103 protein-coding genes, 1 tRNA gene, 1 pseudogene and 2 riboswitches (2 of these 107 running past the window's edge) are annotated in these 112,021 nt (G+C 66.4%); of the genes and pseudogenes, 49 read left to right on the forward strand and 56 right to left on the reverse strand.

Annotated features, from left to right (window positions below):
• A protein-coding gene (locus AC3DEZ_RS14800; protein WP_488388901.1) for a TonB-dependent receptor plug domain-containing protein crosses the window boundary here: on the forward strand, positions 1 to 913 show its 3' end. The gene continues 2,036 nt to the left of window position 1, outside the view; only the last 913 of its 2,949 coding nucleotides appear in the window; its start codon lies off the left edge, out of view; it ends in the stop codon at positions 911 to 913.
• 75 nt (positions 914 to 988) lie between these two features.
• On the opposite strand, the gene AC3DEZ_RS14805 is transcribed toward AC3DEZ_RS14800, so the two are convergent.
• Both AC3DEZ_RS14805 and AC3DEZ_RS14810 read right to left on the reverse strand, forming a co-directional pair.
• The gene (locus tag AC3DEZ_RS14805) at positions 989 to 2,662 is read right to left on the reverse strand and encodes a serine hydrolase (protein WP_488388902.1); all 1,674 of its coding nucleotides are present in this window, start codon (positions 2,660 to 2,662) and stop codon (positions 989 to 991) included.
• Between the two features lie 268 nt (positions 2,663 to 2,930).
• Positions 2,931 to 3,007: transfer RNA gene (locus tag AC3DEZ_RS14810), tRNA-Met, on the reverse strand.
• Positions 3,008 to 3,125: 118 nt separating this feature from the next.
• On the opposite strand from AC3DEZ_RS14810, the gene AC3DEZ_RS14815 reads away from it, so the two are divergent.
• The 3 genes from AC3DEZ_RS14815 to bfr all read left to right on the forward strand — a co-directional run bounded on the left by AC3DEZ_RS14815 (position 3,126) and on the right by bfr (position 4,626).
• A complete protein-coding gene (locus tag AC3DEZ_RS14815) occupies positions 3,126 to 3,722 on the forward strand; it encodes an RNA pyrophosphohydrolase (RefSeq protein ID WP_447104518.1) in 597 nt (198 codons plus the stop codon).
• 65 nt (positions 3,723 to 3,787) lie between these two features.
• Positions 3,788 to 4,003, forward strand: coding sequence for a (2Fe-2S)-binding protein (locus AC3DEZ_RS14820; protein WP_295374513.1), 216 nt, complete (start codon positions 3,788 to 3,790; stop codon positions 4,001 to 4,003).
• Between the two features lie 152 nt (positions 4,004 to 4,155).
• Positions 4,156 to 4,626, forward strand: coding sequence for a bacterioferritin (bfr, locus tag AC3DEZ_RS14825; RefSeq protein WP_295374549.1), 471 nt, complete (start codon positions 4,156 to 4,158; stop codon positions 4,624 to 4,626).
• Here the strand turns inward: bfr and AC3DEZ_RS14830 are convergent.
• From AC3DEZ_RS14830 to AC3DEZ_RS14840, 3 genes are all read right to left on the reverse strand, one after another.
• Positions 4,599 to 7,055, reverse strand: coding sequence for a hybrid sensor histidine kinase/response regulator (locus tag AC3DEZ_RS14830; RefSeq protein WP_488389000.1), 2,457 nt, complete (start codon positions 7,053 to 7,055; stop codon positions 4,599 to 4,601). The genes bfr and AC3DEZ_RS14830 overlap by 28 nt on opposite strands.
• A gap of 38 nt (positions 7,056 to 7,093) precedes the next feature.
• A complete protein-coding gene (locus AC3DEZ_RS14835; protein WP_488388903.1) occupies positions 7,094 to 8,986 on the reverse strand; it encodes an EAL domain-containing protein in 1,893 nt (630 codons plus the stop codon).
• Positions 8,987 to 9,067: 81 nt separating this feature from the next.
• Positions 9,068 to 9,673: a DUF4126 domain-containing protein gene (locus tag AC3DEZ_RS14840; RefSeq protein WP_488388904.1), complete on the reverse strand. Its 606-nt coding sequence runs from the start codon at positions 9,671 to 9,673 to the stop codon at positions 9,068 to 9,070.
• Positions 9,674 to 9,768: 95 nt separating this feature from the next.
• Between AC3DEZ_RS14840 and AC3DEZ_RS14845 the strand changes: the two genes are divergently transcribed.
• The 6 genes from AC3DEZ_RS14845 to AC3DEZ_RS14870 all read left to right on the forward strand — a co-directional run bounded on the left by AC3DEZ_RS14845 (position 9,769) and on the right by AC3DEZ_RS14870 (position 14,238).
• Entirely contained in the window at positions 9,769 to 10,500 is a 732-nt protein-coding gene (locus tag AC3DEZ_RS14845; RefSeq protein ID WP_488388905.1) for a DUF6776 family protein, read from the forward strand.
• A 2-nt stretch (positions 10,501 to 10,502) separates the two neighbouring features.
• On the forward strand, positions 10,503 to 10,913 hold the full coding sequence (locus AC3DEZ_RS14850) for a bactofilin family protein (protein ID WP_488388906.1): 411 nt from the start codon (positions 10,503 to 10,505) through the stop codon (positions 10,911 to 10,913).
• A 54-nt stretch (positions 10,914 to 10,967) separates the two neighbouring features.
• Positions 10,968 to 11,693, forward strand: coding sequence for a DUF6776 family protein (locus AC3DEZ_RS14855; RefSeq protein ID WP_488388907.1), 726 nt, complete (start codon positions 10,968 to 10,970; stop codon positions 11,691 to 11,693).
• Between the two features lie 27 nt (positions 11,694 to 11,720).
• Positions 11,721 to 12,101 carry an iron-sulfur cluster insertion protein ErpA gene (erpA, locus tag AC3DEZ_RS14860; RefSeq protein ID WP_295374527.1) on the forward strand — a complete coding sequence of 127 codons (381 nt, stop codon included), beginning with the start codon at positions 11,721 to 11,723 and terminating at the stop codon, positions 12,099 to 12,101.
• Positions 12,102 to 12,156: 55 nt separating this feature from the next.
• Positions 12,157 to 13,086, forward strand: a complete 930-nt coding sequence (gene nudC, locus AC3DEZ_RS14865) for an NAD(+) diphosphatase (protein ID WP_488388908.1) — start codon at positions 12,157 to 12,159, stop codon at positions 13,084 to 13,086.
• A 258-nt stretch (positions 13,087 to 13,344) separates the two neighbouring features.
• Entirely contained in the window at positions 13,345 to 14,238 is an 894-nt protein-coding gene (locus AC3DEZ_RS14870; protein ID WP_488388909.1) for a cobalamin biosynthesis protein, read from the forward strand.
• 269 nt (positions 14,239 to 14,507) lie between these two features.
• Here AC3DEZ_RS14870 and AC3DEZ_RS14875 read toward each other — a convergent pair whose 3' ends face one another.
• The 8 genes from AC3DEZ_RS14875 to AC3DEZ_RS14910 form a co-directional block, all read right to left on the reverse strand.
• Positions 14,508 to 14,915, reverse strand: a complete 408-nt coding sequence (locus AC3DEZ_RS14875) for a DUF2752 domain-containing protein (RefSeq protein WP_488389001.1) — start codon at positions 14,913 to 14,915, stop codon at positions 14,508 to 14,510.
• Positions 14,916 to 14,922: 7 nt separating this feature from the next.
• Positions 14,923 to 15,291: a CD225/dispanin family protein gene (locus AC3DEZ_RS14880; RefSeq protein ID WP_447104526.1), complete on the reverse strand. Its 369-nt coding sequence runs from the start codon at positions 15,289 to 15,291 to the stop codon at positions 14,923 to 14,925.
• Positions 15,292 to 15,373: 82 nt separating this feature from the next.
• A complete protein-coding gene (locus AC3DEZ_RS14885) occupies positions 15,374 to 17,293 on the reverse strand; it encodes an MFS transporter (protein WP_488388910.1) in 1,920 nt (639 codons plus the stop codon).
• A 331-nt stretch (positions 17,294 to 17,624) separates the two neighbouring features.
• Positions 17,625 to 18,917, reverse strand: coding sequence for a phosphoribosylamine--glycine ligase (purD, locus tag AC3DEZ_RS14890; protein ID WP_488388911.1), 1,293 nt, complete (start codon positions 18,915 to 18,917; stop codon positions 17,625 to 17,627).
• A 74-nt stretch (positions 18,918 to 18,991) separates the two neighbouring features.
• Entirely contained in the window at positions 18,992 to 19,855 is an 864-nt protein-coding gene (locus tag AC3DEZ_RS14895; RefSeq protein ID WP_488388912.1) for a DNA-methyltransferase, read from the reverse strand.
• 2 nt (positions 19,856 to 19,857) lie between these two features.
• Positions 19,858 to 21,441, reverse strand: coding sequence for a bifunctional phosphoribosylaminoimidazolecarboxamide formyltransferase/IMP cyclohydrolase (gene purH / locus AC3DEZ_RS14900; RefSeq protein ID WP_488388913.1), 1,584 nt, complete (start codon positions 21,439 to 21,441; stop codon positions 19,858 to 19,860).
• A gap of 102 nt (positions 21,442 to 21,543) precedes the next feature.
• Positions 21,544 to 21,813 (reverse strand): DNA-binding transcriptional regulator Fis, encoded by a 270-nt coding sequence (fis, locus tag AC3DEZ_RS14905; RefSeq protein WP_141454214.1) that lies wholly within the window; start codon positions 21,811 to 21,813, stop codon positions 21,544 to 21,546.
• 130 nt (positions 21,814 to 21,943) lie between these two features.
• Positions 21,944 to 22,948, reverse strand: a complete 1,005-nt coding sequence (locus AC3DEZ_RS14910) for a DUF3426 domain-containing protein (protein ID WP_488388914.1) — start codon at positions 22,946 to 22,948, stop codon at positions 21,944 to 21,946.
• 87 nt (positions 22,949 to 23,035) lie between these two features.
• On the opposite strand from AC3DEZ_RS14910, the gene AC3DEZ_RS14915 reads away from it, so the two are divergent.
• From AC3DEZ_RS14915 to AC3DEZ_RS14935, 5 genes are all read left to right on the forward strand, one after another.
• Positions 23,036 to 23,611, forward strand: coding sequence for a GNAT family N-acetyltransferase (locus AC3DEZ_RS14915; protein WP_488388915.1), 576 nt, complete (start codon positions 23,036 to 23,038; stop codon positions 23,609 to 23,611).
• Positions 23,612 to 23,868: 257 nt separating this feature from the next.
• On the forward strand, positions 23,869 to 26,979 hold the full coding sequence (locus AC3DEZ_RS14920; RefSeq protein WP_488388916.1) for a TonB-dependent receptor: 3,111 nt from the start codon (positions 23,869 to 23,871) through the stop codon (positions 26,977 to 26,979).
• 185 nt (positions 26,980 to 27,164) lie between these two features.
• On the forward strand, positions 27,165 to 28,238 hold the full coding sequence (locus AC3DEZ_RS14925) for a serine hydrolase domain-containing protein (RefSeq protein ID WP_488388917.1): 1,074 nt from the start codon (positions 27,165 to 27,167) through the stop codon (positions 28,236 to 28,238).
• A 200-nt stretch (positions 28,239 to 28,438) separates the two neighbouring features.
• The gene (locus AC3DEZ_RS14930; RefSeq protein ID WP_488389002.1) at positions 28,439 to 30,064 is read left to right on the forward strand and encodes a ShlB/FhaC/HecB family hemolysin secretion/activation protein; all 1,626 of its coding nucleotides are present in this window, start codon (positions 28,439 to 28,441) and stop codon (positions 30,062 to 30,064) included.
• 10 nt (positions 30,065 to 30,074) lie between these two features.
• Positions 30,075 to 33,818: an MBG domain-containing protein gene (locus tag AC3DEZ_RS14935; protein ID WP_488388918.1), complete on the forward strand. Its 3,744-nt coding sequence runs from the start codon at positions 30,075 to 30,077 to the stop codon at positions 33,816 to 33,818.
• A gap of 53 nt (positions 33,819 to 33,871) precedes the next feature.
• Here AC3DEZ_RS14935 and AC3DEZ_RS14940 read toward each other — a convergent pair whose 3' ends face one another.
• From AC3DEZ_RS14940 to prmA, 5 genes and pseudogenes are all read right to left on the reverse strand, one after another.
• Positions 33,872 to 34,255 carry a GFA family protein gene (locus AC3DEZ_RS14940; protein WP_488388919.1) on the reverse strand — a complete coding sequence of 128 codons (384 nt, stop codon included), beginning with the start codon at positions 34,253 to 34,255 and terminating at the stop codon, positions 33,872 to 33,874.
• A gap of 150 nt (positions 34,256 to 34,405) precedes the next feature.
• The gene (locus tag AC3DEZ_RS14945) at positions 34,406 to 35,272 is read right to left on the reverse strand and encodes a ComEC/Rec2 family competence protein (RefSeq protein ID WP_488388920.1); all 867 of its coding nucleotides are present in this window, start codon (positions 35,270 to 35,272) and stop codon (positions 34,406 to 34,408) included.
• A 12-nt stretch (positions 35,273 to 35,284) separates the two neighbouring features.
• Positions 35,285 to 36,085 carry a hypothetical protein gene (locus AC3DEZ_RS14950; RefSeq protein WP_488388921.1) on the reverse strand — a complete coding sequence of 267 codons (801 nt, stop codon included), beginning with the start codon at positions 36,083 to 36,085 and terminating at the stop codon, positions 35,285 to 35,287.
• A gap of 258 nt (positions 36,086 to 36,343) precedes the next feature.
• Positions 36,344 to 36,551 (reverse strand): annotated as a pseudogene (locus tag AC3DEZ_RS14955) (helix-turn-helix transcriptional regulator); the annotation flags it as partial.
• Between the two features lie 112 nt (positions 36,552 to 36,663).
• Positions 36,664 to 37,593 (reverse strand): 50S ribosomal protein L11 methyltransferase, encoded by a 930-nt coding sequence (prmA, locus tag AC3DEZ_RS14960; RefSeq protein ID WP_488388922.1) that lies wholly within the window; start codon positions 37,591 to 37,593, stop codon positions 36,664 to 36,666.
• Positions 37,594 to 37,692: 99 nt separating this feature from the next.
• Here prmA and AC3DEZ_RS14965 point away from each other — a divergent pair, with 99 nt between their 5' ends.
• Together AC3DEZ_RS14965 and AC3DEZ_RS14970 are read left to right on the forward strand one after the other, a co-directional pair.
• Positions 37,693 to 38,616 carry a hypothetical protein gene (locus AC3DEZ_RS14965; protein WP_488388923.1) on the forward strand — a complete coding sequence of 308 codons (924 nt, stop codon included), beginning with the start codon at positions 37,693 to 37,695 and terminating at the stop codon, positions 38,614 to 38,616.
• The gene (locus AC3DEZ_RS14970; RefSeq protein WP_488388924.1) at positions 38,613 to 38,978 is read left to right on the forward strand and encodes a hypothetical protein; all 366 of its coding nucleotides are present in this window, start codon (positions 38,613 to 38,615) and stop codon (positions 38,976 to 38,978) included. Before AC3DEZ_RS14965 ends, AC3DEZ_RS14970 begins: the two co-directional genes overlap by 4 nt.
• 228 nt (positions 38,979 to 39,206) lie before the next feature.
• Here the strand turns inward: AC3DEZ_RS14970 and accC are convergent, their stop codons facing one another.
• The 5 genes from accC to aroQ are packed head-to-tail and all read right to left on the reverse strand — an operon-like array spanning position 39,207 to position 42,436.
• On the reverse strand, positions 39,207 to 40,574 hold the full coding sequence (gene accC, locus AC3DEZ_RS14975) for an acetyl-CoA carboxylase biotin carboxylase subunit (protein WP_488388925.1): 1,368 nt from the start codon (positions 40,572 to 40,574) through the stop codon (positions 39,207 to 39,209).
• Between the two features lie 54 nt (positions 40,575 to 40,628).
• Complete coding sequence (locus AC3DEZ_RS14980; RefSeq protein WP_488388926.1) at positions 40,629 to 41,015, reverse strand: four helix bundle protein; 387 nt, start codon at positions 41,013 to 41,015, stop codon at positions 40,629 to 40,631.
• A gap of 16 nt (positions 41,016 to 41,031) precedes the next feature.
• Complete coding sequence (accB, locus tag AC3DEZ_RS14985; protein WP_488388927.1) at positions 41,032 to 41,511, reverse strand: acetyl-CoA carboxylase biotin carboxyl carrier protein; 480 nt, start codon at positions 41,509 to 41,511, stop codon at positions 41,032 to 41,034.
• A 53-nt stretch (positions 41,512 to 41,564) separates the two neighbouring features.
• Entirely contained in the window at positions 41,565 to 41,987 is a 423-nt protein-coding gene (locus tag AC3DEZ_RS14990) for a lysozyme inhibitor LprI family protein (RefSeq protein WP_488389003.1), read from the reverse strand.
• The gene (gene aroQ, locus AC3DEZ_RS14995; protein WP_488388928.1) at positions 41,987 to 42,436 is read right to left on the reverse strand and encodes a type II 3-dehydroquinate dehydratase; all 450 of its coding nucleotides are present in this window, start codon (positions 42,434 to 42,436) and stop codon (positions 41,987 to 41,989) included. The genes AC3DEZ_RS14990 and aroQ overlap by 1 nt, the downstream gene beginning before the upstream one ends.
• Positions 42,437 to 42,784: 348 nt before the next feature.
• Between aroQ and AC3DEZ_RS15000 the strand changes: the two genes are divergently transcribed.
• Entirely contained in the window at positions 42,785 to 43,822 is a 1,038-nt protein-coding gene (locus AC3DEZ_RS15000) for a DUF5694 domain-containing protein (RefSeq protein ID WP_488389004.1), read from the forward strand.
• A 92-nt stretch (positions 43,823 to 43,914) separates the two neighbouring features.
• On the opposite strand, the gene AC3DEZ_RS15005 is transcribed toward AC3DEZ_RS15000, so the two are convergent.
• Genes AC3DEZ_RS15005 through cutA form a run of 3 tightly spaced genes read right to left on the reverse strand, consistent with a single transcriptional unit; the run spans position 43,915 to position 47,168 of the window.
• Positions 43,915 to 44,511, reverse strand: a complete 597-nt coding sequence (locus AC3DEZ_RS15005; RefSeq protein ID WP_488388929.1) for a TlpA family protein disulfide reductase — start codon at positions 44,509 to 44,511, stop codon at positions 43,915 to 43,917.
• Complete coding sequence (locus AC3DEZ_RS15010) at positions 44,508 to 46,832, reverse strand: protein-disulfide reductase DsbD family protein (RefSeq protein ID WP_488388930.1); 2,325 nt, start codon at positions 46,830 to 46,832, stop codon at positions 44,508 to 44,510. Before AC3DEZ_RS15010 ends, AC3DEZ_RS15005 begins: the two co-directional genes overlap by 4 nt.
• A 3-nt stretch (positions 46,833 to 46,835) precedes the next feature.
• On the reverse strand, positions 46,836 to 47,168 hold the full coding sequence (gene cutA, locus AC3DEZ_RS15015; protein ID WP_249889567.1) for a divalent-cation tolerance protein CutA: 333 nt from the start codon (positions 47,166 to 47,168) through the stop codon (positions 46,836 to 46,838).
• A 206-nt stretch (positions 47,169 to 47,374) separates the two neighbouring features.
• On the opposite strand from cutA, the gene groES reads away from it, so the two are divergent.
• The 7 genes from groES (at position 47,375) to AC3DEZ_RS15050 (ending at position 53,516) form a co-directional block, all read left to right on the forward strand.
• The gene (gene groES / locus AC3DEZ_RS15020) at positions 47,375 to 47,665 is read left to right on the forward strand and encodes a co-chaperone GroES (protein WP_183640997.1); all 291 of its coding nucleotides are present in this window, start codon (positions 47,375 to 47,377) and stop codon (positions 47,663 to 47,665) included.
• 53 nt (positions 47,666 to 47,718) lie between these two features.
• The gene (groL, locus tag AC3DEZ_RS15025) at positions 47,719 to 49,359 is read left to right on the forward strand and encodes a chaperonin GroEL (RefSeq protein ID WP_183641000.1); all 1,641 of its coding nucleotides are present in this window, start codon (positions 47,719 to 47,721) and stop codon (positions 49,357 to 49,359) included.
• 145 nt (positions 49,360 to 49,504) lie between these two features.
• On the forward strand, positions 49,505 to 50,002 hold the full coding sequence (locus tag AC3DEZ_RS15030) for a MarR family winged helix-turn-helix transcriptional regulator (RefSeq protein ID WP_488388931.1): 498 nt from the start codon (positions 49,505 to 49,507) through the stop codon (positions 50,000 to 50,002).
• Between the two features lie 2 nt (positions 50,003 to 50,004).
• The gene (locus tag AC3DEZ_RS15035; protein WP_488389005.1) at positions 50,005 to 50,745 is read left to right on the forward strand and encodes a DNA alkylation repair protein; all 741 of its coding nucleotides are present in this window, start codon (positions 50,005 to 50,007) and stop codon (positions 50,743 to 50,745) included.
• Positions 50,746 to 50,767: 22 nt separating this feature from the next.
• The gene (locus AC3DEZ_RS15040) at positions 50,768 to 51,106 is read left to right on the forward strand and encodes a DUF6616 family protein (RefSeq protein ID WP_488388932.1); all 339 of its coding nucleotides are present in this window, start codon (positions 50,768 to 50,770) and stop codon (positions 51,104 to 51,106) included.
• A 99-nt stretch (positions 51,107 to 51,205) separates the two neighbouring features.
• Positions 51,206 to 52,057 carry a hypothetical protein gene (locus tag AC3DEZ_RS15045; RefSeq protein ID WP_488388933.1) on the forward strand — a complete coding sequence of 284 codons (852 nt, stop codon included), beginning with the start codon at positions 51,206 to 51,208 and terminating at the stop codon, positions 52,055 to 52,057.
• A gap of 385 nt (positions 52,058 to 52,442) precedes the next feature.
• On the forward strand, positions 52,443 to 53,516 hold the full coding sequence (locus AC3DEZ_RS15050; RefSeq protein ID WP_488388934.1) for a 3-deoxy-7-phosphoheptulonate synthase: 1,074 nt from the start codon (positions 52,443 to 52,445) through the stop codon (positions 53,514 to 53,516).
• Positions 53,517 to 53,631: 115 nt separating this feature from the next.
• On the opposite strand, the gene AC3DEZ_RS15055 is transcribed toward AC3DEZ_RS15050, so the two are convergent.
• Positions 53,632 to 54,249 (reverse strand): trimeric intracellular cation channel family protein, encoded by a 618-nt coding sequence (locus AC3DEZ_RS15055; protein ID WP_488388935.1) that lies wholly within the window; start codon positions 54,247 to 54,249, stop codon positions 53,632 to 53,634.
• A 109-nt stretch (positions 54,250 to 54,358) separates the two neighbouring features.
• Positions 54,359 to 54,450: riboswitch (glycine riboswitch) on the reverse strand.
• Positions 54,451 to 54,460: 10 nt separating this feature from the next.
• A riboswitch (glycine riboswitch) is annotated at positions 54,461 to 54,553 on the reverse strand.
• A gap of 55 nt (positions 54,554 to 54,608) precedes the next feature.
• On the opposite strand from AC3DEZ_RS15055, the gene AC3DEZ_RS15060 reads away from it, so the two are divergent.
• Complete coding sequence (locus tag AC3DEZ_RS15060) at positions 54,609 to 55,130, forward strand: GNAT family N-acetyltransferase (protein WP_488388936.1); 522 nt, start codon at positions 54,609 to 54,611, stop codon at positions 55,128 to 55,130.
• Positions 55,131 to 55,193: 63 nt separating this feature from the next.
• Here AC3DEZ_RS15060 and scpC read toward each other — a convergent pair whose 3' ends face one another.
• A complete protein-coding gene (scpC, locus tag AC3DEZ_RS15065) occupies positions 55,194 to 56,708 on the reverse strand; it encodes a succinyl-CoA:acetate CoA-transferase ScpC (RefSeq protein WP_488388937.1) in 1,515 nt (504 codons plus the stop codon).
• A gap of 127 nt (positions 56,709 to 56,835) precedes the next feature.
• On the opposite strand from scpC, the gene AC3DEZ_RS15070 reads away from it, so the two are divergent.
• The 5 genes from AC3DEZ_RS15070 to rarD all read left to right on the forward strand — a co-directional run bounded on the left by AC3DEZ_RS15070 (position 56,836) and on the right by rarD (position 64,952).
• Positions 56,836 to 59,031: an AsmA family protein gene (locus tag AC3DEZ_RS15070; protein WP_488388938.1), complete on the forward strand. Its 2,196-nt coding sequence runs from the start codon at positions 56,836 to 56,838 to the stop codon at positions 59,029 to 59,031.
• A 410-nt stretch (positions 59,032 to 59,441) separates the two neighbouring features.
• Entirely contained in the window at positions 59,442 to 60,476 is a 1,035-nt protein-coding gene (gene lipA, locus AC3DEZ_RS15075; RefSeq protein WP_488388939.1) for a lipoyl synthase, read from the forward strand.
• A gap of 188 nt (positions 60,477 to 60,664) precedes the next feature.
• On the forward strand, positions 60,665 to 62,857 hold the full coding sequence (locus AC3DEZ_RS15080) for a carboxy terminal-processing peptidase (RefSeq protein ID WP_488388940.1): 2,193 nt from the start codon (positions 60,665 to 60,667) through the stop codon (positions 62,855 to 62,857).
• A gap of 278 nt (positions 62,858 to 63,135) precedes the next feature.
• Positions 63,136 to 64,038 carry a drug/metabolite exporter YedA gene (yedA, locus tag AC3DEZ_RS15085; RefSeq protein ID WP_488388941.1) on the forward strand — a complete coding sequence of 301 codons (903 nt, stop codon included), beginning with the start codon at positions 63,136 to 63,138 and terminating at the stop codon, positions 64,036 to 64,038.
• Positions 64,035 to 64,952 carry an EamA family transporter RarD gene (gene rarD, locus AC3DEZ_RS15090; RefSeq protein WP_447104571.1) on the forward strand — a complete coding sequence of 306 codons (918 nt, stop codon included), beginning with the start codon at positions 64,035 to 64,037 and terminating at the stop codon, positions 64,950 to 64,952. The genes yedA and rarD overlap by 4 nt, the downstream gene beginning before the upstream one ends.
• Before the next feature lie 10 nt (positions 64,953 to 64,962).
• Here rarD and AC3DEZ_RS15095 read toward each other — a convergent pair whose 3' ends face one another.
• The 4 genes from AC3DEZ_RS15095 to AC3DEZ_RS15110 all read right to left on the reverse strand — a co-directional run bounded on the left by AC3DEZ_RS15095 (position 64,963) and on the right by AC3DEZ_RS15110 (position 69,569).
• Entirely contained in the window at positions 64,963 to 66,042 is a 1,080-nt protein-coding gene (locus AC3DEZ_RS15095) for an alpha/beta hydrolase family protein (RefSeq protein WP_488389006.1), read from the reverse strand.
• Between the two features lie 224 nt (positions 66,043 to 66,266).
• Positions 66,267 to 66,845 carry a hypothetical protein gene (locus AC3DEZ_RS15100; protein ID WP_447104572.1) on the reverse strand — a complete coding sequence of 193 codons (579 nt, stop codon included), beginning with the start codon at positions 66,843 to 66,845 and terminating at the stop codon, positions 66,267 to 66,269.
• Between the two features lie 10 nt (positions 66,846 to 66,855).
• The gene (locus tag AC3DEZ_RS15105; RefSeq protein WP_488388942.1) at positions 66,856 to 69,057 is read right to left on the reverse strand and encodes a xanthine dehydrogenase family protein molybdopterin-binding subunit; all 2,202 of its coding nucleotides are present in this window, start codon (positions 69,055 to 69,057) and stop codon (positions 66,856 to 66,858) included.
• Positions 69,058 to 69,113: 56 nt separating this feature from the next.
• Entirely contained in the window at positions 69,114 to 69,569 is a 456-nt protein-coding gene (locus AC3DEZ_RS15110; RefSeq protein WP_488388943.1) for a (2Fe-2S)-binding protein, read from the reverse strand.
• 91 nt (positions 69,570 to 69,660) lie between these two features.
• Between AC3DEZ_RS15110 and AC3DEZ_RS15115 the strand changes: the two genes are divergently transcribed.
• Both AC3DEZ_RS15115 and AC3DEZ_RS15120 read left to right on the forward strand, forming a co-directional pair.
• Positions 69,661 to 70,626 carry an XdhC family protein gene (locus tag AC3DEZ_RS15115; RefSeq protein ID WP_488388944.1) on the forward strand — a complete coding sequence of 322 codons (966 nt, stop codon included), beginning with the start codon at positions 69,661 to 69,663 and terminating at the stop codon, positions 70,624 to 70,626.
• Positions 70,623 to 71,243: a nucleotidyltransferase family protein gene (locus AC3DEZ_RS15120; protein WP_488388945.1), complete on the forward strand. Its 621-nt coding sequence runs from the start codon at positions 70,623 to 70,625 to the stop codon at positions 71,241 to 71,243. Before AC3DEZ_RS15115 ends, AC3DEZ_RS15120 begins: the two co-directional genes overlap by 4 nt.
• A gap of 69 nt (positions 71,244 to 71,312) precedes the next feature.
• On the opposite strand, the gene AC3DEZ_RS15125 is transcribed toward AC3DEZ_RS15120, so the two are convergent.
• The 4 genes from AC3DEZ_RS15125 to AC3DEZ_RS15140 form a co-directional block, all read right to left on the reverse strand.
• On the reverse strand, positions 71,313 to 72,638 hold the full coding sequence (locus tag AC3DEZ_RS15125) for an ABC transporter permease (RefSeq protein WP_488388946.1): 1,326 nt from the start codon (positions 72,636 to 72,638) through the stop codon (positions 71,313 to 71,315).
• A 10-nt stretch (positions 72,639 to 72,648) separates the two neighbouring features.
• Positions 72,649 to 73,815, reverse strand: a complete 1,167-nt coding sequence (locus tag AC3DEZ_RS15130) for an ABC transporter permease (protein ID WP_447104578.1) — start codon at positions 73,813 to 73,815, stop codon at positions 72,649 to 72,651.
• 17 nt (positions 73,816 to 73,832) lie between these two features.
• A complete protein-coding gene (locus AC3DEZ_RS15135; protein ID WP_295381646.1) occupies positions 73,833 to 74,522 on the reverse strand; it encodes an ABC transporter ATP-binding protein in 690 nt (229 codons plus the stop codon).
• 165 nt (positions 74,523 to 74,687) lie between these two features.
• Positions 74,688 to 75,938 carry an efflux RND transporter periplasmic adaptor subunit gene (locus AC3DEZ_RS15140; protein WP_488388947.1) on the reverse strand — a complete coding sequence of 417 codons (1,251 nt, stop codon included), beginning with the start codon at positions 75,936 to 75,938 and terminating at the stop codon, positions 74,688 to 74,690.
• Between the two features lie 247 nt (positions 75,939 to 76,185).
• On the opposite strand from AC3DEZ_RS15140, the gene AC3DEZ_RS15145 reads away from it, so the two are divergent.
• The 5 genes from AC3DEZ_RS15145 to AC3DEZ_RS15165 all read left to right on the forward strand — a co-directional run bounded on the left by AC3DEZ_RS15145 (position 76,186) and on the right by AC3DEZ_RS15165 (position 81,711).
• Positions 76,186 to 77,103 (forward strand): ABC transporter ATP-binding protein, encoded by a 918-nt coding sequence (locus tag AC3DEZ_RS15145; protein WP_488388948.1) that lies wholly within the window; start codon positions 76,186 to 76,188, stop codon positions 77,101 to 77,103.
• Positions 77,103 to 77,873, forward strand: coding sequence for an ABC transporter permease (locus AC3DEZ_RS15150; protein WP_488388949.1), 771 nt, complete (start codon positions 77,103 to 77,105; stop codon positions 77,871 to 77,873). Before AC3DEZ_RS15145 ends, AC3DEZ_RS15150 begins: the two co-directional genes overlap by 1 nt.
• Positions 77,874 to 77,906: 33 nt before the next feature.
• Complete coding sequence (locus AC3DEZ_RS15155) at positions 77,907 to 79,055, forward strand: sensor histidine kinase (protein WP_488388950.1); 1,149 nt, start codon at positions 77,907 to 77,909, stop codon at positions 79,053 to 79,055.
• A gap of 48 nt (positions 79,056 to 79,103) precedes the next feature.
• On the forward strand, positions 79,104 to 79,706 hold the full coding sequence (locus tag AC3DEZ_RS15160; RefSeq protein ID WP_488388951.1) for a response regulator transcription factor: 603 nt from the start codon (positions 79,104 to 79,106) through the stop codon (positions 79,704 to 79,706).
• A 298-nt stretch (positions 79,707 to 80,004) separates the two neighbouring features.
• Complete coding sequence (locus AC3DEZ_RS15165) at positions 80,005 to 81,711, forward strand: diguanylate cyclase (RefSeq protein ID WP_488388952.1); 1,707 nt, start codon at positions 80,005 to 80,007, stop codon at positions 81,709 to 81,711.
• Here the strand turns inward: AC3DEZ_RS15165 and AC3DEZ_RS15170 are convergent.
• The 7 genes from AC3DEZ_RS15170 to AC3DEZ_RS15200 all read right to left on the reverse strand — a co-directional run bounded on the left by AC3DEZ_RS15170 (position 81,702) and on the right by AC3DEZ_RS15200 (position 88,463).
• Positions 81,702 to 83,069, reverse strand: a complete 1,368-nt coding sequence (locus AC3DEZ_RS15170; protein ID WP_488388953.1) for a leucyl aminopeptidase family protein — start codon at positions 83,067 to 83,069, stop codon at positions 81,702 to 81,704. The genes AC3DEZ_RS15165 and AC3DEZ_RS15170 overlap by 10 nt on opposite strands.
• Positions 83,066 to 83,803: an HAD family hydrolase gene (locus tag AC3DEZ_RS15175; protein WP_488388954.1), complete on the reverse strand. Its 738-nt coding sequence runs from the start codon at positions 83,801 to 83,803 to the stop codon at positions 83,066 to 83,068. Before AC3DEZ_RS15175 ends, AC3DEZ_RS15170 begins: the two co-directional genes overlap by 4 nt.
• A 193-nt stretch (positions 83,804 to 83,996) precedes the next feature.
• A complete protein-coding gene (locus tag AC3DEZ_RS15180) occupies positions 83,997 to 85,097 on the reverse strand; it encodes an AI-2E family transporter (protein WP_488388955.1) in 1,101 nt (366 codons plus the stop codon).
• A gap of 345 nt (positions 85,098 to 85,442) precedes the next feature.
• Positions 85,443 to 85,895 (reverse strand): protein sip-5, encoded by a 453-nt coding sequence (locus AC3DEZ_RS15185; RefSeq protein WP_488388956.1) that lies wholly within the window; start codon positions 85,893 to 85,895, stop codon positions 85,443 to 85,445.
• The gene (locus tag AC3DEZ_RS15190) at positions 85,892 to 86,365 is read right to left on the reverse strand and encodes a phage holin family protein (protein WP_488388957.1); all 474 of its coding nucleotides are present in this window, start codon (positions 86,363 to 86,365) and stop codon (positions 85,892 to 85,894) included. Before AC3DEZ_RS15190 ends, AC3DEZ_RS15185 begins: the two co-directional genes overlap by 4 nt.
• An 8-nt stretch (positions 86,366 to 86,373) precedes the next feature.
• A complete protein-coding gene (locus AC3DEZ_RS15195; RefSeq protein WP_141454151.1) occupies positions 86,374 to 86,739 on the reverse strand; it encodes a hypothetical protein in 366 nt (121 codons plus the stop codon).
• Between the two features lie 266 nt (positions 86,740 to 87,005).
• A complete protein-coding gene (locus tag AC3DEZ_RS15200; RefSeq protein WP_488389007.1) occupies positions 87,006 to 88,463 on the reverse strand; it encodes a Do family serine endopeptidase in 1,458 nt (485 codons plus the stop codon).
• 536 nt (positions 88,464 to 88,999) lie between these two features.
• Between AC3DEZ_RS15200 and AC3DEZ_RS15205 the strand changes: the two genes are divergently transcribed.
• The 4 genes from AC3DEZ_RS15205 to AC3DEZ_RS15220 all read left to right on the forward strand — a co-directional run bounded on the left by AC3DEZ_RS15205 (position 89,000) and on the right by AC3DEZ_RS15220 (position 94,672).
• Complete coding sequence (locus tag AC3DEZ_RS15205; RefSeq protein ID WP_488388958.1) at positions 89,000 to 91,153, forward strand: adenosylcobalamin-dependent ribonucleoside-diphosphate reductase; 2,154 nt, start codon at positions 89,000 to 89,002, stop codon at positions 91,151 to 91,153.
• A 445-nt stretch (positions 91,154 to 91,598) separates the two neighbouring features.
• Positions 91,599 to 92,198: a hypothetical protein gene (locus AC3DEZ_RS15210; RefSeq protein WP_488388959.1), complete on the forward strand. Its 600-nt coding sequence runs from the start codon at positions 91,599 to 91,601 to the stop codon at positions 92,196 to 92,198.
• Between the two features lie 120 nt (positions 92,199 to 92,318).
• Positions 92,319 to 93,179 carry a TSCPD domain-containing protein gene (locus AC3DEZ_RS15215; protein ID WP_488388960.1) on the forward strand — a complete coding sequence of 287 codons (861 nt, stop codon included), beginning with the start codon at positions 92,319 to 92,321 and terminating at the stop codon, positions 93,177 to 93,179.
• A gap of 29 nt (positions 93,180 to 93,208) precedes the next feature.
• Positions 93,209 to 94,672, forward strand: coding sequence for a hypothetical protein (locus AC3DEZ_RS15220; RefSeq protein ID WP_488388961.1), 1,464 nt, complete (start codon positions 93,209 to 93,211; stop codon positions 94,670 to 94,672).
• A gap of 487 nt (positions 94,673 to 95,159) precedes the next feature.
• Here the strand turns inward: AC3DEZ_RS15220 and AC3DEZ_RS15225 are convergent, their stop codons facing one another.
• Positions 95,160 to 95,423, reverse strand: coding sequence for an XAC0095 family protein (locus AC3DEZ_RS15225; protein WP_488388962.1), 264 nt, complete (start codon positions 95,421 to 95,423; stop codon positions 95,160 to 95,162).
• A gap of 435 nt (positions 95,424 to 95,858) precedes the next feature.
• On the opposite strand from AC3DEZ_RS15225, the gene AC3DEZ_RS15230 reads away from it, so the two are divergent.
• Positions 95,859 to 97,169 (forward strand): hypothetical protein, encoded by a 1,311-nt coding sequence (locus AC3DEZ_RS15230; RefSeq protein ID WP_488388963.1) that lies wholly within the window; start codon positions 95,859 to 95,861, stop codon positions 97,167 to 97,169.
• Positions 97,170 to 97,185: 16 nt separating this feature from the next.
• Here the strand turns inward: AC3DEZ_RS15230 and AC3DEZ_RS15235 are convergent, their stop codons facing one another.
• From AC3DEZ_RS15235 to AC3DEZ_RS15255, 5 genes are all read right to left on the reverse strand, one after another.
• The gene (locus tag AC3DEZ_RS15235; protein WP_488388964.1) at positions 97,186 to 97,362 is read right to left on the reverse strand and encodes a hypothetical protein; all 177 of its coding nucleotides are present in this window, start codon (positions 97,360 to 97,362) and stop codon (positions 97,186 to 97,188) included.
• A 38-nt stretch (positions 97,363 to 97,400) separates the two neighbouring features.
• Positions 97,401 to 97,997, reverse strand: a complete 597-nt coding sequence (locus AC3DEZ_RS15240; protein WP_488388965.1) for a DJ-1/PfpI family protein — start codon at positions 97,995 to 97,997, stop codon at positions 97,401 to 97,403.
• 1,303 nt (positions 97,998 to 99,300) lie between these two features.
• The gene (locus AC3DEZ_RS15245) at positions 99,301 to 101,403 is read right to left on the reverse strand and encodes a peptidase domain-containing ABC transporter (protein ID WP_488388966.1); all 2,103 of its coding nucleotides are present in this window, start codon (positions 101,401 to 101,403) and stop codon (positions 99,301 to 99,303) included.
• A 308-nt stretch (positions 101,404 to 101,711) separates the two neighbouring features.
• Positions 101,712 to 101,906, reverse strand: a complete 195-nt coding sequence (locus tag AC3DEZ_RS15250; RefSeq protein WP_488388967.1) for a hypothetical protein — start codon at positions 101,904 to 101,906, stop codon at positions 101,712 to 101,714.
• Positions 101,907 to 102,173: 267 nt separating this feature from the next.
• Positions 102,174 to 103,430, reverse strand: coding sequence for an HlyD family secretion protein (locus tag AC3DEZ_RS15255; RefSeq protein WP_488388968.1), 1,257 nt, complete (start codon positions 103,428 to 103,430; stop codon positions 102,174 to 102,176).
• Between the two features lie 327 nt (positions 103,431 to 103,757).
• Between AC3DEZ_RS15255 and AC3DEZ_RS15260 the strand changes: the two genes are divergently transcribed.
• Complete coding sequence (locus AC3DEZ_RS15260) at positions 103,758 to 104,414, forward strand: CPBP family intramembrane glutamic endopeptidase (protein WP_488388969.1); 657 nt, start codon at positions 103,758 to 103,760, stop codon at positions 104,412 to 104,414.
• Here AC3DEZ_RS15260 and AC3DEZ_RS15265 read toward each other — a convergent pair.
• The 3 genes from AC3DEZ_RS15265 to AC3DEZ_RS15275 form a co-directional block, all read right to left on the reverse strand.
• Entirely contained in the window at positions 104,411 to 105,130 is a 720-nt protein-coding gene (locus tag AC3DEZ_RS15265) for a Fic family protein (protein WP_488388970.1), read from the reverse strand. The two genes, AC3DEZ_RS15260 and AC3DEZ_RS15265, sit on opposite strands and share 4 nt — an antisense overlap.
• A 119-nt stretch (positions 105,131 to 105,249) precedes the next feature.
• On the reverse strand, positions 105,250 to 105,693 hold the full coding sequence (locus AC3DEZ_RS15270; protein ID WP_488388971.1) for a hypothetical protein: 444 nt from the start codon (positions 105,691 to 105,693) through the stop codon (positions 105,250 to 105,252).
• Positions 105,694 to 105,957: 264 nt separating this feature from the next.
• Positions 105,958 to 106,722, reverse strand: coding sequence for a hypothetical protein (locus tag AC3DEZ_RS15275; RefSeq protein ID WP_488388972.1), 765 nt, complete (start codon positions 106,720 to 106,722; stop codon positions 105,958 to 105,960).
• A 310-nt stretch (positions 106,723 to 107,032) separates the two neighbouring features.
• Here AC3DEZ_RS15275 and AC3DEZ_RS15280 point away from each other — a divergent pair, with 310 nt between their 5' ends.
• The 5 genes from AC3DEZ_RS15280 to AC3DEZ_RS15300 all read left to right on the forward strand — a co-directional run bounded on the left by AC3DEZ_RS15280 (position 107,033) and on the right by AC3DEZ_RS15300 (position 110,161).
• Positions 107,033 to 107,329 (forward strand): hypothetical protein, encoded by a 297-nt coding sequence (locus AC3DEZ_RS15280; RefSeq protein ID WP_488388973.1) that lies wholly within the window; start codon positions 107,033 to 107,035, stop codon positions 107,327 to 107,329.
• A 77-nt stretch (positions 107,330 to 107,406) separates the two neighbouring features.
• Positions 107,407 to 108,186, forward strand: a complete 780-nt coding sequence (locus AC3DEZ_RS15285; RefSeq protein WP_488388974.1) for a hypothetical protein — start codon at positions 107,407 to 107,409, stop codon at positions 108,184 to 108,186.
• Between the two features lie 34 nt (positions 108,187 to 108,220).
• The gene (locus AC3DEZ_RS15290) at positions 108,221 to 108,349 is read left to right on the forward strand and encodes a hypothetical protein (protein ID WP_488388975.1); all 129 of its coding nucleotides are present in this window, start codon (positions 108,221 to 108,223) and stop codon (positions 108,347 to 108,349) included.
• A 318-nt stretch (positions 108,350 to 108,667) separates the two neighbouring features.
• Positions 108,668 to 109,612 carry a hypothetical protein gene (locus AC3DEZ_RS15295; RefSeq protein WP_488388976.1) on the forward strand — a complete coding sequence of 315 codons (945 nt, stop codon included), beginning with the start codon at positions 108,668 to 108,670 and terminating at the stop codon, positions 109,610 to 109,612.
• Between the two features lie 138 nt (positions 109,613 to 109,750).
• Positions 109,751 to 110,161: a hypothetical protein gene (locus AC3DEZ_RS15300; protein WP_488388977.1), complete on the forward strand. Its 411-nt coding sequence runs from the start codon at positions 109,751 to 109,753 to the stop codon at positions 110,159 to 110,161.
• A gap of 48 nt (positions 110,162 to 110,209) precedes the next feature.
• Here AC3DEZ_RS15300 and AC3DEZ_RS15305 read toward each other — a convergent pair whose 3' ends face one another.
• The 4 genes from AC3DEZ_RS15305 to AC3DEZ_RS15320 form a co-directional block, all read right to left on the reverse strand.
• A complete protein-coding gene (locus AC3DEZ_RS15305) occupies positions 110,210 to 110,473 on the reverse strand; it encodes a DUF6522 family protein (RefSeq protein ID WP_447104602.1) in 264 nt (87 codons plus the stop codon).
• 119 nt (positions 110,474 to 110,592) lie between these two features.
• Entirely contained in the window at positions 110,593 to 111,033 is a 441-nt protein-coding gene (locus tag AC3DEZ_RS15310) for a DUF2231 domain-containing protein (protein WP_488388978.1), read from the reverse strand.
• On the reverse strand, positions 111,030 to 111,374 hold the full coding sequence (locus tag AC3DEZ_RS15315; RefSeq protein ID WP_488388979.1) for a hypothetical protein: 345 nt from the start codon (positions 111,372 to 111,374) through the stop codon (positions 111,030 to 111,032). The genes AC3DEZ_RS15310 and AC3DEZ_RS15315 overlap by 4 nt, the downstream gene beginning before the upstream one ends.
• Before the next feature lie 9 nt (positions 111,375 to 111,383).
• Positions 111,384 to 112,021 carry the 3' portion of an RNA polymerase sigma factor gene (locus AC3DEZ_RS15320; RefSeq protein ID WP_488388980.1) on the reverse strand. 106 nt of this gene lie beyond the right edge of the window, so only the last 638 of its 744 coding nucleotides appear in the window; its start codon lies off the right edge, out of view; its stop codon occupies positions 111,384 to 111,386.

Below are 112,021 nucleotides of genomic sequence, written 5' to 3' on the forward strand. Positions count from 1 at the left end.
CTTCAAGATCGAAGACGCCGCGGTGGAACGCACCGGCACGCCGGATCTGAAGTACGAGGAAGGCAAGTCCTGGAGCGCGGGCTTCGTGTGGGATGCCTTCAAGGGCTTCTCGCTGTCGGCCGACTACTGGTCGATCAAGGTCGACAACCTGATCGACGACATCAGCGCCGAACAGCTGCTGCTCGACGAGGCCTACTGCACCCGCGACGGCTTCGATCCGGAAGGCAAGATCCGCGGAGTCGCTCCGAGCGCCGCCTGGTGCAACGAGGTGGTCAGCCGCATCCAGCGCACCAGCGGCGTCCCCAGCAGCGAGGCAGGTTCGGTCACGATCCTGGTCAACCCGATCAACCGCGCCGAAACCGAAGTCACCGGCGTGGACGTCAACGCGCGCTACCTGATCCCGGACACCAACTGGGGCGACTGGAGCTTCAACCTCAACTACACCAACATGCTGACCTACAAGTCGCGCGGCTTCCCCACCGACAAGCTGGAGGACACCCGCAAGACCCAGAACCCGCGCACCAAGATCACCCTGAGCGCCAACTGGGTCCTCGACAACTGGAATGCGACCCTGATGATGTACCAGAAGTCCGGCGGTCGTGATAACCGCTGGGGCGGCTGCATGCCGTTCGCGGATGGCTACGTTCCCAGCGGTGCGGCGAACTGCCAGGACCTTGGCCCTGGCCCAACCACGGGCGAATCTACCCAGCGCATCTTCAATCGCCGCGAACCGCGCCGGTATTTCAACGGCAGCGTGGGCTACTGGTTCACCGAGAACTTCAAGGTCAACCTGTACGTCAGCAACATCTTCGACAAGATCTACGGCGACAAGTGGTGCGGTGACTTCGCCTACTGCATCGACGACCCGGTCGGTCGCGAAGTGGCAGCGGAAATCATCTACAAGTTCAAGTAATCCTGCTGTATCGCATCGTCTCTCCCGATGCGACGGGGCCCGGCGAAAGCCGGGCCCTTTTTTGTTGCGGCGACTTCACTCAGGTTGACGCGCCGGACGCCGTGGAGAGGGCACAGGGGACTTCCCGGCAAAGCGAAGCGCGCCCAGGTTCTCGCCCACGAAATCGAATCCATCGACGCGTCCGGAACCGTTCCGGACGAACTGGACGGTCCCCATGTCGCCCGTGAACCTGTCGACATGGGCCGGATGCGGCACCAGCTCCGCGTCACCCCGGCGGAAGTGATGGATGTATAACTTGCCATCCTCCACATCGACCTTGTACAGCGTCGCCAGATCGTCGTTGGAATAGGTGCCGGCGTATGCGTCCAGGCCTCCAGGCACGAATGGCTCCACTCTTTCCCCTTCGACCGAGCGGAACAGGAGCACGGACCTGCCTCGGCTTGCCGAAAAGGAAATGGGGGCGCGATAGGCAGGCACCCAGAATTCCGTATCCGATTTCGCTTCGGCAGGCACCTTCTCTTCGCCCAGGTATTGCGCCATCAGATGTCCATCCTCCAGCGTGATGGTGATCGCGTCATCCTTCCAGCGATAAACGCCCGCAAGACTACGCAGCCGCGCCTGATCCGGCCGCATGGTCGGCGCGTCGCGCAGTATGTCCGCGTTTCCTCCCGCGGGGGCGTTCGCTTCATCCAGGAACAACGCCGCCACCCGCGGCACCTTCTTCGGATTCATGTCGTTGTCGCCGCTGTTGTTCAGCGCGACGATCGAAAGGTGCCGCGCGGGATAGTGCCGGATGTTGGCGCGATAGCCTCCCCACGCGCCGGTATGGAAGACTATGTCCAGGCCCCGCTCCTTGCCCAGCATCAGACCGAAGCCGTAGGGGACGCTTTCGCCATTGGCCAGGGATCCGGACTCCACCATCCGCAGATAGACCGGATCCCGGGCGGCCAGCCTGCGATCGAAATGGATCGCCCAGCGGGCGAGATCACGCAGCGTGGACAGCATGTAGACGCCGCTGTCCTGCTGCATGTCGCGGTGGAAGCCGTGCTCGCCGCGCGAATAGGGCATCGCCGCATTCCTGACGACCCGGGAGTAGTCGTCGACGAACCAGGTCGAATCCATCCCGATCGGATGAAAGATGTTTTCCATCGCCCATTGCGGAAACGGCTTGCCGCCCGCCTCGGCGACAATTTTCTGCAGCAACAGGTATTCGGTATTGCTGTAGGCGTAGCGCGTGCCCGGCGTGAACGCCAGATCCCGCTGCGCGACCGTTGTGCGCATGCAATCCTCGCCGGAGAACGCGTCGTCGTGGCGCCATCCGGCCGCGACAAGGACCGCATAGCAGTCACGGATGCCGCTGGTATGGTGCAGCAGCTGGCGCACGCTGACCGGGCCTTCGGCGTACTCGGGCAATTCGGGTACATATCTGCGCACGTCGTCGTCCAGCGCGAGCTTGCCCTGTTCGATCAGGATCGACACGGCCAGGCCGGTGAACTGCTTGGACAATGATGCGGTATTGAACGGGGTCGTCGGTGTGAGCGGCGCGCCATATTCCACGCTGGCCAGGCCGTGGCTTCTCTCGAACACCACCTTCCCGTCCTTGATCACGGCAACCGCGTAACCGGGTGCATCGTCCGCAGCATCCGCGAAGATCGCATCAACGCGTTCGACGAGGAAAGCGTCTTCCGTGGCGTGGGCGCCGGAAGACGCAAGCAGCAAGAGCATGAAGAGGGTGCGCATCGTTTTCATGGCCTGCGATTTCGCGGGTGGCCCAGCCATGGATGCGCGACGGTCCGTCAGGGTTTAGACGAGACTTGCAGAGTCCGTTGCGGCCCGGCGTTCAAGGCTGAAAGCACCGCCTGCGGCGAACCGATACGTACGGGCGGGACCGTTGCTGCGGGGAGGCGGAAACAACGGGCCAAAGCGGGAATGGCGGGATGACGCGATGGTCACAGGGCCACTTGGCGCCCCAAAGCAAAAGCCCCGCAGCGAGGCGGGGCTTCTTCGTTTCCCGGCATGGTGGCTATGGGTGGACTCGAACCACCGACCCCAGCATTATGAGTGCTGTGCTCTAACCGGCTGAGCTACATAGCCGTGCAGGAACCGCACATTTTTCCGTTTCGAGGGCTGCCTGTCAATCCGGCCGGGCCGGCTTGTCGGCACGGGCCGGGCGTGGCAGAGTCGGGGACAGTAGATTTCAGGAGTCCGCATCGTGATCGATCCGGACGGCTACCGACCGAATGTCGGCATTGTGTTGATGCGCCCGGATGGCCGGGTGTTCTGGGCGCGACGGGTGCGTCGGGACGGCTGGCAGTTCCCGCAGGGCGGGATGAACACGGATGAGACACCGGTCGAGGCCATGTACCGCGAGTTGCGCGAAGAAACCGGCCTGTTGCCCGAACATGTGGAAGTGTTGGGGGCTACGCCCGGTTGGCTGCGCTATCGGCTGCCCCCCCGCGCCATCCGCCACCACGAACGCCAGGTCTGCATCGGCCAGAAGCAGGTCTGGTTCCTGTTGCGCCTGGTCGGCGACGAGACCCACCTGCGCCTGGACGCCACCGACACGCCGGAGTTCGACCACTGGCGCTGGGTGGATTTCTGGTACCCCATCGAGCATGTGGTGATGTTCAAGCGCGGCGTCTACGCGCGGGCGCTCGGCCACCTGGCCTCCTATGCCCGGAGCGTGGTCGCGACCCTGGCCGTGCCGCCCCAGCGGCAGGAGCGGCTGGGCGAGGGGCACAGCCGCCCCCGTCCGCGAAACCGGCCGGGACGTAAACGCGGGCAGGGCGCCGGCGAAGCCAAGAATTGACAATCATTCTCATTCGCGCTCAAATGTGCATCGGGCCGCTCTGGCCCGTTCGACCGAATGCCGCCGTGTACGTCTGCATCTGCAACGGAGTCACCGACCACCAGATCCGCGAAGCCGCCGCCAATGGCGTGCGCACGGTGGCCGAGCTGACCATGCGGACCGGCTGCGGCGCCACCTGCGGCAGTTGCCTGGACATGGCCGGCGGTCTGCTGGATGCGCACCACGCCCGCGCCGAGCGCGAGTTCAGCCTGCCGATCCTCGGGCTTTCCCAGGCCGCCTGATCCATCGTGTGGTCCGCCGCGGCGCCTGGTCACCCGGCCTGATCGCCATCCGGTTTCCCCCCCCTCCGACGAGATGAGCACGATTCGCGTTCCGTCACACGGCGGAGCAAACGGTTAGCATGCGCCCCGTTCATACCCACGGGAGCACCGCCATGAAGGGCGACGCCAAGGTCATCGAATTCCTCAACAAGGCGCTCTACAACGAGCTGACCGCGATCAACCAGTACTTCCTGCACGCCAAGATGCTGAAGAACTGGGGCCTGAAGGAATTGGCCGAGCATGAGTACAAGGAATCCATCGACGAGATGAAGCACGCCGACAAGCTGGCCGAGCGCATCCTGTTCCTGGACGGGCTGCCGAATTTCCAGGCGCTGGGCAAGCTGCGCATCGGCGAGAATCCGCGCGAACTGCTCGAATGCGATCTGGCGCTGGAGATGGAAGGCCTGCCGCTGCTGCGCGACGCGATCAAGTACTGCGAGGATCAGGGTGATTACGTCAGCCGCCAGCTGTTCGCCGACATCCTGGATTCGGAAGAGGAACACGTCGACTGGCTGGAGACCCAGCTGTCGCTGATCGAGCGCATCGGCGAACCGAATTACCTGTTGACCAAACTCGAAGACTGAGAGGCGCTGGCCGCCGGTACCGGCGGCCGCCCCAACTGCTGGGTCGAATAGCCCAGCAGCGCCATCCGCGCCCGCGCGTACTCGGCAATCACCAGCGCCACCGCCACCGCGGGGCGGTCCAGCCGCGCCGCGCGCGCGCCCAGTTCGACCCGCTTGGCCGCGGCCGACAGGGCCATCGCTCCGACATTGGCGCTGGAGGACTTCAGGGTATGCGCCGCGTCGCGCATCGCATCCAGTTCCGGCACCGCCGCCGCCTTCTCCAGCGCGGCGATCAGGCGCGGCGCGTCTTCCAGGAACAGGCTGATGATGCGGATGGTTTCATCGCCGGCGATCTCGCGCAGTTCCTCCAGCATGCTGTGGTCCAGCACCGGGAAGGCCGGGGTGGCGGCGCGCGCGGCCGCCGCGGCATCGGACAGCGTGGCTGGCGCGGTCGCGGATTCGGGCTTGCGCGGCGCCGGCGCCGCGACCGCCACGTGTCCGGGCAGCCAGCGTTGCAGGCAGGCTTCCAGCTGCTCGCGGGTGACCGGTTTGGCGAGATAGTCGTCCATGCCCGCGTCCAGGCAGCGCTGGCGATCCCCGGCCATGGCATTCGCGGTCATCGCGACGATGGGCAATCGCCGCTGCGCGCCGAGCTCGTTCTCGTGCGTGCGCCAGCGGCGTGTCGCGCTGTAGCCATCCAGGACCGGCATCTGGCAGTCCATGAACACCAGGTCGAACGGCTCGATCATCATCCGTTGCAGCGCCAATTCGCCGTTGGCTTCCGACTCGCTGCGGAAGCCGAGCGCGGCCAGCAGTTTCTGCGCCACCAGCAGGTTCACCGGGTTGTCTTCCACCAGCAGCAGGCGCGCCTCGGCCGGTGACGCTGTCGAGGCCGTTTGCGCACCCGTGCCTTCACCCGCTTCCGCGTGCGCATTCGCCGCCTCAGCTTCCACGCCGGATTCCGTCGGATCGAAGACGGGAGCGGGTGTACGAGCCGGTGTGGCCTCGACGTCCTCGAAGATATCGCCGATCACCACCGGCGGCGCTGCGGCCTCCGCGTCGGCCGCCGCCTGTCCGGTCAGCGCCGCGCGCAGCGCCGAATCCGGCGCCTGGCGCGACAGCAGGGTGCTGTCGCTGCGCAGTTCTTCCGGCACCGTCTCATCGCCGTACAACCAGATCAGCCGGACCGGCGTCGCGCCCGCCGGGCGTCGCGCGAGCGTGCGGTGCAGGGCGCGGGCGGTGCTGCGGATGCCGGCGGCGTCGGCGACCACCGCGACGAAATCGTCGGCGCGCGTTTCGCCGGCGGCGCGCAGGCGCTCCAGCGCTTCCTGCGTTGTTTCAACCGCATTGACCTGCAAGCCCCAGTTGGTCAGCAGCAGGGCCAGTCGCTGGCGCAGGCGTTGATCGGGCGTCACCACCAGCACGCGGCCCTGATCGAAGGCGTGCGGATCGCGCATCTTCATGTCGCCGATGACCTTGGTCAGCGGCGCCTCGAACCAGAAGGTCGAACCACGGCCCGGTTCGGAGATCAGGTCGATGCGCCCGCCCATCAGTTCGACGATGCGCTTGCAGATGGCCAGGCCCAGGCCGGTGCCGCCATACAGCCGGGTGGTGGAAGCGTCGGCCTGGGTGAAGGAACGGAACAGACGCGCCTGCGCTTCGGCGGGAATGCCGATGCCGGTGTCGCGCACTTCGAAACGCAGCAGATGCTGGGCGGAGGTTTCACCCAGGCGGCGCACCACCAGGGTGACGCCGCCGCGTTCGGTGAACTTGATCGCGTTGCCGATCAAATTGCTCAGTACCTGCCGCAGCCGCACCGGATCCCCGCGCACCGGCAGGCGCACCGCCGGATCCAGCTGCAGGCTCAGGCGCAGGCCCTTGTTCTCGGCGGGACGCTGCATCAGCTGCAGCACGCCATCGAGCAGCTCGCGCAGGTTGAAGGCGGTGATTTCCAGATCGAGCTTGTTCGCTTCCAGCTTGGAGTAGTCGAGGATGTCGTCGACGATGCGCAGCAACTGATGCGAGGACGCGCTGGCGGTATTCAGCATTTCGCGGTGGTCGGTCGCCAGCGGCGCGCGCGCCAGCATGTCCAGCATCGGCACGATGCCGTTGAGCGGCGTGCGGATCTCGTGGCTCATGGTGGCCAGGAATTCGCCCTTGGCGAGCACCGCGGACTCGGCGGCCTGCTTGGCCTGGAGCAGTTCCTGCTCCAGCTGATCATGCCGCTGCAGATCCCGGCGCAGCGCGTTGCGTTCGGATTCGGCGATGGCCGCGCGCGCTTCGGCGCCGGTCAGCTGGCGATGCGCGGTGCGGGCATTGAAGGCGGCGAAGCTGCCGCACAGCACCGCGATCGCGGCGGCGGCGAGGGCGGCCTGCCACCACGGACCGGCGACGCCGGCGTAGGGCAGGACCAGGAATACCAGCGCGGCCACGCCCGCGGCGAGGGCCAGCCAGGGGGCGACCGGGGCGGGCCGCTGCGCGGGCATGCCTACAGCACCGCGTTGTGGAAATCGAAGCCGAGTTCGCTGCCGACGGCCTGCACCAGATTGCCCTGGATGAAGTCGACGCCGCCCATCCACATCGCGGCGGCCGCCTGCGGATCCTCGATCTGCTGGCCAATGACCTGCAGGCCGGCGCGGTGCGCCTGGTCGATGATGCCGCGCAATTCGTCGCGCAGCTTGGGATCGGTGTGGGCGCCGGCATAGCGGCTGGCCACGCGCAGGTAACCCAGCGGCAGCTGGGTCAGCAGTGCGTCGGCCTCGCGTCCGGGTTCGAACTGGCTCAGGCAGAACTGCACGCCGCTGGGCATCAGCTGATGGCAGAAATCACGCAGGGTCACGGTGTGGATCAGGGCGTCGGCCATGCGCAGGTCGATGACCAGCGAGGTCCCTTCGATGCCGCGTTCGGCCAGCGTGTCCAGCAGCCACTGCGCATGCGATTCGCGCGCCAGCGTGCGCGGCGATTGCGAGACGAACAGGCGCAGCGAGGGGCCTTGCGACTGGCGTTCGGCCAGCACGTACAGGGCATGTTCCAGCACCCAGTGATCGATCTGGGCGATGCCGCCGGCCGATTCGGCCGCCGGAATCACCTGCGACGCGGGCAGCAGCGAACCGTCCGGCTGGCGCATCCGCAGCAGCACCTGGTACTGGGCCTGTTCACTGCCGGCCACGGCGACGATGGGCTGGTAGGCCAATTCGAAGCGGCCGTCTTCCAGCGCGATCTTCGGTACGTCCTCGGCGATCTGCGCCGGGGTGTAGCTGGCCAGGTTGTTGCCTTTCAGGCGTGCCTGCAGCACCGCGCGTTCGGTGGCTTCCAATGCGCTGCCGGCGTCGGGGAAGCCGAGCGACAGGGGCGTGTAGCCGATGGAACTGCGCAGGTTGAGGGTTTCGCCGGCGCCAATCGGGAACGGATTGCCGGTCAGCCCGTCGCGCAGGCGCTCGGCCTGCGCTTCGAGCGCGGCTTCGTCCAGGCTGGTGGCCAGCGACAGGAAGCTGTTGTCGTTGAGACGGGCCACCGGGTAGGGTGCCGCCACTTCGGCCAGGCGGCGGCCGGCCTGGTTCATCAGTTGCTCGAATGCCGCGTAGCCATAGCGTTCGCGCAGGCTCAGGGCGCTGCCCACCTCGACGAAGAACAGGCCGCCCGCGGACGCGGACTGCAGCGCGGCGCCCACCTGCTGCAACACATAGGTGCGCGTCGGCAGCCCGGTTTCCGTGTTGATGGTGGTGCGCAGGGTGGCCGGTGCGACCCGCTGGCGCGCGCGCTGGATGCGGTTGGCGACCGCGGCGATCAGGTGGCGCGGCCGGATCGGCTTGTTGAGGAAATCGTCGGCGCCGCTTTCCAGCACTTCGAACTGGCGTTCCGGATCCGGGTCGCCGGTGAGGAACACGATCGGCAGGTGGAGGTATTCGGGTTGCTGGCGGATCAGCAGGGTCAGGTTCATGCCGTCGCGCCCGGGCATGTGCAGATCCATCAGCACCAGATCCGGCTTGAACCGTTCCATCGCATCGAGAACGCCGTCGGACTGCATCTGCACTTCGGCCTGCATGCCGGCGCCGTGCAGCACGCTCTGCGCGAACAGCGCCTGGCCGCGATCGTCTTCGACGATGAGCACGCGATAGGGGCTTTCCTGCGTGTCATGGAGCCGGCCGGAGATCGTCGGCGCCCCGGTGGCGCCGGCGTCGTTGGCCGGCTCCGGCGGCGCGTCACCGGCCGCGGCCGGCGGAGAGGGTGCGGTCATCGCGGCGATACCTCCGTTCAGCGGCATCGGCGCGGACGCGTCGGCCGTCCAGCGCCGCCAGTAGCCCGGCGGCGGCGTTTCGGCCCGCAGCCGGGAGCGTGAAGGCTCATCCGGCCGGCGGGATGTGGCATCAGTGGCAGACATCAGGCTTCCCCAAGCATGTGTCGCATTATGCGATGAAGTTCACGGCCCGGGACAAGCGTCCCTGGACATACGGCCTCCGGTCTAACGGGTCGGCACATGAGGATCAGACGTACCGAGCAGCCGTTTCAGGCCACGGCTGAGGCGACGCCAGACCCACCACACCATCAGCGCCAGCAGCACCGACACGCCGACCACCAGGACCAGCGCGATCCAGGGATGGGCGAAGGCCAGCGCCAGGCCGCCCACCACCACCGCGTCCTCGGTGACCGAGGCGGTCCAGTTGCTGACCGGCTCGGGCGAGGTGTTCATCAGTGCGCGCGAACCGCTTTTCAGCACATGGCTGGTCAGGGCGATGCCGGCGCCGGCGGCCAGCGCGCCGCCGCTGAGCTGTCCGTCCGGGGAGAGCGTGGCGGCGGCCAGGAAGGCGCCCGCCGGCACCCGCGCCAGGGTCTGCAGCAGGTCCCAGCCCGAGTCCACTCCGGGAATCTTGTCGGCGAAGAATTCGGCCAGCGCGAGCGCGCCGGAGGTGCCCAGCACCCACCAGGATTGGGTGACCTGCAGGGCCGGGGGCAGATCCAGCCAGCCCAGCGCGCCGGCCAGGCCGAGACCGAACACGGTGAGATAGACGCGAATTCCGGCCATCCATGCCAACAGGATCCCAATTACGAAAAGATGTGCTTCGGACATCCCGGCGGTTCCCAGTAGACTCGACGGCCCTGTCGATTCTCCCGAGTATAGGCCTCCTGTCTGGCTGCTGCCTGAGCGCGGCCAGGGACTCGCGCATGTCCAGATCCCCCTTCCCGCGATACCAGATCGTCGAGCAGCGGCCCTCGCGCCGCGGGCTCTGGCTGGCCGTGGCGGGGCTGGCCTGGGCAGGCACGCTGGCCGGGGTCTGGTTCACGGCCAGCCATACCGCCGCGCCGCGGCTGGGGCAGGTGCGGCACGAACTGGGGCAGGTCCAGGCGCGACTCCGGCAACAGCAGGGCGAGCTGCAGCGGATCAGCCAGCGCGAAACCACCCTGGGCGTCTCCGATCGCATCAGCCGCACCGCCAATCAGGAACTGCAAGCCTCGCTGGCCGAGCGTGACGAGGAAATCGCGGGCCTGCGCGCGGACGTGGCCTTTTACGAACGCCTGGTTGGCGCCACCGCGCCACGCCGCGGACTGAGCGTGCATCTGGCCGAGTTCAACCGTGTACCGGGCGGCGCCTGGCAATACCAGATCACCCTGACCCAGACCCTCAACCGCGGCGCGATCAGCGAAGGCCGGATGCGCTTCGCCGTGGAAGGCGTGCGTGGCGGACAACTGGCCACGATTGGCTGGGATGAACTGCACCAGCAACCCGGCGTGGCCGGGCAAGCCTATTCCTTCCGCTATTTCCAGCAGCTCGACGGCAGCGTGATGCTGCCCGGCGGTTTCACCCCGCAACGGGTGAAGGTGCAGTTGAGCGGCGGGGACAACCCGGTGGAACAGGCATTCGATTGGAAACTCGCGACCTCAGCCGGAGGAAAATGATCATGTTCAAGCACAAGCCCCAGCGCGATGGCCACGCCATCGACACCCTCATCGGTCCGCAGGTCACCATCCAGGGCGATCTGGTGTTCAGTGGCGGCCTGTACGTGGAGGGACGCATCCAGGGCAAGGTGCTGGCGGTCGACGGCGAGCGCGCGGTGCTGACGCTGGCCGAGCAGGGCCGCATCGAGGGCGAGGTGCGCGCGCCGGTGGTGATCATCAACGGCCAACTGGTCGGCAACGTGTATGCGGACGACCGGGTCGAACTGGCGGCCAAGGCGCGGGTGCAGGGCAACATCCACTATCAGGTGGTGGAGATGAGTGCCGGCGCCCAGCTCACCGGCCGGCTGGTGCACGCCACCGCGCTGGCGGCGGCCGACGAACCGGCCGGGGAACTGGCGCACGCCCCGGCCTGAACCGGTTCGCCGGCATTCAGAGCTCCCTCCGGTGGGCCGCGCTATGCTCGGTCCATGAGTGAACCTTCTCTCCCTTCCCCGCCGCCGCCGCCAGCCAGCGGACGGGCGTGGTTCTATGGTGCGGTCGGCCTGCTCGCGCTGTGTCTGGCGTTCGGTGGCTGGGGCCTGTGGCAGGTCCTGGCCAGTGGCGGGCAGGCACCCGGCGCGCAGCAGTTCCAGGCCCAGAAAAAGCAGATCGAGCAACTCGAGCAGCGGGCCGCCACGCTGTCGCGCTCGGATCAGATCAGCCGCGACGCCAACCGCGATCTGCAGACCGCGCTGGCCGAGCGCGACGAGGAAATCGCCGGTCTGCGTGCCGACGTGGCTTTCTACGAGCGCTTCGTCGGCGCCACCGGCCAGCGCCGGGGCCTGACCGTGCACGAGCTCAAATTGCAGCCGCAGACCGAGCAGGCCTGGCACTTCACCGCCACCCTGACCCAGAACCTCAACCGCGGCGCGGTCAACGCCGGCCGCCTGCTGGTGTCGGTGGAGGGCACCCGCGCCGGCAAGCTGCAGCGGCTGGCCTGGTCGGATCTCCGACAGCAGGCCGACGCGCCGGGCCTGCCGTACTCGTTCAAGTACTTCCAGCAGGTCGAGGGCGACCTGGTGCTGCCGGCCGATTTCCAGCCGGTCCGGGTGACCGCGCGGCTGGTGCCGCAGAACGGTGCGGCGGTGGAACAGTCGTTCACCTGGGCGGCCGCTGCCGGCCGCGAAGGCACGGGCGCTTCCGGCTTGAAGTGAGTCCTCCCAACCCCCATCCTGATCGCCATGGACAACCTCGTTTCCCTGCCTTCGGCGGCGCCGGACTACCAGTCGCTGGATCGCCCGCTGAATTTCAGCCACGCCGCGGCCGCCAAGGTCCGCGAGCTCATCGATGAGGAAGGCAATGCCGGACTGGCGTTGCGCGTCTACATCCAGGGCGGCGGCTGTTCGGGATTCCAGTACGGTTTCGAGTTCGACGAGAACCGCGCCGAGGATGATCTGGCGGTGGACACCGATGGCGTCACCCTGCTGGTCGACCCGTTGAGCCTGCAGTACCTGATGGGTGCGGAAGTGGACTACAGCGAAAGCCTGCAGGGCGCGCAGTTCGTCATCCGCAATCCCAACGCCAAGACCACCTGCGGCTGCGGCAGCAGCTTCAGCATGTGACCATGTCCGCTGGCGTCCCGCGCACCGATCGCCCGCTTCCCGACATGCTCACCTCGTGAGCGTTCTTCCCGCATCCTCCCCGCCCGCGCTGGCCGGCTTCGCCTTCGCCGGTGATCCGCTTGATCGCGCCGATCGCCTGCGCGATGACGCCGAGGCGCTGTTCCGCCTGTGGCCACGCGCGCGGGTGATCGTGCTGACCCGCGAAGGGGAAGCGTTTGCCGATTCGGACGGACAGATCGCCGCGCCTTCCGGCGGTGAACTGGGCGGCGGTCCGGGCACCGCGGTTTTCCTTGGACTGAAGGACGACGTGGCGTGGTTCGCGGTCGAAGCGGACAGCGTGCCGTTCGAGGCTCCGCAGCGGGTGGATCTGCGCCGCGCGGCGGCCATCTGGCCGGGTTTCGAGGCGGGCGTGTTCGCACTGGCGCGGGCGATGTTCTACTGGCGTTCGCGCAATCGCTTCTGCGGACTGTGCGGCGGCGAGGTTGAGTTCCGCCGGGCCGGTTACCAGGGCCGCTGCCTGCAATGCGGGGCCGATCATTATCCGCGCGTGGATCCGGCGGTCATCGTGGCGGTCAGCGATGGCGAGCGCCTGCTGCTGGGTCGCCAGTCGGCCTGGCCGGCACGCCGCTATTCGGTCATCGCGGGTTTCGTCGAACCGGGGGAATCGCTGGAACAGACGGTGGCGCGCGAGGTGCTGGAGGAAACCGGCGTGCGCGTGCGCAGCTGCCGCTATCTCGGTTCGCAGCCGTGGCCGTTTCCCGGCGCGTTGATGCTCGGTTTCTCGGCCGAGGCCGAACCGGATATCCCGCAGGTCGACGATGAACTTGAAGATGCGCGCTGGTTCACCTTCGAGGAAATCACCGCCGCCCGCGAACGCCGGGACGGTGATGACGACCAGGGCCTGCTGCTGTCGCCGCGGATCTCGATCGCCCGCTCGCTGATCGATCACTGGCACGCCGGGATGCTTGCACGCCGCCGGCGCTGAGCGGCGCTCCAAGCATCCCGCCAGGACGGATGCGGGGATGAAAGGTTCCGGGAAACGCTGCCCTTTGCAAAAGGGGATTCCGGGGAATTCGCTTTCCGCGCCAGCGCAAATCCCCCGCCGCCCGCCGCCGCGGGTGCCAACCCCCTTCGCAAAACGCTTTTCAACCGCCGGATGGCGGGTCGGGGTCACGTGGCCGTGGCTCCCAGACCCGACATTAACGAAGCGGCACGCTAGAATCCGGGCAGGAGGAGGAACCGCATGTCCATCACCCTGGTCGCCGTGGTCGTCGCGCTGGTACTCGGGCACGTCGCGCCATCGCTGGTCACATCGGTCCGCCAGTTCCACTGGTACGGACACTGGTTGCGCTGGCTCGACGAACGTTTTCCCGGCGACGGCTTCTGGCGTGGCCGTTACGGCATCGCGCTCGCCGTGCTGCCGCCGCTGCTGCTGGTGGGCCTGTTCCAATGGGTGTTGCATGAACCGCTCCTCGGCCTGGTCGGACTGCTGTTCTCGGTCCTGGTGCTGGTGTACGCCTGGGGACCGCGCGATCTCGACGTCGATGTGGAAGCGATCATCGACGCGCATGAGCCGGTGGCGCGGCGGGATGCCATCGCCCGTCTGTGGCCAGAGGGCGAGAACGTGGCGGCCGATGGTCCGGCGCTGGTGGAGGCGGTGTTCCGCAATGCGCTGCGGCGTTGGTTCGGCGTGCTGTTCTGGTTCCTGCTGCTGGGGCCGATCGGTGCGCTGATGTACCGCCTGGTGGCGCTGACCGCCGAAGGCGAGTTCCATCGGGCGCTGCCGCACGATACCCGCGAGGGCGCGCGCGGCCTGTTGTCGGTGCTGGAATGGCCGGTCGCCCAGCTGATGACCCTGGCGATGGCGCTGGTCGGCAACTTCGATACCGTCTTCCACGCCTGGCGCGAGGCGCACGGCAACACCCTGCAACTGCGGACCGGATTCCTCGGCCACGCCGCGCGTGCGAGCGTGCGCAGCGAACTGGCGGAAGAAGCCGAGGACTACGCGGAGGAGGGCATGGTCCAGGCCATGCGCGAGCTGCCCGAACTGCGCGATGCCATGAGCCTGGTCTGGCGCATCCTGCTGGTCTGGATGGCGGTGCTGGCCGTATTCGTGATCGGTGGCTGGGTCAGCTGAGCCCGGCAGCAGCGACGCAAGTCGCGACCGTGATCCCGACCGGAAGACCGGTCGAAAAATAACCCTGTGGGAGCGACCTAAGTCGCGATATCCCGACGGCATCGGGATGACAGGACAGCGCGTGGGCTGGCCAATGGCAGCCAAGGGCAGTGCGGGCTGGAAGCTTCGCGACTTGCGTCGCTCCCACAGGTGACGCTTTCGGCCAATCCGGACCGCCGGTTGGAGTCACGGTCGCGACTGACGTCGCTCCCGCAAGAGAAGTAAACGGATCAGCCTGGGGCGAGCAGCGTGAAGGGATACCACGGCAGGTTGCGGGCGACCCAGAACGTCGGCAGCAGCACCAGCCACAGTCCTGGCTTCAATACGACGCGCATCAACGGTTCGAGCAGGCGCGGCCGCCAACCCTGCGCGTGGGCCACCAGCAGGGGCGCCAGGGGCAACAGCAGCATCGCCAGCGGGTTCATGCCGAACGCGCGGACCACGTCGCCATGCACCAGTGCGTGCAGGGCGCGGGTCATTCCACAGCCGACGCAGTAGTAGCCGGTCAGCGCATGGAACATGCAGGGCGGAAACGGATTGCCCGCGGCGTTGGGGTCGAAGTTCAGCAGCAACCAGACGCCGGCGGGGACTGCGACCGCAGCCCCCGCACCCAGCGTATAGAGTGCCGTACGCGACAGGGGCACGTCAGCCGCCCTGCTGCTGTTCCATCTGCTGGCGGAGCTGTTCCATGTACTCCATGTACGCGTCCGGACCGACCGCGATGAACCAGATGACCGAGATCGCGACCGCCAGGATCAGGATGCCCGTGGTGATCCAGTTCCACAGCTTCGCATTCTTGGAAGCACGCTTCGCGCCCTCGATGTCACCCTGGTTGAGCTTTCCGTTGACCTGGGTGGAGAACACGATGGCCACGATGCCGGTGATGATGCCCGGGAACGTCAGGCAGATCAGGCAGCACAGGATGAAGGAACCGATGGTCGACAGGATCGACCACACCAGGTAGTTGGGGATATTGCCAGGTGCGTCATGGGGCAACGGCGGAACGGCACTCATCGGAGTCTCCTTGCAGTGATGAAGCGGGGTGGTCGGGCGCTAGTCTAACGTCTGGACCCGCGATTCGTATGCGCGGAAGGGATCAGGCCGCATCACCGCGCAAACCGCGCACGGTGGATTCCAGGCTTTCGGCGGTGGCGCCGGCGCCATCCACCGGTGGGGCGGCGACCACGTCGATGTGGGCGCGGAAGCGACGGGGCACCCGCATCCGGCCCAGGCGGGTATCGCGTCGGCTCCACATGCTGCTCCACATGCCCTTCAGCGCCATCGGCACCACGGGTACCGGCCGCCGTTCCAGGATCTTCTCCACGCCCGACTTGAACGGCGCGATGTCGCCGTCGCGGGTCAGCGCGCCCTCGGGGAAGATGCCGACGATCTCGCCTTCGGCCAGGGCCTGGTCGATTTCCTCGAACGCGCGCCGCATCAGTTCCGGATCCTCCTTCGCGCCGGCGATGGGGATGGCCTTGGCGGTGCGGAAGATCCAGCTCATCACCGGGATGTTGAAGATCTTGTAGTACATGACGAAGCGCACCGGCCGCGGAATGCTGGCCGCGAGCAGCAGCGCGTCCATGTAGCTGACGTGGTTGCAGATCAGCAGCGCCGGGCCTTCGTCGGGCACGTACTTCTCGATGCCGTGCAGGCGCAGCCGGTACAGGAAACGCACCAGTACCCAGCTGAGGAAGCGCATCAGGAATTCGGGCACCAGGGTGAAGATCCAGATCGCCACCAGCGCGTTGGCGATCGCCAGCACCAGGAACACCTGCGGAATGGTCAACCCCGGCAGTGGAATGCGGAAACCGCCCAGCGCCAGTTCCTTCATCTGCAGGGCGATGCCCAGCACCGCCGCCAGCACGATGTAACCGGCGTTCTGGATGTTCATGCCGGCGATGACCCGGGCCAGTTCCTGTTTCGGCGTGCGGCTCTGGATCAAGGCGAACAGCGGTACCACGAAGAAGCCGGTGAACAGGCCGATGCCGACCAGATCGATGACGATGCGCCAGCTGCCCGGCTGCTGGAGAAATGCCGACACCGCCAGACCGGCGCTCGGGGCCACGCCGCTGCGGGCGAAGTAGAGATCCAGCAGGAACGCGCTCATGCCGAACGCGCCCAGCGGGACCAGGCCGATTTCCACGGTGCGCGCGGACAGGCGTTCGCACAGCAGCGAACCCACGCCGGTGCCGATCGAGAACAGCGCCAGCGGGAATACGTACCAGGTGCCGATGCCCAGGTTCAGATCGGCATAGGTGGGGATGTTGCCGGTCAGCACGGTGCCGAAGAACCAGAACCACGATACGCCGAGCACCGAGTTGCGCACCGCGACCTGCTTCTTGGCCAGGCGCAGCACCGCGCGCGACTCGGTGAGCGGGTTCCAGTTGATCTTCAGTTCCGGCGCGCCCGCGTCGGCCTTTGGAATCAGACGGCTGACCAGGTTGCCGGTGATGGCGAGCAGGATGATGGCGATGGCGGCCACGGTCGGCCCATGGCTGCCGGCCAGGTTGAAGATCAGTCCGCCGAAGATCATGCCGATCAGGATGGACAGCGAGGTGCCCATCTCGACCAGGCCGTTGCCGCCGGTCAATTCCTCGGGCTTCAGCACCGAGGGCAGGATGGAGTACTTCACCGGGCCGAACAGGGTCGATTGAAGGCCGGTGCAGAACAGCGCGGTCAGCAGGACGATGAGGTCCTGGGTGAGGAAGCCGATCGCGGCCAGCGACATGATGACGATTTCCATCGTCGTCGTGATCCGGATGAGTTTCGATTTCTCCAGCTTCTCCGCGATCTGGCCGGCGGTGGCCGAGAACAGGAAGTAGGGCAGGATGAAGATCGCCGGCGCCAGGTTGGTGTACAGCGTCTTGTCCTGCGCACTGACGCTCATGAAGCCCAGCAGGCCGATGATGGCCTGGCGGTAGACGTTGTCGTTGAAGGCACCCAGCGACTGGACCAGGAAGAACGGCAGGAAGCGCCGCTGGCTCAACAAGGCGAACTGGCTGTGGCTGGACATGCGCCCTCCGTGGGTTGCCGCGCAGCCTAGCAGAACGATGGGGGCATCCGGTTTACCGGGGGCGGCTTTCCGAGGGGGCTTTGGAGAGGGGTCTTCAGGCACCCCGCGCAAATCCCCCGTCACCCGCCGCGCGGGTGCCCGCCCCCTTTGAAAAGGAGGCTATCAAAGCTCGCTGTTGTATCTGCCCTGAGCGACTGTAATCTGCTGTTGCCTCCCCCTTGACCCGCCATTCGGCGGTTGAGAAGCGCTTGAGGAGGATCTGCTCCGCTGCTTTCCTGTGTGCAGGAAGGGCGCCAGCCGTCAGACATTCCAGAGCCGGGCAAGCTCGGCTCTACGCGTTCGCTTTTTCCCGCGCGATCGCGCGCCAGCCGATATCGCCGCGATGGAATTCGCCATCCCAGCCGATGCGTTCGACCGCGGCATAGGCATTGCGCTGCGCTTCGCCGACGCTGTCGCCGAGCGCGGCCACGCACAGCACGCGGCCGCCGCCGGTGAGCACTTCGCCGTCGTTGCCGGCGCGGGTGCCGGCGTGGAAGACCTTGGCCGGGCCGAGATCCGCATCCAGGCCGCGGATGGCGTCGCCGGTTTTCGGCGTCTCCGGATAATTCGCCGCGGCCATCACCACGCCCAGCGAAGGGCGCTCGTCCCAGTCGGCCCGGGTGGCGTCCAGGCGACCGTCGATGGCCGCTTCCACCAGATCCACCAGATCCGAGCGCAGGCGCAGCATCACCGGTTGGGTTTCCGGATCGCCGAAGCGCACGTTGAACTCGATCACCTTGGGCGCGCCGCTGCCATCGATCATCAGGCCGGCATAAAGGAAGCCGGTAAACGGCACGCCGTCGGCGATCATGCCCCGCACGGTCGGATTGACCACTTCGCGCATCACCCGCGCGTGCACTTCGGGAGTGACGACCGGCGCCGGCGAGTACGCGCCCATGCCGCCGGTGTTGGGGCCGGTGTCGCCGTCACCGACGCGCTTGTGATCCTGCGAGGTCGCCATCGGCAGCGCGGTGCGGCCGTCGACCATGCTGATGAAGCTGGCTTCCTCGCCATCGAGGAATTCCTCCACCACCACCCGCGCGCCGGCCGCGCCGAACGCGTTGCCGGCCAGCATGTCCTGGATGGCGGCCTCGGCTTCGGCCAGGGTCATCGCCACGATCACGCCCTTGCCCGCGGCCAGGCCATCGGCCTTGATCACGATCGGCGCGCCTTTCTCGCGCACGTAGGCCAGCGCCGGCGCCGTTTCGGTGAACACCGCGTAGTGCGCGGTGGGAATGCCGTGGCGGGCGAGGAAATCCTTGGCGAACGCCTTGCTGCCTTCCAACTGCGCGGCGGCGGCGGTGGGTCCGAAGATGCGCAGGCCCTCGTCGCGGAAACGATCCACCACACCGGCCACCAGCGGTGCCTCCGGACCCACCACGGTCAGCGCCACGTCTTCCTGCCGGACCAGTTCCACCAGGCGATCGATTTCGGTCGCGCCGACGGCGATGTTGCGGCACTTGCCTTCGCGCGCGGTGCCCGCGTTGCCGGGAGCGACCAGCACTTCGGTGACACGCGGCGACTGCGCGATCTTCCAGGCCAGCGCGTGTTCGCGGCCGCCGGAACCGATGACGAGGATCTTCATGGTTGTCTACTCCGAAAAGGATGTGGACCCGCGACGCGGATCAAGGGAAAGAAGGAACAGGATTCGCGGCGCGCTCAGGCTTCGGCCCCGAGCCGTGCGGCGGTCAGCCTGGCGTAGGCCGGATCCAGCTCGCTGCCGACATAGCGTCGGCCACTGCGCAGCGCCGCCACACCGGTGGTGCCGGAACCGTTGAAGGGATCGAAGATGCGATCGCCCGGATCGGTCGAAGCCTCGATGCAGCGCAGCAGCAGCTCCACCGGCTTCTGGGTGGGATGGCGGCCGTGGCTCTTCTCGGCCTTGGCCGGCGCGGACAGGCGCCATACCGATTTCATCTGCCGGTCGCCGTTCTCGGCCTTCATCTTCCGGTAGTGGAAGCGGTGCTTGCTCTTCTCCGTCTTCGCCGCCCAGATCAAGGTCTCGGTGGAGTGGGTGAAGGTGCGGCAGGCCAGATTGGGCGGCGGGTTGGGCTTTTCCCAGATGATGTCGTTGAGCAGCTTCATGCCCAGCTGCTGCATGGCGAAGCCCACCGAATGGATCACGTGATGGGTGCCGGACACCCACAGGGTGCCGTCGGGTTTCAGCGCGGCCTGGCAGCGCTGCAGCCAGGCCAGGTTGAACTCATGGTTGTACGCCGGGCCCTGGCTGCGATCCCAGTCGCCCTTGTCGACCTTGACCATTTTTCCACCATGGCAGGTGACGCCGCCGTTGGAGAGGAAATACGGCGGGTCGGCGAAGATCATGTCGAAGAAGCCATCCGGATGGCGTTCGATGATCCGATCCAGCAGTTCCAGGCAGTTGGCGCGGTACAGCAGCGCATGGCCGTCGGCGTCGGCCCAGGCCAGGCGGTTGGGCGAGGTCGCGGTCGCGGCCAGCGCCCCAAGCCCCAGCGCGTCGGCCAAGGCGTGGGAAGCGGCGGCGGGCTGCGCGCGGGCCGGCACGATCAGTGCCGGAAGTGGCGCACGCCCGTGAACACCATGGCCAGGCCATGTTCGTCGGCGGCGGCGATGACCTCGCTGTCGCGCATCGAACCGCCCGGTTGGATCACCGCCTTGATGCCGGCTTCGGCGGCGGCGTCGATGCCGTCGCGGAACGGGAAGAACGCATCCGAGGCCATCACCGAGCCTTCCACCTGCAGGTTCGCGTCGGCGGCCTTGATGCCGGCGATGCGCGCCGAGTACACCCGGCTCATCTGGCCCGCGCCGACGCCGATCGTGCGGTTGTCCCTGGCGTAGACGATTGCGTTGGACTTGACGTACTTGGCCACCCGCCAGGCGAACAGCAGATCGCGCAGCTCGGCCTCGGTCGGCGCGCGCTGGCTGACCACCTTCAGTTCGTCCGCGCTCATGCCGCGGTTGTCGGATGATTGCAGCAGCAGGCCGGAGCCGATGCGCTTGCTGTCGTAGTTGTTGAGGCCGGCGCCCAGCGGGATGCGCAGCACCCGCACGTTGGCCTTCTTCCTGGCGTAGTCCAGCGCGCCTTCCTCGTAGTCCGGCGCGATCAGCACTTCGACGAACTGGCGATCCAGGATGACCTTGGCGGTGGCCGCGTCGAGGGTGCGATTGAAGGCGATGATGCCGCCGAACGCGCTGGTGGGATCGGTGGCGTAGGCCAATTCGTAGGCGTCGCCGCAGGCCACGCCGACCGCCACCCCGCAGGGATTGGCGTGCTTGACGATCACGCAGGCCGGGGCGTCGAACTGGCGCACGCATTCCCACGCCGAATCGGCGTCGGCCAGGTTGTTGAAGCTCAGCTCCTTGCCCTGCAACTGCTGGAAGGTCGCCAGGGTGCCCGGCACCGGGCCCAGATCGCGGTAGAACGCACCGGATTGGTGCGGGTTCTCGCCGTAGCGCAGGTCCATCACCTTCACGAAGGTGGAATTCATCTGCGCCGGGAACTCGCTGCGCGCCGGCACCACCGCCGACGCGTCGGTGACCGCGGACAGGTAATTGCTGATCGCCGCGTCGTACTGCGCCACGCGGTTGAACGCGGCCACCGACAGGGCGAAACGGGTGCGCGCGGACAGGGCGCCATCGTGTTCAGCCAGCTCGCGCGCCAGCTCGGCGTACTGCGCCGGATCGGTGGCGACCGCGACGTGGGCGAAATTCTTGGCCGCCGCGCGCAGCATCGCCGGGCCGCCGATGTCGATGTTCTCCACCGCGTCGTCCAGGGTGCAGTCGGCGCGCGCGGTGATCTTCTCGAACGGATAGAGGTTGAGCACCAGCAGGTCGATGGCGCCGATGCCGTGCTGCGCCATCACTTCGTCGTCGGTGCCGCGACGGCCCAGCAGGCCGCCATGGACCTTGGGATGCAGGGTCTTGACGCGGCCGTCCATGATTTCGGGAAAGCCGGTGACGTCGGAGACATCGCGGACGGCCAGGCCGGCGTCACGCAGCGCCTTGGCGGTGCCGCCGGTGGACAGCAATTCCACGTTCTGCGCGGCCAGGGCCTGCGCCAGTTCGATGAGGCCGGTCTTGTCGGAAACGGAAAGCAGCGCCCGGCGGACGGGCAGACGTTGGTCGGTCATGGGGAGATGCGGCGGGAGGACCGCGGAATTATAGCCTCCCGGGCGGGTCGCTTCCCCCGTGGACGGGGAGGATCAGGCCGGAACCGGCGTGATCGGGCGCGATCAGGCGAGCCCGTAGTCCTTCAGTTTCTTGCGCAGGGTGGCGCGGTGGATGCCGAGCAGGGCGGCGGCGCGGCTCTGGTTGCCCTCGCAATGGTTCAGGACTTCCACGAACAGGGGAATCTCCATCTCCCGCAGGACGATCTCGTACACATCGTCCGCATCGCAGCCGTCCAGATCACGCAGGTAGCGGCGTACCGACTGGGCGACATGCTCGCGCAGCGGCGGACGGGGCGAACGTGGATTGTCTTGGCGGGTGGAAGCAGCGTTCACACGGGTTCCCGGAAGCTGAGGACATAGCGCCCGCCTTGTGTTTGTGTTTTACGGCGGGGGAGGGAGTCTAGCGCCAGTCGTGCGTCCGTGCACCCCGTTCGTCGCTGGCGTCGCCGGCGGGAGGACGCGATCAGCGGAAGTCGAAGGAAAACGCGACCACATCGGCGCTTGGCTCGCGGACCCGCACCGCCACCTGGGCGCTCTGCCCGGGACCGAGGGTCGCGACGGCGGCGCTGTCCCGCGGCAGGTATTCCGCCGGACGCACCGCGCGTGCGCCCAGGGTGCGGCCGTCGGCGTCCCGCAGGGTGAGCATGAGGACCGGCCAGGGTTGCGACCAGCGCGCATCGTTGCGGAAGGTCGCCCGCGCCAGCAGCACGCCGGGCGCGCCGGGCACCGGACGCACGTCGCGATCCAGCATCGCGAACGCCTGCGGCTCACGCCACGGCGGCAGCGAACAGCCGAGCACGTTGCACAACGACGCCAAGGCCGGACGCCAGGCGGCATCGCCGGCCAGGCGCGCGCGATCGGCCAGCAGCACCTGCAACACCAGCGCCACCGCCAGCACGAGCAACGTGGCCCATTGCCAGCGCGGCGTGCGCGTCGATGATGCCGGCGCATGCGCGGAGCGGTGCAGGAAGCTGGGACCACGCGCGGCGCTCCGTTCGGGCGTGGCGGCGGATGGCGTGACGGGCGAAGTGACAGGCGATGTGACCGGCGACGGGGCCCCGGCGGGCGCCGGGTCGGTGATCGCAGCGGCCAGGGACGCGGAAGCGGCCGCGGGTGCTTCCACGGCGACGACGGTGTCCGTGTCTTCCGCTACCGGGGTTTCGTCGGCGGACGCGGGCGATTCAACCGCCTCGGGTTCAATCGACGCGGCACCGGTCGCGATCGCTTCGGCCTGCGGGGGCGCGTCGGGTTCGGCTTCGACCGGAGCCTCATCGCGGCGCAGCAGGCGTGCGAGGCTGGGACCGCCGTCGCCGCTGTCCGCGTCGCGCGTCGCGGCGATCGGTGGTCCGCCGTCCCGCGCGTCGCCGTCGCCGAGGACGCCGCCGCAGCGCGGGCAATGCGCGGGCGCGCTGCGGCCGCGCGGGTCGGTCGCCACCAGGTAGCGGCAGTGGGGGCAGGCGATGAACATGCGGCCTATTCAAGCATGCGCGCCAGGACACGCAAAGCGGGCGCCCGCGCATGCTTCAATCGGTATCCCCCGTACGGAGCTGGCCGAATGCTGACCCTTACCCGCGCCCTGGCGCACCAGCGGCGGGCGGCGGCGCGACTGCGGGATGGTTTCATGGTGGAGAGCGAACTCCAGCCCCGCATCGACGCGGGCGCGCTGGCGCTGGAGGAAGTGCCGGTCGCGGCGTATCCCAAACGCTACTCCGGCGATGGCGGATCCGGGGCGGCGCGAATCGCGTCCCCCGACGCGGAGCGGGAGCCGGATGCGGATTCGGATTCGGAGCGGGACACCGATGCGTACATCGCCCATTGGCAGGACGAACTGGCGGGATTGATCGAACTGTCCGTGGCCTGGAACGGATACGCGCGGGTGGACAATCTGGTGGTCGATACGGCGTTCCGGCGGCGCGGCATCGCCCGCGCGCTGTTGCGGCAGGCGTTCCACTGGTGCCGCGAGCGGAATCTGCCGGGCGTGATGCTGGAAACCCAGAACAACAATGTCGCCGCCTGCCGGCTGTACGCGCAGTGCGGATTCCGCCTGGGTGGTTTTGATCGCGATCTCTACCGCGGCCTGGATCCGCTCACCCGCGAGATCGCGCTGTTCTGGTACTGGCGTCCGGACTGAAGGCGAAACCAAAAGCGGAATCGCACGGACATCGCGGTGCATGCGCGTGTCCCCGCATGCGCGCCGCGATCGCCGCGCTGACATATCACTTCACCGCGCACACGCCGACGCACGACGCGGCGTGACTTGTGCGCGCACGGAAGTGAGCCCGCTAACTTTGAATTCCGAAACGTCAGTTTCGGTTACGGTCAGTGATACTGTCGATGCTCGCCCGCGACGGATACGCGTCGCGTCAACGCTTCCAGGGGAGAGCACGCATGACCGCAACACGCCCGGGCCGCCGACCCGGTTCCACATCCTTCCGCCATGCCCGCCTGTGCGTGGCCATGGCCTGCTGTCTGGCCTCGGCCGCGAACGCGCAGTCGGTGACCGGCAGCATCTTCGGCCAGGCGCCCGCCGCGCCCGGCACGCAGATCGTGATCCGCAATCTCGACACCGGCGCCACCCGCACCGCCGGTGTCGATGCCAAGGGACGCTATCGCCTCTCGGATCTGCCCGATGGCCGCTATCAGGTGACCGTGCAGCGCGATGGCGCGGTGATCGGCACGCGCGACGAGGTGCGGGTCAACATCGCCGGCGGCACCGAAGTCTCTTTCACCGATGCGGTGCAGGAACTCGATCGCGTCGAAGTGCGCGGCGCCTCGGTGGCGCCGGTGGACATTTCGCAGATGGACACCCGCACGGTATTCACCGCCGAACAGCTGGCGCAGTTGCCGATTCCGCGCAGCGTGAGCGAGGCCGCGCTGCTCGCGCCGGGCGTGGTGCGCAACAGCAGCTACACCGAGGCGCCCAGCTTCGGCGGTTCGGCTTCCTCGGAGAACGCCTACTACATCAACGGTTATCCGGTCACCAATCCGCTGACCTCGCTGGGCCTCACCAGCCTGCCGTTCGACGCGATCGCCCAGCAGCAGGTCCTGACCGGAGGCTACGGCGCGGAATTCGGACGTTCCACCGGCGGCGTGATCAACCTCGTCACCAAGCGCGGCGGCAACGAATGGAAGGGCGGCGTCTACACGATCTGGTCGCCCACCGGGCTGCGCGAGCGTCCGCGCGATCAGAAGTACCCCGATACCGGCCACTTCGGCGCGGATCATCCGGATCCGACCCGACGCACCGACGGCACCCTGTACCAGCGCCGGCGCGACAACCGGTCCTGGCAGACCACCGCGGGCGGGTGGGTCAGCGGCCCGCTGGTGAAGGATCACCTGTTTCTGTACGCGGATGTCGAAAGCACCCGGACCGAGGGCCAGTCGGTCCGGACCACCCGCACCGCCACCGCCGCCAGCCAGCGCACCGGATGGAACCAGTACCGCTACGATCAGCCCCGCTGGGCGGTGAAGCTGGACTGGAACATCACCGACAACCACCTGCTGGAATTCACCGGCATATCGGACGTGGACAAGCGGGATTCGGACTACTACACCTACGACTACGCCACTTTCAGCCATGGCGACAAGCAGAACGGCGGTCTCGAATTCAAGGACGACGCCAGACTGTACGTCGGGCGTTATACCGGCTATCTGACCGACGATCTGACCGTGTCCGCGTTGTACGGCCGGCAGAAGATCGAGCACGTCCGCACGCCGTTCGACTACAAGCCCGACTGTCCCTACATCAGCGCGGGCGCCTCGGCGCGTGTTCCCGGCCTGGACTATCCCAGCTGCCAGACCTCGTCGGCCTACCAGCGCGTGCCGGGGGAATTCGACGAGACCCGTGGCTGGCGCCTGGACGTGGGCTACCGCATCGGCAATCACGAGCTGCGCGCGGGATACGACCGGATGGACGCGGAGTCCCTGGTGGGCTACCGCTATCCCGGCGGACATGGCTGGTTCTACCAGCGCGCGACCAATCCGGACAGCGCGGTGGATCCCTCCCAGGGCGTGATCGGGTCACCGGCGCAGGCGGGAGGCTTCGGTACCCAGGGCTACTACGCGTATCGCCTGTTCTACACCCAGCTGGCACGACCGAAGGTCGAGCAATCGGCGCAGTTCATCGAGGATCGCTGGCAGATCACCGATCGCTGGCTGCTGTCGCTCGGCCTGCGCAACGAGCAGTTCAGCAACTACACCGGCAGCGGCGAGAAATACGTCAGCCAGCGCAACCAGTGGGCGCCGCGCCTTGGCGCGAGCTGGGACGTGCATGGGGATTCCTCGCTCAAGCTGTTCGCCAACGCCGGCCGCTATCACCTGGCGCTGCCCAACAACGTCGCCGTGCGCGCGGCTTCCGGATCGTTGTACACGCTGGAATACTTCACCTACACCGGCGTCGATCCGGTCACCGGCGCGCCGACCGGGCTGAATCCGATCACGGTGGATCCCGCGTCGAAGAACCGCTGCCCGGGCGGCAACGCGGTGTCGTCGAATCTGGAATGCGGCAATGCGCCGGATCCGCGCACGGTCGCCGCCGTGGACCTGAAGTCGCACTACCAGGACGAATACATCGTCGGCCTGGAACAGGCGCTGGGATCGGGCGCCAGCTGGGGCGCCAAGCTGACGTACCGGGATCTGCGCAGCGCGATCGACGATACCTGCACGCCGGTGCTCGATGGCGGCTGCTTCCTGTTCAATCCCGGCGTCGGCAACACCTTCTGGAAGAAGCAGGCCGACGGCAGCTTCCGTCAGGTCCACTACAGCGCGGAGCAGCTCGGCCTTCCGAAGCTGAAGCGGCGCTACTACGCCCTGGACCTGTTCGCCCAGCGCAGCGGCGAGAACTTCTTCGGCAAAGTCGAGTACACGCTCTCGCGCAACTATGGCAACACCGAGGGCCAGCTCGCCTCGGACCTGGACATCGGCGGCGGCGGCCAGAGCGATGTCTCCACCACCCAGGATTGGGATCTGCCGCAGTTGATGGCCGGTGCGAACGGCGTGCTGCCGAACCATCGCGCGCACCAGCTGAAGGCATTCGGCAGCTACCGGCTGACGCCGGAATGGCGTGTGGGCGGCAGCGCCAGCCTGGCCTCCGGTCGCCCGCGCAACTGCACCAGCATGTACCCCACGCCGGACAACGGGCTCTACAACAGTTCGGTGTACTGGTACTGCGGCCTGCCGGGCAGTGGAACCGCGCCGGGCAGCCAGGGATACGTCCCGCCCTCCGCGGACTACGCGGCCTCGCCGCGCGGTTCGCATGGCCGCGCGCCGTGGATCTTCCAGATGAACTTCAATGTCGCCTACACGCCGCAATGGGCCGCGGGACTGACGTTGCAGGCGGATCTGATCAACGCCTTCAACCAGCAGACGCCGCAGAGCTTCAATCCCCGCTACGCGGAACGTCCCTTCCGTGGCGAAGCCGACTACAACCCCCTGTACGGACAGGCCCTGAGTCATTCGTCGCCGCGATATCTCCGCCTCACCGCCCGCTACGACTTCTGAGGCCGGCCCGGCGCATCCCGACAACCATAAGAAAGCCATGCTCTCTCTCGCTGCCCGGCGTTCCACGCCGGGCTTTTTTTCGCGCGGCATGCCGGAAGCGTCCGGGACTTCTGGCCGATGCCGGCCCGCGGCGCGCCTGCCTAGAGTGGCCGCATCGAGGGCGACAAGGCGGACGGGGAGCGGTGATGACGTTTCGACTGGCCGGAGTGCTGTTGCTGGGAGGTGGGCTGCTGGCCGCCGCGCTGCCGGAATCCGCGCGGGCCGGCGAGTGCCCCGCCGTGTTCGCGCAGAAAGAGACGCGCGTGCCCGGCGCCGTGATCGTGTCCTTCGAGGACACGCGGATGGAGGTGGTCCGTTGTGGTGAAGCCGACCTGGCGCGCAAGCGTCCGATGTCGCCCGACACGGTGTTCCAGGCCGCCTCGCTCAGCAAGCCGGTTACCACGCTGATCGCGCTGGCGCTCGTCGATGAAGGAAAACTGGATCTGGATCGTCCGCTGACCGACTACCTGGACGCGCCCTACCGGCACGATCAGGCGTTGCTGAGCGGACAGCCGGTGTGGGATACCGTCGACGACCCGCGCCTGCGCAAGGTCACCGCGCGACAGGTACTCAGCCATCGCAGCGGGCTGCCCAACTGGGCCTTTGGCGAGCCGCTGCGGTTCGCGGTCGAACCGGGCACGGAATGGAAGTATTCGGGAGAAGGGTTCTCGTTGCTGGCGACGGTGCTGGAACACATCTCGGGTGAGTCGTTGCAGGCGCTGGCGATGGAGCGGGTGTTCACCCCGCTGGGCATGCGCGACAGCAGCTACGTCTGGCGCGACGCATACGCCGAACGCATCGCCACGGGCTACGACGCCGAGGGCAAGCCGCTCGACACGATGCGTTTCCGCCGTCCCATCGCCGCGGCCTCGCTGTACACCACGCCGGCCGACTATGCGCGCTTCGTGCAGGCGTTGCTGCTGGCCGCGCCCGACTCGGCGCGGGCGCGATTGCGCGAACGCCAGGTCCAGGTGGATGCCGACTACGCGCTGGGCTGGGGCCTGGGCGTGGGCCTGGAAGAACACGAACAGGGCGACTGCCTGTTCCATCACGGGATCAACAACGGCTTCCAGTCGTTCTTCATGGCCTGCCCGGCGCAACGACGCGGCGTGCTCTGGTTCACCAACAGCGACAACGGCCTGTCGCTGGCGTCGGAGCTGCTGGAGACCACGCTGCCGGGCCCGCATCCGGTGCTGGGCTGGCCCGTGCTGCATCCCTGAGCGCGGGAATCCGCGCCGGCGCGCGGAGCGCCGGTTCCCGGGCGGGACCGGGCCCTACCTGATTTCGGGGATGCCCCTCCCCGGGTCGCCACGCTACCGTCGGCGCAGAGCCACGCCGTCGCATGTCGTCCACGGCGGCCACAGGGGATTCGATGTTGAAAGCCAAACCCGCCGTTTCCGCACTGGCGGCAGCGTTGTCCATGCTCGTCACCGCGTCCGCGTCCGCGATCGAGCCCGCCGCGCCGCCGCCCGCCGCCGCCCCGACGACGCCTCCGGCCACCCTCGCGGTGCAGGCCGTGAAGGTGGAAGGCGTCAGTCCGCACCCGGATGCGGGCATCACGCCCGAAAGCATCCAGGCGCTGGCGGACCGCGAACTGGATCGCCACCGGCCCGCGCCGGGCGAGCCGGCGATGCTGAGCCTCGACCAGTTGCGCCGGATCGCCCAGGCGCTGACCACCGCCTATCGCGACGCCGGCTATCCGGTGTCCACCACCGTGGTGCCGGTGCAGCAGGTGGGCAACGACCGGGTCGTGCGACTGCAGGTGATCGAGGGACGCATCGGCAAAGTGATCGTGCAGGGCGACAGCCGCTACGCCCCGGATCTGCTCGCCGAACCGGCGCGCGGCCTGGCCGGTGGCATCCTGCGCGTCCAGGATCTGGAACGCGCGGTGTTGTACGCACGCGACCTGCCCGGCGTATCGGTATCGTCGGTGCTGGTGCCGGGCGAGCATCCGGGCGAGACCGACGTCATCCTGCAGGCCAGCGATACCCGTCGTCCGCTGGTGGTCGGCGCGGGCGTGAACAATCATGGTACGGATCAGACTGGCCGTGGCCGCGCATCGGTGGATCTGAGCTGGAGCAATCCACTGGGTCGGGGCGATGTGCTGGCGGCCAGTTATACCTACGCCTTCGATCCGGCGCAGAGCCGGCTGTGGGCATTTTCGTACAGCCTGCCGGTGGCGCCGGTGCCGGGCCTGTCGGTGATCGCGGGCGCCAACCGGGGCGAACTGGAAATCCGCAACGGCGCGCTGGCCGCGCTGGGCCTGAGCGGGCCGTCCTCGCAGCGCTACGTGGGGGGCGACTGGAAATTCGTCAACCGCCTGCGGGTACAGGCGGCCGCGTCGTTGCGCTACGTGCGCGAGACTTCGCGGTTCGACGCGCTGGGCTTCACCTTGTCGGATCAGGAATTCGACGTGGTGGAACTCGGGATCTCGGCGCGCCGGATCGATCGGAGCGGTGGCGGCATCGGCTTCCTGCAGGTCAGCGCGCGGCAGGCGGTGCGTGACCGGTCGGTGTATCCGGATTACATCAGCATGCGTCACGAGGATGACTTCCTGCTCGGACGGTTCGACGCGCTGCGGTTGCAGCCGCTGACGCCCGGCCAGCGCATGATGCTGCGCCTGTCCGGCCAGTACACCCGCGATGCGCTGCCGCCGATGGAGCAGTTCGGGGTGGGCGGTGCGGCCAGCGTGCGCGCCTTTCCGCTGAACGACGCGATGGGCGACCGGGGGTATCTGGCGTCGGTGGAGTACCAGGTGGATGCGCCCGGCTTCGCGGAACGGACGTCGCCCTTCGCCGGTCGCCGCTGGGGCGAGTTGCTGACCTTCAAGCTGTTCGCCGACCAGGGACGCACCTATGCGGCAGGCGCCAATCGCGGCGTGCTGCCAGGCCAGCGCCTGGATGGCGTGGGTGTGGGAATGGGTTTCCGCCTGCCGCAATTCCATGACCTGCAATTCGAACTGAGCGCCGCGACCCCGACCGGCCGCCGTGACGCATCCGACGGCGACGACGTGCGCCTGTTCGCGCGTCTTGGCATGACTTTCTGAGGAACCGACCATGAACCGCATCCACCGTCTTGTGTTCAACCGTGTTCCGGGCCAGGTGCAGGCCACCTCGGAACCGGCGGATGGGCGTGTTTCGTCCGCGGCATCCCCGACACGTTCCCGGCTGCGGCGCGGCAGTGGACTTTCGCTGCTGGCGTTGGCCATCAGCGCCTGGCTGCCGGGAGGCGAACTGCATGCGCAGACCGCGCCGCCCGCCACCGCCCTGCCCACCGGCGTCACCGTCACTTCCGGCTCCGCCAACATGGGTACCGGCGGTTCGGCCGGCAGTCCCGTCCTGACCGTCACCCAGGTATCGCAGAAGGTCATCCTGGACTGGAACAGTTTCGACATCGGTGCGAACGCGAGCGTGCAGTTCGTGCAGCCCGGTACCACCGCCATCGCGCTCAACCGCGTCGCGGGCGTCGATCCGAGCCGGATCTACGGCAGCCTCAGTTCAAACGGCCGGGTCTTCCTGCTCAATCCCAATGGAATGATTTTCGGGCCCGTCGCTTCGGTGAACGTCGGCAGCCTGTTGGCCAGCACGCTGGATATCTCCGATGCCGATTTCCTGGCGGACAACTACAACTTCACCGTGTGGCCGGGCGCCCGTGGCGCCATCTACAACTATGGCGCACTCAATGCATCCGGATCGGTGGCGCTGCTGGGTGGACACGTGACCAACGCCGGTTTCATCAATGCGCTGGGCGGACGGGTGGAAGTCGCGGCCGCGGACGGCGCCACCCTCGAGTTCGGCGGTGACGAGCAGATCCATCTCACTCTCAGCCGATCGCTGCAGGATCGGGTGGCGTCCGAGACGTCCGCGGTGCAGAACATCGGCACGATCTTCGCCAATGGCGGAACGATCGTCCTGCAGGCGTCGGCCGACCCCAGTCTGTTCGCGACCGCGATCAATCACAGCGGCTTCCTCATCGCCGACGCCATCGGCAACGAAGCCGGGACGGTCAGTCTCGTCGCCCGCGGCGGGGACATCGTCAGCACGGGCGGAATCAGTGCCAATGCCGGCCAACTGCTGATCACTGGCGACGGCAATCTGATGCAGAGCACGTACGGCTATGCCGTCGATCGGATGACGCTGGCCTTGGAAGGTGACGCCACGCTGCAGGGCAGCAACGCCGTTGCACGGATAGATGGCCACGTAGGCGGTGCCCTGAACCTGACCAATGCCGTCGCGCTGTCGCAGACCGCGGCGTTGACGGTCGCCGGAAACGCTTCGATCGATAACGGCAGCCACGACATCCAGCTGACCCAGGCCGGCAACGCTTTCGGCGGGAGCGTGGGCTTGACCGGTCGCAATGTGTCGATCACCGCGGGTGGCGACCTGATGCTGGATGCGATCCAGGCCGGCAGCCTGTGGGCCACGGCAGACGGCATCAGCTTGAACCGGAACGTGACCACCTCCGGTATGCAGCGTTATGCCGGAGCGGTGCGACTGCTCAGGGACATCGCTCTGAGCAGCACCCTCGGGGACATCCAGTTCGGTTCGACCGTCGATGGCTCCTGGGGCCTGGCTGTTTCGAGCCCCGGCTGGACCCGCTTCGAGGGTGCGGTTGGCGGCGTATCGGCGCTGACGAGCCTGGTGACCGATTCGGCGGGCGCCACGTCGATTGGCGGCAACATGACCACGCTCGGCAGCATGAATTTCGGCGATGCCGTCCAGCTTCAGAATGATGTCGCGCTGCGCAGCGCGGCGGGCGGAGCGATCAGTTTCCAGAACAACATCGACGGTGCGCACGATCTGGACATCGCCACCTCCGGACTGGTTTCCGTGGCCGGCGCCATCGGCATGCAGAACGCGCTGGACAACCTGAGTATCGACGCCGGCGCGGTCGATGTGGGCGCGGTCAACATCCGGTACGACCTGGCCCTGGACAGCGCGGGCGCGCTCTTGCAGCGCGACGCGTTCTTCGTGGGCGGGGACAGCCATTTCTCGGCCAATGGCGATCTCGTGCTCAACAACATCGGCAATCACTTCCTGGGCGAAGTCTCCCTGGACGGCGGAAACGCGACTCTCGCGTCCGCGTTCGCGCTGCGGCTGGGTGCGAGCAATCTGGGCGGCGACCTCACCGTTGTGGCCATGGGCGGATTGACCCAGGGCGGAGCGCTGGACGTGGACGGTGCGGCCAGCTTCACGGGCGACGGCGATATCACCCTGGACCACGCCGGAAACCGTTTCGCCGGCAACGTCACCATCAGCGGCCAGGACGTCCGTCTGCGCAGCGCGGGCAACCTGCGGTTGGCGTCCGCCAATGCCCAGGCACTCCGCGTGCAGAGCGGAGGCGACCTGTCGCTGCTCGGCAGCGTCCAGGCGAGCAACGCCGACATCGCCGTCGGTGGCGTGTTCCGCAACCTGTCGGGCGCCAATGCGGTGACCGCATTCGGGGGCGGACGCTGGCACATCTATTTGCAGAATCCCTTCGCCGCGCATGACTACGGCGGTCTGGACAGCGGCAACACGGCGATCTGGAACACCGCCGCGTTCGGCGCGACGGGCGCGACCGGCAATCGTTACCTGTTCGCCTATCGGCCCACGCTGACCTTCACGTCCACCGATGCCACCAAGGTCTACGGCCAGCTTGCGAGTCTTGGCGGTTACACGGTCAGTGGACTGATGCCCGGTGTCGCCGGCGCCTACCGTGCGGATTCACTGTCCGGTGTCGTCAGCGGGACGGCGGCGCTGTCCTCGCAGGGATCGGGCGTCGGCGCCACGGTGGCCGGTGGTCCGTATGCCATCGATATCTCGCAAGGCTCGCTGGACGCGTCCGCATCGGGATATGCGCTGGCGTTCGATGGTCGCGGGATCCTGCGCGTCACACCCGCATCGCTGACCATCACCGCCAGCGATGCCGGCAAAACCTACGGCCAGATCGCCCACCTGACGGGCTACGCGGTCGATGGACTGGTCAACGGCGACACGGTGTCTTCGCTTGATCTGGACAGTGACGGCGCGGCTGCCAGCGCCACGGTCGGCGACTACGCCATCACCGCCGGCAACGCGGGCGGCAGCGGCCTTTCCAACTACGACATCACCTACGTCGACGGCACGCTGGACGTGGGCAAGGCCAGCCTCACCATCACCGCCAGCGATGTCGGCAAGACCTACGGCCAGAGCGCGAACCTCACCGGTTACGCGACCCGGGGCCTGGTCAACGGCGATACGGTGTCCACGCTCGATCTGGCCAGCGGCGGCGCGGCGTCGACCGCCACGGTCGGCGACTACGCCATCACCGCCGGCAACGCGGGCGGCAGCGGCCTGTCCAACTACGACATCACCTACGTCGACGGCACCCTGAGCGTGGGCCGGGCGAGTCTGGTCATCACGGCCGGCGATGTCGGCAAGTGGCTGGGTCGCGCGGTTTCGCTGGTCGACTACCGGGCGATCGGCCTGGTCAACGGCGATCAGGTGTCGGGTGTCCATCTCGATAGCGCCGGCAGCGGCGCCAGTGCGCCGTTCGGCCGGTACCCGATCACGATCGCCGACGCGCAGGGGCGTGGCCTGGAAAACTACGACATCCACTACGTACCCGGCACGCTGACCGTCGGCGGCCTGGATGCGCGGCTGGTGGACACGCTGTCAGGCGATATTCGCAGTCTCTCCCCCGATCACGCCGCACCCGCCGCCGAAGCGCCGATGAATCCGGTACGCCCTGCATCCACGGGAGAGGGGGAACTGCGCATGCCCCCGCACTGCATGGCCCGGGACGCCCTGCAGGATTGCCTCACCCTGCTGTCCCCGTAGACGGACGGGCTTCCCTTCACGCCGCGTCGCACGCCGCCGCGGCGGAGGGGACTTCAGCCGGCGCGTGCCTGCAGGAACCGTTGCGCGGCCGCTTCCCAGTTCTGTCCGTCGAACGGAAACACCTTCAACGCCGACAGATCCACCGCGTCCACGCAGCGCAGGTTCACCACCCACATCGTCGGTGCGATGCGCGGATGGCTGAAGGGGCTGACCCCGCAGTTCCGGCAGAAGTAGTGGCTGGCGGTCAGGGTGCCGAACCGGTACAGGCCGAGCTCGGATTCACCGGACAACAGGCGGAAATGCGCGTCGTCGGTGCCATGCCAGAGCGCGCCCTTGCGACGGCAGAGGGAGCAGTTGCATTCGATGGCGACGCCCACTTCGCCGTCGAACTCGAACGTCACGCGGCTGCAATGGCAGGAGCCCGGGTGTGTGGTCATGCGGATTTCCCCTCGTATCTGTTCCGGAATGGAATCGGGTGGCCGGATTTGCGGGAGGATGCGCCATCGCTGGACGGTGCACGGCCGATGCGGCCGCCAGCTTAGGCCGGGATCCGCGCGCCGACAAGCCGGCATGGGAGTGACGCGACGCTAGAACAGGATGTCCACGTGGTGCCGGCCGGTCGTCCTGAGGTCGGGTGTTTCCAGCGTCGTCCAGACGCCGCGCAGGCCGTCGTAGTTGCCGCGCGTGGGATGGTCGTAGGTGTTGCCTTCGCCGTAGGAAAAGATGCGGCAACGGGTTCCGGCCGCGCCTTTCCAGGCGCGGAGATGATCCCGCGTGGCCTGCGTCCAGTGCTTGCGCGAGCCATGATGGAAGGCGACGATCGCCCGCAGCTCCACGCCATTGGCCTGCAGGGTTCCGAACAGTTTCACTTTGTCGTAGGGCGCATCGCCGGGCAGCAGGATGGCTTCCTTCTTCCGGTTGACGATCGCGAAGGCGACCCCGGTGCGGTTGCAATCCTCGATCTGGTCGGCATCAGGCATGGGGTCGATCTTCTCGAACAGGATGCAGTCGTGATTGACCGCTTCGAAGGCGATGCTGGTGCGGACGTCGCTTTCCGGGATGCAGTGAATTCCGCGCACGGTCGCGGAAAACCGGGCCGCGCGCGGCGAAGTGCGTTGCCGCGGGACCAGCCACGGAAGGTCGAGCGTGGCCTTGTTCTTTGCCGCCGAGCACCAGTGATCCTCATCCCAGTGCGTCAGCATCATCAGCCGCACGCCGTCCAGCGGCATCCGCCGGGCCGCGGCGCCGCGCGCGCGGAACGGATGGCCGAACCTGCCGCCATAGTCGATCTGCAGGAACGGCTTGCCGTCGTGGTCAAGCACGCAGACGGCGTCGCCCTGGCCGACGTCGTAGATGCGCACGCCGGCGATCGCCTGGACGTTCACGGCCGGATCCAGATCCGCATAGCGGGCGACGTCGACGCCTTCGATCTCTTCGCGTACCGCATCGGTCATGGCGTCTGCCTCCTAGTGCGTCAACTTGATGTATTCGACCCGTTCCGGCTCCGCCTCCGGTGGTTCCGGCTCCGCGATCCGGTATTCGCGCGTGACGACGACATCCACGACAGGTGGCGGAGTCAGCGGTATCGGCGTGCGGTTGCCCTGGGCCCGGCCTTCGGAGCGCGCATCCGGCACGTGCGCGAGCGAAAAGATGTCGCGCAGACGTTCGAGGATCTCCCCGTCGAGCGGCGCGATGGCGGCCAGCACGCCCCGCTGGCTGACTTCCGGGGCCTGCTCCGGGATCGCCGAGAGCACGAGGGGCGGTTGCCACGCTTCGGTGTGGCGCACCGACAAGCCGCACCACGCGCTTTCCCGCAGCCATGCATGCAGCCAGGTCCAGGCCGCGTCGTCGGCATGGAAGATCACGTCGAGAATGGGCAACGCGGCATCGCCGAGATGCTTGCGCAGATCCGCCCGCCGTCGCAGGCGCTGCGCTTCGGTGATCTCGCCCGGCGTGAGCGTTTCGAATCGATCCACCACTTCCAGGAAGCGCGCCTGTTCGATGCCGGACAGCCGGACCCGGATGGGCCAGCGTTGCCGGTTCAGGGGGCCCTGCATCCACGGCCAGACGGCCCAGACGGGATCTTCGGCGGGACCGAAACAGGTGCGCCCGGGATGGATCGGCTGGACGTCCTCGACGAAGGCGAAGTAATCGAGGGTGCCGGAAGCGCCCGCGTCACCGCCCGGCCAATGCAGCCGGCGGGTTTCCGGATCGAAGAAAGCACCGGGTATCGGCGATCGCGGCCAGCGTTTTGGCATCCGGCGCATCGTCCGCCTCTCCCTGTGGCATCGATGCGGACAAGAGTAGCCCAGCGCACGGCCGGGCGACAGACAGCCGGGCGGGACCGCCCTATCGGCGCTTGCGCTTGGCGCCTTCGGCGAGCAACGCCAGCAGGCCAGCCTGCTGGCGCGCACTCAGGGCGTCGAACCGTTCCAGCAGCAGGCGCTGCTGGTCGGTAAGCGGGATCTGCGTGGTGTACGGCGTGGTGCCTTCGGTGACACCGCTGGTCGGCGCGGACATGATCATCGGGCCGCGTCCGGTGGCGAGGAATTCGAAGCCCATGCCGGTGCGCAGAGCCAGGGCGATCATGTTCTCCACCGAGGGTGCGGTGCCGTTGGCCATTTCCCATTGGGCAATCGCGCTTCGGGTCAGGTGGAGGTCCAGCGCCAGTTCGTCCTGGGTCAGGTCGGCCAGCTTGCGGGCTTGGCGCACCCGTTTGTACAGCTTGCTCACGGCATCCGCGTCGGTTTGCGAAGGGAGCCCTGATATAGTCGTTTGGCCGTGCAGACGCGGTTAGTATCGCGTACGTCGGCTGCTTTGTTGGTGATTCTGGCCCCAAGTCACGTTAGTGGGGCGAACCCTTGCGTACGCCGTCGATGCGCATCCAGTCGTCCTCGCGCTCGGCGCGCAGTTGCTCGAACCAGGGCGAGTAACGTTCCAGCAGATCCGCATCCTGCCCGTGCAGGATGCCCGACAGGGCGATGCGCCCCCCCGGCGCCACGCGGTCGGCCAGGGTTTCGGCCAACGCGTCGAGCGCGGACGCCAGGATGTTGGCGACCACGATCGGATAGCGCGCGACCGGCTCGTCTTCCGGCAGGAACACCGACAGGCGATCGCCCACCGCGTTGCGCGCGGCGTTGTCGGCGCTGGCGATCAGCGCCTGCGGATCGTTGTCCACGCCAACCGCCGAGGCGGCATCCAGCTTCAGCGCCGCCAGCGCCAGGATGCCCGAGCCGCAACCGAAATCCAGCACGGTGCGACCGGCCAGTTCGCCCGCGTCCGCCAGGCCATCCAGCCAGCGCAGGCACAGCGCGGTGGTGGGGTGGGTGCCGGAGCCGAACGCGAGCCCCGGATCCAGCCGCACCACAGCGGCGGCGTCGCCGCTCGCCTCTTCGGGCAGTTCGTGGTTCCAGGGCACGATGAAAGTGTGGTTGCCGAAGCGCATCGGCTTGAACTGATCCAGCCAGGCGCGTTCCCAATCCTCGTCCTCGACGGTGCGGAACGCGGCCAGGCTCCAGTCCAGTCCGGGATCGAAGGCTTCCAGCGCGGCCAACAGGATCAGCGCGTCGGTGTCGGCGGGGAACAGCGCGGTCAGCACCATCGAATTCCACAGGGGAGTTTCGCCCACGCCCGGCTCCAGGATGGCGCGCTCGTTGCCGGTGTCCGCGTCGGCGTCCAGCAGGGTCACCGACAGGGCGCCGACGTCCTCCAGCGCATTCTCGTAACGCGGCTGTTCAGATTCCCGGCAGCGCAGGGTGAGTTCGAGATAGGGCATGGAAGGCTGAAAAATGCGGTTCGGGGGCGCATTGTCGCATGCGGCCCGGGCCGTTCCGGCCGCGTTGAAACCCCCTGCGCGGCCACGGATAATCGCGAGATGCCTCGCATGCTCCCCTGGGTACTTGTATGCGCCTGCGTGCTTGGCACGGCGGGCGCCTGGTGGTGGGCACAGGGTGCGCGGAACGCCACGGAGCAGGCACCGGCGGCGGTCGTCGTCGGCGACCCGGTCACCGGCCCGAGCGCGATCCCGACGCGCCGGATCGAGGAATCTTCGCGGACCGCGCTGGCGTTCGACAGCCGGCGCGAATTCGAAACCACCCCGGATCTGTTCGTCTATGCGCAGCAACTGGCGCTGCAGGCGCGCGCCGGCGATGCAGACGCGTGGTGGATGCTGAGCCGCGTGCATGACTACTGCGCCGGTTTCGCCGGCAATCCGGCCGGCTATGCCCGCGATACCCGCGCCATCGCCGCGCTGGATGTCGCCAATGCGGCGACCATGGCCGCGGCCCGCGAACGGGTCAGCGCGCGCTGTGCCCGCTTCATGCCCGAGGATGGACTGTCCTCGCGCAGCGTCCACGAGGCGCGGCTGCAGGGCGCCAAGGCCGGCAGTCTGGCGGCGGAGGCCGCGCTGCTGGCCGATGGCGAACCGATGTCCGACGATCCCGCGTATCGCAGCGAACTGGTCGCGCGGGTCACGGCCTCCGGCGATCCACAGGCGTTCCTGGCGCTGTCGCGTGCGATGGGCCTGACCGCCAGTGGCGCGGAAGCCGAACTGGGTGCCGTATCCGGGACCTGGCTGTCGGAAGTGGCCTGGCAGATCGCCGCCTGCCGGCTGGGGCTGGACTGCCGCCCGCAGGGTAACCTGATGACCGCCTACTGCGCCCACGGCGGCATCTGTTCGCGGGATCCATCGCTGGATTTCCCCGCATTCGTCCTGGACGCGGGTGTTCCGCGACAGGGTGTCGAGAACTTGAACGAGATGGTCGATAGTCTGCTGTCGGGCAGGAGAGCAATTCAATGAGCCACTCATCGAACCACACGCGGTTCTGGCCGAGACCCCATATCTGGCTGTGGATGCTGGTGTTCGTCACCTATGCCGCGGCCGCCGCGACGGTGGTGATCAACGCCATGGACGCGCCCTATCGGGATCTCCAGCGCACGCCCGCCGGCGTGCAGGCCTCGCAGGAAGATCGCGCCATCGGCGCGGCCCAGATGGTCGCGCTGTACCGCGCGCGCAGTGGCGCGCCGTTCTCGGTGCTGCCGGCCGGCACCACCCTGGAAGTCACCTGGCCGGATGGCTCCAGCGAAACCCTGCGCATCGTGGATCCGCTTTCGCCGACCGGCGTGGTGCCGGTGAAGGGCACGCAGCGGCGGAATCGCTGAACCCGCGTTGTGGCGGTGCCTCACGCAGAAAGGGCGGATTCCGCAGGGAACCCGCCCTTTTTCATGGCCCCCGTTTCTGTGGGAGCGACGCAACTCGCGACCGGAACATCGCCCGGCCCGTAAAAAACCATCGCCCCAGAACGAAGCGGCCCGGAGCGTTTCCGCTCCGGGCCGGGTTTCTTCGCGACTCACGTCGCTCCCACAGGACGTGGGAAAAAGAGAGTTCAATCAGACCAGCGCGATCGACTTGTTCTTGCGTTCGGCCAGGCGCTTTTCCAGGTAGTGGATGTTCTGGCCACCGGCCTGGAAGCCCTGGTCGCGCATGATCCGCTGCTGCAGCGGGATGTTGGTCTTGATGCCGTCGACCACCATCTCGCTCAGTGCCACCCGCATGCGGGCGATGGCGGTCTCGCGATCCGGGCCGTGCACGATCAGCTTGCCGATCATCGAGTCGTAATTCGGCGGCACGCGGTAACCCTCGTAGATGTGGGTGTCCACGCGCACGCCGGGGCCGCCCGGCGGATGGAAGTGCTGGATCAGGCCCGGGTTGGGCATGAAGGTTTCCGGATCCTCGGCGTTGATGCGGCACTCGATGGCGTGGCCGCGCAGGACGATGTCCTCCTGCTTGATGGTCAGCTTGCGGCCGGCGGCGATGCGCAGCTGCTCGCAGACCAGATCGATGCCGGTGATGCGTTCGGTGACCGGATGCTCCACCTGGATGCGGGTGTTCATCTCGATGAAGTAGAAGCGGCCGTTCTCGTACAGGAACTCGAAGGTGCCGGCGCCGCGATAACCGATGCGCAGGCAGGCTTCCACGCAGACCTTGCCGATTTCGGCGCGCTGCTCGTCGGTGATGCCCGGTGCCGGCGCTTCCTCGACCACCTTCTGGTGGCGGCGCTGCATCGAGCAGTCGCGCTCGCCCAGATGGATGGCGTTGCCCTGGCCGTCGGCCAGCACCTGGATTTCCACGTGGCGCGGATTCTCCAGGAACTTCTCCATGTACACCTGATCGTTGCCGAACGCCGCCTTGGCCTCGGACTTGGTGGTGGCGATGGCGTTGCTCAGCGCGGCTTCCGCGTGCACCACGCGCATGCCGCGACCGCCGCCGCCGCCGGCCGCCTTGATGATCACCGGATAGCCGATCTCGCGGGCGGTTTTGGTGTTGGCGACGATGTCGTCGCCCAGCGGACCGCCCGAACCGGGCACGCACGGCACGCCGGCGGCCTTCATCGCGCGGATGGCTTCCACCTTGTCGCCCATCAGGCGGATGGTGTCGGCCTTGGGACCGATGAAGATGAAGCCGGACTGCTCCACTCGTTCGGCGAAGTCGGCGTTCTCCGACAGGAAGCCGTAGCCGGGGTGGATGGCCTGCGCGTCGGTGACCTCGGCCGCGGCGATGATCGCCGGGATGTTGAGGTAACTCTCCGACGACGGCGCGGGACCGATGCAGACCGACTCGTCGGCCATGGCCACGTGCTTGAGGTTGCGGTCGACCGTGGAATGCACGGCCACCGTGCGGATGCCCAGGGTGTGGCACGCGCGCAGGATGCGCAGCGCGATTTCACCCCGGTTGGCGATGACGACTTTATCGAGCATGGGAAGGCCGGGAATGGGGAATGGAGAATGGGGAATCGTAAAAGGCAGTGCGGATCATGCGGGCTCCACCTGTGGTTTTCCGATAGCTTTCATGAGGGCGGTGAGCTTGGCGAATATCCGATCGATGAGCGCTTCCAGTTCCGGAGACGAATCTACAAATCCCAGTCGGACGGCGATCTGCTGTTGCGTATCCAGTTCCGACAACGAACCTCGTGCGATCGAAAGAAACCTCAGATACTCGGCCGTCGAACGGCGGGCGGCACCCTCGGCGATGTTGGAAGGAATGCTGACGGCCGAGCGCCGGAGCTGCGCGGTCAGGCCGAAGCGTTCCGAATCGGGAAAGGTGGCGGACAACTGGTAGGCCATTTCCACCAGAACCATCGAGTCCCGCCACACTTCCAGCCGCTCGTGCGGCCGCTTGGGCGATTCCCGATTCTCCATTCCCGATTCCCGTCGATCAGCCGATCACGAACAACGGCTGATCGAATTCGACCGGCTGGCCGTTCTCGGCCAGGATCGCCTGCACGGTGCCGGAGACGTCGGCTTCGATTGGATTGAACATCTTCATCGCCTCGATGATCGCCAGGGTGTCGCCGGCCTTGACGGCCTGGCCGACGGTGACGAACGCCGGCTTGTCCGGCGAGGCCGAGGCGTAGAAGGTGCCGACCATCGGCGCGCGCATCACGTGGCCTTCCGGCAGGTTGCCGCCGGCCTTGGCGGCGCCGCCGGTGGAGGCTTCGGTGGGTGAGCTCATCGGCATCGGCGCGGCCGGACGGGTCTCGACCGGGGCGTACACCGGCGCCGGCGCGGCGGCGACCAGACCGCCCTTGGGCACGCGCGCCAGGCGCACGGATTCCTCGCCTTCCTTGATTTCGATTTCGGCGAGGTTCGACTCTTCCAGCAGGTCGATCAGTTTCTTGATTTTGCGGAGATCCATAGGGGCCTCTTGGTTCTTGATGTCAATGTGGTGGCGGGCGCGTTGCGCCTGGGTCAAAGCAGTTCGTAGAAATCGCGCAGCTGCCGCGTACGGTCGCGCGCGAGGGTGGTGAGGCAGTGCATCTGCGCGCCGTTGCGCGAGGAGCCGTTGGCATGGAACGCGTAGACCGCGTCACAGTCGTTGTCGCGCCGTTGCATCCAGGCGCGTTGCGCCAGGACCAGCTTCTGTTCGGCGCTGGCGCAGTACGTGCAGGAACCGTCGGCGACCTGCGCGCGCAACTGCTGGCGCGCCTGCGCGTAAACCTGGTTGAGTTCGGCGTCGGCTTCGGCCGCCAGATCGGAGGCGCACAGGTCCCCGTCCACCGTGCCGACCGGGTGTGCGCAATCGATACCCTCGGCGCTGCGGTCGGCTGCCACGGCGCCGCCGCACAGGCAGGCGGACAGCACGACGCCGGCAAGGATGCGTGGCAGGGCCATCATGCGGAGGCGGCCGCCAGCCGGGTCAGTGCCGCGTCCATCGCATAGCGGTAACCATCGGCGCCGAATCCGCAGACCACCCCGACCGCCAGATCGCTGAAATAGCTGTGGTGGCGGAACGGTTCGCGGCGGTGCGGATTGGACAGGTGGATTTCGATGAAGGGCAAGGCCACCGCCGCCAGCGCGTCGCGCAGGGCGACCGAGGTGTGGGTGAAGGCGGCCGGGTTGATCAGGATGAAGCCGGTACCATCGGTGCGGGCCGCCTGGACCCGATCCACCAGCAGGTGCTCGGCGTTGGACTGGAGGCTTTCGAGCTGGTGGCCCGCCGCCGTCGCCTGCGCGAGCAGGGTGGCGTCGATATCCGCCAGGGTGGCATGGCCATATACCTCCGGCTCGCGGGTGCCGAGCAGGTTGAGGTTGGGACCATGCAGGACCAGCAGTTTAGCCATGGGTGCTCCGACGGGAGGGCGGCAGTCTGCGCGAAGCAGGCAATCCTGTCCAGATCGCCGAAGTTGCCGGCGTTTTAAACGGATGTTTGAATTTGGTTCCAGTTGGGCCGTCAGGCTTGGCGGACGGGCCTCCGGGCATGGCGGTCGCGCGTCGGGGTTGAACCCCGGGAGCCTGGGCCTTTCCGGCCGATTGCGGACGCCTGGGTCCGGAAGCCTCCGTGCTGACGGAATGACGGGCCCGTTCGCGGCATGTTCGCAGACGATCCGGGTGGTCCAAACCTTCGAGGCACTTCATGCATCCGACCTCGACCAACATGACGCCGAGGAGAGGATTGGATGCGCAAATGGATGATGCCGATCGCCTGCCTGGCTTGCGCGACCCCGTTCCTGGCCCACGCCCAGACCGACCTGGCCACGCTCGATGACGACATGGTCGGGCCGCGGACGCAGATGCTGGTGCTGGGGTCGGTCCACCTGAGGGAGCGGAAGGAGTTCAAGGGCGAAGGCCTGGAACCGCTGCTGGACAGGCTGGCGGCGTTCAATCCGCAGGTCATCACCATCGAGGCGATTGGCGGCGAGCAGTGCGATCTGGCCGCGCGTCATCCCACCGTCTATGGCGAGGACTATTGCCGCGGCGCGGACAAGGCCCGGGCGGCCACGGGCCTGGACATCCCCGCCGCGATCGCCGGGGTGAACAAGGCGCTGGCCGCCTGGCCGGCGAACCCGACGCCCGCGCAGCGCCGACATCTGGCCGCACTGTTCCTGGCCGCCAGCGATCCGGCGTCGGCCTATGTGCAGTGGCTGCGGCTGCCGGCGGCCGAGCGCCGTACTGGCGACGGGCTGGACGAGGCGCTGGCGCAGACGCTGCGGGAACTGGAAACGCGCAACAACGAGAGTTTCCAGATCGGCGCGCGATTGGCAGCGACCCTGGGGCTGGAGCGCGTGCATCCGATCGACGATCACACCGGTGACAGCCACCAGCTGGCGGACACCAAGGCCTTCGGCGAAGCGGTGATGGCCGCGTGGAAAACCGATCGCACCCGGCTGGAACAGGCGATCGCCGAGCAGGACCGCCTGATGCGGGCACCGGATCTGCTGCCGCTGTATCGCTACATCAACCAGCCTGAAGTGTCGTGGATTTATGCCGAGAACAATCTGCGCGGTCCGCTGCGCGCCCGGTCGCCGCAGCACTATCCGCAGATCTGGGTCAACGGCTGGGAAATCCGCAACCTGCGCATGGTCGCCAACATCCTGGAGACCGTCCGCGATCGGCCCGGTCTGCGCGTGCTGAACATCGTGGGCGCCTCGCACAAGCCGTGGTTCGACCAGTGGCTGGGGCAGGTGCCGGGAGTCGGCATCGTGGATGTGCAGGCGGTGTTGAAGTAGAGGGTCAGCGGGTGACGAGGGATTTGCGTGGTGCTGGAAGAAGGAGCAAATCCCCCTCGGTCCCCCTCTAATCTAAAAGGGGAAGGCAAAGCTTAGTGCTTGCCCGCCCAGCCGGTGATCTCGCCTTCCACGAACGGCCCGATCTTCTGTTTGAGGATGCGCCCGTCGGCGCCCACCAGCACGGTGTAGGGCAGCACGCCCTTGGCGTTGCCGAGCCAGACGCTGCTGTCGGCCGGGCCGGGTGTGTCCAGCAGGATCGGATATTGCACGGGTACCTTGGCGAGGAAGTCGTTCACGCCTTCCTCGGTGTCCAGCGCCAGGCCGATCACCTGCACGCCATCGCTGCCCTGCTCGCGGGCGAAGCGATCCAGTTCCGGCATTTCCTTGATGCAGGGACCACACCAGCTCGCCCATACATTGATCAGCAGCGGACGGCCGCGATAGCGCGCCAGATCGAGGGTCTTGCCGTCGGGGCCGGGCAGGGCGATCTTCGGCATCGGATCGCCCACCTTCGCGGGCGCCACGCCGGGCGGTGGTGTGGGCGCGGTCGCGTTGACGACGGTCTGCAATGCCTGCTGACCCGGTTCGGTGCGCCACAGCCAGCCGCTGTCGAAGGCATGGCTGGCCAACAGGCCGAGCGCGCCGGCGGCCACCGCCACCCACAGCACGCGCGCGGGGGTGACCTTCATCGCGCGGCCCTCGCCAGCGCGTCCTCGATCATCGACTGGGTCAGCACGGTCGGCAGCACTTCACCCTCGCCACCGTTGCGCGGATACACCACGTACAGCGGCACGCCGACCGCGCCGTGCTGTTCCAGATAGGCGGTGATGGTGGCATCGACATTGGTCCAGTCGCCGCGCATCAGCACGCCGTTGGCGTCGGCCAGCGCCTTGCGGAAGGGGGCGCGATCCAGGACGGTCTTTTCGTTGGCCTTGCAGGTCACGCACCAGTCGGCGGTGATGTCGACGAACACCACCTTGCCTTCGGCGCGCAACGCGGCCAGTCGTTCCGGCGAAAAGGCCACGCTGTCCCGGGTCTCGACGGTCGCGGCGCGTTCCGGCGGCGGCAGGCGATGCGCCATCACCAGCGGCGCCACGGCCGAGGCCAGCACCAGCACGGCCAGCGCGCGCTGTACCGGCGCGGCGCGCCAGCGCAGGCGCTGCAGCCACCACGCCGCCACCGCCAGCAGCACCAGGCCGACCAGCACCAGCGCGACCGCGTCGATGCCACGCTGGCGGCCCAGCACCCACAGCAGCCACACCGCGGTCAGATACATCGGGAAGGCCAGCGCCTTCTTCAGCGTTTCCATCCACGCGCCCGGGCGCGGCAGCCGGTTGGCCAGCGCCGGCACGAAGCCGATCAGCAGGAACGGCAGCGCCAGACCGACGCCCAGCATCAGGAACACCAGCAGCGCCAGCGGCACCGGCGCGGCGAACGCGAACGCCAGCGCGGCGCCCATGAACGGCGCGGTGCACGGGCTGGCCACCACCACCGCCAGCACGCCGGTGAAGAAATCACCCGCCGGACCGTGCCTGCGGGTCAATCCGTCGCCCGTGCCGGCCAGTCCATAACCCACGGCGAACACGCCCGACAGGCTCAGGCCGACCGCGAACACCACATACACCAGTACGCCGATCACCAGGGGTTGCTGCAACTGGAAGCCCCAACCCAGCGCCTGCCCGGCCGCGCGCAGGGCGATGGCCGCGCCGCCGACCGCCAGGAAACTCAGCAGCACGCCGGCGGTGTACCAGAGCGCGCGCGCCTTCGGCCGATCGCCGCCGGCCAGCGACAGCGCCTTCAGCGACAGCACCGGCAACACGCACGGCATCAGGTTGAGGATCAGGCCGCCGCCCAGCGCCAGCAGCAGCGCCAGCCACAGACTGGTCGGCGTGCCCGAGGCGCGTCGCAGCGCGTCTTCCGGCGGCAGGGTGCGTGGCACGTCGGTGGCGGTGGTGCCGGAAGCGGCCGCGTCGGGGGCGGCGGGCGTTTCGGTGGTCGATGCGCCCGTGTCGGCGGTATCCGCAACCGCCGCGCCATTCGCCGCCGGCGGCGATGCCGGCGCTTCCGTGCCGGCGGCGGCTTCGGCGGCCGTCGTCACCTTGCCGGCCGGAATCGACAGCGCGATCCGGCGGGTCATCGGTGGATAGCAGATGCCGCCGGTCTGGCAGCCCTGGAAGGTCACCCGCAGGGTGGTCTTGGCGGCCTTGGCATGTTCGCGGTTCAGCGGCACCGGCACTTCGGCCTGGTCGAAATAGACGATGACGTCGCCGAAGTGTTCGTCGTGGTAGGCCTGACCCTTGGGCCAGCGCGGCTTCTGCAGGCCGATGCCGGGCGCGCCTTCCAGCGCCATCGAGGTGCGATCGCGGTAGACGTAGTAGCCGCGCGCCGGGGTGAAGCGCAGCAGCAGCTGATTGCCGTCGAAGGCGATGGCTTCGACCGCGAAGGCGCGATCCTGCGGCAACGGCGCGGCATCGACCGCGCCCTTGCCGCCACCCAGCAGCGACGAGCCGCCTCCGGTCAGCGAGCCCAGCGGCACGAAGCCGCCGGTGTCGTTCGCGGCCGGCGCGGGCGCGCCGCCGGGCAGATTCACGGTGAGGCTGCGGACCTGCGGCGGATAGCAGATGCCGGCGTCGGCGCAACCCTGGTACTTGACCTTGAGGGTGACCGTATCGGTGTCCGCGCCGGCCTGGCCGGGCAGCACCGCGATCAGGCTGCCGCGGTAGGTTTCCACGTCGCCGAAGAACTCGTCGCGGTAAGCCTTGCCCTTGGGCAGTTGCAGCGGTTTGGCGGTGAAACCGCCGGCGCTCACCTCGACCCCGGTGCGATGCCGGTACAGGTAGTAGCCGTCGGCGATTTTCCAGTTGACCTCGATGCGGTCGCGGCTGGGCGCGGTCACGCTGGGAACGAACACCTCGTCGACCGGCGGCAGGTCCTGCGGGCGGATCTGGGCCTGCGCGGCGCAGGCGAGGGACAGCAGGCCCAGGGCCAGCAGGCGGGACAACCACGTCATCGGTCAGGATTCCTCTCGGGGCTCGCTCGTTTCCGCCGTCACCCAGGCCAGATAGGCGGGCAGGCCGGCGGCGGCTTGGACCGCCAGCAGTTCGGGGAGTTCGTAGGGATGCAGTTCGGCCAGCCGGGCCGCCAGCGCCGGCAGGCGCGCGGCGGTGGTCTTGATGATCAGCTGGACCTCGTCGGTGGTTTCCACCGCGTCCCGCCAGCGGTAGACCGAGGTCATGCCGGGCAGGAGGTTCACGCATGCCGCCAGCCGTTCTTCCACCAGCGTCCCGGCCAGGCGGCGGGCGCTGTCGGCGTCGGGGCAGGTGCAGAAGGCGATCAGGACGGACATAGGCCCACGATTATCGCAGACGCCTCCCTGATCCCCGGTCCAAACTTTTTCCGAGGCCGGCTCTTGAAAGGCCCGGGCCGGGCCCCATCTCGGTGCAATCCCGGTTCGCCGGGATTCGTTTGCCCGCGTTGCTGGCACTCATACGTCCCGAGTGCTAACATCGCCGCCCCTTTCCCAGTCCAATCAATCACTTAAAGAGGATTGAAATGAGCAATATCAAGCCGCTGTACGACCGCGTGGTCATCAAGCGTATGGAAGAAGAGAAGCTGTCCGCTGGCGGCATCGTGATTCCGGACTCGGCCACCGAGAAGCCGATCAAGGGCGAAGTCGTCGCCGTCGGCGAAGGCAAGGTCCTGGACAACGGCAATGTGCGCGCCCCGAAGGTCAAGGTCGGCGACAAGGTCCTGTTCGGCAAGTACAGCGGCACCGAAGTGAAGCTGGACGGCACCGACTACCTGGTCGTGAAGGAAGACGACATCTTCGCGATCCTCGGCTGAGCCGCGGACTCCGCATCCTTTTTCCAACCCCTATTTGAATTGAGGTAATCGCAATGGCTGCCAAGGATATCCGTTTCGGCGAAGACGCCCGTTCGCGCATGGTGCGCGGCGTCAACGTGCTCGCCAACGCCGTCAAGGCCACCCTGGGCCCGAAGGGCCGCAACGTCGTGCTCGAGAAGAGCTTCGGCGCCCCGACCATCACCAAGGACGGCGTCTCCGTCGCCAAGGAAATCGAACTGGCCGACAAGTTCGAGAACATGGGCGCGCAGATGGTCAAGGAAGTCGCTTCCAAGACCTCCGACAACGCCGGTGACGGCACCACCACCGCCACCGTGCTGGCGCAGGCGCTGATCCGCGAAGGTTCCAAGGCGGTCGCCGCCGGCATGAACCCGATGGACCTGAAGCGCGGCATCGACAAGGCCGTGATCGCCGCCGTGGCCGAGCTGAAGAAGATCAGCAAGCCCACCGCCGACGACAAGGCCATCGCCCAGGTCGGCACCATCTCCGCCAACTCCGACGAGTCGATCGGCAACATCATCGCCGACGCGATGAAGAAGGTCGGCAAGGAAGGCGTGATCACCGTCGAGGAAGGCTCGGGCCTGGACAACGAGCTGGACGTCGTCGAAGGCATGCAGTTCGACCGCGGCTACCTGTCGCCGTACTTCGTCAACAACCAGCAGTCGATGACCGCCGACCTGGATGACCCGTTCATCCTGCTGCACGACAAGAAGATCTCCAACGTGCGTGACCTGCTGCCCGTGCTGGAAGGCGTGGCCAAGGCCGGCAAGCCGCTGCTGATCGTCGCCGAGGAAGTGGAAGGCGAAGCGCTGGCGACCCTGGTCGTCAACACCATCCGCGGCATCGTCAAGGTCGTGGCCGTGAAGGCTCCGGGCTTCGGCGACCGTCGCAAGGCGATGCTGGAAGACATGGCCGTGCTGACCGGCGGCACCGTGATCTCCGAGGAAGTGGGCCTGTCGCTCGAGAAGGCCACCATCAAGGATCTGGGCCGCGCCAAGAAGGTGCAGGTCTCGAAGGAAAACAGCACCATCATCGACGGCGCCGGCGACACCTCCGCCATCGAAGCGCGCATCAAGCAGATCAAGGCGCAGATCGAAGAGACCTCTTCGGACTACGACCGCGAGAAGCTGCAGGAGCGCGTGGCCAAGCTGGCCGGCGGCGTGGCCGTCATCAAGGTCGGTGCCGCCACCGAAGTCGAGATGAAGGAAAAGAAGGCGCGCGTTGAAGACGCCCTGCACGCCACCCGTGCGGCCGTCGAGGAAGGCGTGGTCCCGGGCGGCGGCGTCGCCCTGATCCGTGCCAAGGCCGCCATCGAAGGCCTGAAGGGCATCAACGAAGACCAGACCCACGGTATCCAGATCGCCCTGCGCGCGATGGAAGCCCCGCTGCGCGAAATCGTCACCAACGCCGGCGAAGAGCCCTCCGTGATCGTCAACAAGGTCAAGGACGGTTCGGGCAACTTCGGCTACAACGCCGCCAACGGCGAGTTCGGCGACATGGTCGAGTTCGGCATCCTGGATCCGACCAAGGTCACCCGCACCGCGCTGCAGAACGCCGCATCCATCGCCGGCCTGATGATCACCACCGAAGCGATGGTGGCCGAGGCTCCGAAGAAGGATGAGCCGGCGATGCCGCCGGGCGGTGGCATGGGCGGCATGGGCGGCATGGATTTCTGATCCGGCTTTCCACGCAGTACCGCGACACCGGAAAACCCCGCCGCGAGGCGGGGTTTTTCTTTGGTTTTCCCGAATCGCGCGGACGCGCGCTGGACATGCTCGCGCGCATCCATATAATTAGGCGCCTAATCAAAAGGGGCGCGGCATGCTCGAGAACAAGCACCAGGCGTTGCTGGACGAAGCCCGACGACACGGGCAGGCCGATGTCGATGGCCTGCGGCTGTGCTTCCAGGTGTTGTCGCTGGCCGCCGCCATTGATCGCGATTGCGCGACGCGACTGGCGCCGCATGGGCTGAGCGAGGGACGTTTCGTAGTCCTGTTCTTGCTGCATGGCGCCGGCCAAGCGCTGTCGCCGCATCAACTGGCCGAGCGCGCGGGCGTCACCCGCGCCACCGTCACCGGGTTGCTGGACGGACTGGAGCGCGAAGGCCTGTTGCAGCGCCGGAGCGATCGCGAGGACAAGCGCCGTGTCGACGTCGTGCTGACACCGGCCGGCCGCCGCCTGGCGGGGCGGTTGTTCCAGCAGCACGCGGATTGGATCGCGTCGCTGTTCGCCGGGTTCTCGCCCCGCGAGCGCGATCAGTTGAGCACGCTGTTGCGGCGGGTCTGGCTGCGCACCGACGCCGGCGCGGCCGCGCCGTGAGCGTGGCGCGCCGGCCCGACCCCGAACGCCTGCGCCGGTTGAACGCGGGGACCGCCGCGTGCGCAAATCTGTCCGAATGCCTGGCGGTCGATTTCGCGATCCTGCTGGCCACGGTCGCGCCCATGTTGCCGGCCTCCGCCATCGAGGCGATGCGCGCGGCCGGCGGTGGCGGCATCACCACGCGGATGGCGCTGGCGGTGCACTTGCTCCGCAGCCATGGCGCCGGCGACGCGCGCGCTTGGCGGGGTCACGCGTCTGACACCGTGCGCGGCTGGGCTTGCCATCTGATTGCCAGCGAACCGGAATGGCCATTGGCGGCACAGTTGGACCACATGCGCCCGCTGGCCGACGACGATCATTTCGGCGTGCGCGAATGGGCATGGCTGGCCGTGCGCCCGGCGATTGCCGCCGATCCGCTGGCGGCGCTGGCGCGCCTGCTGCCGTGGACGCACGCGGCCTCGCCGAACCTGCGCCGCTATGCTTGCGAAGCGCTGCGCCCGCGCGGGGTGTGGGCCGCGCACATCGGTCTGTTCAAGCAATCGCCGGAGCACGCCCTGCCACTGCTGGAAGCGCTCGCCGAGGATCCTTCGCGCTACGTGCAGGATTCGGTTGGCAACTGGCTCAACGACGCCGGCAAGACCCGGCCGGCGTTCGTGCGCGCGCTGGTCGCGCGATGGCAACAGCAGCATCCCGGCGCTGCCAACGCCCATATCCGCAAACGCGCATCGCGCAACCTGGACTGATTCGCCCAAAAGGAGACACCGCATGTCCCATACCCTGATCGAGTTCTACAGCGCCACCCCCGCCTGGCACGCATTGGACGCCAGCGGCCGCGCGGCGTTCTTCGCCGGCATCGGCGCCGGCATGCAAGCGTTCGATGCCGAAGCGATCGCACCGCTGGTGATGGGACGCATCGACCGCACGCTGCCGCATGCGGTCCTGGCGGACTACTTCGCGGTCTGGCGCTGCGCCGACGCGACGGCGGTGCGGCAACTGATCGACGGCATCACCGCCAGCGGTTGGCATGGCTATTTCACCACTGTCAACGCGGCGGGCGCGGGCGAGGATCTGGCGACCCACCTGCAGGCGCTGGCCTCCGCATAGGTGCCCATGCAGTCGGGCGCGAACTTCCAGGTCGATTCCTATGGTGTCCGGCCCGCGTTGCCGGGAGAGTGGACGGTACCTCCCCCCCGGAACCCACGTATGCGGATCAATCATCTCCCCCGACTCGGCCGTGATGAAGCCCTGGCCCGTATCACCGCTTCGGCCGGAAGCGTCACAGACGCGGCCCGGGAAGTGATCGATGCAGTGACCGATGACCTCAGTTGGGACGAATTTCAGCGTGAACACCCGGATCTCGTGGCGGATTTCGAAGCGGGCCTGCGGGAGGTGGAAGAAGCCGGCTTCCATCAAGCGGGGCACCTTCTCGCCACTCTGCGCGAGGGAAGCCGAAATGTGGAAGCGGCCACCACAGTGCCCGAACCCACCCGCATCCACTGGCACTTGGGCGATCTGCATCTGGCCGCGTTCTCCTCCACCGAAGACGACGACTACGACTGCTTGATCGTCGACGGCGATCTCATCGTCGAGGACTGCCTGGAAATCACGCCGTTCATGGACTACGGCGGTTTCATCGTGCTCGGAAGCTTGCGGGCGGACACGCTGATCTGCACGGGAGCGTTGGTGGTGCGCGGCGATGTCCACCTGCGCCATGCCTACCTCAACGCGGGCAACGATTGCGCAATGGTGGTGGGAGGCGACCTGGCGGTGATCTCACTGGTGGAGGAGGGCGAATTCGTCCATGTCCATGGCGGTTTGGAGGCGAAATACCTGGCGGCTTTCCACAATGTCGTCCAGGTCGATGGGGAGGAGCGCTGTGCCTGCCGGATCGAGGATGCGGCATCAGAATCGACCCGGCAGGTTTTTGACCCTGATCTGCTGGAGGCTTTTGAAAGCGAGGACGATGACGGCGCTCCCGAAGTGCGCTGGTTGACCAACGAGGCCTATCAGTACCGGCTGCGGCAAGGCGGCAGCCCGCTCCGGGACGGAGATTGAAGGCCGACCCGCCCGGCGCATCGATGCGGGACCCGCTTCACGGTCCCCCTGTAGGAGCGACATGAGTTGCGAGCCTTCAGGAACGGCGCGGGCTCTGGAGGCAAAAGCTCGCGACTCATGTCGCTCCCACGAGGGGGAGGCGGGTGCTTGCAGATGAAACATTTTGCGTCGGGCCAAACCTGTGTTATCAATGCACCCCAATGAACGCGTCCCGCGCCCGCTTTTACTTTTGGTACTACTTTCCGATGCCGCTGGCGGAGGAAGGACTGCGCTCACCCTGACGAAACGTTCAGACGCATTCCCGAAAGCCGCCAGCGAACCTGGCGGCTTTTTTGCTTCCAGGGCTGGCGACATCGAAACAGACACCGAACCTGGAGATTTCCCGATGGCCCCCCACACCGACGACCTGCGCATCCGCAAGCTCGAACCGCTCACGCCTCCCGCCGAGGTGATCGCGGAACTGCCATGCGATGAAGCCGTATCCGAGACCGTCGCCCGCAGCCGGCAGGCGCTGCACGAGATCCTGCATGGCCGCGATGACCGCCTGGCGGTGGTGATCGGTCCCTGTTCCATCCACGACCCGATCGCGGCGATGGAATACGCGCAGCGCCTGCGCCCGCTGCGCGACGCGCTCACCGGCGAACTGGAAATCGTCATGCGGGTGTACTTCGAGAAGCCGCGCACCACGGTCGGCTGGAAGGGCCTGATCAACGATCCCGGCCTGGACGGCAGCTTCCGCATCAACGAAGGCCTGCGCCTGGCGCGCGGACTGCTGCGCAACATCAATCGCCTCGGCCTGCCGGCCGGCTGCGAATATCTGGACACCACCTCGCCGCAGTACATCGCCGATCTGGTGGCCTGGGGCGCGATCGGCGCACGCACCACCGAGAGCCAGATCCATCGTGAACTCGCCTCCGGCCTGTCGTGTCCGGTCGGCTTCAAGAACGGCACCGACGGCAACGTGAAGATCGCCGCCGACGCGGTCAACGCGGCCTCGCATCCGCACCATTTCCTGGCCGTCACCAAGGAAGGCCGTTCGGCCATCGCCGCCACCACCGGCAACCCGGATTGCCACGTGATCCTGCGCGGTGGCAAGGCGCCGAACTACGACGCGGACAGCGTCGAGGCGGCCAGCCAGGTACTGGCGAAGGCGGGCCTGGCACCGCGCCTGATGATCGACGCCAGTCACGCCAACAGCCTCAAGAACCCGGAGAACCAGCCGGCGGTCATCGACGACATCGCCGCGCAGATCGAAGCCGGCGAGACCCGCATCATCGGCGCGATGATCGAAAGCCATCTGGTCGCCGGTCGCCAGGACCTGGTGTCCGGCCAGACGCTGGCTTACGGGCAGAGCATCACCGATGGCTGCATCGGTTGGGACAGTTCGGTCGCCGTGCTGGAGCGCCTCGCGGCCGCCGTGCGCCGCCGTCGCGAACGCAACGTGTCACAGGCGGCCTAGACGGAAGGATGAGGGGCCGCAGGAGTGGCTCCGGCGCGCGGGTGATCCGCTCCCCTCTCCCGGGATCGCCGGCGCGCTGCCCGGGGCCGCTCCTGCGCGGCGCGAACCGCGTCGCCTAGTGAATTTCATCGCGGTAGACGAACTTCGGCACGTCCCAGTTGTAGCGGATCGCCATCAGCCGCAGCAGGAAGCCACCGCCCAGGCAGCCCAGCGTGGCGGTGGATTCGTTCACCCCGGCGTGCAACAGGATCAGATAGGCCCCGCCGGTCAGCAAAGACACGCTGGCATACAGTTCCTTCTGGAACACCAGCGGGATCTCATTGCACAGCACGTCACGCAGCACGCCGCCGAAGGTGCCGGTGAGCATGCCGGCGATCACCACGATGATCGGTGCATGCCCGGCCTCGCGCGCGATCGCGCAGCCGATCAAGGTGAAGGCGACCAGGCCCAACGCATCCAGCCACAGGAACGCCTGGCGCAGATGGTGCATCCAGCGTGCGACGAAGGTGGCGACGATGGCCGCGCCGATGGTGTAGCCCAGGTACTCGGGGTGCTTCACCCAGCCCAGCGGGTAGTGGCCCAGCACGATGTCGCGCAGCGAACCGCCGCCGAGCGCGGTGACCGAGGCGATGATGACGACGCCGAACAGATCCATCCGCCGGCGGCCGGCGGACAGCGCGCCGGTCATGGCTTCGGCGGTGATGGCGATGAGGTAGATCAGGGAGAGCAGCATGGAAAGGTTCCGGCGGGAGGTGGCGGGAGCCGGCACGACGTGCGCGCACGCGGTCCACGCGCGCAGGCGCGTGGGCTGGAACGCTCAGTTCATGACCGGAATCCGGTGCCGCTCCCGCTGTCCTTTTGCCTGAGAGTTCGGCGGCGTGGGCCGCTTGCCCCTTCGGCGGGTCATCGAAGACCTCTCTCCAGATCGGCGTTAGTGGACGCAGTGGATGGTTGCTGACGGCAACCGGGCCTGAGCGATTATGGGAGCCTGCGCCTTCGGCGGGAGCCGTGCGGCTCCGCTCTCCTGCGTCCGGGGCGCACTTTAGCAGAGCCGGATGTGAAAATGCCGGCTCCGTTTGCCCACCCGTCGCCATGATCGCCTACGCACTGCGCTCCGAAACCCCCGTCGACCCGCCCGCCATCCGCCTTCTGATCACGGAGGCGTTCACGGGCGCCGAACACGCCAGCGGCACCGAGGCGGCGATCGTCGATGCCTTGCGCGCGCGCGGCGAACTGACCTTGTCGCTGCTGGCGGAACAGGAGGGTCGGGTGATCGGCCACGTGGCGTTCTCGCCGGTGGGCATCGCAGACGGCGCTTCGGGCTGGTATGGCCTGGGACCGGTGGCGGTGGCGCCGGACAGGCAGGGCGCCGGCGTGGGCGCCGCGCTCATCGAGGCCGGCCTGGCCCGGCTGCGCCAGGCCGGCGCTAGTGGCTGTGTGGTGCTGGGCGATCCCGGTTACTACGCGCGCTTCGGCTTCGCGAACGATGCCGACCTGCGTTACGAAGGCGCGCCGGCCGAGTACTTCATGGCGCTGACCTTCGACGGCAGCTGGCCGCGGGGCGCGGTGGCGTACAGCGTGGCGTTCGACGCGACGGAAACCGCGCGGGACTGATTCCCTCGACAACGATGATTTTGCCTCCCCCTTCGAAGAAGGGGGACCGAGGGGAATTTTCCCTCAGGCCTTCATGCTGCCCGTCTCCAGCCATCGCTGGTGCCATGACAGCGCTTCGGGTAACAGGTGCGGGGTGTGGCGGCCATAGCTGGCGTGCAGGGCGCGCTCGTAATAGTCGGTGAGCTGGTCGCGGTAGTCCGGATGCGCGCACTGCGCGATCAGCACGCGCGCGCGCTGCTTGGGCGAGAGTCCCCGCAGATCCGCCAGGCCCTGCTCGGTGACGATGATCGAGACATCGTGCTCGGTGTGGTCCACGTGGCTGACCATCGGCACCAGCGAGGAAATGCCGCCGCCCTTGGCGGTGCTGGGGCTGAGGAAGATCGACAGGTAGCCGTTGCGGGCGAAGTCGCCGGAACCGCCGATGCCGTTCTGGATGCGCGAGCCCATGATGTGGGTGGAATTGACGTTCCCGTACAGGTCCGCTTCCACCATCCCGTTCATGCAGATGCAGCCGAGCCGGCGCACCAGTTCCGGATGGTTGGAAATCTCCTGCGTGCGCATGACGATGCGATCGCGGTAGAAACCGATGTTCTGCTTGAACACCTCGTTCGCTTCGGGGCTCAGCGCGAAGCCGGTGCACGAGGCGCTGCGCAGGACGCCGTCGCGCAGCATGTCCAGCATGCCGTCCTGGATGACTTCGGTGAATGCGGTCAGATCGCGGAAGCCGCTGGCCGACAGGCCGGCCAGCACGGCGTTGGGAATGTTGCCAACGCCGGATTGCAGCGGGAGCAGGTTGGGTGGCAGCCGGCCCTGCTTCACCTCGTGTTGCAGGAACTCGATGAGATGCGCGGCGATCCGCTCGCTGGTCGCGTCGGCCGGGTTGAACGGGCTGTTCCGATCCGGGCCATGCGTACGCACCACCGCGACGATCTTGTCCGGGTCGCAGCGCAGCGCGGTGTCGCCGATGCGATCGTCCGGATGGATCAGCGGAATCGGCTTGCGGTGCGGTGGCAACGCGGTGCCGTAGTAGATGTCATGCATGCCGTCCAGGCCTTCGGGCTGCCAGTCATTGACCTCCACGATCACCTTGCGGGCCAGGTCCAGCCAGGTCTTGTTGTTGCCCAGTGATGTGGATGGCACCAGCGCGCCGTCCTCGCGGATGGCCGAGACCTCCACCACCGCGGTATCGACCGCCCCGTAGAAACCGAACCAGGTGTGCTGGGCGACATGACTCAGGTGGGCATCGATGTATTCCAGCGTGCCGGCGTTGATGCGCTGGCGCGTGTCCGGATCGCTCTGGAACGGCAGGCGCAGGGCGATGCCGTCGACCTTGGCCAGCGCGCCGTCCAGTTCCGGCGCGGTCGACGCGCCGGTCAGCAGGCGGATCTGGAAACCGCGTCCTTCCGCGTGCCAGCGATCGATCCGGCTCGCCAGCGCCAGCGGCACCTCCTTGGGATAGCCCGACCCGGTGAATCCGCTCATGGCCACGGTCTCGCCGGGCTGGATGTGCGCGGCGGCGGCTTCGGCGGAGACAACGAGCCCGCGCAGGCGCGGATGGCGGATACGGTCGCTGGACATGCGGGGAGCGGAACCAGAAAGCGGAAAGCGCGCATTATCGCCCGCGGGCCCGGTCAGGGGGCCAGGACCATCGGGGAATACACGGCGTGCGATGTTCCGTGCCCGGGCGTTCGGGCATGCTGTGCGCATGAACAGGACGTCGAATCACGGGAATGCTTCCCGCGGAAACGCCGCGCGCCGCTGGTCGCTGCGGCTGGCCCTGGCCCTGCTGGCGATGTATGCGCTGTACCTGGCCGCGGCCAATCTGTGGATCAACACCGCCTGGGGCGAGCGCACGCTCAACCGCAAGCCGGAGAAGTTCCAGATGCATTGGGCGGGCGGCCACAGCTGGTGGCCGGGCCAGGTCAGCCTGCGCGAGGTGAAGTTGCAGGGGCAGGTGCGACGCATCGCCTGGCAGGCGCAGGCCCGCGCGGTGCGGGGCGAGATCGCGCTGTGGCCGCTGCTGCGGCGGGAACTGCATGTGCCGGTGGTGCAGGCCGACGGCGTGACCGGCGGCGTCCATCGCGCGGAACAGGAGTTGCCGGTGCCGCCACCCGCCGACGGCGGTTGGGTGCTGCGTTTCGACCGCATCGCCAGCGACAGCGTGACCCGCGGCGAGTTCGATGGACTGCGGCTGGAAGGTCAAGGCAGCGCGAGCGTCGGCTTCGTCAAGCAACTGCGGGGCGGGCCGATGGAGCTGCTGCCTTCGCAGGCGGGTTTCCACAAGGCGCGGCTGGTGCGCGACGGCGAGGAAGTGCTGCGCGACGCGGAACTGGAGGCCACCTTCGCGATCGCGAAGCACCGGCGCGAGGAAGCCCCCGGCGTGCGCAAACTGTTCAGGACCGATGCGCGGCTGAAGCTGCGTGGCACCACGAGTGGCCTGGACGTGACGCCGGTGCCGGGTGGCGTCACCCTGGCGCTGGTGCCCGGGCGCGGCCAGGCCAACATCGATCTCGGATTTTCCCGGGGCGTGCTCACGCCCGGCAGCCGCCTGCAATGGAGCATGCCGGTGGGTGGCCACGACGCCGCGGGCGCGAGCCGCGCCGATGCGCTGGGCATCGCGCTGGCGGTGGGCCAACGCGATATCGCCTTGCGGGTGAAGGCGCCGCCGCTGGCCGGGGGACGGATGTCGGTGGACGCCGATCTGCGCCTGCGCGGGCGTGAAATCCCGCTGGGCGATTTCCCTTCCCTGCTGCCACGTGCCTCCGGGCATGTGATCGGGCGTTGGCGCTTCTCCTCGCTGCACTGGATCACCAGTCTGTTTCCGCAGACGCCGTGGCTGCGCCTGGATGGCGCCGGCGACGTGGATGCCGACGTGCAGGTGGTGAACGGAGAACTGGCGGCCGGCAGCCGCATCGGCGTGCCGGAGGTGGACGCGGTCGCCGATGTGATGGGCAACCGCATCCGCGGCCGCGCCCACGCCGACATCCGCCTCGACGCCGGCCCCAAAGGCGAACTGGTGCCGCGCCTGCAGGCGGTGATGGAGCAATTCCACGTCGCTTCCGTGCGCGCGCCCGAGCGTCCCTATGTGCAGGGCCGCAACCTGCGCCTGTTTCTCGATGCCGATGGCCAACTGCAGGATTTGCGCAATACCGTGCGCGGACGGGTGGTGTTCGACAACGCCAACGTGCCGGATCTGCGCGTCTACAACCCGTACCTGCCGCGCCGGCAGATGCGCTTCGACGGCGGCGCCGGTTTTCTCAGCGGCGATCTGTCGCTGGATACGGCCGGTGATGTCGGCCACGGTCGCCTGCGCATCACCGGGCGCAACGCGCGGATGCACCTGGCCGGGATCGATCTGCGCGGCGATGTGGACATCGGCCTGGCGCTGCGCCGCGCGGATCTGAGGCGGCGCGCGTTCGTCGCCGACGGCAGCACCGTGCAGTTCCGCAATCTGGGCTTCCGCGAACCCGGCGGCGACGCGCGCAGCGGCTGGTGGGCGAAGCTTCGGCTGGATCGCGCGCGCCTGGACGTGGACCGCCCGCTCAGCGCCGGCGGCAGCGCGGCGGTGCAGATGAAGGACGTTGGCTTCCTGCTGGCGCTGTTCTCCCGCCAGAAGGACTACCCCAAATGGGTCTACCGGCTGGTCGACGCCGGCCAGGCCCGGGCCGACGGCCGGGTGCAGTGGCGCGACGACGTGCTGGTGCTGGACCGGGTGAAGGCTAGCAACGACCGTTTCGACCTGCAGGCCCGGCTGCGCCTGCAGGGACAGCGCCGCAACGGCCAGCTGTACGCGCGCTGGGGCGTGCTGAGCGCGGGGCTGGAATTGCAGGACAATGCCCGTCGCTGGCACCTGGCGAAGGCCCGGGAGTGGTATCAGGGCCAGCCGGATCTGCTGCGTTGAAGCCGTTTTGCGCAGCTGAACGGTTTGGCCCCTATTCAGGTTTCAGGCGCGTGAACCGTGAAAGCGGTTACAGGATCGCAGCCGAAATTGGTCTGGCATCGGTAACATTCAAGCGGCACAAGGCTTTTGGCGAAAAGCGGGTTCCACGCCCAAATGTACTGTCCGGTTCTGTTTTGCAGTGCAGCGTGCAAGCCCGGTAACCGCTCCTTCACGATGGCCCCGCATCCCGACGTGGGGGAGGGAGCAAGCCCGCAACTGGCCTAGCCATTGCGGGCTTTTTTTATGCTTGGGATTTGGGATTTGGGATTTGGGATTCGGGATTGGGGATTCGCAAGGGCGAGTGTCCTTGTGACGCTGGATTCCGGTGGGGGCGGCTGTTGGTGGGGTGGGGGAGGCGTAGAATTCACGCCATGAACGAGTCCTCCCCGCGCCAGATTCCCCTCCAGGTCGTTTCCACCGCCCCCGCCACTGCCTCCGCCCCGCTGGAAACGGGCGTCAAGCAATTGGGTGGCGACAAGATTTCGCGTTCGCCGGTGCAGTTCGCCGATGCGCCCGTGCTGCGCAAGCCCTCCTGGATCCGCGTGCGCATCCCCAGCGACGGTTCGGTCGCGCGGCTGAAAGCCAAATTGCGCGAGAACCGCCTGGTCACGGTGTGCGAGGAGGCCAGCTGCCCGAACATCCACGAGTGCTTCGGCCATGGCACCGCTACCTTCATGATCCTCGGCGAGGTCTGCACCCGGCGCTGCTCGTTCTGCGACGTCGCCCACGGCCGGCCCAAGCCGCCGGACGCCTCCGAGCCGCTCAGCCTGGCCCACACCGTCGCCGACATGGGCCTGAAGTACGTGGTGGTCACCAGCGTCGATCGCGATGATCTGCGCGACGGCGGCGCCCAGCATTTCGTCGACTGCATCGCCGCCATCCGCGAACATTCGCCCGGCACCCGGATCGAGGTCCTGACCCCGGACTTCCGCGGCAAGGGCCGGATGGACCGGGCGCTGGAAATCCTGGCGGTGAATCCGCCGGACGTGTTCAACCACAACATCGAGACCGTGCCGGACCTGTATCCCAATGTCCGCCCGGGCGCCGACTACCAGTGGTCGCTGACCCTGCTGCAGAAGTTCAAGCAGCAGCATCCGGAGCTGCCCACCAAGTCCGGCATCATGCTGGGCCTGGGCGAGACGATGGAGCAGGTGAAGGCAACCCTGCGCGATCTGCGCGCGCACGACGTGGAGATGGTCACCATCGGCCAATACCTGCAGCCCACCGCGCACCATCACCCGGTGATGCGCTACTGGACGCCGGAAGAATTCAAGGAACTGGAGCTCTACGGCAACGAACTGGGCTTCAGCCACGTTGCCTCCGGCCCGCTGGTGCGCTCGTCCTACCACGCCGACCGCCAGGCCGCCGAGGCCGCGGCCAGCGCCCGCAACACGGCTGCCGGCTGAACCGTTGGCGGCCGACGGACGGCCAGCCGAAACAGGTTCACTTTTCTCTACGGACGCGGGGTTAGGGTCTCTCCGGCAGGCCCTTCCGCCTGCCGAAAGACAGGGATGACAAGCGCCGCAACTTTGGGCACTGTCTGACTGTCAGATTCCCCGCCGTTCCAGCAAGGCCACCTGGCCGCGAGTACCCGATGAAAGTGAAGAAAGTCCCCGCCGTCCTCCTGCTGTCCCTGGCGCTGGCGTCGCCGCTGGCGCTGCTGGCGCGCGGCGATGGCGACAACCGCGTCGCGCTGCCGACCGCGCCCACCGCGGATCAGGCCACCACCTCCAAACTGGTCTACGGCCTGCTGTCGGACAGCCGTTACGCCTACCGCCCGCGCGCGCTGGACGAGACGCTGTCGGCCGACATCTTCAAGCGCTATCTGGAAGCGCTGGACGGCGGCAAGCAGTTCTTCACCGCCGCCGACGTGGCCAAGTTCGCGCCCTACCAGGCGCGGATGGGCGATGCGATCCGCAGCGGCGAGCTGGATCCGGCTTACGACGTCTTCACCATCTACCGTCAGCGCGTGCAGCAGCGCGTGGCCTATGCGCGCTCGCTGCTCAAGCAGGATTTCGACTTCAGCGGCAACCAGCGGTGGGAATACGACCGCAAGGACGCGCCGTGGGCCGCGAGCACCCAGGAGCTGGACGCGATCTGGAAGAAGTCGGTGATGAACGACTGGCTGCGTCTCAAGCTGGCCGGCAAGAAGCCCGAGGACATCCGCAAGACCCTGGACAAGCGCTACGCCAACCTGCAGCGCACGGTCGACGAATTCAAGAGCGAGGACGTGTTCCAGGCGTTCCTCAACAGCTATACCAGCGCGATCGATCCGCACACCGATTACTTCACCCCGCGCACCGCCGAGAACTTCAACCAGTCGATGTCGCTGTCGCTGGAAGGCATCGGCGCGGTGCTGCAGCGGCAGGACGATCTGGTGGCGATCCGCGAGATCGTCCCCGGCGGTCCGGCGGATCTGAGCGGCAAGCTCAAGGTCGGCGATCGCATCGTCGCGGTCGGCCAGGGCAAGTCCGGCCAGATGACCGACGTGATCGGCTGGCGCATCGACGACGTCGTCGCCCAGATCCGCGGCAAGAAGGACACCCAGGTCCGCATCGAATACATCCCGGTCGAATCCGGCATCGACGGCAAGCACGCCCAGGTCACCATCACCCGCCAGAAGGTCAAGCTGGAGGAGCAGGCGGCCAAGGCCGAGACCATCACCCTGCCGGCCGCCAGCGGCGAGCCGCAGCGGCGCATCGGCGTGATCAAGCTGCCGGCGTTCTATCAGGATTTCGAGGGCCGTCGCCGCAATCCGAATGACTTCACCTCGGCCACCCGCGACATCGCCAAGCTGCTGGCGCAGTTCAAGACCCAGAACCTCGATGGCGTGGTGATGGACCTGCGCGGCAACGGCGGTGGTTCGCTGGACGAGGCGGTCGAATTGACCGGGCTGTTCATCGACAAGGGTCCGGTGGTGCAGGTGCGCGAATCCGGCGGTCGCGTGACCGTCAACAGCGATCGCAAGCCGGGCGTCGCCTGGGACGGTCCGCTGGCGGTGCTGATCAACCGCGGTTCGGCTTCGGCTTCGGAAATCTTCGCCGGCGCCATCCAGGATTACGGTCGCGGCCTGGTGATCGGCGAGACCAGCTTCGGCAAGGGCACCGTGCAGAACATGGTCGATCTGGATCGCTGGCCGGCCAACGAGACCGCGCGCTTCGGCCAGGTCAAGCTGACCATCGCCCAGTTCTTCCGCGTGGCCGGCGGCAGCACCCAGCACAAGGGCGTGGTGCCTGATCTCGCCTTCCCGGTGAGCGTGGACGCCAGCGAGTACGGCGAGAGCACCTACGACAACGCGCTGCCGTGGACCCGCATCGCCGCCGTGCCGCACACCCAGTACGGCAACTTCGCGCCGCTGCTGCCGAAGCTGGAAGCCCTGCATGCCTCCCGCGTCGCCAGGGACAAGGAGTTCCAGTGGTGGACCGAGGACGTGGCGACGTTCCGCGCCGAGGCGGCCAAGAAATACGTCTCGCTCAACGAGGCCGAGCGCCGCGCCGAGCGCGACAAGCAGGACACCCTGCGCAAGACCCGCCAGGCCGAGCGCAAGGCGCTGGGGCTGACCCTGGATCCGTTGGCGGATGATCTGGCCGACGACGGCCTGGGCGCGAGCGAGCGCGACATCGTCAAGGACGCCGCCCGGGAGAAGCTGGTCGACAAGCGTCCGGATCCGCTGCTGCGTGAATCGGCCGCGATCCTCGGCGACGCCATCGGCGTGTTGAACCAGGACCGCAAGCTGTCGGCGCAGGTGCTGCCGGAATCCACCGGTCCGGGGCGCTGGGCCGACTGAGTCGGACGTGGCTCCGGAGAGATGGAAAAGCGCGGCCTCCGGGCCGCGTTTTTTTGTTGGGGTGGCCTCTGTGTGGTGGATGATGCCGGGTTCTTTCGGGGTAAAAGCCGAAGGGGGGCGGACGGGCTGCGGTCGCGACTTGCGTCGCTCCTGCAAAGGCGGGGCAAGGAGACTTGAGCCAGATGCAAGGCGGACCGTGAAACCTTTCAATGGAGGTGTCACGCCGTGGCCCTCGGCGCTGTCCTAGAATAAGCCTCAATACGCTTGGCGCTTCCCCCATGAACTCCTCCACTTCCAGCACCGCCGCGCCCGCGCGCGGCGGCGTCGCCGTCGTCGTCGCACTGGCCCTGGTCTATGTCGTCTGGGGCTCCACCTATCTCGGTATCCGCCTGGCCCTGGAAGGCGGCTATCCGCCGCTGCTGATGGCCGGTGGCCGCTTCATCGTCGCCGGCACGCTGATGTACGCGGTGCTGCGCTGGCGCGGTTATGCCGCGCCAACCCGCGCGCAATGGAAGAACCTGGCCTTCATGGCGCTGGCGCTGCTGCTGTTCGGCAACGGCTTCGTGTGCGTGGCCGAGCAGACCGTGTCTTCCGGCCTGGCGGCGGTCGCGGTGGCGTCGATGCCGTTGTGGATGGGCCTGTTCGGCGCGATGCGCGGACAGCATCCCAGCCGCGCCGAATGGGCGGGCATCGTGATCGGCTTCCTCGGCGTGGTCTGGCTCAACTCCGGCAGCGCGCTGACCGCCAGCCCGAAGGGCCTGATCATGCTGCTGATCGCGCCGATCGCCTGGGCCTACGGTTCGGTGTGGAGCCGTGGCCGTGATCTGCCGTCGCCGTTCATGTCGGCGGCCGCGCAGATGATCTGCGGCGGCGTGATCATGCTGGTGGTGGGCGCGCTGATCGGCGAACGCTTCACCCGGTGGCCGACCCTGCAGGGCACGCTGGCGGTGGGCTACCTGGCGCTGTTCGGTTCCATCGTCGCCTTCAGCGCCTATGTCTGGTTGCTGCACAACGTGCGGCCGGCGGTGGCCGGCAGCTATGCCTACATCAATCCGGTGATCGCGGTGGCGCTGGGCGCGTGGATCGCCCACGAGAGTTTCAGCGCGCATGACCTGGGCGCGATGGTGATGATCCTGCTCGGCGTGGTGGTGATCACCCTGGCGAAGGCGAAGCGCGCATGAGCCACGCCGCCATCGATCGCAAGGGGCTGGTGATCACCACCCTGACCTTCGTGCTGTGGGGCGTGGTGCCGCTGTACTGGCACCTGCTCAAGGTCGTGCCCTCGTTCCAGATCATCGCCCACCGGATCGTCTGGAGCGCGCTGCTGGTGGTGGGCTGGCTGGTGCTGAAGAACGGCCTGGGCTGGGTGCGCGCCGTCCGCGCCCAGCCGCGCGCGTTCGCCGCGCTGGGATTGAGCAGCCTGCTGATTGCGTTCAACTGGGGCCTGTACATCTGGGCGGTCAATGCCGGCCATGTGGTCGAGACCAGTCTGGGTTACTTCATCAATCCGCTGCTCAACGTGCTGCTGGGCGTGATGGTGCTGCGCGAACGGCTGAGCCGTCCGCAATGGATCGCGGTCGGCTTCGCCCTGGCCGGGGTGGCCTGGCTGACCTGGCAGGCCGGTTCGCCGCCATGGATCGCGTTGGGGCTGGCCTTGTCGTTCGGCATGTACGGCCTGGTGCGCAAGTTGGTGGCGGTCGACGCGGTGGCCGGACTGGGCGTGGAAAGCCTGTACCTGTTCCTGCCGGCGCTGGCGTTCGTCGTCTGGGGCGAGAACGGCCACGGCGGCGGTTTCCTGCAGGGCTGGGGGTGGAAGATCGATCTGCTGTTGATCTTCGGCGGCGTGGTCACCGCCATTCCGCTGATCGGATTCGCCTATGGCGTGCGCCGGATTCCGCTGACGGTGGTGGGCCTGCTGCAATACGTGGCGCCGAGCATCCAGTTCCTGATCGGCGTGTTCGTGTTCCGCGAACCCTTCGGCGCCGCGCAGGCGTTCGGCTTCGCCGCCATCTGGACCGGTCTGCTGATTTTCGCCGCCGATGGTCTGTGGCGTTCGCGTCAGCGACCGGTGGTACCGGCGACGGTCACCGAATAAGGCGTCGCGCTCAGGCGCGACCGGGAGGCAGCGGTTGCGGGCAGGCCGGCGTCGCCGTCGGCGTGCGGTTGAACCAGTCGATCACGGTCGGCGCCAACCTGTCCAGCCGCATCGGCAGGCTCAGGTGATCCTCGCCGGGAATTTCCAGGTAACGCGCGCGCTTGGACGCGGCCGCGAGCAGCCGGCCATGCGCGACGGGAATGTGCTGGTCGGCGTCACCGTGGATCAGCAGCACGCAGGCTGGCGCCAGCGCCAGCGCCGCGCCGACGTCGACCTTGTCCAGGTCCAGACCGAGCTTGCGATCGGCCTGGGCGATGGCCACGTTGAGGCTGTCACCGCTGTAGCGCCAGCGCGCCAGCGGCAGCGCGAGGCGATCGCGCCAGTTGGATGCCGGCCGTGTGAGCATGTGCGGCACCATGTCGCGGATCGCGCCGCCGGCGTTGTCGAAGGATTCCATCGCCACCACGCCGCCGGCCTGCACGCCGAGATCGCGCGCGGTGAAGATGGCGGTGGCCGCGCCATAGGACACGCCCATCACGTGCAGCGGACCGGTGACTTCGCCGCGCTCGCGCAGCGCGCGCAACATCGCCACGATGTCCTCGCCTTCGCGGGTACCGTAACCGGACAGTGCGTTGCCGGAGCGACCGTGGTTGCGCAGATCCACGCTGATGGTGCGGTAGCCGGCCTGGGCCAGTTCCAGCGCCCACGGCAGCAGCGAGCCGCCGTCCATCATCCAGCCATGCAGCAGAACGACGGTGCCGCGCGGCGTCCGCGTGGACGGCTTCGCCGACGCGCTGAAGTCGAGCTGGAAATCCATCCGGTTGTCGGCGGTGCCGCCGGCATAACGGTAGCGCAGGCCATAGTCGCCCGGGTCCAGCGCGCGCCAGTACAGCGGCACGCCATTGACCGGCACGAAGCCTTCCCGATGCGGCAGGCGCGCGAACATCGCCTCGATGCGATCGCGCGGCAGCAGCGGCGAGACACCGCCGGGCGCGGCCAGGCGTTCGCCCAGCGAGAGGGCGGGCAGATGGGCAGTGGTGAAGCCGACCAGCGACAGGCAGACGCAGGCCAGCGCGATCAGGCGCAGCAGCATGGCGATCATCGGGGGGAGGGACAGCGGTCGCGCACCTTACCGGCGGCGGGGCCGTCGCTGCTATCGCAGAACGATGACAGAAAGATGACGGTTAAGCCGGGATTTGCCTGGCGCGTGGGGTGCCAGCCCGGAAATGGCGCACCGCCGGGAGGGCGCGGTGCGCGGGTTCGTGCGAAGAGCAGCGAGGCACGCCCGGCTCCACGAGGCCTGCGAATCCGCCGCTATGGCGACGGGCAGGGTGCGCCGGCGTCGGCCCAGGTCTTGAAGGCGGCGACGAACCGGTCGTGCGGAACCGGCACCGGGACGCGGTTCCCGCCGGGATTCCAGCCCCACAGCACCAGTTTGTCCTCGGAGACGTGCTTGATCAGCGCGGGCATGTCGCGATCGCCGTTGCGCTTGCGGTCCTGGATCATCGCGCACAACTCGTGGGCCGGCAGGCCGATCCAGGCCATCTTGTGATCCGGCGGCGGCAGTTGCCAGTGCGGTGCGCCCGGCGGCGCGTGCGCGCTGTAGCCGGCAGGCGGATTGGCTTCGCCATGGCAAGTGGAGCAGGGCTGGCCGGGCGCTCCCTTGCCTTCGGGGCCGCGCACCACGTTCATCATGTGCGGGGTCTGGCTGTCGAACTGCAGCGGCTGATCGCCGGGAATGTGGCAGTTGCTGCAACGCGGATGCTGGAACACCTGCTCGACGGTGGCGAAGGATTGCAGCGCCTGCGCCTTCTGTTCGGCGCTGATGCGCGGACCACAGGCGGCCAGCGACAGCGACAGCGCGGCGATGAGGAAAAGGGCGGCGGCACGCATCGTCGGATCCTCAGGCGGGCTTGGCCGCGGGGGCCAGGGAGAAGGGAAGATCGCGCAGGCGCTGGCCGGTGAGCGCGAACACCGCGTTGGCGACCGCGGGTGCGATCGGCGGCGTGCCGGGTTCGCCGACGCCGCCCATCTTGTCCGTGCTGGGCACGATGTGCACTTCGACCACCGGCATTTCCGGCAGCCGCAGCACCGGATAGTCGTGATAGTTGGATTGCTCCACCTCGCCATCCTTGAAGGTGATGCGCCCGTGCAGCGCGGCGCCCAGGCCGAACGCCAGTCCGCTCTCCAGCTGCGCCTTGACGTTGTCCGGGTTCACCGCCAGTCCGCAGTCGATCGCGCAGACCACGCGATGCACCTTGATGACGCCGTCATCGACCGACACTTCCGCCGCGTGCGCGACGTAGCTGCCGAACGACTCGTGCACCGCGATGCCGTGGCCGCGTCCCTTCGCCGCCGGTTTGCCCCAGCCGAATTTTTCCGCCGCCAGATTCAGCGCGGCCAGGTGGCGCTGATGGTCTTTCAGCAGGCGCCGACGGTATTCCAGCGGATCCTGTCCGGCCGCGTGCGCCAGTTCGTCGACCAGGCTTTCCATCACGAAACCGTTGTAGCTGTGCCCCACCGATCGCCACCACAGCACCGGGATGCCGGTCTTGGGTGAATGCAGATCCACCCGGTGCGCGGGCGTGCCGAGCACGTACGGCGAGTCGGCCACGCCTTCCACCGAGGTCGCATCGATGCCGTTCTTCACCGTGAACGGCTCGAACGGCGTGCCGGCGGTGATCGACTGGCCGACCATCACCTGCTGCCAGGCGACCGGCGTGCCGTCCGCGGCCAGACCCACCTTGGCGCGCTGCACGTAGGCCGGGCGGTAGTAGCCGCCACGCACGTCGTCCTCGCGCGGCCACACCGTCTTGACCGGCGCCTTGGCGGCCTTGGCCACTTCCACCGCTTCGGACACGAAATCCGACACCGGCGTCGCGCGCCGGCCGAAGCCGCCGCCGAGGAAGGTGGTGTGGATGCGGATCTGCTCCGGCTTCAGGCCGGTGATGCGCGCGGCGACCTGCTGATCGACGGTCTGGAACTGGGTGCCGGTCCAGATGTCGCAACCGTCGGCGGCGATCTTCACCGTGCAGTTCAGCGGTTCCATCGGCGCATGCGCCAGATAGGGCACGCTGTATTCGACTTCCACCACCTTGGCCGCCTGCGCCATCGCCGCGGCCGCGTCGCCCGCCTGCACCGCCACCGGGCCGGACGTGCGCGCCTGCGCGGCGAACTGTTCGCGCAGGCGCGCGCTGTCCAGATCCGCGTGCGGGCCTCGATCCCATTCCACCTTCAGCGCGTTGCGACCCTGCAATGCGGCCCAGTAGTGATCGGCGATCACCGCCACGCCGCTGGGCACCTGCACCACGTCGCGCACGCCCGGCACCGCCTTGGCGGCGGTGGCGTCGAACGCTTTCACCGCGCCACCGAACACCGGCGCGCGCGCGACCACCGCGGTGAGCAGACCGTCGAACTGCACGTCCATGCCGAAGATCGCGCGACCGGTGATTTTCTCCGGCGTATCCAGGCGCTTGGCGCCCTTGCCGATCAGCTTCCAGTCCTTGGGATCCTTGAGCGTGAGCGTCTTCGGATCCGGCGCTTTCAACTGCCCGGCCGCGTCGGCCAGTTCGCCATAGCGCAGGCGCTGGTCGCCATGCACCACCGCGCCGTTGTCGGTCTTCAGTTCCGCCACCGGCACGCCCAGGCGCGTGGCTGCGGCCTGCAGCAGCAACGCGCGCGCGGTGGCGCCGGCCATGCGGTAGCGGTCGAACTCGGACCAGGTACTGGTCGAGCCGCCGGTCATCTGCATGCCGAACGCGGTATGCGCGTAGGCCGGCGCGGCGGGCGCGTGCTCGACCTTCATCTTCGTCCAGTCCGCATCCAGCTCTTCGGCGATCAGCATCGGCAACGTGGTCCAGATGCCCTGGCCCATTTCCGAATGCGACAGCAGCACGGTGATGCTGTCGTCGGCGGCGATGCGCAGGAAGGCATTGGGCGCGAACGGCGCCACCGCGACCGGCGCGGCGGCGTTCTGGGCCAGCGCGAAGCGGCCGGCGGCAGGCACCACGAAGCCGATGACCAGGCCACCACCGAGGACGGCACCGGCCTTGAGGAACTGGCGGCGGGAAGAGGATGCGACGGAATCCGCAGGCTTGGCGTCCACGAACGTTCTCCGATCGGATGCCAGGCCTTCGTGGCCCGGCGCGGGGGAAAGAGGAATCAGGCCTTGCCCAGCTGCGCGGCGCGATGCACCGCCGCGCGGATGCGCGGGTAGGTGCCGCAGCGGCAGAGGTTGCCCGCCAGCGCCTGGTCGATATCCTGATCGCTGGGGCTGGGCACCGCGGACAGCAACGCGGCGGCGGTCATGATCTGGCCGGACTGGCAGTAGCCGCACTGCACCACGTCCAGCTCCGCCCACGCCTGCTGTACGGGATGGCGTCCGTCGGATGACAGGCCTTCGATGGTGGTGATTTTCCTGCCGGCCACCGCGGATACCGGAGTGACGCAGGCGCGCAGCGGCGTGCCGTCGATGTGCACGGTGCAGGCGCCGCATTGGGCGATGCCGCAACCGAACTTGGTGCCGGTGAGTTTCATCAGGTCCCGCAGGACCCAGAGCAGCGGCATGTCGGGCGGTGCTTCGACGTCGTGCTCGGAACCATTCACATGCAGCTTCATGTTCGTTCCCTGGCGTCGGCGGGGGAGTTGGCACATTACGCCCGCGGATGCGACATTGCCAAGCCGTCCGGCGACCTTTTTTCGGAGGCCCATGTCCAGCCAGCGCAAGGTGTTGGAAGCCGCCCTGCGGGCCCTGGCGACCGGCGACGCCGGCGCGGGACTGGCAGTGGTCGTGGACACCGAGGGATCGACCTATGTGCACGCCGGCGCGATGGCCCTGTTCAGTACGCGCGATGGCCAGACCGGCTGGTTGAGCGGCGGCTGCCTGGAGCCGGACATCCAGCGCCGCGCGCTGGCCGCGGCGGAAGCGGGCGCGCTGGACTGGATGGACATCGACACCCGCGACGACGAGGACCTGTTGTCCGGTTCCGCGGTCGGTTGCCGCGGACGCCTGCACCTGGCGTTGCTGCCGCTGGCGAAGCTGGAGGGGCTGGCGGCGCAGCTGGAAGCGTGGCGACTGGGCGGCGACGCCCTGCATTGGTCGGTCGCCGCCGACGGCGACCTGCGCGTGCGCCTGGACGGGAGCTCCGCGCAATGGCGATTGCCGGTCATGCCGCGGGCCGAGGCGCCGCGACAGGCCGGCTATGCGCTGGCGATACGCGCCGCGCCCCGGGTGCTGATCTGCGGCGCCGGACCGGAGACGCCGCTGCTGGTGCCCTGGCTGCGCGAACTGGGCTGGCGGGTCACCGTGGCCGAGCGGCGCGCCCGCTGGCAGGCCGCGGCGGCGCTGGCCGATCACGCCTGGGACGTGTCGCCCACCGAGGCAGCCGCGCGCGCCGCCGGCCATGACGCCGCGCTGGTGATGCACCACCACTTCGAACTGGATCGCGAAGCACTGGCGGCGCTGGCCGACACCGGACTGCCCTTCATCGGCCTGCTCGGACCGGGCCGCCGCCGTGACGATCTGTTCAAGGTGCTGCCGGCGGAAACGCGCGAACGCCTGCGCCATCGCCTGCGTTCGCCGATCGGCCTGCGCCTGGGCGGGCAGGGACCGGAAGCGATCGCGCTGAGCATCGCCGCGCAGTTGCAGGCGGTGCTGGCGGCCGAACCGGCATGATGCCGGCGCACGACGCGGTGGTGCTGGCGGCCGGCGGCAGCCACCGGCTCGGCCAGCCCAAGCAACTGCTCACCCGCGATGGCGAGACGCTGGTGCGTCGCTGCGTCAGGCTGGCGCTGGAAACCGCGCCGCGCCGGTTGCTCGTGATCGTCGGCGGACACGCCGAGGCGGTGACCGCGGCGGTGCGCGATCTGCCGGTGGACATCCTGCCCAATCCCGCGTGGGAAGAGGGACTGGCGAGCAGCCTGCGCCTGGCCGCGGCGACGCTTGTGTCCGGACGCGCGGACGCATCGTCCGCCTGCCTGTTGCTGGCCTGCGATCAGCCCGCGCTGGAAGCGGCGCATCTGGATGCGTTGCGCGAAGGTTTCGTCGCCCGTGGCTGCGCGGCCACACGCCACGGCGATGGCCGCGGCGTCCCCGCCCGGGTGCCGGCGGATCTGCTGGCGCAGGCGGTATCGCTGCAAGGCGATCGCGGTCTGCGCGGCCTGCTCGCGGCGCGCGCACCCGAATGCATCGCCCTGCTCGACGCACCGGAACTGACGCACGATATCGATACGCCGGAGGATCTGCGCGAAGCATGCCGCCGAGGCTGGATCGATCCGGCACCGGATTGCTGATCCAAGTCTTCCGGAAAATAAAAACGGCCGGCATGCGCCGGCCGCTTTTCCTTCACGCATCGCGGATGATCAGGCCGCGCGCAGTGCCTCGGTCACCGGCAGTTGCGCGGCGCGCAGGGCCGGGAACAGGCCGCCGACGAAACCGATCGCCAGCGCCCACTTGATGCCTGTCCACAGCACCTCCGGCGAGACTTTGAACTCGAAGGTCAGCTGGCCGACGCCGCCGGCGATCGTGGAGGCGGTGAAGCCGTTGAAGATCAGCCAGGCCAGCACGCCGCCCAGCAGGCCACCCAGCAATGCCAGCAGCATCGTTTCCAGCATCACCGCGACCACCACCGGCACGCCGCGGAAACCGATCGCGCGCAGCGTGGCGATTTCACGGGCGCGCGTGGCGACGGTGGCGAACATGGTATTGAGCGCGCCGAACACCGCGCCGATGGCCATGATGCCGCCGACCACCATGCCGATGATCCGGATCACCTTGGTCATGCCCTCCGACTGCTTGCTGAAGTAGTCCAGCGTGGTGCTGGCGTCCACGTCCAGGCGCGGATCCTTGGACAGCGTCTCCTTGAAGCCCTTGAACGCGTCGGCGCTGACCAGCTTGGCGGTCACCGAGGTGCGCGAACTGCCGCGGCGATAGGTGGTGGCCACCACTTCCGCATCGCCCCACAGCTCCGAGTCCATCGCATCGCCGGAGTGGAAGATGCCGACCACGTCCCAGGTCTGGTTGCCGAGCCGGATCTGCTTGCCCGGCTCCAGTCCGGAGAATTGGCGTTGCGCGCCGCTGCCGGCGACCAGTTCGCGACGACCGGTGGAGAACTTGCGGCCCGCGGTGATCTTCACGTTCGGACGCACCGTCCAGGCGGCTTCGCCGACACCACGCAGCTGCACGCTGCCGTCCTCGTCGGGCAGCCCGCCCTTGATCGGCAGGTTGGCCGCGACCACCAGTTCCGGCGAGACCAGCGCGCGTCCCTGCGCGTCGCGGGCGATGCCCGGCGCCTGGCTGATGACGTTGACGCTGTCGTGCATCAGCGTGGACATGACCTCCGCCGCCGAGGCGCCGCGCAGGACGATCGCGCTGTCCTCGCCACCGCTCTTGCGCAGGGTCTCGCGGTAGCCCTCGGCCATCGCCAGCAGCGCGACCAGCACCGCGACCACGCCGGCGATGCCGATCACGATCACCGAGGAGGAACCGATGCGCTGGCCGAGCGTGCTCAGCCCCACCTGGGTGACCGAGCCGGTCTGGCGACCACGCCGGGTGAAGAACATCCAGGCCAGGAAGATCACCACCAGTCCGAGCAGGAACGGCCACGGCAGGGCCAGCCATGCGCCGATGCCGACGATGACCAGCAGGAACAGGCCCAGACCGCGCAGGAATGATTTGAGAATACCCATGTGTGTGCTCCTATCGGCCGGTCAGGGCGTCGACGATGTTCAGGCGCATCGCCCGCAGCGCGGGCAGCGCACCCACCAGCAGGCCGATGGCGAGCATCAGGCCCAGCCCCATCGCCCAGCTCCGCGCGCCCACCGGCGGCATGTTGATCACTCCGCCGCTGCCGGCGGACAGCACCGGACCCAGCAACGCGGCCAGGCCCAGGCCCAGCACACCGCCGATCAGCACCAGCAGCACCGATTCGGCCAGCACCAGCCCCAGCACGCTGCCGTTGCTGAAGCCCAGGGTCTTGAGCACGGCCAGTTCCGGGATGCGCTCGCGCACCGCCTGCGCCATGGTGTTGCCGGTCAGCAGCAGCAGGGTGAAGAACACCGCGCCCATGATCGAACCCACGATCAGGCCGATGTCCGCCATCTGCTTCATCCACGAGGCGGTCGCCGCCGCTTCGGTCTGGGTCTTGGTTTCATGGTCGGAGTTGGCCGACAGCGAATCGATGGCCTTGGCCACGCGATCGGCCTGGTTGACGTCGCCCACGCCGCTCACGTACCAGCCGACCGAGCCGCGGTTGTAGGGCGAGGATTCGTCGAAGTACTTCCAGTGCATCAGCAGCATCTGGTCGTACCAGCCACCGGCGGCCTTGTCCTTGGGCTTCATCACGCCGACGATGTCGAACGACCAGTTCTTGCTGCCGTCGCGGTTGGGGAAGATGGTCGACAGCAGCGGAATCTTCTGCCCGACCTTCCAGCCGAAGCGCTTCATCAGCCCCTCGCCGACCAGGATGCCGGTGCGGGTCTGGGCGAAGGCCTGGCGCTGGGCCGGGTCCACTTCGATTTCCGGATACAGGTCCAGGTAGTTCGGCGCCACCGCGAAACTGAAAATCTGGTTGCGCGCGTCCTGGTAGGCGCCGCCGAACCAGTTGGCGTAGGTGACGGCGGTGACGCCGTCGGTGCGCGCGATGCGGTCGTTGAGCGACAGCGGCAGGGTGTCGATGAACGACAGCCGCGAGCCGGTCTGCAGGCGCTTGGCGCCCTGCGCGCTCTGCCCGGCCTGGTCGAAGCTCTCGCGCACGCCGTTGAGCATGCCGAACAGCAGGAACGCGGCCAGGATCGAGACCAGGGTGAGGATGGTGCGCGTCTTGCGGCGGAACAGTTCCGCCCAGATCAGATGGAGATATTTCATGGCAGACGCTCCCGCGCTCAGGCGTGTTGCACTTGTTCGACCAGGGTTCCCTTGTCCAGATGCAGCGTGTGCGACGCGTACTCGGCTGCCTTGGGATCGTGGGTCACCATCACGATGGTCTTGCCGTGTTCGCGGTTGAGCGTCTGCAGCAGACCCAGGATTTCCTCGGCGGACTGGCGATCCAGGTCACCGGTCGGTTCGTCGCAGATCAGCAGGGTGGGATCGGACACGATCGCCCGCGCGATCGCCACGCGCTGCTGCTGGCCACCGGACAACTCGTTCGGACGGTGCGACTTGCGCTCGGCCAGGCCGACCAGCTGCAGGGCGATTTCCGCGTTGCGCTTGCGCTGGGCGGCGCCGAGCTTGGTCAGCAGCAGCGGCAGCTCCACGTTCTTCTGCGCGGTGAGCATCGGCATCAGGTTGTAGAACTGGAACACGAAGCCGACGTGGTGGCTGCGCCATTGCGACAGTTGCCCGGCGCTGAGCCGGTTGATGTGCTCGCCATCGATCTCGATGTCGCCCGAGGTCGGCGAATCCAGCCCGCCGATCAGGTTGAGCAGGGTGGTCTTGCCGGAGCCGGACGGGCCCATCAGGGCGACGAAGTCGCCGCGGCCGATGTCCAGATCCAGGCCGTGCAGCACATGCACCTTCTCCGGACCGCGTTGGTAGGTCTTGGTGAGATTGCGGATCGAAACCAGGGACGACATGGCAACTCCTCGATGGCCGGGCGGTCCCGGCGTGGTGGTGGGATTTCCTCCGCCGGCACCACGGCGCGTGCCGCCGGCGGTCCCGACAGGTGTACGACGAACGGGGAGACCCGGATTCGACCGGGTCCGCGCGTCCGCGATGGTGCCGCGGCGCGGCTGGCGGGATTATTCGCCGGCCGTGCGCACGCGTCCGCCGTCCTTCAGTTCGGCGGGCGGATCCAGTACGACGTTCTCGCCAGCCGCCAGTCCGGAACGGACCTGGCGGTCGTTGCCCATCAGCATGCCGACCTGGAGCGCGCGCTGTTCGGCGCGCTGCTCGCCGCCGACCACGAAGGCGACCTGCTGGCCGCCGCGCTCGGTGATGGCGGCGGCCGGCACCCGCACGCCCTGCGGCTGCGGCGCGGCGTCCCTGGCCGGCTGCGCGGTCTCCAGGAAGCTCACGTTCACGCCCATGTCCGGCACGATGCGCGGGTCCTTGAGCTTGATCGCGATGCGCACCTTCACCGTGGCCTTGCCGCGATCGGCGGTCGGGATGATGGCGATGACCTCGGCCGGAATCTTCCAGTCGGGGTAGGCGTTGAGGGTGGCTTCCACCGGCATCTTCGGCTGCACGCGGCCGATGAAGGCCTCGCCCACGTCCACTTCCACTTCCAGCGAGTCCATGTCGACGATTGTGCCGATGCCGGTGCGGGTGAAGCCGCCGCCGGCCGACAGCGGCGAAACGATTTCGCCGGGCTGCGCGGCCTTGGCGATCACCACGCCGGAGAACGGCGCGCGCACCACGGTGTTGTCCTTGCCGATGTCGGCGATGCGCAGGCGATCGGCGGCGGCGCGCTGGTTGCGCTGCGAGGTCAGCGCCTCGGCGCGCAGGGCGTCCCGTTCGGCCACGGCCTGGTCGTATTGCGAGCGTGCGACCAACTGCTGCTGGGTCAGCTGCGACAGCCGGCGCACGTTGGCCTCGGCTTCCTTCAGCCGCGCCTGCACGCCGGCGCCCTGGCTGCGGGCGGCCTGCAGCTGGCTCTCGGCCAGCGCGCGCTCGGCTTCGGCGTCGATCGGCTCCAGCCGCGCCAGCACCTGGCCTTCCTCGACCCGCATGCCTTCCTCGATCAGCACTTCCTGGACCTTGCCGGTGACCTTGGCCGACACCGTCGCCATGCGCCGCGCGACCACGTAGCCGGTCGCGTCCAGTACCGAGGCCGAACTCCCGCCGCCGGCATTGCCGATCGCGGTCGCCGCGACGGTCTTCACCTCGATGCCCTTGTCGCGTCCGAACGCGAACCAGCCGCCCACCGCCAGCAGCACCACCAGCACGATCACGCCCAGCCCGATCCACAGCCCGCGGCGCGACGGGGGTTCCGGCGGCGCGGCCTTGCGATCGATGCGGAGTTCCTTCAGCAGATCAGCGGAATTGTTCATCGCTTGTCCAGACGGGGCGAGGGCGGGAAGTGTGACCGGCTAGGTTAACCCGGCCCAGTTGCCGGAAGTCATCTGTTTGCCGGCGGCATCGGCCCGCGCCCAGGGGCGGGGAGGGCACAGGATGCCCGGTGCGCGCCGCGCGACCAAGTGACAGCTGTCATCCGCTGCGCATGAACACCGCCACTGCCGCGCCCGGTGGCGGCGGCCTAGATTGGTCTCCACCATCGAAGCCGCGGAAGTTCTTCACATGGAGATCCAGACATCGCAGCACGAGCCGGCCCGGCTGCGGGGCGTGCACAAGCGCTACGGCGCGGTGACCGCCCTGGCCGGACTGGATCTGACCCTGGCGCCGGGACGCCTGCTGGCGCTGCTGGGGCCCAACGGCGCTGGCAAGACCACCGCCATCGCGATCCTGCTGGGCCTGCAACAGCCCGACGGCGGCGAAGCCCGCCTGTTCGGCCTGGCGCCCGGCGCGATGGCGGTGCGCCGGCGGATCGGGGTGATGCTGCAGAGCGCCGGCATTCCGGAAACGCTCAAGGTGCGCGAACTGCTGGACCTCACCCGCAGCTACTATCCGGCCCCGCGCAGCGTCGCCGACTGCGTGGCGATGGCCGGCCTGGATGGCCTGCTCGAACGCCGCTACGGCCAACTGTCCGGCGGACAGCAGCGACGCGTGCAGTTCGCGCTGGCGATCTGCGGCCGCCCGCGGCTGCTGTTCCTCGACGAACCGACCACCGGTCTGGACATCGAAGCGCGCCAGACGCTGTGGAAGGCGATCCGCGAACTGGTCGCGGACGGCTGCGCGGTGTTGCTGACCACCCACTATCTGGAGGAAGCCGAGGCACTGGCCGATCGCGTCACCGTGATCGATGGCGGGCGCGTGGTCGCCGAGGGCAGCGTGGCCGAGGTACGCGCGCGGGTCGCGCAGCGGCGCATCCACTGCCTGAGCGCGTTGCAGGCGGAGGTCGTCGCCGCCTGGCCGCAGGTGCGCAGCGCCCGGCGCGAAGGCGAACGGCTGGAGATCGTCGCCGATCTCGCCGAGCCGGTGGTGCGCCGGCTGCTGGCCGAGGACGCCACGCTGGCCGAACTGGAAGTGGCCCGCGCCGGCCTGGCCGAAGCCTTCATCAGCCTCACCCGACAAGCCCGTGAACAGGAGGCCGCCTGATGGACACCGCGATCACCGGTGCGCGCGGCACGCCGCTGCGCGCCTATCTGCTGGAAGCCCGCTACGAATTCCTGCGCCTGCTGCGCACACCTTCGTTCTCCCTGCCCACGTTGCTGTTCCCCGCGCTGTTCTACCTGTTGTTCGGCGTGCTGCTGGGATCCCGGCATGGCGGTGACGTGGCGGCGCGCTACTTCCTGGCGACCTACGGGGTGTTCGGGGTGATGGGCGTGGCGCTGTTCGGCTTCGGCGTCAGCGTGGCGATGGATCGCGAACAAGGGCTGCTGGCGCTCAAGCGCGCGCTGCCGATGCCGCCGGCCGCCTATCTGCTGGCCAAGACCGCCATGGCGATGATCTTCGCCGCCGCCGTGTCGGTCCTGCTGTCGCTGATCGCCCTCGGCCTGGCCGGGGTCACGCTGTCGCCATGGCAATGGGGCGCGCTGTGGCTGATCAATGTGCTGGGGGTGTTGCCGTTCGCCGCGATCGGCCTTTGGCTGGGCTGCATCGTGGGCGGGCAGGGCGCGCCGGCGGTGATCAATCTGGTGTACCTGCCGATGGCCTTCCTGTCCGGCCTGTGGGTGCCGCTGAGCATGTTGCCGGCCGCGCTGTCGTCGCTGGCGCAGCTGTGGCCGGCGTATCATCTGGCCCAGATCGCGCTGCGGGTGGTCGGCGGGGACGCGGGCCAGCCGCTGGTCCTGCATCTGGCCATCCTGGTGATCGTCACCGTCGTCTTCGGCCTGCTGGCCTTGCGGCGGCTGGCGCGTCCCGCCTGAGTGCCGGTTCCGCTTCGGAGAATCCGCGTGTTCATGTACTTCCCGCCCGTATCCGAGAACTCGCTGGCGAACCTGCATGAGCGGCGCAGTGAACTGCGCGGGCGCGGCACGGCGCGCTGGTTCCCGCTGCTGATGCTGATCTGGTCCATCTGGATCTTCGTCACCCCGATGTCCAATCAGGCGTCGTTCCCGAACTGGCTGTGGCCGACCCTGGCCAGCTACGCGGTGTTCCTGGTGCTGTTCCATGGCGCCTACTACCGCGATCGCCGCTACATGCTGTTCAATGCGCTGGGCATGGCCGCGCTGGGCTACGCGCTGACACCGTTCAATCCCGGTGCGCAGAGCTACATGATCTATGCCTGCGCCTTCGTGGCGTTCAGTGGACCCGCCCGCCACGCGGTGACCTGGATGCTGATCCTGCTGGCGATCTATTCCATCGAATGGATCGCGCTGGGCTGGCCGCTGATCTACCTGGCCAGCACGCTCATGGTCGGGTTCGCGGTGGGGCTGATGAACATCAGTTTCGCGCGCAAGGCCCAGGCCGACGCCGCGCTCATGCTCAGCCACGAGGAAGTGCGCCGGCTGGCGGCGATGGCCGAGCGCGAGCGCATCGGCCGGGATCTGCATGATCTGCTCGGACATACGCTCTCGCTGGTGGCGCTGAAGTCGGATCTCGCGGGCAAGTTGCTGGATCGGGACCTGGTGGCGGCACGGCGCGAAATCGACGAAGTCAGCCGGGTCGCCCGCGACGCGCTGGCGCAGGTGCGCAGCGCGGTCACCGGCATCCGCGCGGCCGGGCTGGCCGCCGAACTGGCCTCGGCGCGGCTGCTGCTCGAATCCGACGGCGTGACGATGATCTGTCCGGCCGAGATTCCGCCGCTGTCACCGGAACAGGAAACCGTGCTGGCGCTGACCGCGCGCGAAGCCGTGACCAACCTGCAGCGGCACGCCCGCGCCAGCACCGCGCGGGTGGAACTGGAGACGGCCGCCGGCCGCCTGCTGCTGCGCATCGAGGACAACGGCCGCGGCGGCGCCATCGTGCCCGGCAACGGATTGAGCGGCATGCGCGAACGGCTGGAAGTGCTCGGCGGCAGCCTGCGCATCGATGCCCGCCCCGGGCGCGGCACGGTGCTGGAAGCCAGTCTGCCGGCCGGGCCGCCGGCGCTGCCCGCGCAGACCTGAGGACGCCCGCATGCCGCACGCACCGCATCACCCGGAATCGCCACGCGCATGATCCGGGTGTTGCTGGCCGAGGATCAGGCGATGGTGCGCGGTGCGTTGACGGCGTTGCTGAATCTGGAGACGGACATCGAGGTCGTCGGCGCCGCCGCCGATGGCGAATCGGCGTGGCGCGAACTGCAGCGGCTGCGCCCGGACCTGCTGGTCACGGACATCGAAATGCCGGGCCTGACCGGGCTCGAACTGGCCCAGCGCATCCATCGCCACGAATGGCCCACGCGGGTGGTGATCGTCACCACCTTCGCCCGTGCCGGTTACCTGCGCCGGGCGCTGGACGCGGGTGTGTCGGGCTACCTGCTCAAGGATGCGCCGGCCGATCAACTGGCCGCCGCGCTGCGCAAGGTTCACGCGGGCGGCCGCGCCATCGATCCCCAGCTGGCGCTGGAAGCCTGGAACGAAGCCGACCCGCTCAACGATCGCGAGCGCCAGGTGCTGCGGCTGGCCGGCGAGGGCCTGTCGGCCGGCGACATCGCGCGCCAGCTCAATCTCTCGCAGGGCACCGTGCGCAATTATCTGTCCGAGGCGATCGGCAAGCTCGGCGTCAGCAACCGCATCGAAGCCTACCGGCTGGCGCGCCAGCGCGGCCTGCTGTAACTGTTCGTGGTGGCCGCCCGCGTGTAATCGCGGCTTCCACATTCGTCAGCGTACGTTCTCACGCCGATGGTGCTTGCCCATCCGCGCGATGCCGGTACCGGCGGTCCGCCGCGAAGCGCAATTCCGTCCCCCGCGACCTTTCGATCACGCATCGCGCGCGCCGCGCCATCCGATCATCAGCCGGGCCATCCCCTCGTCATGATGTGTCGCAGGTTCCATAACGGGGCCCGCGGGATTGTCGCATCCGGTTCCTGTGCTTAGGCTGGGGCCGCTTCCGAACCGGCATCGACGCATTCCCGTGAGACCACGCCAAGCCAACCGACTCGGCCTGTTCGCCGCCGCACTGATCTTCGTCGCCATCGGCGCGGGCGTGTTCTACGGGGCGCAGCGCTTCATTTCCGATGCCAATCGCGTCACCCATACCAATGAGGTGATCGCGCTGATCGGCGACATCGAATCGGCGGTGCACGACAGCGAATCGGCGCAGCGTGGCTACCTGCTCACCAACAATGTCAGCTATCTGGCCGATTACGGCCGCAGTCGCGACCAATTGCCCGACGCGCTCACGCGCCTCCAGGACATGGTCCGCGACAATTCCGAACAGAGCCGGCGGGCGGCGTCCTGGCGGATCGAGATCCTGCGCCGGCTGTCGCAGATGGAAGCCACCCTGGGCAACTACAAGCTCGGTGGCCTGGCCGCCGCCCAGCGCTCCATCAACCACGAAGTGCGCCAGGCCTCGGTGAACATCCATCGGCAGGCCGAGGAACTGGCCACCGCCGAACGCGAACTGCTCGCCCTGCGCGCGCGCTCCAGCCACGACAGCGCCAACCTGCTGCGCGGACTGGCGCTGCTGGGCATCCCGCTGGGACTGGCGGTGATCGGCCTGGTCTATTGGCTGCTGGTCGGCGAGATCCGTCGTCGCGCCAGCGCCGAGGCCGCCAGCAGCGATGCGCGCCGGCAACTGATGGTCACCATCGAGAAGCTGGAGGACCACAGCGCCGACCTGAATGAGCTCAGCCGCTACAGCGGCATGCTGCAGAGCTGCGTGCGCACCGAGGAGGCCATTCGGCTGGCGACCCAGCATTTCGCCCGCCTGCTGCCCGACGTGGGCGGCACGCTGTACCGCATCCGAGCCTCGCAGGACTATGCCGAGGAGGCCGCGCACTGGGGCGAGCACGCGCTGCACAGTGGCGCGATGTTCCCGCTTGAAGCCTGCTGGGCGTTGCGCCGCGGGCAGCCGCACGTGCATCGCGCCCATGCCGAGATGCTCGGCTGCACCCATCTGGTGGCGCCGGCCCTGCACGCCGCGCCGACCACCGCCTGCATCCCGCTGATCGCCCAGGGCACCCAGCTCGGCTTGCTGTACCTGTCCAGCCACGACGACGCGTTCCTGGCGCGCCAGGATCTGGTCGAAACCGCCGCCGAACAGCTGTCGATGGCACTGTCCAACCTGGAACTGCAGGAACGCCTGCGCATCCAGTCCATCCGCGAACCGCTGACCGGCCTGTTCAACCGCCGCTACCTGGAGGAATCACTGGCGCGCGAACTGGCGCGCTGCGAACGCCGCGGCCTGCCGCTGAGCGTGATGATGATGGACCTGGATCACTTCAAGGCGTTCAACGATCTGCACGGCCATGTCGGCGGCGACACCCTGCTGTCCGGTTTCGGCCAACTGCTGCTCAAGCTGGCGCGCGCCGAGGATATCGCCTGCCGCTACGGCGGCGAGGAGTTCACCCTGATCCTGCCGGAAGCCGATCTGGACACCGCGCGCGAACGCGCCGAGAACATCCGCGCGGCGGTGGGGGCGATGCGCATCCGTCACATGGGCCAGGAACTGCCCGCCGTCACCGTCTCGATAGGGATCGCCACCTATCCGCTCCACGGCCGCGACGGCGAACAGCTCGTGCGCGTGGCCGACGAGGCGCTGTATCGCGCCAAGCGAGGGGGCCGGGATCGGGTGGAAATGGCCGCCGAGTCGGGCGGCCCTCGGCTGCATCAGGCGTAGCGCGCCTTCAGCAGCGCATAGGCGCTGCGCAGCGCCAGCGCCTCGCCGCCGGCCGGACGACCGGGACGATCGTTGTCGTTCCACGCATACACATCCAGGTGCGCCCACTTCTGGGTGGCCGGCAGGAAGCGTTCCAGGTACAGCGCGGCGGTGACCGCGCCGGCCATGCGCGAACCGGCGTTGGCCAGATCCGCCACGTTGCTGGTCAGGTAGCGCAGGTAGGGACGCCACAGCGGCATCCGCCAGACCGGATCGCGCATGCGATCGCCGGCGGCGATCCAGTCGTTGGCCAGCGCGTCGTCATTGGCGAACAGCGCCGGCAGATCCGGACCCAGCGCGATCCGCGCCGCGCCGGTCAGGGTGGCGAAGTCCAGCACGATCTCCGGCGACTGCTCGCCCGCGTAGGTGAGCGCGTCGCACAGGATCACCCGGCCCTCGGCGTCGGTGTTGTCGATCTCCACGCTGATGCCCTTGCGGGTGGCGATGATTTCGCCCGGACGGAACGCGTCGGGGCCGATGCTGTTCTCCACCGCCGGCACCAGCAGGGTCAGGCGCACCGGCAATCGCCGCGCCATCACCAGTCCGGCCAGCGCCAGCGCGTGCGCCGCGCCGCCCATGTCCTTCTTCATGTTGCGCATGCCGTCGGCCGGCTTGATGTCCAGGCCACCCGTGTCGAAGCACACGCCCTTGCCGACCAGCGCCACGTGCGGATGCGCGGGATCGCCCCATTGCAGCGCGATCAGGCGGGGCGCGCGATGCGAGGCGCGGCCGACCGCGTGGATGGCGGGGAAGTTCTGGGCCAGCAGCTGATCGCCGGCGATGACCTCGATGCCGGCGCCGTGCGCCTCGGCGATCGCGCGGGCGGCGGCTTCCAGTTCGTCCGGACCCATGTGCTCGGTCGGTGTGTTGACCCAGTCGCGTACGCGCAGGCTGGCGGTCAGCAGATCCGCGGCCTCGGCATCGATCGCGTCCAGCACCAGCCGCGCCGGTGCGCGCGAGGGCGTCTTGTAGCGGCTGAAACGGTAGCTGCCGAGGCCCCAGCCCAGTTGCAGCGCGGCGCGTGCATCCGCATCCATTTCATGGGTGACCTGCCAGTCGCCCACGGGCAGCGCGAACGGTGCGTGCGCATAGCTGTAGGGATCCAGCGGATCGCCCACACCGATCACCGCGCCGGCCAGGCCGTCGTCGCCGGGCAGCAACGCCAGTGAGCCCGGCGCGGCGGTGTAATTCTGCGCTTCCAGCCACGCGCGCACGGCGCCGGGCTGGGCGTCACGCCAGCTTTCCCAGCCACCGCGCTTGACGATATGCAGGGGACGGGCCCGGGAGGCGTCCTGGGTGAAGCCGGGGGAAAGGTTCATGCGCGGGCATGCTCCGTGGCGAAATCGGGATGGGCATCCAGCCAGTTGGCCAGTGCGGTGAGGGTGGCGAATTCCAGATCCGGCAGCGGATCCGGATGCGGCCAGCCGGCGAGGTGATCGACGTGATCCACCCGGTTGAGCCAGCAGGTGCGCAGGCCGGCGCGCGCGGCGCCGACCACGTCCATATCGATGTGATCGCCCACGTGCAGCACCTGCGCGGGCGGCAGGCCCAGGCGATCGCAGGCGGCGTGGAAGATGCCCGGTTCCGGTTTGGCCGAACCATGCTCGCGCGCGCCCAACTGGAACACGAAATGCCGGGCCAGCCCGATCCGCTCCAGATCGGCGTTGCCGTTGGTGACGGCCGCCACCGGAACCCGCGCGGCGATGCGCAGCAGGGCGTCGATGGCATCGGGATAGCACTCGACCTGGTTGCGGGCGGCGTAGAACACTTCGTAGGCCGGTTCCAGCAATGCCGGATCCGCACCGCTGTCGCGCAGGGCCTGCTGCAGGGTCAGCCGGCGCAGCGCGCTGAGATCGTGGATCAGTTCCGGGTGCTCGGCGAAGACCCGCTCGCGCAGGGCGCGCATGCGTTCGATCGGGAACAACTCGGCGGTGCGCGGGCTGTGTTCGATCATCCAGTCGTGCAGCACCCGTTCGATGCGTGCGCCGATGGGGGCGAACGGCCAGAGGGTGTCGTCGAGGTCGAGGGTGATGGCGCGGATGGGGAAGCTCACGGGGGTGATTTTACCTTGCCACGCTTCCAGCCGCCGAAAACGCTTACTTCCACCTTGTGGGAGCGACTTGTGGGAGCGACGTGAGTCGCGATACCCGACCATCGCCAGGAAAGCGACGGACGGAGTGTGGCCGGTTCCGCGCCAAAAGCTCGCGACTGACGTCGCTCCCACAGGTTGGGAGGCCGGGAGCGGATCACTCCAGCAACCGCGCCCACCCCTCCATCCCCTCCACCCGCGCCAGCACCAACTTCACGCACACCAGCAACGGCACCGCCAGCAACAGGCCAATCATTCCCCACGCCCACCCGAACAGCATCAACGCCAGGATCAGCACCAACGGCGACAACGCCATTCTCCGTCCCAGGATGATCGGCGTGACGATCTGTCCCTCCAGCGTATGCAGCACCAGGTAGATGCCGGCCGGCAGCAGCGTATACAGGGGTTCGTCGAAGGTGATGAAGCCGACCAACAACATCATCATCACCCCGATCAACGGACCGACATACGGCGCGAAATTGAGCAGCGCCACTAGCGTGCCCCACAACATCGCATCGGTCAGCGGCATGTCCAGCAGGTACAGCGCCGTGCCGAAGACCAGGCCCACCACCGTGTTGATCACGCTGATGGTCAGCACGTAGCGCGAGACCTCGCGCTCGATGGAATGCAGGATGTCCACGGTGAACTTCTTCTGCTGGCGGCTCGGCAACAGCGCAATTGCCTGACGCTGCAGGTTCTCGCCGTAGACCATGAAGAAGAACGTCAGCAACACCACCGCCAGGATCGAGGCCACCAGCCGGGGCGTGGTGGTCAGCGCGCGGTAGGGATCGTCCTGCGCGGTGCGCACGATCTGCGGGCGCTTGCCGGTTTCACCGCCGGCGGCGCGGGCGAAATTCTCGGCGGCGCGGTTGGCTTCCTGCACCGGCTTGGTCCATTCGCGCAACTTCGGCGCCAGCTGGCGCAGCTCGCGCGGCGCTTCGCGGAACCACACCGAGGCCGGTTGCCAGAGCTGCACGCCCAGCGTGCCCGCGCCGGCCAGGCCGCCGAGCAGCACGAGCAGCGCGGCCAGGAATCGCGGCAGATACAGCCGGCGCAGCAGGCGGATGATCGGATTGCCGACCAGCGCGAAGAACGCGGCCAGCAGCACCGGCAGCACCACGTCCTGCGCCGCCCACAGGGTGAACCCGACCGCCAGCGTCGCCAGCACCACCAGCGCGATCGGCGCGCGCGCGCGGGGCGGCAGCGGTGTGGGTTCGGGGGAAGCGGCGGGGATATCGCCAGCGGGCGAAAGGGCCATCGGGACGCTCCGGAAACGGAGTCCGATTATGCCGCTCCGGACCGGTTTCGCACGGTCGGCGCGGCGATCGGACGGGTGCCGGCAGGCGTCATCGTCGTGGCGTGAAGACGAAGCGGGCTTCATTCACGCCGAATCGACGTGCACCCGGCGACACAAGCTGCCCCCTTCGAAAAAGGGGGGCGCCGCAGGCGACCGGGGGAACTGCTTTGCGCGGAAGAGCAAATCCCCCTCGGTCCCCCTTCTCCGAAGGGGGAGGCAAAGCAAACTCCGGAGGGCGGCAACAGCAACGGTAAAGAAAGAAATCAGGGCGTGCGGGGATTCATCGACCGCGCGACCCTCGCAGGCCTAGCGCTCCGACATCTCCGTGGCCGCTTCGGCAGGCATGGGTTGGCGAAGGGGAAGCGCTTCCTCGTCGAAGGCTTTATCCACCAGCGGCTCTTCCGGCGGATAGGCGGATGCCGCCGGCGCTCCGCCGGCTTCCTGCTCTTCCTGCACCGCCTGCGCGGTGTCGGCGGCTTCGCTGGCCTGATCGGCGGCGGTGGCCGCCTGCACGGTGGCGAACAGGCTGCTCAGCGAGCCCACCATCTGCAACCAGCGCGCACCGTTCATCGAGCGCAGCGGCTCGGCGCGGCCGGCCAGGAAACCGCTGACCAGCCCGGCGATCACGATGCGTCCCGGCGTCCAACTGTCGCGCCAGACCTGGCTCAGCGTGCGCCAGTGCGCCTGGGTCTGGGTGGCCCGGCCTTCCACCAATTGTTCCGCGCGCTGCACGCGATGCCGCAGGCGTTCGAACTTCATCGCGGCGCTCCCGGGCCGTCCTCGCCCTCCGGATCCGGCGCGTCCTCGTCGAACAGCCCTAGTCGCTGCAATTGCCGGCGGGTGGCATGCAGGCCGGTGTCATCGAAATAGCGTCCCACCTTCCACGCCGCCAGCACGGTCACGCCGACACTGACCAGCGCGGTGACCGACAGCGATTGCAGCCACGACCAGCCCAGCCGCTGCAGCAACGCGATCAACGCACCCGCGCACAACAGCCATGCCGAGGCGCCGAACACGATCGCCACGCCGGCCCAGGCCAGCGCGCGGCCGAACGCGCTGCGCGCCAGCGCCAGGTCCGCCGACACCAGCCGGCGCAGCGCGCGACCGGTGTCGCCGGCCGACGCCAGCGCCGCTTTGCCGGCCGCGCCGACCTCGCGCAGGCTGTCGTCCAGCCCCGGCTTCGCGGCTCGGGGTGCTTCGGTGTCGGCCGATTCCGGCGTAGCGCTCACGCGGCGGCTTACTTGTCGCCGCTGCGCGCCAGCTTGGCGATGATCCAGCCGGCGGCGAAGGCCACGCCGAACGAGGCCAGCGGACGCTCGCGGATCAGGTCGGCGGCGCTGTCGATCAGATCACGGCCCTTGTCCATCAGCGCGTCCACCTGTTCGCGGGCGGCGGCGCCGCCCACTTCGGCGGCGGCGATGCCGGCCAGCGCGCTGTCGGCCAACTCGGACTTCACGTTGGCCTTGCCCAGTTTCAGCTCGTCGCCCGCGGCGCCGGCTGCGCCCTTGATCGCCTCGCCGGCGGCGGATGCGGCCGACTTCAGGTGCGAACCGGCCTCGCCCAGATTGCTCTTCATCGCATCGGTAGCGGTGGGATTGCTCATCGTCGTCTCCAGCAGTGAGGGATTGCCGCTCCACTCTATAGCAGGTGGGCATGAATGGGCTGTTATGTGATCGGGTGGGGGGCTTTGTGCAAATCCTTGTCCCCAAAAGCAAATCCCCCTCAGTCCCCCGTTCTCAAAGGGGAGGCCAAAAGGGGGATCCGGCGGAGATGAAACACACCGAAGCATCCCCCTTTGCAGCGCTTCTCAACAGCCGAATGGCTGGTCAAAAGGGGGGCAGGGGGGATTTGCTCTTGCTTCTGCTCCGCTTACTGCATCAGCAGATTGCCGGAGCTGCGCCCACGCAGAATCTGCAACACCAGTTGCTGCGGCTTGCGATCAAAGCTGGCGCGGAAACTCGCCAGGTCGGCGAAATCGCCGCTGCTGCCGCCCACCACCAGATCGCCCGGACGCAGGCCACTGTTCCAGGCGCGACTGCCGCGGGCCACGTTGGCCACCTGCAGGCCGCCACCGGCGCCCATGCTGCGCAGCTGCTGGCGCGAGCCTTCGTCCAGATCCTTGAAGGTCGCCCCGGTCAGGCGCGGATCCACCGTCGCGCCATCCAGCGAACGCAAGCCCTCCTTCAACGTCGCCGTCAGCTGCAACGGCTTGCCGTCGCGACGCACGTCCAGGCTGATCCGGCTGCCCACGTCCTGCAGGCCCTCGAAGTTGTGCAGCGACGGCGCGTTGTCGATGCGCTGGCCGTTGGCGGCCAGCACCACGTCGCCGGACTGCAGGCCGGCGGCGGCGGCGGCCGAACCCGGATACACCCGGGTCACCAGCGCGCCGCGCGGGTTCTCCAGGCCCAGGCCCTTGGCCAGGCGCTCGTCCACGTTCTGGGTTTCGACACCCAGGGTGCCGCGCTTGACCACGCCGTTGTTGGCGATCAGCTGATCCTTGATGTTGCGCGCCAGGTTGATCGGAATCGCGAAGCCCAGGCCGATGTTGCCGGCCATGCTGCCGCGCGGGTTGAAGCTGGCGGTGTTGATGCCCACCAGTTGGCCCTGCAGGTTGACCAGCGGGCCGCCGGAGTTGCCCGGGTTGATGGAGGCGTCGGTCTGGATGAAGTTCTGGAAGCCGGCCATCGGAATGCCGCTGCGGCCCACCGCCGAGACGATGCCCGAGGTCACGGTCTGGCCCAGCCCGTAGGGATTGCCCATCGCCACCACGAAGTCGCCGACCTGCAACTGGTCGCTGTTGGCCATCGGGATGGCGGTCAGGTTGTTGGCCTGGATGCGGATGACGGCCACGTCGGTATCCGGATCCGAACCCAGGAACTCGGCTTCCATGGTGCGGCCGTCGCTGAGGGTCACCGACACCCCGTCGGAATTCTCGATGACGTGGTGGTTGGTCAGGATCAGGCCCTGCTGGGCATCGATGATCACGCCCGAGCCCAGCGCGCGCTCGACGCGCTCGCGCGGCATGTCGGGGATGCCGAAGATGCGGCGGAAGAACGGGTCGTCGGCGAACGGGCCGAGCGGGCTGGCCACCCGCACGGTCTGGCGGCTGTACACGCTGACCACCGCCGGGGTGACCTGCTTGAGCATCGGCGCCAGCGACGGCACCGGCTGGCCCCCGACTGCGGCCGGCAGGGTCGCGGCGGCGGGGATGGCGGCCGCGGGCATCGCCTGCGCGGGCTGCTGGAAGGTTTCGTGGAGGGCCGTGGCGGCGAATCCGCCAAAGGCGGCGGCGGCGGACAGGGCCAGCAGGGTGGGGAGCGGTCGGATCGGTCGCATCGGTCGTATCGCGGCAGGTCGTGGGAGTCTGGGACTTCGGATGGCGGCGCCTGGCGAGGCTTGCAAGGGGCGCTGCCGCATCCTGAACGAGTGTGCGCATCGACCGCTAAACCCGCAATGAAGTTCCACGCGAGGACTGTCGGCGGTTTCACCGGATCACCCCGGATTGTCATGAAAAAAAGCGCATCAATCCGATTGACAGACCCCCCACCGGGGGGTAGCTTGGCTACCTCGTGCCGCCACTACATATAGCGGTCTGGTGCGAAAGCGGCCCAAGCACTGGTGTTTTTGCTTGACAAAGGAAGGCTCCCCGGGGAGGGGCGCCAAAGCGACGGAAGGGTGTGAGAAAACTAGCGTGAGCCTACGTGAGCACGTTTCCCGCAATCCCGCCAACACACTCCGGCAACCTGCGCCGCGCATGATGGAGCGCCGCGCGCGGGCCGGTCGTCGCCGTCATCCGGGCACGCCGCGGTAACACCACAACTAGAAAAAGAACCCGGTTCAGGAACCAAGGAGAACGACACAACATGAGCACGGTGCGCCTCGAGGCGGTCAAGACAGCGGCAACCGGGACCGAGATCCCCATGCAGCCGGCGTCCCAGGACATCTGGGACAAGAAGTACCGGTTGAAGACCAAGCAGGGCGAAGCCCTGGACGCCGACATCGACGGTACCTACCAGCGCGTGGCCCGTGCCCTGGCCGACGCCGAAAGCACCAACGAGAAGCGCGCCTACTGGTACGAGCGTTTCGTGTGGGCGCTGCGCCGCGGGGCCATTCCCGCCGGCCGCATCACCTCCAACGCCGGCGCCCAGCAGCACAAGCCGGCCACCAGCACCATCAACTGCACCGTGTCCGGCACCATCGAGGACTCGATGGACGGCATCCTGGACAAGGTCCACGAAGCAGGCCTCACCCTCAAGGCCGGCTGCGGCATCGGTTACGAGTTCTCCACGTTGCGTCCGCGCGGCGCGTTCGTCGCGGGCGCCGGCGCCTACACCTCCGGTCCGATGTCCTTCATGGATATCTACGACAAGATGTGCTTCACCGTGTCCTCGGCCGGTGGCCGTCGCGGCGCCCAGATGGGCACCTTCGACGTCTCCCACCCGGACGTGAAGGACTTCATCCGCGCCAAGCGCGAAGACGGCCGCCTGCGCCAGTTCAACCTGTCGCTGCTGATCACCGACGGCTTCATGGACGCGGTCAACAACGACGGCGACTGGCCGCTGGTGTTCCCGGTCAACATCAAGGAAAAGGGCGACCTGGACCTGGAAGACGCCAACCAGGTGGTCTGGCGCGACTGGCCGACCCACAAGAACTACGTGGTCCGCGACGACGGCCTGGTCGCCTGCAAGATCTACGGCCACATCCGCGCCCGCCATCTGTGGGACATGATCATGGTCTCGACGTATGACTACGCCGAGCCGGGCTTCATCCTGATCGACCGCGTCAACGAGATGAACAACAACTGGTGGTGCGAGACCATCCGCGCCACCAACCCGTGCGGCGAGCAGCCGTTGCCGCCCTACGGCGCCTGCCTGCTGGGCTCGGTCAACCTGACCACGTTCGTGCGCGATCCCTTCACCGACCAGGCGCGTTTCGACTGGGAGGAATACAAGGAAGTCGTGCGCGTGTTCACCCGCATGCTCGACAATGTGGTGGAAGTGAACGGCCTGCCGCTGGAACAGCAGCGCGCCGAAATCCTGCGCAAGCGCCGCCACGGCATGGGCTTCCTGGGCCTGGGCTCCACCCTGACCATGCTCAAGCACAAGTACGGCAGCCCGGAATCCTGCGAGTTCACCGAGTCCATCGCCCGCGAAATGGCCGTGGCCGGCTGGGAAATGGGCCTGGCCCTGGCGAAGGAAAAGGGCGCCGCGCCGATCATGGAAGAGCTGTTCACCGTCACCGCCGAGATGCTGCGCAAGCGTCCGGAAATGGCGAAGGACGGCTGGAAGGCCGGCCAGGAAATCCCCGGCAAGGTCCTGCACGCCAAGTACAGCCGCTACATGCAGCGCGTGGCCTCGGTCGCGCCGGATCTGGTCGATGAACTGGCCGAGGTGGGCAGCCGCTTCACCCACCACAGCTCCATCGCCCCCACCGGCACCATCAGCCTGTCGCTGGCCAACAACGCTTCCAACGGCATCGAGCCCTCGTTCGCGCACCACTACAGCCGCAACGTGATCCGCGAAGGCAAGAAGTCCAAGGAAAAGGTGGACGTCTACTCCTACGAGCTGCTGGCCTACCGCGAACTGGTCAATCCCAAGGCCATGCCGTTCAGCGACGAAGCCGACGCCAGGCTGCCGGAATACTTCATCGCCGCCGACGACATCTCGCCCAAGGAACACGTGGACGTGCAGGCCGCCGCGCAGAAGTGGGTGGACAGCTCCATCTCCAAGACCGCCAACGTTCCCACGGACTACCCCTACGAGGAGTTCAAGGACATCTACCGCTACGCCCACCAGCAGGGTCTGAAGGGCTGCACCACCTTCCGCTTCAACCCCGCCGCCTTCCAGGGCGTGCTGGTCAAGGAAGCGGACCTGGAAAACACCACCTACCGCTTCGAGCTGGATGACGGCAGCGTGGTGGAGGTCAAGGGCAACGAGCAGATCGAATACGACGGCGAAATGCACACCGCCGCCAACCTGTTCGACGCGCTCAAGGAAGGCTACTACGGCAAGTTCTGACGGCCGATGGCGCGCGCTGCCCCGGCAGCCGCGCCAACCCGAAAGAACCCCGCCACACAGCAATCGAACTAAGTCTCCTCTCCCGCCTGCGGGAGAGGATGCCCGAAGGGCAGGAGAGGGGGGCGAGCAAAGCGAGCTGCTCCTAGCCGACAAACCAACCGAAAGTCTCCTCTCCCGCGTGCGGGAGAGGACGCCCGAAGGGCAGGAGAGGGGGGCGAGCGCAGCGAGCTGCTCCTAGCCGACAAACCAACCGAAAGTCCCCTCTCCCGCGTGCGGGAGAGGACGCCCGAAGGGCAGGAGAGGGGGGCGAGCGCAGCGAGCTGCTCTTGCTTTTCAACCACCCGCCCAGCAAGGCAAAAACCACAGGCCCCAGCCACGCTGCAAAACCGCGAAGCTGGGTATAGCATCGGCGACGTAATCCGACAGAACGCCCACAGGAGGGCACATGAGCAACGGTAATGGTGTCACGGCGACGCTCTCCGACGCCGCCGAGACTGTGAAGGAAAAGGCGATGGAAATCGGCGGCGCGGTCGCCTCCTCCGCCAGCGCCACCGTCGCCAAGGCGAAGAAGGCCGCCAAGAAGGCGGAAAAGACCGTCAAGGCCGACCTCGCCAAGGCCAAGAAGGCCGTCGCCAAACGCACCAGCAAGGCCAGCAAGGCGGTGAAGAAAACCGTCGCCAAGGCCAAGAAGAAACTGGCCGCCGCCAGCGCCAGCGCCAAGAAGGAAGCCGCAGCGCTCAAGCGCAAGGCCACCGGCGCCAAGAAGAAGGCGGCCAAGAAGGTGGCGGCCGCGCGCCGCACCGCCAAGAAGGATGTCGCCAAGGTCAAGGGCACGGTGAAGCGTGACGTGACCGCGGCCAAGCGCAAGGTCGCCAAGAAGGCGACGACCGCCCGCAAGGCGGTGAAGAAAGCCGTGAAGAAAGCCACGGCCAAAAAGGCAGCACCGAAGAAAGCGGCACCCAAGAAGGCGGCCAGGAAAGCCGTCCGCAAAGCAGCCCCGAGAAAGACCGTGAAGAAAGCCGCCAGAAAGGCGGCCAGGAAGTAACCCGCGGCACCCGCCTTCCCCTCTCCCCTCGCCGGGGAGAGGGGACAGGCTTCAGGGCACCACCGCCCGGAAGGCGGTCCCCTCATCACTTAGCACAACGACACAACAGGATTTCCCGCCATGGCCGTCAAGATCGACAAGAAAATCAAGGGTTACAGCGTCCTCACCCCGGAAGACAAGGCGCGCGAAGCAGCGCCCCCGGTGCAGGCCGAGTCGATCTCCCGCGCCAAGGCCGAGGCCGAACTGCCCAAGGCCGACATCATCCACATGCACGAGCGCATCGAGCGCCCGGAAGTGCTGGTCGGCAGCACCTACAAGATCAAGTCGCCGCTGGTGGAACACGCCATGTACGTGACCATCAACGACATCGTGCTCAACGCCGGCACCGAACACGAACTGCGCCGCCCCTTCGAAATCTTCATCAACAGCAAGTCGATGGAGCATTTCCAGTGGATCGTCGCGCTCACCCGCATCATGTCCGCCGTGTTCCGCAAGGGCGGCGACGTCACTTTCCTGGTCGATGAAATGAAGGCCGTGTTCGATCCGCGTGGCGGCTACTTCAAGGCCGGCGGCGTCTACATGCCGTCCCTGGTCGCCGAACTGGGCGCCATCGTCGAAGAACACATGAAGTCGATCGGCCTCATCCACGACCCGGAAATGAGCGACCACCAGCGCGCCATCCTGGCCGAAAAGCGCAAGCAGTACGAAGACCGCGCAAAAAAAAACTCTGAAGTAACCCCCCCGCCCATCCCTTCCCCCGCCCCCGCGGGGGAAGAGGCCCGCAGGGCAGAAGGGGGCGCTCTTAGCGCAACCCCTTCCAGCACCAACACCCCAGGCGCCTCCGAAGACATCGCCGTCACCGGCGACGGCGCCAGCTTCCCGCCCTCCGCCACCCTCTGCCACAAGTGCAGCACCAAGGCGCTCGTCATCATGGACGGCTGCGCGACGTGCTTGAACTGTGGGTATTCGAAGTGCGGGTGAGGAAGTAGCTTTCATTCAAGGAGTTGCATATGTCTCGATGGACTGAGCAGGCAAAAAACAACCCAATCCGCGCAAATCTAGAGGCACTGAAATCCTCGCTCAAGACTGTCGACTTGAGTGAGGATGCAGCTGTGCAAGACTTCGAGGAATTGGCCAGGTTGAAGAAGGTCATCTCCTATACAGACGCAATGCTGGATGCAACCGATCCAGAACTCATCCCTTTGGGAAAATGGGATGAGGCAAATCCGCACGTTGCAGCATGTTCGAATGAAGTATTGAACTACGTTTCAAGTCGAAATGTAGGCCATCTGACACAAGCCAATCACTACGCTGATAACATACTTCTGGCCGTAAAGCCGATTGTTGCCGCTTCAGGACGTTCTTCCCGAGCCCTCAGCGATGCGGCCAAAGAGTATTCGGAAACTCTGACAAGGTTCTTCGAAATCTATAAAAAGAACGCTACGGAAGCCCTCTCCGAAATTCGAACACTGAAGAAGGATGTGCTAGAAAGCGAGCGAATCGTTGCAGAGGCAAGACAGCAGATCGTTTCGGTAAAAGTTGAGATAGTTGGTGACGGACAGGAGCGCGTGGGAATTGTTGGTGAGTTGCGTGAGCAGTCCGAAGATATAGAGGACAGCCACGAAAAAATTACAGAGTTCTACAACGATTTGCTGGCGGACGGTGAAGAGCAAGAATCTAAGAAAAGCAAAGTTGAATTTGCTATTTCTGCGATTTCAGAAGAGGCCGAGAAAGCGAAGAGCATAGTGTCGAGATCATCCGAACTCGTGAAGGGCTTCGAGGCGTTCTACGAGAAGGTTTTCGGGAAACAAGATGGCGAGGGTGAGGGGAGGACGGGTGGTCAGTCTGGGGAACTGAACGCCATGATGTCCCGAATGACTGAATTTGAGAGCAATCAGAAGGTGCGCTACAACGCGCTCAATACCCAAATTGAGAGCCTCCTTCCGGGCGCAACAAGCGCTGGCTTGGCAAGCGCCTATCGTGAGATGAAGGAGTCATTTTCCGCGCCAATTCGATTCTCCGGTGGAGTGTTTTATGCAGCCATCGCCGTTCTAATTCTCGGTTCCATTATCATGGCGGTTGACAGCTTTAGTTGGTCTGAAGGTATCCGGTTTAAGGAACTGGGGGATTGGCAGTCTGTATTGCGAAGTCTTGCTTACAAGCTCCCATTTTATGGGCCTGCGGTCTGGCTTACTTACTATGCTAGTAAGCGTCGAAGTGAGTATCAGAGACTTCAGCAAGAGTACGCTCATAAAGAAGCACTCGCGAAGTCATACGACAGCTACAAGAAGCAGATTGAAGAACTCGATCTTCCAGACAACGAAATGCTGATAGCGCTTCTCAATCGTGCGATTGATGCGATTTCGCACAACGCATCACAAACTCTTGATGGACGGCATGGGGATAAGATGCCTCTTCAAGAAGCGTTGGATAAGATCTTGGATGCAGCCGCAAAAAAGGTGGGAGCTGGCTAGTCGCTCGACGGCCTGGGTTCCAGCATTGAAGGAGAGACATTCCCGCTAGATCACATTCCAGCAATCGGAGCTGATTGCTGTGATCTGCGTGGTAGAGGCGATGACATCCTGAACGTGTCAGGGTTAAGGGGAAATATGCGCACTCGAACGCTGCTACTCAGCCTGTTGCTGCTTGCCTGTGTTGGCTCAGCAGATGCTGATATGTTTACGCCGTCTCATTCATGTACAAAGCCATATAAGCCCTACCAATTTAAGGACGAATGGGAGCTTCGGAATTTTCGAAATGAAGTTGAAGACTACAAGATCTGTATCAATGATTTTGTAGAAGAACAAAACGAGGCTATTCGACGCCATGAGGATGCTGCTCAGGAGGCGATTGATGAGTGGAATAGTTTTGTTAGATACGAGATGAACTAGTGCGACGCTAACTAGATTTTTAAGTCAGATGGATGTTAAGAACGCGGGCGCCGGCTGCCCGCGTTTTTTGTTACGCGTTGCTGACGGCTTCTTCCGCTTCTTCCTCGTGTTCGCCGTAGTGATAGCGCAGGGATTCCAGCATGTCGTTGACGTCCTGGGCCATGTAGGCGAAGCAGTCGCTCAGGGCCTGCAGGGAAATCGGCAGGCGGAGATGTTCATCCGAGCGGAAGCGCGGGTTGGCGAGGGTGGACAGCATGGTGAGGTGTTCACGCAGCTGGATCATGCTCAGCTGTGTCTCTTCTTCCAACAGATAGACCATACGGGGATTGCTCATGGGATCTCCTTTCCTTGTCGGGAAACCCGGCACGCAGGATTGCGGCCGGGAGCCGGGAGGCAGAAAACCGCGTACAGTCGGTCGGGCTGATTCCCCTTTCGGGTGTTGTATTCGCCCCCTCCCGGCGAAGACGTAAGGTCGCCGGTTGTCATCCAGTGATGATGCAAAAGAAACCACCGGAGTGACGGAGGTGGTACCGCTGTACGGAGTTTTTCTGGACTCCTGAGGCCGGAGTCAGCCGACGGCGCCCTGCGGTGTCGACTAACTTTGAGCGGTCTTGCGCCAATGTTTCTGAACTCACTTGGCGCATAAGGTGCCTGCGCGATAGCTCATGAGCCGTTCTCTGAGTTCAGAGAGTGAACACGCTATGTCAATGATGTGTGTCTAGCTTTGTACGAGAATCAGGCTGACTTCCGTCAGATATCGGTGATTGCCTTGACCGCATACGAGGTGCGTGTGGGAAAGCGGTTAGCAGTTGCTCTTGCGTGGATTGGGCTGGTGGGACCAGCGTTCTCGCAGGAAACGTATGAGGATGGCATCCGGAGCGCCAAGGGAGGATATGACGCGGCACGAAACTCCCTGGGAATTGCTTACTACTGCTCTGATCGGGGATTTGTCGGCATTGAAAGCATCAGGAACGCGAAGGTGGTAGTCGCCTTGGCCGATGCGGACGACGTCGTGGACAAGCGCGATGGCGATGAGTGGGAGCGGCGTGGGCGTGCCGGCATGCTCATGCTGGGCGAAGACGGGAAACCGTTTGACCTGCGTGTCCACCCGATAGGTATACAGAAATGGTGTAAGCAGGCCGGAATTGATCTGAAGACGGCGGCTCTTCATTACCTCCACTCAGCCCAACAGGACTACAGGAGCGTACTCGCCCCTGAGTCGCGCGAGTCTCAGGCGGTGGCGCAGTTCAATACTTCCATCGAAAATTTGGAAGATGGAAAGGTTGATAGCGGAAGCATCGCCTTTTCCTCCCAGATCGCCGAGGCTTACGAAACATTGCTGGATGCTGAGGCGGAGCGCTTGCAGGCGTTGGCGGAGGAGCCGGACGTGGGTTTGCGTTCGTTGTTCCGGGCGTCCAGCGTCGCGGTTTTCTATACGGGGAATCCCGCCTATCTGGATTTGATGGAACGTTCACTAGTCGAGTTCGGCAGGCGTGGTACGACGCCGGTAGAACTGAACAGGCAGATGTATGAGGCGTACGTCAGGACCCGGCGGTTCGACGACGCTCGCGCCTTCGCGGCGCAAACGGCGCTGAATGACGTCATTCCCATCCCGCCCGTCACCCATGCGCTGACACTCGACCTGCAGAAACCGGCGTGGTTTCGCCAAGAGGATCATGGCGAAGGTCTGTTGCTCGAGAACCCGACGCTGGACCCGCAGTTGCAGGTGGTCGTGACCACGGGCGCCTTCTGCAATCCCTCGCATCGTGCACTCCGGGAGATACATCAGGACAAGGCACTCGCCGGGTTGCTGGCGCGGCATGCGCTGTGGGTCATGCCGGCTGACAGCACCATCCACAGCGCGGTGCTCAAGCAACTGACCACCGACTACCCGGAGTTCCGGTTCGGCATCGCCTACGGCAAACGGAACTGGCCGATGGTGGACAACTGGGCCACGCCCGTCTTCCATGTGTTCAAGGATGGACGCCTTGTTGATCAGGTGGTGGGCTGGCCGGAAGGTGGCCGTGCCGAGGTACTGCGCAAGGCGTTGTCGCGGGCGGGTGCTGTGCCAGACCTCTAGCGTTCATGAGGCCACTTCATGGTTCAAACGGAGCGCGACGAAAGAACACCCGCAGCACCGCCTTCATATCCAGGGCGTCCGATTGAACGCCGGGGGTGCTCGGATGGCAGCCCTCGAAGTCGATGCTCATCAGCACCGGCTTGCCCGATGTACTGGTCGCCTGTAGCTGGGTGGTCTTGGCCGAAGAGATCACCGGGAAATCGCAACAGCAAGAAACGTCCAGCTACTCGCCTAGGTGCGAGCGGCTTCCCCCGCCGCCGCATGTTCCGCCGCCAGCATGGTGTTGAACTGCCGCACCGTCTCTTCATCAATGCCCACCGCCCTGAAAACGCCGGCGGTAAAGCTGACCGGAGCCGATCCGGGTGCGGTGATGACGTGGGTGTCCGTCACCGCGGAGGCGCTAGCGACGAAATGACTTTGTCCCGTGTAGTTTTCAGCGTTGCGCGTCAGGAAGTTGGCGTCGTTGGAGGTATGCGCTCTTTCATTCAGCAGGCCGGCCCGCGCCAATGCCAGCGTGCCGCCGCAGATGCCCGCCACGGTAACGCCGCGTTGAAGCTGTTCCTTGAGCAGCGCACTGATATCAGGTGCCTGTTCGGATTCCCAGACGGTGCCGCCGACCACCACGATGGCGGCAGGAGTCCAGTCCGCCAATTCGGCCACGCTTCTCTCGACTTCAACCGTCAAGCCGCCCTGCGAGCGAAGCGTTCCGGCTTCCGGTGCGAAGAACGCCACATCCAAGCCATAGAACGGACCGCCGACGCCGGCGATGAAGGCATATTCCCAGTCCGCGAAACCGGGTGTCAGCACGAGCGCAACTTTCTGGGTCACTGTTTGCTTCCTCGAGGGGGCGCTTGTTCTCGGGAACAAGCGGATCGCTGATCATAGGGATCGCTGTGTCTAATAGCCAGGGAGAACAGTGTTTCAGGTACTGACTCGGTGCGCTCGCTCAAGATTTGTTGCGGGTACCCAGCTTTTTCTTCAGTCTCCGAATTTCGATGAAATTCATGATGGATACAAGAAAGGCTGCAGCCGAAACCATGCTCGAGAAGCTTGCGATACCCATGTATTTTCCTTCGGATCAAGAGTCGATATTCATTAAAGCGACCAGCCAATCAAGGCTGGCCGCCGAGTTCATACTCCGGGAAATTCATGAAGCCGCGTCAAAGGCGCCTGCAATGGCTCCCAATATACCGCCTGCAGCCGCTCCGATTGCCGCGCCAGCGGCTGTACCGACAGCGGGCGCAACGAAGGTGCCTATGACGGCTCCTGCGCCAGCTAGACCACCTTGGATCGCTCCGCCAACAACGGAAGAGGCTTCACGGGCGTCTCCACCAAATACAAATCCCATTTCATTTAAGGTAAGTTCTCGCACTTGCGTTCTCCTTGTGTACGGGGAATTGGATTTAAGACGGTCGTCATCACGCCTGTTCCGGAGCCTCGCTTGAGCCATATCCGGCAAGCGCACCACCGACGGCGCCAATTCCGGCTCCCAACGCTGCGCCCACTGCGGCGCCAACCGGACCTCCCACCATTGCGCCAACAGTGCCGCCAGCGACTGCGCCTCCAGCAGCACCCCCAATCAATCCGCCAACAATGCCGTTGTGGGAAGACCCGTTGTTCCCCTCGCCACCTCCATGAACCGCGTTCAATTCACTCAAGTTGAGCTCACGCATTGCAACATCTCCTTGTTGATTGGCACAGAGTCACTGCGCCTTGGGGGCGAGACAATGCGGCGAAAGAAATTCACTACACATGTACAAAACAAAGTCACCGTCAACGAGAACGCTGTAGACGGAAAGGTACGTATAGAGAATGCAGGCTCCTGTCGAACCAGGAATCTTCCTAAATTGATATCGGAGCTAACTAATCTAAGTTAATGGAGGGAATTTTGGGTTTATGAAAGAGCTGAGAATACAAGTGCGGATGGTGATCGCAAACGCTTGGCCGTCATCCGGTCATTGAAGAAATTGGCAGCATTCACATGCGTCATTGCGGCCTGAGGAATGCCGAAATGACGAGTAAGGTTGTTGTGGGCCGGCGGCCCTCTTGTTCGACCTAACATATGGTTTAGTGGCTTGATGCCAAGGACGATGCGCTGATCATGTATGGATGGAGATGGAGATCCCCATGATCAGTGACGTGGGTTATGGACATCCATTGCCACCATTGAAGGTGTGTGTTCGCTCACTATTCGTCCATCCACCATCATCAGGACCCGGTCAGCGCTGTTGATGGTCTCGGGCCTGTGGGCAACGATGACTTTGGTTAGGTCCAACTGCTGGACGGCTGCGTTCACGAATCGCTCTTTCGCTACATCCAGATGGCTGGTGGCCTCGTCCAGAAACAGGAGTCTGGGCTGCCGATACAGCGCACGCGCAAGAATGAGTCGCTGCTTCTGGCCGCCGGACAGTGAGCTGCCCATGTCACCGATCAGGCTGTGATAGCCCATGGGCATGGCGGAGATTTCCTCGTGTACCGCGGCCAACCGGGCGGCGGCTTCGATCCGCGCCGGTTCGTAGTCCGGGTCAAAGAAGCTGATGTTGTCGGCGATACTGCCGGCGAACAGTTGATCGTCCTGCATCACCGTGCCGATGAGCGGGCGGATGTTGCGCGGACCGACCTGATGCAGATCGAGGCCGCCGATGCGGATACTTCCCGAGTCCGGCTTCAACAGACCCAGCATCAGCTTCACCAGTGTGGTCTTGCCACAACCGGATGCCCCTACGATCGCGACGGACTCGCCCGGATCAATGATGAGACTGCAATCCTTGATGACCCAGGGTTCGCCTTCGGCATAGCGGAAGGAAATGTTGTCGACAACGATGTTGGGTGAGTTCACCGGAAGTGATTCTGGGAATGCCCCATCTTCCTCCGGCTCACTCAACACAATGTCGGCCAGGCGCTCGCCATGCAGGCGCAGCATCCTGAACTCGATCCATTTGTCGACAAGCGCACCCATGCGCCCTGCGAACTGGTCCTTGTATGCCAGATAGGCGATCAGCATGCCAACGGAGAAGACGTTCTGAATCGCCAATATCGCGCCAATCCAGATAACGGCGATGCGCTCGACACCGAATGCCAGCTGGCTTGCGCCGCTGAAACAAAGCCCAATTCTTGCCAGTTTCACTTCCTGGTTGACCGTGTCGCTCATCAAGTTCTGGTAGGTCGAGCGCCGCAGAGGTTCCTGCCCGGCTACCTTGAGGCTCTGCATGCCTCGCAGGGACTCAAGCAGATGGGTCTGTTGCTTGGCGGCCGCCACCAATTGCTGTTCGGTGCGGTCGCGAACGGGGCGATAGGAGACGACGCGTATTCCCAGATACAGCGCCACCGCCAACAGGGTGATCAGTGCGAGTTTCCAACTGTAGAGCAGCATCATGCCCAGAGTCACCATCGCCATCAGACCATCAATGATGGCCTCGATGAAGCTGGTGGTCAGGGTGCGCTGGATGGATTGCACCGAGGACAGGCGGGAGGTGATATCGCCCAGATGCCGCTTTTCGAAGTAGCCCAGGGGTAGTCGCAGGAGATGTGCGAATACGTTCCCCATCCATTGCAGTCCCAGACGGGAAGAAAGGTATATGACTGCCCATCCCCGTAATAGTCCGATGGCAATCTGGAGCAGCATCGCCAGGCCGAATCCCAAACCCAACACCACCAACAGGTCGCGGTCCGCCGAGACAAGTGTCTGATCGACCACCCACTGCATGAAGAATGGAGCCAGTACCACGAACACCTGCAGCGCCATGGACAGCAATAGGATCTGCGCCAAAGCGCGCCATAGGCCCGTGATCGAGCCGGTCAATTGCCGAGCGGTGACAGTGCGCGTCGACTTTTCAGGCTTGAAGTCCGTGTTCGGGGTAAGCTCGAGTGCGATGCCGGTGAAGTGCCGGGAGACCTCGGAGAGAGACAATCTCCGCTCTCCGATAGCGGGATCCAGAATGATGACTTTCGAACTTCCGACCTTGGACAGAACCACGAAATGATTTAGATCCCAATGCAGAATGCATGGCAGCTTCAGCTTTTCGAGGTCTTCCAAATCAAGTCGCAGAGGACGGCTTGAGAAGCCGAGCTGCTGGGCGATATGAATAAGCTGATCGAGCTTTGCGCCTTTGAGTGAAAGAGGAAAGCGACGGCGAATCTCGCATAGACTGACGTGGAAGTCGTATCTTCCAGCTATCATTGCCAGTGATGCAAGGCCGCACTCTGCGGCCTCTGACTGAAGGACGACCTTCATGGGGAATTGCCCAGACTGGCGTATGCGTGTTGGGACTGGTTTGTTTCAGCTTCGCAAGACATCAGGTACGTGAAGGGTTTGAATGGGAATGGGGCCTTCTGCTCTTGAAGACAATTGCGACAACAAGAAAAGAGCCAAGTGAGAACGCGATTCCAAAGGCGTTTGACGATTGGAACGACGACTTGAAGTTCATGGCCCCTGCCAAGATTGTGTAGAGGGTGACCCAGATGATTCCGGTTCTGCTCATGGAAGACCTCATGCTCGTGTGAACAGGTGCCACCCGGATGGGTGGCACCTCCCTTGTATTTCTAGAGCGCATCCCAGATGCCGTCCGCGAGGCCTCTTCCGAAGTCGGATATGTCATCCAGTAGGGTATCTACTGCCTCGGCAACCTCGTTGAGCGCATTGATGGCGGAGGCGGCAGCCATGGCGGCTGAGCTTCCACCTGCAGGTTGAGTGGATCCGGAAACGTACGCAAATTCCGTGGGGTTCAACACTCTCATGCATTTCTCCTCATGAAGAAGTGACAGCGATGATGGGTGCCAGGGCGACAAGCCCCGCGACAATCAGGACGGCTTGTGCCGTCTTCACGATGGCCCCTCCGGCTTTGTGCCCAGCTTCATAGGAAGCTTTGCTTCCGCCTGATACCTCATGAACCTCGATTGCGGTCAACGTTCTCATTTTTTAGCCTCGTTATTGGCGCTTTCTCAGCGCTTCTTCCACAGCCGTCCGGAATTGGGCGGCCAGGCACATCGAAGACCGTGTTCCAGTCATTGCCAGAACACGGTTCCTCGAATTGAGTAGAGAGGTTCCAGAACCCACTCGATGAGACTTCGCTTCTCACCCAGCACATCGGCATCAAGCAGCATTCCGGGTTTGAGAGATTCAGGCTTGCCGTAGGCGGTGATGGCTTGCCGGTCCAGTGCAACGCTGACGCGATAGAGGGGTTCATTGGTGGATTCACCCACGCCAGTCGCATCGCCGCTCACCGCGCTCCGGCTTATCCGGCTGACGCGCCCGCGATGTTGGCCGAACTTCTGATAGGGATAGGCCTGATAGCGGAGCAGAACCTGATCGCCGGGCTCGATGAAACCGATGGCACGACTGGGGACCCACAGCTCGGCTTCCAGCGTGCCGTCGCCGGGGAGTACGTTCATGAGTGGTTGGTTGGCCTGTACGGCCTGGCCGGGCTTGAACCACTGGGCGGCGACCATGCCGGTGACGGGGGCGGTGATGGCCAGCTCGCTTCGGGCCTGGGTTTCCAGACCTTCCTGTTCCAGCAGCGCGAGGTCGCGCTGGAACGTGGCTTCGCTGGTGCGTCGTTGTCCGGGGAGTTCGTGTGCGGCTTGCTCGAGCTGGGCAATCAGCCGACGGGTCGTGATGGCCTGCCGTTGCAGGTTCTGCATTTCCCCGGTCAGGGCCAGCACGGTGGATTCCTGCTGCTTGATCTGCAGGAGGCTGACATAGCGGTCTTCCTCCAGTCCGCGCAGTCGATCCAGGGTTTCCTGGGCCAACCGGATCTGCGCTTTCCGGGTGGTGATTTCAGCCTGGATCTGACCCAGTTCCCGCCGCGCGGTCATGCGCTGTCCGGAAAGGCCTCCGGCCTGCGCGTCCAGCTGTTCCCGCTGGGCGGCACGGGTCGAATGCAGGCCTTCGGTGCGGCGGCGCAGCCGATTCTCCAGTGCAACGAGGGTGTCGCCACTGGCGACCGTGGCGCGGGGCATGGAGACCACCGCAATCGTCTGGCCGGCCCGGGCATGGCCGCCTTCGGGAATGTCGACGCGGGAGACGATGCCGGTGGCTGGCGAAAGGACCGTCGCCATGCCCCGCACCGGCACCAGCTGGCCGACCACGCGCGAGCGGCGTGTATAGGTGCCGAAGACAAGGAACAAAACGATGGCCAGCGCTGCGGCGCTCGCGAATGCGGTCAGGACCCACAGGCGGAGGGGTTGGGTGAGGGAGATGCTGCCCAGCCAACCCGACCGCTTTGCGTCCAGCACTTCCTTGCGAAACAGATCCTGCGACATGGTGTCGGCCACCGGAGAAGTCGTGACGAAACAGTTACCCGGTTGCCGCGTTCAAGTCGACTAACTTTGAGCGTTCTCCGAACAGTGTTTCTTCTTTCACAAGTAGGCGAATCCATTGCCGACTACCCCAAGTGGCTCGATATCACGCTCTTGTCGATATTGCCGAGTGGCGTGGACATACGTTGCGACGGTGGGAGGTGCAGGCCCACAATGGCCAGTGCGGGAGGGTACATCGCCGCGTGCAGCGCTACCGGTACGGCGGAGCGGAGTGGTGGACAGGTTGTCGCGCCGTGATGTGATCCGAGGGAGCGAGGGGATGAGGACGCAATGACGGCAGTGTCTCGACGGATCGAGTTCTGGGTGGTGGTGACCGTGGCCTTCGGCTACTTCATCTACGGCAGCCTGTGGGCGCTGTGGGTCGCGCAGCCCACGGACGATCTGGCGTTGAGCGATGCCAGCATGATCGGGGTGGTCGTGGTGGAGCTCGTGCTGTTCTCGCTGTTGGCGCCATTGTTGTGGTGGCGCGGATGGCGGCCGGAAGTCCTGGGGCTCGGATTCACCTGGCGGGACGTGGGCACGGGCTGCGCGCTGTTCCTGGCGTGCGTCATTGCTTCTTCATTGCTGATGACGGGTCTGGCCCTGCTGGCGGGGGGCATGGGGTCGCTGTGGGAGCGGATGGAGGGCGCGCCGCTGTCGATGCTGGCCATCCTGGCACTGTCGATCGTCAATCCGATTTTCGAGAAAGTGTTCGTCTGCGGCTATGTTATCCGCGCACTGGAGCGCACCCGCGGCACCGCGTTCGCAGTCAACGCCAGCGTCGCCCTCCGCGTGTCCTACCATCTCTATCAGGGTGCCATCGGTGCGCTGGGCGTGGTGGTGGCTGGCTTGATCCTGGGCTGGTGGTTTGCCTGGCACCGCCTTCTTGAAGTACGTATCCAAATCTGCCCTGGAACGCGGCGAGCGCCGCCAAACAGCGGTTTCTAGATGCGGATGTTCGCGTTCAGTCTGGAGCGGATGTTCATTAGCGCTGACAATTCAGCGTCAGAAGGATAGTTATCTGCGCGGTTGCATGAGATTGCTTGAATATCATCAGCAAACATGGAATCTGCAAGCAGAAGGCTGTCCCTGAAGAGATCCCCAAAGGGGGTAAAGTCACCCAGCCTGGCGATTTTTGCTGTGGCATGGAACATGGAGCCACGATTCCTGTGCATAAGGGCAAGTCCGAGAATGGCAGGGGGAGATTTCTCCTCGAGCACACTGGCACAGGCGCCGAAGAAGAATCTGGCAGTTCGTCCATTACCGTCTGTGAAAGGACGAATGGTCAAGAAGGACAAATAGAACGAAAGTGCAAGGGACAACGAAGAGTACGGACCGGGCGATGTGGTCATGTACGCATGGAAGTATCGGATTAGCGCAGAAAATGCTGCCGCTGCGCGACGTGAATCCGGTGGAAGGAAGTCGCGGCTAAAGACATTGTCAGTGTGAATGAGGATATCTTGCCGTCTCAGCTCCAGATCCATGCGGGTGAACTTCCTCCCTTCCCTTGAAAAGAATGAAGGTTTGGATGATCCGACCCAGCGCCTCATCGAAATGATGATGTTTTCCGGGTCCTGCCCTGTGGTGCTGACGAGATCAGAAAGATACGCCTGCTCGGAACGCAAGCTGTCATGTCCGTAGAGAGGATGCAGTAGTTGGAGCATGCGCCGCCAGTTCGCGAACTCTCCACTGGGTCTGCACGGCTGTCTGGCAGACTGGGAGTGCATGGAAGACATCCATGCGTCGGAAGCGGAGAACTGAATCCCGTGGCGGGGGACCGGAGTCAATTGGGACGGAGCTTTGCTGGACGTTCGTGTGCGTAACTTTTGTAGAGCTCCGCCGCACGCTTGTCTATTCCATAGTGATCCATGGCCCCAATCCCCGGAAACCGGTCGTAGAGGACATCAGATGCTCTTCGGTCCCCCAGCATGTAAGCAACCCTGAGCAAGGCTGCGCCCTCGATCATATCGCTCCTGGAGCGGATTGAGGATGTTCCGTAATAAGCATAAATACTGCCTTGCTCCGCCGCCTCAACGAGCTCCGACAGGCCGTGCATATCACCCTTAGCGGCTATCCTTTCTCCATGAACCGCTTTCGCTGCCAAAGAGCCGCCCTTGGCAATTCGACCCAGTTGGTCGTCAGACAGGTTGTTCCAGGCGTCCAGATCGGTCGGAGACGGATAGCCGTGAGTGATCAGCCAGACAGCCTCTTGTTCGGACGAGGCCATCAAAGGATTGGATGCGCATTCTTCTCGCTCGCAAAGATATTCCCGTGCCTTCTCCCGCAGGGGCGACAGGTTTCCGGGAACGGGATGAGTGGAGTTGGGGGCACCAGTCTCCAATGAGACCGGAAGTTCATTCGCCGATTCCGAGGACGCTGTCGTGGGACTCGCGGGGAGGGGGATCTCAGGCTTGGCACGCCAATACAGCGCACCGGCTGCGACAGCCGCGACTACCAGAAAGAGGGAGAGACGAAATTTTGACATTCGATGTTATCTCGGAACATTGCATTTCTGTTGTTCTACGCTATACCACCAGGTCGAGCAGATGGCATCGCTGGTGACTTTGTCGTATCTGGACCTTACCGAGTTTCCAGGAGACAGCCAGTTGATGAGCGTGCTGGGTATTCCTAGGTCAGACAGCTCGAGTCCTTCCTTTTTTGTCCATTGAATGAACCATTCACTGATATTCATGGTTCCATTTGACTCGGCGGAGATGCGATCGAGCGCTTGCAGGCACTTGAGTTCAGCTTTGCTTATGTTTCCCATCAGCATGCTTCCCTTGTCATATTGATGCTGCTTTTCGCATGCCATGGAGACCATGCGCTGCATCGTCGCCATCGTGTCTTTGGAAGAAACCACGCGGGTCGCGAAACTGCGGGTCTGCGTAGACAGTGCGCTCTTGGCCAAGGCCCTGGCATCCGGGCTGACATGAGGTTGACGCTCGATATAGAAGAGTAGATGAAGAATGCCTCCTCCACTGGGAAGAGAGTCTCGTCCGTAGTCGTAACCCTTTGGGAAGGGTATGGGATTGGGGCAAGAAGGAGGCTTTGTGTTCTGGAGGTACTGGCAAGAAGGAGCGGGGTCTGGCGTAGGGGAACCGGTTGAACTGCCTCCACCCCAGCCTCCGCCGTTGCCGGCTCCCGGCCCTCCGAACCCCGGTCCGGGGACTGGTGTAACTGTGCAGCCGCTGGTGTTGCAGAAGCTGGCGGCCTTGGATGCTTCCACCACGCAGCCAAGTCCCAAAAGCGATGCCACCAGTGCGCCGAGTATCCTGGCTCCAGATCTGGCTGATTCCTCGCAAACCTGGGGCTTGCGCCACGATGATTCCAACACCTGCTCCCCCTTGATTCACCGTTGCGTGTCCTAATCCTGAGTGGGGAGGTGAATCTATGGGCATAGGAATTTTACTGAGATTTTCTTTGGCAGGTATGTCACGCGAAGTCTATGCAAGGACGTTCTTGTTCGAAATCTCGTCAGCGTTCCAGGCAGTGACACGGGTATGATTTTTTGACGGAACATCCATGAAACGACTCTGCGCCACACTCCTGTTCCTCTTGCTGAGCACTTGCTCGGCAGGTACGCCAATCCAGGTCATCAACCGGTCGCAGACCCGCTGCATGACGTCCGGGTTTCCGGCGCCGGCTTTTCCGTCCCGGTCGCGCATGTGCTGGCGCCGGGGGAGATCCGCACGGTCCGGGTGGACCCGCGCGAAGAGTCCGGAATCGCCGTATCCTTCCGGGCAGGGGAACGCGGGTTTGCCTTGCCGGAGCAGGGGTATTTCGAGGAGACCGGCCCGTATAGCGTTAGCGTCGTGGTGCAACCGGACCATCCGGTTTCGGTGAGCACGAAAATTGGTTTCTGAGACCGCTTGGCCGGTTGCTGCAGGACAATGTGTTTTCGTGGGGATATCGAACCGGACGCGTTTGAAAGGGAGATCACATGCGGCACAACCTGTTTGTCATTCTGCTGGCGCTGGCAAGCCTGACGGCATCCGCCGATGAGCCTGCGTTCAAGCCCCTGACGCCCGCCGAACAATCCGTGGCATTGCAGTCGGCTTCGACGACCGGCGAGGCGTTGTACCGGCACGACCAAGCGGCCTGGCACGCGACCGACGCGCTGATGGCGCTCTGGAAGAACTCGCCGGATTCCCGTGTCGACGGCTGGATAACGCAGGAAGCGGAAGGGGGGATTGCCGTTGTTTTCGTGGACCGGACGCCGGAAGCGCTGTACCGGGTCACGGTATCCGATGCGGGCGTGGCCGGCCCGATCAACGTACTGGCCGCTCCAGAGCCGTTGAATGCCTATGAGGCCGGGGCGGCCGCCGCACGCGCGGTGGCGGCGGACGCGCGCTTCGAACGGTGCGGCGAGCGCTATAACACCATTACGCTGCCGGCCACCGACGACACGAGCGAATGGACGGTCTACCTGATTCCTGGCACGACCACGTACGAGGATCTACCGGTGGGCGGCGCCCAGCGGGTGAGCGTGAAGGATGGAAAAATCGTCGCGCAGCGCGGATACAGCCGCAGTTGCATCGTGCTGAAGAATGATCCCAAGGCCGTGGGACTCATGATCACGCACCTGCTGGATCCGGCCCCCACAGAAATCCACGTCTTCTGGAGCTTGTGGGCCAAGAAGACGTTCTATGTGATGACGCCGCCTGATGGCGCCATGTGGAAGTTGGACGGCAAGACCATCCACGCGATGGACAAGGACTGAGGGCGTCATGGGCCCCATTGGCCGGGAAACCCAGATGATTCTGCTGGGCAGCGGGGTGCATGCGCTGGGGCGCTGCTACCGGGAAGGGGAGTGGGTAATCGTTCTACGCAATATGGCCTACGGGGATGGCCTGGTGATGTTCATCACCAGCGCAATGGCGTGATGGGCGCCTGCCTGATCGTCAGCCGTGTGCGCCATCTCCAGCAGCGGTGAGGTGACGGGGCGCGGCCACAGGCATGAATGGGAGCACGGTCCGAAGTAGAACAGACCTTCGTTCCGAGGCAATCAAACGCGGGCACATCAGAAAGGGAGGAGGTCTGGTATGGCGAAGCATGGAGTGAGCATCAAGCGGTCCCTGGTCGCGGCGCTGGCGGTCGCGGTCATCGGGCCTGCACTGGCACACAAGCTGGCAACGCAATCGACCGCGGAAGAACGGCGGCTGGCGGGAATCACTTCCGGCACCATGGCAAGCGTGGAACGGATGCTGGCGCGGCTGTCGGTATCCGCCTTCACCGAGCCGGTCCACGAGGAGATCACCAACCGCATCTATGGCTGCAATGGCGACATCTGCAGCGGAAGCGTGGCGACCGCAGCGCCTGTTCCCGTGCTGGCGGGGGTCCGCTGGAATGATGATCCGCCTTTCCGGATGTCGCTCCAACAGGCGCGCGGGATCAGCTGCAAGATGCGGGAAACCATCCGCTTCGAGACCCAGCCGAGTTGCTGGGTAGGTCTCTTCCTGGATGCCAACAAGGGAGCGGCCGCCGGCAAGGTGTACGGTCCGGGCGATGCGATGCTGTATCGCTCCCACTTTGGCGATCTCCAGTACCTGCATGCGATGGCGAGCAGGAACGGCGAACCCGCTGCACAGACCAGGACGCGGTTGATGGGCTGGTTCGAGTTCACCTGGCGCGCGGCACGTGGCGAGTACGATCTGGAAACGCGCCTGAAGGAGATCCGGATTCCGACCATCCAGGAAGGCTATGGGCGCGGGGAATGGCGCCTGCTTGATCTGTATACGCAAGGTGCCAGCGGGGGGCTGCGCCGCTACGTGGATGACGTGGCATTCGGGTCGCTGCTGCATACGTTGCAGGACAGCTATGCGGAAGGCCATGTGGACCGGGAGGACAGCAGCGGAATCCGGCAGTGCTCCGTGCGGGGACTGTCTGTCGCGGCGCCCGGCAACATTCTGGAATTCCACGCGTACAACCAGCAGGATCATGGCAAGCATGCGGACGCGGATTCACGTGCCGCCTTCATGCGCGGGTATCAGGAAGCGGGAGATGTGGTCGAAGTGGGACGCCTGCTGGTCAAGGCGCGCGACCAGAACGTGCCCTGGGAGGAGATGGCCCCCTTCTTCGATTGCGTATTTGCCTTGCAGCGTCCTGATGCGCCCGCCGGACCGGGGGATTTCGTGACGGAGTCGTAAGTACAGAGGAAGTCGACTGACCGTTGAAGGCCACGTATGGCAGGAGCTCCTGGCGATCGGAGACAATTCGGATTGTCCGTAGCATGGCTCCATGCCATGTATGGATACATCCGCATGCTTTCGACACAAGGACTGATCATGAATCACCGCAACTTCCCCGCCGCCCTCGCGACCGCCCTGCTGCTGATCGCCGGCACCGTCTCCGCGCAGGACGCACCCGCGGCACCCGCTGCGCAGTCGGATGAGGAGATGACGGCGAAGATGGCCTACGAGATGAGCCGCAATACGCGCGGGGCGGTGGAGTACTGCATCGGGAAGGGTTATCTGACCGCGGAGAGCCGCCGCCACGCGCAGTTGCTGGTGGACCTGATGCAGCCGATGGCGCCGGAAGGCCATGACGGCGACGCCGTGGAGCAGTTGGGCAAGGAAGGCAAGGTGATGGTCGAAGGCGTGGCCCAGCCGCTGTCGTCGGCGCCGATGGGCGAGGCGCAATGGTGCAAGGACATGGGCGCCGGCATGGAGGCGGGCGCGGCGCAGTTCGGCGGCTGATGCCGTCATTCCGGCGCTGACCCGGGAAGCGTCAGGCGTCGGAGGCGCTCACGGCGTGGCGGGCGTGTCGAGAATCCGCCCCTGCGCATCGACCACGAAGCGCGCGCGACGGCCGTCGTGATAGAAGCTGACCCGCCAGGTGCCTTCGTCCTCGCCGGTGCCGCGCTCGCACAGCAGGGTGATCTTCCCGGCGTCCATCAACTGGCGGAACCTCGCCACGTCCAGGTCCAGTTCGCGGGCCACCGCCGCGCCGTCGACTTCAATCGGCGTGTCGTTGCGGGCGGGATGGAAGGACAGGGGGAGGGTGGTCATGGGCAGCTCCGGGCGAGACATATTGTCGCCCGGAGAAGCGGCCGCGGGTCTTGACCTGCATCAAGGCCGGCCGCCAGCCGTGTTTGTGGCGCGACCGCGGAAGGCCTCGCGCGTGCGACTTACGCGTGCGACTTATCGGTCTCCTCGCGCCGGACGCCCACGCTATGCGTGTAGACCAGGGTGCCGCCCAGCCAGCCGGTCGCGCACAGGGCCAGGAAACCGATGACGCTCAGGCCCAGCGCCATCGTGCCGGGCGCGTGCAGGGTTTTGCCGTGCACGCGCAGCATCAGGCTGGCGGTGTAGCAACTCCAGGTGATGAGCGCCATCAACAGATGGCGGTTGGCGACACGCAGCGCTGGGCTGTCGTTGGGAATCTTCATGAGTTCGACGAATCCCGCCGCCATCGTGGCGAGCGCGCTGATCGCGCCGATGAGCAGCAGGCCGCCGGCACATTGCCAGGCCGGTTCGCCCCACCACCGGCCGCCGATATCGGCGAGCGTCGCCAGCGTCCAGCAGGCGATGGGGAAATGCACCAGCGCGGGATGCAGCGGATGTTTCATATCGCCAGCACGGCGCTCAGCAGGGTGAGGAAACCAACGACGGCGACACCGGCGTGCACGAACACCACCGCCTTGGGCGCGACCCGGCCGCGCAGGTGGAGGGAGGCCAGGAAGAAACCGCCAAGCGCGGCGAGGATGAGGATGGCGAGGGCGGCGGTGACGCGCGCGGAGGCGCCGCCCTGGACGACGGTGAGGATCAGCAGGATCAACCCGCTGGCGCCGAGCAGGGCGTGCAGGATGGAAATCGCCCACGGGGCGAGATGGCCGCGCAGCACGCGGCTGGCCAGGAACAGGCCGCCCACGGCGGCGATGGCGAAAACGATCAGGGCGGTGGTCAACATGGGAGGCTCCTATCGGGTGGTGGGCGCGCCATCGGCGTCGCCGGAAGGGGAGGGTCCCGGCGGCGACGCTTCCAGCTGCTTCAGCACCGCGTCGGTCATGCGGTCGCAGCGGGACCCCAGGAAGGGAAAGGCGTCGGTGAGCGTCGTCGCCAGGGTGTTCTGCAGCGCGGCGCGCAGTTGCCGGCGGGCGCGGTACAGGCGGGTCTTCACGGTTTCCTCGCGCAGGTCGAGCGCGGCGGCGGTTTCCTCCACCGTGCATTCCTCGATTTCGCGCAGGACAAACACGATGCGGAACGGTTCGGGCAGATCGTCGATGGCGTGTTCGACCAGGGCGCGGATCTGCGCGCGGGTGGCGGCCGCGGCGGGGTCTTCGTGGCCGAAGCGCGCGGGGAAGACCAGTACGCGATCTTCATGCTGCGCGGCTTCGAGTTGCGCGATGTCCACGGTGGCGCGACGCTGGCGCAGGCGCCCGTAGGCGGCATTGAGGACGATGCGGGTCAGCCAGGTGAGCAGCGAGGCCTCGCCGCGGAAACCGTCGATTCTCTCGTAGGCGTGCACGTAGGCCTCCTGGACCACGTCCTCGGCTTCGGCGTCGTCGTTGACCACGCCGCGCGCGACCCGGAACAGACGCTGGTTGCAGCGCCGCA

The sequence above is a fragment of the Pseudoxanthomonas sp. 134C1 genome, from assembly GCF_057773065.1.

What these genes read in the sequence shown, in the direction of transcription:
- accB (WP_488388927.1), bottom strand. Translation starts at nt 41,511, where the DNA reads ATGGATCTCCGCAAAATCAAGAAACTGATCGACCTGCTGGAAGAGTCG.
- rarD (WP_447104571.1), top strand. Translation starts at nt 64,035, where the DNA reads ATGAGCCACGCCGCCATCGATCGCAAGGGGCTGGTGATCACCACCCTG.
- AC3DEZ_RS15050 (WP_488388934.1), top strand. Translation starts at nt 52,443, where the DNA reads ATGGCCCCCCACACCGACGACCTGCGCATCCGCAAGCTCGAACCGCTC.
- AC3DEZ_RS14990 (WP_488389003.1), bottom strand. Translation starts at nt 41,987, where the DNA reads ATGGCCCTGCCACGCATCCTTGCCGGCGTCGTGCTGTCCGCCTGCCTG.
- erpA (WP_295374527.1), top strand. Translation starts at nt 11,721, where the DNA reads ATGGACAACCTCGTTTCCCTGCCTTCGGCGGCGCCGGACTACCAGTCG.
- AC3DEZ_RS15315 (WP_488388979.1), bottom strand. Translation starts at nt 111,374, where the DNA reads ATGTTGACCACCGCCCTGATCGTTTTCGCCATCGCCGCCGTGGGCGGC.
- AC3DEZ_RS14840 (WP_488388904.1), bottom strand. Translation starts at nt 9,673, where the DNA reads ATGTCCGAAGCACATCTTTTCGTAATTGGGATCCTGTTGGCATGGATG.
- AC3DEZ_RS15195 (WP_141454151.1), bottom strand. Translation starts at nt 86,739, where the DNA reads ATGAGCAATCCCACCGCTACCGATGCGATGAAGAGCAATCTGGGCGAG.
- AC3DEZ_RS14950 (WP_488388921.1), bottom strand. Translation starts at nt 36,085, where the DNA reads ATGCGCCGGATGCCAAAACGCTGGCCGCGATCGCCGATACCCGGTGCT.
- AC3DEZ_RS15005 (WP_488388929.1), bottom strand. Translation starts at nt 44,511, where the DNA reads ATGAAGGTCACCCCCGCGCGCGTGCTGTGGGTGGCGGTGGCCGCCGGC.
- AC3DEZ_RS15120 (WP_488388945.1), top strand. Translation starts at nt 70,623, where the DNA reads ATGATGCCGGCGCACGACGCGGTGGTGCTGGCGGCCGGCGGCAGCCAC.
- AC3DEZ_RS15220 (WP_488388961.1), top strand. Translation starts at nt 93,209, where the DNA reads ATGTCTCGATGGACTGAGCAGGCAAAAAACAACCCAATCCGCGCAAAT.
- AC3DEZ_RS15100 (WP_447104572.1), bottom strand. Translation starts at nt 66,845, where the DNA reads ATGCGTGCCGCCGCCCTTTTCCTCATCGCCGCGCTGTCGCTGTCGCTG.
- AC3DEZ_RS14945 (WP_488388920.1), bottom strand. Translation starts at nt 35,272, where the DNA reads ATGACCGATGCGGTACGCGAAGAGATCGAAGGCGTCGACGTCGCCCGC.
- prmA (WP_488388922.1), bottom strand. Translation starts at nt 37,593, where the DNA reads ATGCCCTATCTCGAACTCACCCTGCGCTGCCGGGAATCTGAACAGCCG.
- AC3DEZ_RS15135 (WP_295381646.1), bottom strand. Translation starts at nt 74,522, where the DNA reads ATGTCGTCCCTGGTTTCGATCCGCAATCTCACCAAGACCTACCAACGC.
- AC3DEZ_RS15250 (WP_488388967.1), bottom strand. Translation starts at nt 101,906, where the DNA reads ATGAGAGTGTTGAACCCCACGGAATTTGCGTACGTTTCCGGATCCACT.
- AC3DEZ_RS15210 (WP_488388959.1), top strand. Translation starts at nt 91,599, where the DNA reads ATGAGCAACGGTAATGGTGTCACGGCGACGCTCTCCGACGCCGCCGAG.
- AC3DEZ_RS15180 (WP_488388955.1), bottom strand. Translation starts at nt 85,097, where the DNA reads ATGGCCCTTTCGCCCGCTGGCGATATCCCCGCCGCTTCCCCCGAACCC.
- AC3DEZ_RS14855 (WP_488388907.1), top strand. Translation starts at nt 10,968, where the DNA reads ATGAGTGAACCTTCTCTCCCTTCCCCGCCGCCGCCGCCAGCCAGCGGA.
- AC3DEZ_RS15265 (WP_488388970.1), bottom strand. Translation starts at nt 105,130, where the DNA reads ATGCTCCAACTACTGCATCCTCTCTACGGACATGACAGCTTGCGTTCC.
- AC3DEZ_RS15010 (WP_488388930.1), bottom strand. Translation starts at nt 46,832, where the DNA reads ATGACGTGGTTGTCCCGCCTGCTGGCCCTGGGCCTGCTGTCCCTCGCC.
- AC3DEZ_RS15160 (WP_488388951.1), top strand. Translation starts at nt 79,104, where the DNA reads ATGATCCGGGTGTTGCTGGCCGAGGATCAGGCGATGGTGCGCGGTGCG.
- bfr (WP_295374549.1), top strand. Translation starts at nt 4,156, where the DNA reads ATGAAGGGCGACGCCAAGGTCATCGAATTCCTCAACAAGGCGCTCTAC.
- AC3DEZ_RS15110 (WP_488388943.1), bottom strand. Translation starts at nt 69,569, where the DNA reads ATGAAGCTGCATGTGAATGGTTCCGAGCACGACGTCGAAGCACCGCCC.
- lipA (WP_488388939.1), top strand. Translation starts at nt 59,442, where the DNA reads ATGAACGAGTCCTCCCCGCGCCAGATTCCCCTCCAGGTCGTTTCCACC.
- AC3DEZ_RS15145 (WP_488388948.1), top strand. Translation starts at nt 76,186, where the DNA reads ATGGAGATCCAGACATCGCAGCACGAGCCGGCCCGGCTGCGGGGCGTG.
- AC3DEZ_RS15080 (WP_488388940.1), top strand. Translation starts at nt 60,665, where the DNA reads ATGAAAGTGAAGAAAGTCCCCGCCGTCCTCCTGCTGTCCCTGGCGCTG.
- AC3DEZ_RS14925 (WP_488388917.1), top strand. Translation starts at nt 27,165, where the DNA reads ATGACGTTTCGACTGGCCGGAGTGCTGTTGCTGGGAGGTGGGCTGCTG.
- AC3DEZ_RS15125 (WP_488388946.1), bottom strand. Translation starts at nt 72,638, where the DNA reads ATGGGTATTCTCAAATCATTCCTGCGCGGTCTGGGCCTGTTCCTGCTG.
- AC3DEZ_RS15040 (WP_488388932.1), top strand. Translation starts at nt 50,768, where the DNA reads ATGTCCCATACCCTGATCGAGTTCTACAGCGCCACCCCCGCCTGGCAC.
- cutA (WP_249889567.1), bottom strand. Translation starts at nt 47,168, where the DNA reads ATGTCCGTCCTGATCGCCTTCTGCACCTGCCCCGACGCCGACAGCGCC.
- AC3DEZ_RS14805 (WP_488388902.1), bottom strand. Translation starts at nt 2,662, where the DNA reads ATGAAAACGATGCGCACCCTCTTCATGCTCTTGCTGCTTGCGTCTTCC.
- AC3DEZ_RS15060 (WP_488388936.1), top strand. Translation starts at nt 54,609, where the DNA reads ATGATCGCCTACGCACTGCGCTCCGAAACCCCCGTCGACCCGCCCGCC.
- AC3DEZ_RS14880 (WP_447104526.1), bottom strand. Translation starts at nt 15,291, where the DNA reads ATGAGTGCCGTTCCGCCGTTGCCCCATGACGCACCTGGCAATATCCCC.
- accC (WP_488388925.1), bottom strand. Translation starts at nt 40,574, where the DNA reads ATGCTCGATAAAGTCGTCATCGCCAACCGGGGTGAAATCGCGCTGCGC.
- purD (WP_488388911.1), bottom strand. Translation starts at nt 18,917, where the DNA reads ATGAAGATCCTCGTCATCGGTTCCGGCGGCCGCGAACACGCGCTGGCC.
- AC3DEZ_RS14920 (WP_488388916.1), top strand. Translation starts at nt 23,869, where the DNA reads ATGACCGCAACACGCCCGGGCCGCCGACCCGGTTCCACATCCTTCCGC.
- AC3DEZ_RS15305 (WP_447104602.1), bottom strand. Translation starts at nt 110,473, where the DNA reads ATGACCACCCTCCCCCTGTCCTTCCATCCCGCCCGCAACGACACGCCG.
- groL (WP_183641000.1), top strand. Translation starts at nt 47,719, where the DNA reads ATGGCTGCCAAGGATATCCGTTTCGGCGAAGACGCCCGTTCGCGCATG.
- AC3DEZ_RS14835 (WP_488388903.1), bottom strand. Translation starts at nt 8,986, where the DNA reads ATGTCTGCCACTGATGCCACATCCCGCCGGCCGGATGAGCCTTCACGC.
- AC3DEZ_RS15245 (WP_488388966.1), bottom strand. Translation starts at nt 101,403, where the DNA reads ATGAAGGTCGTCCTTCAGTCAGAGGCCGCAGAGTGCGGCCTTGCATCA.
- AC3DEZ_RS14910 (WP_488388914.1), bottom strand. Translation starts at nt 22,948, where the DNA reads ATGTTCATCGCCTGCCCCCACTGCCGCTACCTGGTGGCGACCGACCCG.
- AC3DEZ_RS15285 (WP_488388974.1), top strand. Translation starts at nt 107,407, where the DNA reads ATGCGGCACAACCTGTTTGTCATTCTGCTGGCGCTGGCAAGCCTGACG.
- AC3DEZ_RS15070 (WP_488388938.1), top strand. Translation starts at nt 56,836, where the DNA reads ATGAACAGGACGTCGAATCACGGGAATGCTTCCCGCGGAAACGCCGCG.
- AC3DEZ_RS15310 (WP_488388978.1), bottom strand. Translation starts at nt 111,033, where the DNA reads ATGAAACATCCGCTGCATCCCGCGCTGGTGCATTTCCCCATCGCCTGC.
- AC3DEZ_RS15185 (WP_488388956.1), bottom strand. Translation starts at nt 85,895, where the DNA reads ATGAAGTTCGAACGCCTGCGGCATCGCGTGCAGCGCGCGGAACAATTG.
- scpC (WP_488388937.1), bottom strand. Translation starts at nt 56,708, where the DNA reads ATGTCCAGCGACCGTATCCGCCATCCGCGCCTGCGCGGGCTCGTTGTC.
- AC3DEZ_RS15150 (WP_488388949.1), top strand. Translation starts at nt 77,103, where the DNA reads ATGGACACCGCGATCACCGGTGCGCGCGGCACGCCGCTGCGCGCCTAT.
- yedA (WP_488388941.1), top strand. Translation starts at nt 63,136, where the DNA reads ATGAACTCCTCCACTTCCAGCACCGCCGCGCCCGCGCGCGGCGGCGTC.
- AC3DEZ_RS14845 (WP_488388905.1), top strand. Translation starts at nt 9,769, where the DNA reads ATGTCCAGATCCCCCTTCCCGCGATACCAGATCGTCGAGCAGCGGCCC.
- AC3DEZ_RS14915 (WP_488388915.1), top strand. Translation starts at nt 23,036, where the DNA reads ATGCTGACCCTTACCCGCGCCCTGGCGCACCAGCGGCGGGCGGCGGCG.
- AC3DEZ_RS15295 (WP_488388976.1), top strand. Translation starts at nt 108,668, where the DNA reads ATGCTGGCGCGGCTGTCGGTATCCGCCTTCACCGAGCCGGTCCACGAG.
- AC3DEZ_RS14870 (WP_488388909.1), top strand. Translation starts at nt 13,345, where the DNA reads ATGTCCATCACCCTGGTCGCCGTGGTCGTCGCGCTGGTACTCGGGCAC.
- AC3DEZ_RS15155 (WP_488388950.1), top strand. Translation starts at nt 77,907, where the DNA reads ATGTACTTCCCGCCCGTATCCGAGAACTCGCTGGCGAACCTGCATGAG.
- AC3DEZ_RS15270 (WP_488388971.1), bottom strand. Translation starts at nt 105,693, where the DNA reads ATGGCCTCGTCCGAACAAGAGGCTGTCTGGCTGATCACTCACGGCTAT.
- aroQ (WP_488388928.1), bottom strand. Translation starts at nt 42,436, where the DNA reads ATGGCTAAACTGCTGGTCCTGCATGGTCCCAACCTCAACCTGCTCGGC.
- AC3DEZ_RS15215 (WP_488388960.1), top strand. Translation starts at nt 92,319, where the DNA reads ATGGCCGTCAAGATCGACAAGAAAATCAAGGGTTACAGCGTCCTCACC.
- AC3DEZ_RS15290 (WP_488388975.1), top strand. Translation starts at nt 108,221, where the DNA reads ATGATTCTGCTGGGCAGCGGGGTGCATGCGCTGGGGCGCTGCTACCGG.
- AC3DEZ_RS15300 (WP_488388977.1), top strand. Translation starts at nt 109,751, where the DNA reads ATGAATCACCGCAACTTCCCCGCCGCCCTCGCGACCGCCCTGCTGCTG.
- AC3DEZ_RS14940 (WP_488388919.1), bottom strand. Translation starts at nt 34,255, where the DNA reads ATGACCACACACCCGGGCTCCTGCCATTGCAGCCGCGTGACGTTCGAG.
- AC3DEZ_RS15255 (WP_488388968.1), bottom strand. Translation starts at nt 103,430, where the DNA reads ATGTCGCAGGATCTGTTTCGCAAGGAAGTGCTGGACGCAAAGCGGTCG.
- AC3DEZ_RS15170 (WP_488388953.1), bottom strand. Translation starts at nt 83,069, where the DNA reads ATGAACCTTTCCCCCGGCTTCACCCAGGACGCCTCCCGGGCCCGTCCC.
- groES (WP_183640997.1), top strand. Translation starts at nt 47,375, where the DNA reads ATGAGCAATATCAAGCCGCTGTACGACCGCGTGGTCATCAAGCGTATG.
- AC3DEZ_RS14935 (WP_488388918.1), top strand. Translation starts at nt 30,075, where the DNA reads ATGAACCGCATCCACCGTCTTGTGTTCAACCGTGTTCCGGGCCAGGTG.
- AC3DEZ_RS14980 (WP_488388926.1), bottom strand. Translation starts at nt 41,015, where the DNA reads ATGGAGAATCGGGAATCGCCCAAGCGGCCGCACGAGCGGCTGGAAGTG.
- AC3DEZ_RS15225 (WP_488388962.1), bottom strand. Translation starts at nt 95,423, where the DNA reads ATGAGCAATCCCCGTATGGTCTATCTGTTGGAAGAAGAGACACAGCTG.
- AC3DEZ_RS14850 (WP_488388906.1), top strand. Translation starts at nt 10,503, where the DNA reads ATGTTCAAGCACAAGCCCCAGCGCGATGGCCACGCCATCGACACCCTC.
- AC3DEZ_RS14965 (WP_488388923.1), top strand. Translation starts at nt 37,693, where the DNA reads ATGCCTCGCATGCTCCCCTGGGTACTTGTATGCGCCTGCGTGCTTGGC.
- AC3DEZ_RS15045 (WP_488388933.1), top strand. Translation starts at nt 51,206, where the DNA reads ATGCGGATCAATCATCTCCCCCGACTCGGCCGTGATGAAGCCCTGGCC.
- AC3DEZ_RS15130 (WP_447104578.1), bottom strand. Translation starts at nt 73,815, where the DNA reads ATGAAATATCTCCATCTGATCTGGGCGGAACTGTTCCGCCGCAAGACG.
- AC3DEZ_RS15205 (WP_488388958.1), top strand. Translation starts at nt 89,000, where the DNA reads ATGAGCACGGTGCGCCTCGAGGCGGTCAAGACAGCGGCAACCGGGACC.
- AC3DEZ_RS15260 (WP_488388969.1), top strand. Translation starts at nt 103,758, where the DNA reads ATGACGGCAGTGTCTCGACGGATCGAGTTCTGGGTGGTGGTGACCGTG.
- AC3DEZ_RS14885 (WP_488388910.1), bottom strand. Translation starts at nt 17,293, where the DNA reads ATGTCCAGCCACAGCCAGTTCGCCTTGTTGAGCCAGCGGCGCTTCCTG.
- AC3DEZ_RS15055 (WP_488388935.1), bottom strand. Translation starts at nt 54,249, where the DNA reads ATGCTGCTCTCCCTGATCTACCTCATCGCCATCACCGCCGAAGCCATG.
- AC3DEZ_RS15030 (WP_488388931.1), top strand. Translation starts at nt 49,505, where the DNA reads ATGCTCGAGAACAAGCACCAGGCGTTGCTGGACGAAGCCCGACGACAC.
- AC3DEZ_RS14930 (WP_488389002.1), top strand. Translation starts at nt 28,439, where the DNA reads ATGCTCGTCACCGCGTCCGCGTCCGCGATCGAGCCCGCCGCGCCGCCG.
- AC3DEZ_RS14970 (WP_488388924.1), top strand. Translation starts at nt 38,613, where the DNA reads ATGAGCCACTCATCGAACCACACGCGGTTCTGGCCGAGACCCCATATC.
- AC3DEZ_RS15140 (WP_488388947.1), bottom strand. Translation starts at nt 75,938, where the DNA reads ATGAACAATTCCGCTGATCTGCTGAAGGAACTCCGCATCGATCGCAAG.
- purH (WP_488388913.1), bottom strand. Translation starts at nt 21,441, where the DNA reads ATGACCGACCAACGTCTGCCCGTCCGCCGGGCGCTGCTTTCCGTTTCC.
- AC3DEZ_RS15115 (WP_488388944.1), top strand. Translation starts at nt 69,661, where the DNA reads ATGTCCAGCCAGCGCAAGGTGTTGGAAGCCGCCCTGCGGGCCCTGGCG.
- AC3DEZ_RS15000 (WP_488389004.1), top strand. Translation starts at nt 42,785, where the DNA reads ATGATGCCGATCGCCTGCCTGGCTTGCGCGACCCCGTTCCTGGCCCAC.